100 protein-coding genes, 1 tRNA gene and 1 pseudogene (2 of these 102 only partly in view) are annotated in these 112,609 nt (G+C 64.4%); 51 read left to right on the plus strand and 51 right to left on the minus strand.

Features of this window, described 5'->3' with window-relative positions; genetic code table 11:
- The 5 genes from C7G42_RS02185 to rpsT all read right to left on the minus strand — a co-directional run.
- A protein-coding gene (locus C7G42_RS02185) for a hypothetical protein (RefSeq protein ID WP_106948813.1) crosses the window boundary here: on the minus strand, nucleotides 1-37 show its start. Its footprint begins 707 nt before the window's first position; the window shows 37 of its 744 coding nt (coding positions 1-37); it begins with the start codon at nucleotides 35-37; its stop codon lies beyond the left edge, outside the window.
- A gap of 109 nt (nucleotides 38-146) precedes the next feature.
- Entirely contained in the window at nucleotides 147-1,283 is a 1,137-nt protein-coding gene (gene recF, locus C7G42_RS02190; RefSeq protein ID WP_106947451.1) for a DNA replication/repair protein RecF, read from the minus strand.
- Nucleotides 1,284-1,407: 124 nt separating this feature from the next.
- On the minus strand, nucleotides 1,408-2,526 hold the full coding sequence (gene dnaN / locus C7G42_RS02195) for a DNA polymerase III subunit beta (protein WP_106947452.1): 1,119 nt from the start codon (nucleotides 2,524-2,526) through the stop codon (nucleotides 1,408-1,410).
- Between the two features lie 267 nt (nucleotides 2,527-2,793).
- Entirely contained in the window at nucleotides 2,794-4,203 is a 1,410-nt protein-coding gene (gene dnaA / locus C7G42_RS02200; protein ID WP_106947453.1) for a chromosomal replication initiator protein DnaA, read from the minus strand.
- A gap of 1,232 nt (nucleotides 4,204-5,435) precedes the next feature.
- On the minus strand, nucleotides 5,436-5,702 hold the full coding sequence (rpsT, locus tag C7G42_RS02210) for a 30S ribosomal protein S20 (RefSeq protein ID WP_018319466.1): 267 nt from the start codon (nucleotides 5,700-5,702) through the stop codon (nucleotides 5,436-5,438).
- Nucleotides 5,703-6,105: 403 nt separating this feature from the next.
- Here rpsT and C7G42_RS02215 point away from each other — a divergent pair, with 403 nt between their 5' ends.
- From C7G42_RS02215 to C7G42_RS02225, 3 genes are all read left to right on the plus strand, one after another.
- A complete protein-coding gene (locus C7G42_RS02215; protein ID WP_028133689.1) occupies nucleotides 6,106-6,423 on the plus strand; it encodes a hypothetical protein in 318 nt (105 codons plus the stop codon).
- Between the two features lie 156 nt (nucleotides 6,424-6,579).
- Entirely contained in the window at nucleotides 6,580-7,236 is a 657-nt protein-coding gene (msrA, locus tag C7G42_RS02220) for a peptide-methionine (S)-S-oxide reductase MsrA (RefSeq protein WP_106947454.1), read from the plus strand.
- A gap of 254 nt (nucleotides 7,237-7,490) precedes the next feature.
- Entirely contained in the window at nucleotides 7,491-8,237 is a 747-nt protein-coding gene (locus tag C7G42_RS02225) for a polysaccharide biosynthesis/export family protein (protein WP_106947455.1), read from the plus strand.
- A gap of 74 nt (nucleotides 8,238-8,311) precedes the next feature.
- On the opposite strand, the gene C7G42_RS02230 is transcribed toward C7G42_RS02225, so the two are convergent.
- The 3 genes from C7G42_RS02230 to C7G42_RS02240 form a co-directional block, all read right to left on the minus strand.
- Complete coding sequence (locus C7G42_RS02230) at nucleotides 8,312-8,983, minus strand: dienelactone hydrolase family protein (protein WP_106947456.1); 672 nt, start codon at nucleotides 8,981-8,983, stop codon at nucleotides 8,312-8,314.
- Between the two features lie 171 nt (nucleotides 8,984-9,154).
- Nucleotides 9,155-9,493, minus strand: coding sequence for a hypothetical protein (locus C7G42_RS02235; protein WP_106947457.1), 339 nt, complete (start codon nucleotides 9,491-9,493; stop codon nucleotides 9,155-9,157).
- 20 nt (nucleotides 9,494-9,513) lie between these two features.
- Nucleotides 9,514-10,278 carry an alpha/beta fold hydrolase gene (locus tag C7G42_RS02240; protein WP_106947458.1) on the minus strand — a complete coding sequence of 255 codons (765 nt, stop codon included), beginning with the start codon at nucleotides 10,276-10,278 and terminating at the stop codon, nucleotides 9,514-9,516.
- Nucleotides 10,279-10,641: 363 nt separating this feature from the next.
- On the opposite strand from C7G42_RS02240, the gene C7G42_RS02245 reads away from it, so the two are divergent.
- The 3 genes from C7G42_RS02245 (at nucleotide 10,642) to C7G42_RS02255 (ending at nucleotide 14,827) form a co-directional block, all read left to right on the plus strand.
- The gene (locus C7G42_RS02245) at nucleotides 10,642-11,133 is read left to right on the plus strand and encodes a (2Fe-2S)-binding protein (RefSeq protein ID WP_106947459.1); all 492 of its coding nucleotides are present in this window, start codon (nucleotides 10,642-10,644) and stop codon (nucleotides 11,131-11,133) included.
- Complete coding sequence (locus C7G42_RS02250) at nucleotides 11,130-13,412, plus strand: xanthine dehydrogenase family protein molybdopterin-binding subunit (protein ID WP_106947460.1); 2,283 nt, start codon at nucleotides 11,130-11,132, stop codon at nucleotides 13,410-13,412. Before C7G42_RS02245 ends, C7G42_RS02250 begins: the two co-directional genes overlap by 4 nt.
- Before the next feature lie 320 nt (nucleotides 13,413-13,732).
- Entirely contained in the window at nucleotides 13,733-14,827 is a 1,095-nt protein-coding gene (locus C7G42_RS02255; RefSeq protein WP_106947461.1) for an HD-GYP domain-containing protein, read from the plus strand.
- A gap of 119 nt (nucleotides 14,828-14,946) precedes the next feature.
- On the opposite strand, the gene C7G42_RS02260 is transcribed toward C7G42_RS02255, so the two are convergent.
- Nucleotides 14,947-16,527 carry an AMP-binding protein gene (locus C7G42_RS02260; protein WP_106948814.1) on the minus strand — a complete coding sequence of 527 codons (1,581 nt, stop codon included), beginning with the start codon at nucleotides 16,525-16,527 and terminating at the stop codon, nucleotides 14,947-14,949.
- A 229-nt stretch (nucleotides 16,528-16,756) separates the two neighbouring features.
- Nucleotides 16,757-17,176, minus strand: a complete 420-nt coding sequence (locus C7G42_RS02265; protein ID WP_106947462.1) for a VOC family protein — start codon at nucleotides 17,174-17,176, stop codon at nucleotides 16,757-16,759.
- Between the two features lie 124 nt (nucleotides 17,177-17,300).
- Between C7G42_RS02265 and C7G42_RS02270 the strand changes: the two genes are divergently transcribed.
- Together C7G42_RS02270 and C7G42_RS02275 are read left to right on the plus strand one after the other, a co-directional pair.
- The gene (locus C7G42_RS02270; protein WP_106947463.1) at nucleotides 17,301-18,275 is read left to right on the plus strand and encodes a Bug family tripartite tricarboxylate transporter substrate binding protein; all 975 of its coding nucleotides are present in this window, start codon (nucleotides 17,301-17,303) and stop codon (nucleotides 18,273-18,275) included.
- Nucleotides 18,276-18,423: 148 nt separating this feature from the next.
- On the plus strand, nucleotides 18,424-18,702 hold the full coding sequence (locus C7G42_RS02275) for a DUF3551 domain-containing protein (RefSeq protein ID WP_106947464.1): 279 nt from the start codon (nucleotides 18,424-18,426) through the stop codon (nucleotides 18,700-18,702).
- A gap of 66 nt (nucleotides 18,703-18,768) precedes the next feature.
- On the opposite strand, the gene C7G42_RS02280 is transcribed toward C7G42_RS02275, so the two are convergent.
- Nucleotides 18,769-20,010: a S1C family serine protease gene (locus C7G42_RS02280; protein WP_106947465.1), complete on the minus strand. Its 1,242-nt coding sequence runs from the start codon at nucleotides 20,008-20,010 to the stop codon at nucleotides 18,769-18,771.
- A 193-nt stretch (nucleotides 20,011-20,203) separates the two neighbouring features.
- Between C7G42_RS02280 and C7G42_RS02285 the strand changes: the two genes are divergently transcribed.
- The 5 genes from C7G42_RS02285 (at nucleotide 20,204) to C7G42_RS02305 (ending at nucleotide 23,172) form a co-directional block, all read left to right on the plus strand.
- Nucleotides 20,204-20,821, plus strand: a complete 618-nt coding sequence (locus C7G42_RS02285) for a hypothetical protein (RefSeq protein WP_106947466.1) — start codon at nucleotides 20,204-20,206, stop codon at nucleotides 20,819-20,821.
- Nucleotides 20,808-21,182, plus strand: a complete 375-nt coding sequence (locus C7G42_RS02290; RefSeq protein WP_162308818.1) for a winged helix-turn-helix domain-containing protein — start codon at nucleotides 20,808-20,810, stop codon at nucleotides 21,180-21,182. The genes C7G42_RS02285 and C7G42_RS02290 overlap by 14 nt, the downstream gene beginning before the upstream one ends.
- A 30-nt stretch (nucleotides 21,183-21,212) precedes the next feature.
- Entirely contained in the window at nucleotides 21,213-21,950 is a 738-nt protein-coding gene (locus C7G42_RS02295) for a di-trans,poly-cis-decaprenylcistransferase (protein ID WP_106947467.1), read from the plus strand.
- 124 nt (nucleotides 21,951-22,074) lie between these two features.
- Nucleotides 22,075-22,623, plus strand: coding sequence for a GNAT family N-acetyltransferase (locus C7G42_RS02300; RefSeq protein WP_106947468.1), 549 nt, complete (start codon nucleotides 22,075-22,077; stop codon nucleotides 22,621-22,623).
- Between the two features lie 63 nt (nucleotides 22,624-22,686).
- Nucleotides 22,687-23,172, plus strand: coding sequence for a Crp/Fnr family transcriptional regulator (locus tag C7G42_RS02305; RefSeq protein WP_106947469.1), 486 nt, complete (start codon nucleotides 22,687-22,689; stop codon nucleotides 23,170-23,172).
- Here the strand turns inward: C7G42_RS02305 and C7G42_RS02310 are convergent.
- Nucleotides 23,111-23,938 carry a metallophosphoesterase family protein gene (locus C7G42_RS02310; RefSeq protein ID WP_106947470.1) on the minus strand — a complete coding sequence of 276 codons (828 nt, stop codon included), beginning with the start codon at nucleotides 23,936-23,938 and terminating at the stop codon, nucleotides 23,111-23,113. The genes C7G42_RS02305 and C7G42_RS02310 overlap by 62 nt on opposite strands.
- A gap of 158 nt (nucleotides 23,939-24,096) precedes the next feature.
- Between C7G42_RS02310 and C7G42_RS02315 the strand changes: the two genes are divergently transcribed.
- The 3 genes from C7G42_RS02315 to C7G42_RS02325 all read left to right on the plus strand — a co-directional run bounded on the left by C7G42_RS02315 (nucleotide 24,097) and on the right by C7G42_RS02325 (nucleotide 25,602).
- Nucleotides 24,097-24,783 (plus strand): DNA-3-methyladenine glycosylase I, encoded by a 687-nt coding sequence (locus C7G42_RS02315; protein WP_199580601.1) that lies wholly within the window; start codon nucleotides 24,097-24,099, stop codon nucleotides 24,781-24,783.
- Nucleotides 24,784-24,808: 25 nt separating this feature from the next.
- Nucleotides 24,809-25,102, plus strand: a complete 294-nt coding sequence (locus C7G42_RS02320; RefSeq protein WP_106947472.1) for a DUF1330 domain-containing protein — start codon at nucleotides 24,809-24,811, stop codon at nucleotides 25,100-25,102.
- A gap of 206 nt (nucleotides 25,103-25,308) precedes the next feature.
- Nucleotides 25,309-25,602, plus strand: coding sequence for a hypothetical protein (locus C7G42_RS02325; RefSeq protein WP_094976171.1), 294 nt, complete (start codon nucleotides 25,309-25,311; stop codon nucleotides 25,600-25,602).
- Between the two features lie 45 nt (nucleotides 25,603-25,647).
- Here the strand turns inward: C7G42_RS02325 and dinB are convergent, their stop codons facing one another.
- The gene (gene dinB, locus C7G42_RS02330) at nucleotides 25,648-26,748 is read right to left on the minus strand and encodes a DNA polymerase IV (protein WP_106948815.1); all 1,101 of its coding nucleotides are present in this window, start codon (nucleotides 26,746-26,748) and stop codon (nucleotides 25,648-25,650) included.
- Nucleotides 26,749-26,791: 43 nt separating this feature from the next.
- On the opposite strand from dinB, the gene C7G42_RS02335 reads away from it, so the two are divergent.
- Together C7G42_RS02335 and C7G42_RS02340 are read left to right on the plus strand one after the other, a co-directional pair.
- Nucleotides 26,792-27,235 carry a TspO/MBR family protein gene (locus C7G42_RS02335; RefSeq protein WP_106947473.1) on the plus strand — a complete coding sequence of 148 codons (444 nt, stop codon included), beginning with the start codon at nucleotides 26,792-26,794 and terminating at the stop codon, nucleotides 27,233-27,235.
- Nucleotides 27,236-27,329: 94 nt separating this feature from the next.
- The gene (locus C7G42_RS02340; RefSeq protein ID WP_106947474.1) at nucleotides 27,330-27,539 is read left to right on the plus strand and encodes a hypothetical protein; all 210 of its coding nucleotides are present in this window, start codon (nucleotides 27,330-27,332) and stop codon (nucleotides 27,537-27,539) included.
- A gap of 25 nt (nucleotides 27,540-27,564) precedes the next feature.
- On the opposite strand, the gene C7G42_RS02345 is transcribed toward C7G42_RS02340, so the two are convergent.
- The 10 genes from C7G42_RS02345 to C7G42_RS02390 form a co-directional block, all read right to left on the minus strand.
- A tRNA-Arg gene (locus tag C7G42_RS02345) sits at nucleotides 27,565-27,641 on the minus strand.
- Between the two features lie 62 nt (nucleotides 27,642-27,703).
- Nucleotides 27,704-28,807, minus strand: a complete 1,104-nt coding sequence (locus C7G42_RS02350) for a sensor domain-containing diguanylate cyclase (RefSeq protein WP_245427494.1) — start codon at nucleotides 28,805-28,807, stop codon at nucleotides 27,704-27,706.
- A complete protein-coding gene (locus tag C7G42_RS02355; RefSeq protein WP_199580602.1) occupies nucleotides 28,807-31,929 on the minus strand; it encodes an EAL domain-containing protein in 3,123 nt (1,040 codons plus the stop codon). The genes C7G42_RS02350 and C7G42_RS02355 overlap by 1 nt, the downstream gene beginning before the upstream one ends.
- A 174-nt stretch (nucleotides 31,930-32,103) precedes the next feature.
- On the minus strand, nucleotides 32,104-33,189 hold the full coding sequence (locus tag C7G42_RS02360) for a branched-chain amino acid ABC transporter permease (RefSeq protein ID WP_199580603.1): 1,086 nt from the start codon (nucleotides 33,187-33,189) through the stop codon (nucleotides 32,104-32,106).
- On the minus strand, nucleotides 33,186-34,196 hold the full coding sequence (locus C7G42_RS02365; RefSeq protein WP_106947477.1) for a branched-chain amino acid ABC transporter permease: 1,011 nt from the start codon (nucleotides 34,194-34,196) through the stop codon (nucleotides 33,186-33,188). Before C7G42_RS02365 ends, C7G42_RS02360 begins: the two co-directional genes overlap by 4 nt.
- The gene (locus tag C7G42_RS02370) at nucleotides 34,193-34,915 is read right to left on the minus strand and encodes an ABC transporter ATP-binding protein (protein WP_106947478.1); all 723 of its coding nucleotides are present in this window, start codon (nucleotides 34,913-34,915) and stop codon (nucleotides 34,193-34,195) included. Before C7G42_RS02370 ends, C7G42_RS02365 begins: the two co-directional genes overlap by 4 nt.
- Entirely contained in the window at nucleotides 34,912-35,688 is a 777-nt protein-coding gene (locus C7G42_RS02375) for an ABC transporter ATP-binding protein (RefSeq protein ID WP_106947479.1), read from the minus strand. Before C7G42_RS02375 ends, C7G42_RS02370 begins: the two co-directional genes overlap by 4 nt.
- Nucleotides 35,689-35,841: 153 nt before the next feature.
- On the minus strand, nucleotides 35,842-37,026 hold the full coding sequence (locus C7G42_RS02380) for a substrate-binding domain-containing protein (protein ID WP_199580604.1): 1,185 nt from the start codon (nucleotides 37,024-37,026) through the stop codon (nucleotides 35,842-35,844).
- Between the two features lie 235 nt (nucleotides 37,027-37,261).
- Nucleotides 37,262-38,998, minus strand: coding sequence for a putative bifunctional diguanylate cyclase/phosphodiesterase (locus C7G42_RS02385; RefSeq protein WP_199580605.1), 1,737 nt, complete (start codon nucleotides 38,996-38,998; stop codon nucleotides 37,262-37,264).
- A gap of 219 nt (nucleotides 38,999-39,217) precedes the next feature.
- Nucleotides 39,218-40,183, minus strand: coding sequence for a sensor histidine kinase (locus C7G42_RS02390; RefSeq protein WP_106947482.1), 966 nt, complete (start codon nucleotides 40,181-40,183; stop codon nucleotides 39,218-39,220).
- 178 nt (nucleotides 40,184-40,361) lie between these two features.
- On the opposite strand from C7G42_RS02390, the gene C7G42_RS02395 reads away from it, so the two are divergent.
- Nucleotides 40,362-41,201 (plus strand): SDR family NAD(P)-dependent oxidoreductase, encoded by an 840-nt coding sequence (locus tag C7G42_RS02395; protein WP_106947483.1) that lies wholly within the window; start codon nucleotides 40,362-40,364, stop codon nucleotides 41,199-41,201.
- Between the two features lie 149 nt (nucleotides 41,202-41,350).
- On the opposite strand, the gene C7G42_RS02400 is transcribed toward C7G42_RS02395, so the two are convergent.
- Nucleotides 41,351-42,724, minus strand: coding sequence for a cytochrome P450 (locus tag C7G42_RS02400; protein ID WP_106947484.1), 1,374 nt, complete (start codon nucleotides 42,722-42,724; stop codon nucleotides 41,351-41,353).
- Between the two features lie 141 nt (nucleotides 42,725-42,865).
- Nucleotides 42,866-44,101: an LLM class flavin-dependent oxidoreductase gene (locus tag C7G42_RS02405; RefSeq protein WP_106947485.1), complete on the minus strand. Its 1,236-nt coding sequence runs from the start codon at nucleotides 44,099-44,101 to the stop codon at nucleotides 42,866-42,868.
- A 489-nt stretch (nucleotides 44,102-44,590) separates the two neighbouring features.
- Between C7G42_RS02405 and C7G42_RS02410 the strand changes: the two genes are divergently transcribed.
- A complete protein-coding gene (locus C7G42_RS02410; protein ID WP_106948817.1) occupies nucleotides 44,591-45,772 on the plus strand; it encodes an extracellular catalytic domain type 1 short-chain-length polyhydroxyalkanoate depolymerase in 1,182 nt (393 codons plus the stop codon).
- 13 nt (nucleotides 45,773-45,785) lie between these two features.
- Here C7G42_RS02410 and C7G42_RS02415 read toward each other — a convergent pair whose 3' ends face one another.
- Entirely contained in the window at nucleotides 45,786-46,466 is a 681-nt protein-coding gene (locus C7G42_RS02415; RefSeq protein ID WP_106947486.1) for an MBL fold metallo-hydrolase, read from the minus strand.
- A gap of 161 nt (nucleotides 46,467-46,627) precedes the next feature.
- Between C7G42_RS02415 and C7G42_RS02420 the strand changes: the two genes are divergently transcribed.
- The gene (locus C7G42_RS02420) at nucleotides 46,628-48,229 is read left to right on the plus strand and encodes an alpha-amylase family glycosyl hydrolase (RefSeq protein WP_106947487.1); all 1,602 of its coding nucleotides are present in this window, start codon (nucleotides 46,628-46,630) and stop codon (nucleotides 48,227-48,229) included.
- A gap of 178 nt (nucleotides 48,230-48,407) precedes the next feature.
- On the opposite strand, the gene C7G42_RS02425 is transcribed toward C7G42_RS02420, so the two are convergent.
- Nucleotides 48,408-50,108, minus strand: a complete 1,701-nt coding sequence (locus tag C7G42_RS02425; protein WP_106947488.1) for an alpha-amylase family protein — start codon at nucleotides 50,106-50,108, stop codon at nucleotides 48,408-48,410.
- Between the two features lie 143 nt (nucleotides 50,109-50,251).
- Here C7G42_RS02425 and C7G42_RS02430 point away from each other — a divergent pair, with 143 nt between their 5' ends.
- Nucleotides 50,252-50,743, plus strand: a complete 492-nt coding sequence (locus C7G42_RS02430) for an MmcB family DNA repair protein (protein ID WP_106947489.1) — start codon at nucleotides 50,252-50,254, stop codon at nucleotides 50,741-50,743.
- Between the two features lie 122 nt (nucleotides 50,744-50,865).
- On the opposite strand, the gene C7G42_RS02435 is transcribed toward C7G42_RS02430, so the two are convergent.
- A complete protein-coding gene (locus tag C7G42_RS02435; protein WP_106947490.1) occupies nucleotides 50,866-51,420 on the minus strand; it encodes an ActR/PrrA/RegA family redox response regulator transcription factor in 555 nt (184 codons plus the stop codon).
- 102 nt (nucleotides 51,421-51,522) lie between these two features.
- Nucleotides 51,523-52,845 (minus strand): ActS/PrrB/RegB family redox-sensitive histidine kinase, encoded by a 1,323-nt coding sequence (locus C7G42_RS02440; protein WP_106947491.1) that lies wholly within the window; start codon nucleotides 52,843-52,845, stop codon nucleotides 51,523-51,525.
- Nucleotides 52,846-52,951: 106 nt separating this feature from the next.
- On the opposite strand from C7G42_RS02440, the gene C7G42_RS02445 reads away from it, so the two are divergent.
- From C7G42_RS02445 to C7G42_RS02460, 4 genes are all read left to right on the plus strand, one after another.
- Nucleotides 52,952-53,755 carry an ABC transporter ATP-binding protein gene (locus C7G42_RS02445; protein ID WP_199580606.1) on the plus strand — a complete coding sequence of 268 codons (804 nt, stop codon included), beginning with the start codon at nucleotides 52,952-52,954 and terminating at the stop codon, nucleotides 53,753-53,755.
- A gap of 130 nt (nucleotides 53,756-53,885) precedes the next feature.
- The gene (locus C7G42_RS02450; protein WP_106947492.1) at nucleotides 53,886-54,704 is read left to right on the plus strand and encodes an ABC transporter permease; all 819 of its coding nucleotides are present in this window, start codon (nucleotides 53,886-53,888) and stop codon (nucleotides 54,702-54,704) included.
- A 120-nt stretch (nucleotides 54,705-54,824) separates the two neighbouring features.
- Complete coding sequence (locus tag C7G42_RS02455; RefSeq protein WP_106947493.1) at nucleotides 54,825-56,153, plus strand: polyhydroxyalkanoate depolymerase; 1,329 nt, start codon at nucleotides 54,825-54,827, stop codon at nucleotides 56,151-56,153.
- Between the two features lie 216 nt (nucleotides 56,154-56,369).
- Nucleotides 56,370-57,209: a M48 family metallopeptidase gene (locus C7G42_RS02460; protein ID WP_106947494.1), complete on the plus strand. Its 840-nt coding sequence runs from the start codon at nucleotides 56,370-56,372 to the stop codon at nucleotides 57,207-57,209.
- A gap of 251 nt (nucleotides 57,210-57,460) precedes the next feature.
- Here C7G42_RS02460 and C7G42_RS02465 read toward each other — a convergent pair whose 3' ends face one another.
- Nucleotides 57,461-59,680, minus strand: a complete 2,220-nt coding sequence (locus tag C7G42_RS02465) for a transglycosylase domain-containing protein (protein WP_106947495.1) — start codon at nucleotides 59,678-59,680, stop codon at nucleotides 57,461-57,463.
- A 180-nt stretch (nucleotides 59,681-59,860) separates the two neighbouring features.
- On the opposite strand from C7G42_RS02465, the pseudogene C7G42_RS02470 reads away from it, so the two are divergent.
- Nucleotides 59,861-60,285: pseudogene (locus C7G42_RS02470) on the plus strand (DUF1330 domain-containing protein).
- Between the two features lie 136 nt (nucleotides 60,286-60,421).
- On the opposite strand, the gene C7G42_RS02475 reads toward C7G42_RS02470, so the two are convergent.
- The 3 genes from C7G42_RS02475 to C7G42_RS02485 all read right to left on the minus strand — a co-directional run bounded on the left by C7G42_RS02475 (nucleotide 60,422) and on the right by C7G42_RS02485 (nucleotide 63,560).
- Nucleotides 60,422-61,648, minus strand: coding sequence for an ABC transporter substrate-binding protein (locus C7G42_RS02475; RefSeq protein ID WP_199580607.1), 1,227 nt, complete (start codon nucleotides 61,646-61,648; stop codon nucleotides 60,422-60,424).
- 191 nt (nucleotides 61,649-61,839) lie between these two features.
- On the minus strand, nucleotides 61,840-63,066 hold the full coding sequence (locus tag C7G42_RS02480) for an ABC transporter substrate-binding protein (RefSeq protein WP_106947497.1): 1,227 nt from the start codon (nucleotides 63,064-63,066) through the stop codon (nucleotides 61,840-61,842).
- Nucleotides 63,067-63,203: 137 nt separating this feature from the next.
- On the minus strand, nucleotides 63,204-63,560 hold the full coding sequence (locus C7G42_RS02485; protein ID WP_199580774.1) for a DUF1304 domain-containing protein: 357 nt from the start codon (nucleotides 63,558-63,560) through the stop codon (nucleotides 63,204-63,206).
- Between the two features lie 101 nt (nucleotides 63,561-63,661).
- On the opposite strand from C7G42_RS02485, the gene C7G42_RS02490 reads away from it, so the two are divergent.
- Entirely contained in the window at nucleotides 63,662-64,192 is a 531-nt protein-coding gene (locus C7G42_RS02490; protein ID WP_106947498.1) for a methylated-DNA--[protein]-cysteine S-methyltransferase, read from the plus strand.
- A gap of 142 nt (nucleotides 64,193-64,334) precedes the next feature.
- Here the strand turns inward: C7G42_RS02490 and C7G42_RS02495 are convergent, their stop codons facing one another.
- Nucleotides 64,335-67,127 (minus strand): [protein-PII] uridylyltransferase, encoded by a 2,793-nt coding sequence (locus C7G42_RS02495; protein WP_106947499.1) that lies wholly within the window; start codon nucleotides 67,125-67,127, stop codon nucleotides 64,335-64,337.
- A gap of 187 nt (nucleotides 67,128-67,314) precedes the next feature.
- Between C7G42_RS02495 and C7G42_RS02500 the strand changes: the two genes are divergently transcribed.
- The 6 genes from C7G42_RS02500 (at nucleotide 67,315) to C7G42_RS02525 (ending at nucleotide 73,570) form a co-directional block, all read left to right on the plus strand.
- Complete coding sequence (locus C7G42_RS02500) at nucleotides 67,315-68,286, plus strand: aliphatic sulfonate ABC transporter substrate-binding protein (RefSeq protein ID WP_106947500.1); 972 nt, start codon at nucleotides 67,315-67,317, stop codon at nucleotides 68,284-68,286.
- Between the two features lie 237 nt (nucleotides 68,287-68,523).
- A complete protein-coding gene (locus tag C7G42_RS02505) occupies nucleotides 68,524-69,369 on the plus strand; it encodes an ABC transporter permease (RefSeq protein WP_106948820.1) in 846 nt (281 codons plus the stop codon).
- Between the two features lie 4 nt (nucleotides 69,370-69,373).
- Nucleotides 69,374-70,159, plus strand: coding sequence for an ABC transporter ATP-binding protein (locus tag C7G42_RS02510; RefSeq protein WP_106947501.1), 786 nt, complete (start codon nucleotides 69,374-69,376; stop codon nucleotides 70,157-70,159).
- Nucleotides 70,160-70,213: 54 nt separating this feature from the next.
- The gene (locus C7G42_RS02515) at nucleotides 70,214-70,723 is read left to right on the plus strand and encodes an OsmC family protein (protein ID WP_106947502.1); all 510 of its coding nucleotides are present in this window, start codon (nucleotides 70,214-70,216) and stop codon (nucleotides 70,721-70,723) included.
- Between the two features lie 175 nt (nucleotides 70,724-70,898).
- Nucleotides 70,899-71,717: a hypothetical protein gene (locus tag C7G42_RS02520; RefSeq protein WP_106947503.1), complete on the plus strand. Its 819-nt coding sequence runs from the start codon at nucleotides 70,899-70,901 to the stop codon at nucleotides 71,715-71,717.
- A gap of 176 nt (nucleotides 71,718-71,893) precedes the next feature.
- Nucleotides 71,894-73,570 (plus strand): methyl-accepting chemotaxis protein, encoded by a 1,677-nt coding sequence (locus C7G42_RS02525; protein ID WP_106948821.1) that lies wholly within the window; start codon nucleotides 71,894-71,896, stop codon nucleotides 73,568-73,570.
- Between the two features lie 115 nt (nucleotides 73,571-73,685).
- Here C7G42_RS02525 and mutS read toward each other — a convergent pair whose 3' ends face one another.
- Nucleotides 73,686-76,424 carry a DNA mismatch repair protein MutS gene (gene mutS, locus C7G42_RS02530; RefSeq protein WP_106947504.1) on the minus strand — a complete coding sequence of 913 codons (2,739 nt, stop codon included), beginning with the start codon at nucleotides 76,422-76,424 and terminating at the stop codon, nucleotides 73,686-73,688.
- 264 nt (nucleotides 76,425-76,688) lie between these two features.
- On the opposite strand from mutS, the gene pcaF reads away from it, so the two are divergent.
- The 6 genes from pcaF to C7G42_RS02560 all read left to right on the plus strand — a co-directional run bounded on the left by pcaF (nucleotide 76,689) and on the right by C7G42_RS02560 (nucleotide 83,362).
- Nucleotides 76,689-77,897 (plus strand): 3-oxoadipyl-CoA thiolase, encoded by a 1,209-nt coding sequence (pcaF, locus tag C7G42_RS02535; protein WP_106947505.1) that lies wholly within the window; start codon nucleotides 76,689-76,691, stop codon nucleotides 77,895-77,897.
- 52 nt (nucleotides 77,898-77,949) lie between these two features.
- Nucleotides 77,950-78,843 carry a dioxygenase family protein gene (locus tag C7G42_RS02540; RefSeq protein ID WP_106947506.1) on the plus strand — a complete coding sequence of 298 codons (894 nt, stop codon included), beginning with the start codon at nucleotides 77,950-77,952 and terminating at the stop codon, nucleotides 78,841-78,843.
- A 126-nt stretch (nucleotides 78,844-78,969) separates the two neighbouring features.
- Nucleotides 78,970-79,671 carry a protocatechuate 3,4-dioxygenase subunit beta gene (gene pcaH / locus C7G42_RS02545; protein ID WP_106947507.1) on the plus strand — a complete coding sequence of 234 codons (702 nt, stop codon included), beginning with the start codon at nucleotides 78,970-78,972 and terminating at the stop codon, nucleotides 79,669-79,671.
- A complete protein-coding gene (gene pcaG, locus C7G42_RS02550; RefSeq protein WP_106947508.1) occupies nucleotides 79,672-80,274 on the plus strand; it encodes a protocatechuate 3,4-dioxygenase subunit alpha in 603 nt (200 codons plus the stop codon). It begins immediately after the preceding gene.
- A gap of 256 nt (nucleotides 80,275-80,530) precedes the next feature.
- A complete protein-coding gene (locus tag C7G42_RS02555; RefSeq protein WP_106947509.1) occupies nucleotides 80,531-82,219 on the plus strand; it encodes a methyl-accepting chemotaxis protein in 1,689 nt (562 codons plus the stop codon).
- Nucleotides 82,220-82,297: 78 nt separating this feature from the next.
- Nucleotides 82,298-83,362: a phosphotransferase gene (locus C7G42_RS02560; protein WP_106947510.1), complete on the plus strand. Its 1,065-nt coding sequence runs from the start codon at nucleotides 82,298-82,300 to the stop codon at nucleotides 83,360-83,362.
- A gap of 148 nt (nucleotides 83,363-83,510) precedes the next feature.
- Here the strand turns inward: C7G42_RS02560 and C7G42_RS02565 are convergent, their stop codons facing one another.
- The 3 genes from C7G42_RS02565 to C7G42_RS02575 are packed head-to-tail and all read right to left on the minus strand — an operon-like array spanning nucleotide 83,511 to nucleotide 86,722.
- A complete protein-coding gene (locus C7G42_RS02565) occupies nucleotides 83,511-85,067 on the minus strand; it encodes an MDR family MFS transporter (RefSeq protein ID WP_106947511.1) in 1,557 nt (518 codons plus the stop codon).
- A 4-nt stretch (nucleotides 85,068-85,071) separates the two neighbouring features.
- Nucleotides 85,072-86,247 (minus strand): HlyD family secretion protein, encoded by a 1,176-nt coding sequence (locus C7G42_RS02570; protein WP_106947512.1) that lies wholly within the window; start codon nucleotides 86,245-86,247, stop codon nucleotides 85,072-85,074.
- A complete protein-coding gene (locus C7G42_RS02575; protein ID WP_106947513.1) occupies nucleotides 86,240-86,722 on the minus strand; it encodes a MarR family winged helix-turn-helix transcriptional regulator in 483 nt (160 codons plus the stop codon). The genes C7G42_RS02570 and C7G42_RS02575 overlap by 8 nt, the downstream gene beginning before the upstream one ends.
- A gap of 154 nt (nucleotides 86,723-86,876) precedes the next feature.
- Here C7G42_RS02575 and C7G42_RS02580 point away from each other — a divergent pair, with 154 nt between their 5' ends.
- From C7G42_RS02580 to C7G42_RS02600, 5 genes are all read left to right on the plus strand, one after another.
- Nucleotides 86,877-87,371, plus strand: a complete 495-nt coding sequence (locus C7G42_RS02580; RefSeq protein ID WP_106947514.1) for a Fur family transcriptional regulator — start codon at nucleotides 86,877-86,879, stop codon at nucleotides 87,369-87,371.
- 36 nt (nucleotides 87,372-87,407) lie between these two features.
- Complete coding sequence (locus C7G42_RS02585) at nucleotides 87,408-88,361, plus strand: DMT family transporter (protein WP_094976219.1); 954 nt, start codon at nucleotides 87,408-87,410, stop codon at nucleotides 88,359-88,361.
- Between the two features lie 13 nt (nucleotides 88,362-88,374).
- Nucleotides 88,375-89,658 carry a flavodoxin-dependent (E)-4-hydroxy-3-methylbut-2-enyl-diphosphate synthase gene (gene ispG / locus C7G42_RS02590; RefSeq protein ID WP_106947515.1) on the plus strand — a complete coding sequence of 428 codons (1,284 nt, stop codon included), beginning with the start codon at nucleotides 88,375-88,377 and terminating at the stop codon, nucleotides 89,656-89,658.
- Nucleotides 89,659-89,806: 148 nt separating this feature from the next.
- The gene (locus C7G42_RS02595; RefSeq protein ID WP_106947516.1) at nucleotides 89,807-90,703 is read left to right on the plus strand and encodes a TauD/TfdA dioxygenase family protein; all 897 of its coding nucleotides are present in this window, start codon (nucleotides 89,807-89,809) and stop codon (nucleotides 90,701-90,703) included.
- Between the two features lie 53 nt (nucleotides 90,704-90,756).
- Complete coding sequence (locus tag C7G42_RS02600; protein WP_106947517.1) at nucleotides 90,757-91,503, plus strand: N-acetylmuramoyl-L-alanine amidase; 747 nt, start codon at nucleotides 90,757-90,759, stop codon at nucleotides 91,501-91,503.
- Between the two features lie 21 nt (nucleotides 91,504-91,524).
- On the opposite strand, the gene C7G42_RS02605 is transcribed toward C7G42_RS02600, so the two are convergent.
- From C7G42_RS02605 to C7G42_RS02615, 3 genes are all read right to left on the minus strand, one after another.
- Entirely contained in the window at nucleotides 91,525-93,132 is a 1,608-nt protein-coding gene (locus tag C7G42_RS02605) for a Na+/H+ antiporter (protein WP_199580608.1), read from the minus strand.
- 48 nt (nucleotides 93,133-93,180) lie between these two features.
- Nucleotides 93,181-94,038: a class A beta-lactamase gene (gene bla, locus C7G42_RS02610; protein WP_106947519.1), complete on the minus strand. Its 858-nt coding sequence runs from the start codon at nucleotides 94,036-94,038 to the stop codon at nucleotides 93,181-93,183.
- 198 nt (nucleotides 94,039-94,236) lie between these two features.
- Nucleotides 94,237-94,611 carry a nuclear transport factor 2 family protein gene (locus C7G42_RS02615; protein ID WP_106947520.1) on the minus strand — a complete coding sequence of 125 codons (375 nt, stop codon included), beginning with the start codon at nucleotides 94,609-94,611 and terminating at the stop codon, nucleotides 94,237-94,239.
- 93 nt (nucleotides 94,612-94,704) lie between these two features.
- Between C7G42_RS02615 and C7G42_RS02620 the strand changes: the two genes are divergently transcribed.
- Nucleotides 94,705-95,133, plus strand: a complete 429-nt coding sequence (locus C7G42_RS02620; protein WP_106947521.1) for a GFA family protein — start codon at nucleotides 94,705-94,707, stop codon at nucleotides 95,131-95,133.
- Nucleotides 95,134-95,310: 177 nt separating this feature from the next.
- The gene (locus C7G42_RS02625; protein WP_106947522.1) at nucleotides 95,311-97,125 is read left to right on the plus strand and encodes a caspase family protein; all 1,815 of its coding nucleotides are present in this window, start codon (nucleotides 95,311-95,313) and stop codon (nucleotides 97,123-97,125) included.
- A gap of 34 nt (nucleotides 97,126-97,159) precedes the next feature.
- Here C7G42_RS02625 and C7G42_RS02630 read toward each other — a convergent pair whose 3' ends face one another.
- Together C7G42_RS02630 and C7G42_RS02635 are read right to left on the minus strand one after the other, a co-directional pair.
- On the minus strand, nucleotides 97,160-97,852 hold the full coding sequence (locus C7G42_RS02630; RefSeq protein ID WP_106947523.1) for a DUF1345 domain-containing protein: 693 nt from the start codon (nucleotides 97,850-97,852) through the stop codon (nucleotides 97,160-97,162).
- 8 nt (nucleotides 97,853-97,860) lie between these two features.
- Nucleotides 97,861-98,784: a polyprenyl synthetase family protein gene (locus C7G42_RS02635; protein ID WP_106947524.1), complete on the minus strand. Its 924-nt coding sequence runs from the start codon at nucleotides 98,782-98,784 to the stop codon at nucleotides 97,861-97,863.
- Nucleotides 98,785-98,945: 161 nt separating this feature from the next.
- Here C7G42_RS02635 and mtgA point away from each other — a divergent pair, with 161 nt between their 5' ends.
- The 3 genes from mtgA (at nucleotide 98,946) to C7G42_RS02655 (ending at nucleotide 100,871) form a co-directional block, all read left to right on the plus strand.
- On the plus strand, nucleotides 98,946-99,620 hold the full coding sequence (gene mtgA / locus C7G42_RS02640) for a monofunctional biosynthetic peptidoglycan transglycosylase (protein ID WP_106947525.1): 675 nt from the start codon (nucleotides 98,946-98,948) through the stop codon (nucleotides 99,618-99,620).
- A gap of 270 nt (nucleotides 99,621-99,890) precedes the next feature.
- Nucleotides 99,891-100,073 carry a 50S ribosomal protein L32 gene (rpmF, locus tag C7G42_RS02650; protein WP_007598106.1) on the plus strand — a complete coding sequence of 61 codons (183 nt, stop codon included), beginning with the start codon at nucleotides 99,891-99,893 and terminating at the stop codon, nucleotides 100,071-100,073.
- A 144-nt stretch (nucleotides 100,074-100,217) separates the two neighbouring features.
- The gene (locus C7G42_RS02655; RefSeq protein WP_199580609.1) at nucleotides 100,218-100,871 is read left to right on the plus strand and encodes a hypothetical protein; all 654 of its coding nucleotides are present in this window, start codon (nucleotides 100,218-100,220) and stop codon (nucleotides 100,869-100,871) included.
- Nucleotides 100,872-100,877: 6 nt separating this feature from the next.
- Here C7G42_RS02655 and C7G42_RS02660 read toward each other — a convergent pair whose 3' ends face one another.
- Nucleotides 100,878-101,138: a hypothetical protein gene (locus C7G42_RS02660; RefSeq protein WP_199580776.1), complete on the minus strand. Its 261-nt coding sequence runs from the start codon at nucleotides 101,136-101,138 to the stop codon at nucleotides 100,878-100,880.
- Nucleotides 101,139-101,359: 221 nt separating this feature from the next.
- Between C7G42_RS02660 and C7G42_RS02665 the strand changes: the two genes are divergently transcribed.
- A complete protein-coding gene (locus tag C7G42_RS02665) occupies nucleotides 101,360-103,054 on the plus strand; it encodes a bifunctional diguanylate cyclase/phosphodiesterase (protein ID WP_199580610.1) in 1,695 nt (564 codons plus the stop codon).
- Between the two features lie 103 nt (nucleotides 103,055-103,157).
- Here C7G42_RS02665 and C7G42_RS02670 read toward each other — a convergent pair whose 3' ends face one another.
- From C7G42_RS02670 to C7G42_RS02700, 7 genes are all read right to left on the minus strand, one after another.
- Nucleotides 103,158-104,666, minus strand: a complete 1,509-nt coding sequence (locus C7G42_RS02670; protein WP_106947530.1) for a tripartite tricarboxylate transporter permease — start codon at nucleotides 104,664-104,666, stop codon at nucleotides 103,158-103,160.
- A gap of 4 nt (nucleotides 104,667-104,670) precedes the next feature.
- Complete coding sequence (locus C7G42_RS02675) at nucleotides 104,671-105,156, minus strand: tripartite tricarboxylate transporter TctB family protein (protein ID WP_106947531.1); 486 nt, start codon at nucleotides 105,154-105,156, stop codon at nucleotides 104,671-104,673.
- 151 nt (nucleotides 105,157-105,307) lie between these two features.
- The gene (locus tag C7G42_RS02680) at nucleotides 105,308-106,285 is read right to left on the minus strand and encodes a tripartite tricarboxylate transporter substrate binding protein (protein WP_106947532.1); all 978 of its coding nucleotides are present in this window, start codon (nucleotides 106,283-106,285) and stop codon (nucleotides 105,308-105,310) included.
- A 208-nt stretch (nucleotides 106,286-106,493) separates the two neighbouring features.
- Nucleotides 106,494-109,361 carry a PAS-domain containing protein gene (locus tag C7G42_RS02685; protein WP_106947533.1) on the minus strand — a complete coding sequence of 956 codons (2,868 nt, stop codon included), beginning with the start codon at nucleotides 109,359-109,361 and terminating at the stop codon, nucleotides 106,494-106,496.
- A gap of 243 nt (nucleotides 109,362-109,604) precedes the next feature.
- A complete protein-coding gene (locus C7G42_RS02690; RefSeq protein WP_106947534.1) occupies nucleotides 109,605-110,480 on the minus strand; it encodes a GNAT family N-acetyltransferase in 876 nt (291 codons plus the stop codon).
- Between the two features lie 116 nt (nucleotides 110,481-110,596).
- Nucleotides 110,597-111,577: an amino acid--[acyl-carrier-protein] ligase gene (locus C7G42_RS02695; protein ID WP_106947535.1), complete on the minus strand. Its 981-nt coding sequence runs from the start codon at nucleotides 111,575-111,577 to the stop codon at nucleotides 110,597-110,599.
- Between the two features lie 39 nt (nucleotides 111,578-111,616).
- Nucleotides 111,617-112,609, minus strand: the 3' portion of a protein-coding gene (locus tag C7G42_RS02700; RefSeq protein ID WP_094976240.1) for an acyl-CoA dehydrogenase family protein. The gene runs 225 nt beyond the window's last position; 993 of the gene's 1,218 nt are visible here — the last part of the coding sequence; its start codon lies off the right edge, out of view — the gene reads right to left on this strand; it ends in the stop codon at nucleotides 111,617-111,619.

The following is a 112,609-nucleotide window of genomic DNA, read 5'->3' on the forward strand; positions in this document are numbered from 1 at the left end:
GTGCCGGAGCTTGCGCTCCACGCCCCACCGTCGCCATGCTCATGCTCCAAGGATGTCGCGCATGGCTGAAATCCCGCGCGATGGCCGCATCTTGCAGCCTCAAGCAGCTAGTCGCGGCCGGAAACGGTCGGGTTCAATGTAGCGGCCTAGCGTCGGGACGAGACCTGTCCGCTCTCGACGTCGAAGACTTCGCCTCCAGCGCCGATCTCGGTGAAGGCGGCCGGATCCGCGCCGGTCAGCCACACTTGCGCGCCGAGCTTGCGCAGCTCGTCGAACAGCGCGGCGCGCCTGCTGGGATCGAGATGGGCGACGACCTCGTCGAGCAGCAACAGCGGCACGATGCCGGTCATCTCGGCGACCAGGCTCGCATGCGCCAGCACCAGCCCGATCAGCAGCGCCTTCTGCTCGCCCGTGGACGCATCGCGCGCGGGCATGCTTTTCGGCGCATAGATCACCTGGAGATCGGTGAGGTGCGGGCCGTCGGTGGTGCGGCCGGCGATGGCATCGCGCGGACGGTTGTCGCGCAGGATCTGGCGATAGCGGTCCTCGACCGACGTCGCCGTCTCGTTCAGCAGCGCGTTTTCCATCCAGCCGTCGAGCGCGATCTGCGCCGATGGAAAAGCGGAGGCCTGCGCGCGCGCATTCAGCATGCCGGTGAGGCGCGCCGCGGTCTGGCCGCGCGTTGCCGCGACCGCGACCGCAAGCTCCGCGGTCTCGCGCTCGATGGCGTCGCACCAATGGTCGTCGTAATTGCGGGTTTCGAGCAGGCGGTTGCGCGAGCGCAGCGAGCGCTCCAGCGCGTTGATGCGGCTGGAATGCTCGCTGTCGATCGCCAGCACCAGGCGGTCGAAGAAGCGCCGCCGCTCCGAGCCTGCGCCCATGAACAGCCCGTCCATCGCCGGCGTCAGCCACACCATGCGGATATGGTCGCCGAAGGCGGCCGCCGAACCCACCGGCTCGCGGTCGATGCGGCAGCGCCGGCTCACGGCGGCGTCAGCGCGCGGCGGCTCGATGCCGGTGCCGAGCGTCGCCAGTCCCAACGCGCCCTCGACCTGCGCCGACACCGCCCAGGAGCCGTCGCCCTGGTTGTCGGCGACGTCTTCCAGCGTCGCGCGCCGCAGGCCGCGTCCTGGTGACAGGAACGAGATCGCCTCGATGCAATTGGTTTTGCCCGCTCCGTTCGGCCCGACCAGCGCCACCATGTCGGCCGCCGTCTCGAGCCCCGCCGCGCGATAATTGCGAAAATGCGTCAGCGTCAGGCGATGAATGCGGGAGGGGGTCATGAAATCCGTTTTCCGTCATGCCCGGCCTTGTGCCGGGCATCCACGTTCTTGGCACCGAAGACGTGGATGGCCGGGACAAGCCCGGCCATGACGATGTAGTGACAGGTATGGATGCCGGTAGGTCTCACACCCGCATCGGCATCAACACGTAAAGCGCACTCTTGTCGTCGCGGTCTTGCACGAGGGTCGGGGAGCCGGGATCGGCGAGCCGGAGTGTTGCGACGTCGCCTTCGATCTGGGAGGCGATGTCGAGCAGATAGCGCGAGTTGAAACCGATATCGAGGGCATCGGAGGCGTATTCGACCTCCAGCTCTTCGGTGGCGCTGCCGGAATCCGGATTGGTCACCGACAGCACCAGCTTGCCCGGCGCCAGCGAGAGCTTCACCGCGCGGCCACGCTCGCTCGAAATCGTGGAGACGCGGTCGACCGCGTTCTCGAAGTCCTTCTTGTCGACGACGAGCTCCTTGTCGTTGCCCTGCGGGATGACGCGGCCGTAGTCGGGGAAGGTGCCGTCGATCAGTTTCGAGGTCAGCACGACGTTGCCGATGGTGAAGCGGATTTTTGCCTGCGACAACTCGATCGTCATCTCGGCGTCGGTGTCCTCGATCAGGCGCTGCACCTCGCCGACAGTCTTGCGCGGCACGATCACGCCGGGCATGCCCTCGGCGCCCTTGGGCTGCACCAGATCGAGCTGGGCGAGGCGGTGGCCGTCGGTGGCGACGCCGCGCAAGGTCGCGGCCTTGGGCGTGCCGGCGGCGTGCAGATAGATGCCGTTGAGGTAATAGCGGGTCTCCTCCGTGGAGATCGCAAACTGGGTGCGGTCGATCAGCCGCTTGACGTCCTTGGCGGCGAGCGAGAACGAATGCGACATGTCGCCGGCGGCCAGATCCGGGAAATCATTCTCCGGCAGGGTCTGCAGCGTGAAGCGCGAGCGGCCGGCGCGGATCGCCAGCACGGCGCGGTCGCCGTCGGCTTCGAGCACGATCTGCGATCCGTCCGGCAGCTTGCGTACGATGTCGTAGAACATGTGCGCCGGCACGGTCGTGGAGCCCGCGGTCGCGGTTTCCGCCGGCAGCGTCTCCGTCACCTCGAGGTCGAGGTCGGTCGCCTTCAGCGACAATTTGGCGTTCTCGGCCCGGACCAGCACGTTGCCGAGGATCGGAATCGTGTTGCGGCGCTCGACCACGCGATGGACATGGCCCAGCGACTTCAGGAGTTGCGCGCGTTCGACCGTAACCTTCATTGCACTACTCGCCCGATCCCAAAGAAAACACAGCGTTGGAAAAGCCGGGCGGCGGAACGCGCGCCACGGCACCGAAGACCCCGGAAAGCCCGATCATCCAGCCGATATGACCAAAGCCGCCAGGGTCGCGCAAGGTGGCTCGGAAAGCCATCCGTTTCAAGGGATTGGGGCCCCAGTTCCGCACGATTCCCACGATTTACCGCCCAAAAGAAAACCGCCGCCCCAGGCGTGGCCGGGACGGCGGGAGAATGGCGGGAGCTTAGGCTTCTATTCCTGAAGCTGGCGCTTCAGCGACTCCACTTCCTCGGACAGCGCGGTGTCCTTGGAGACCAGGGCCTCGATCTTGCGTACGGCGTGCAGCACCGTGGTGTGGTCGCGCCCGCCGAATCGGCGGCCGATCTCGGGGAGCGAGCGCAGGGTCAGCGTCTTGGCGAGATACATCGCCACCTGGCGCGGGCGCACCACGTTGGCGGTGCGGCGTGAGGAGAGCAGGTCGGAGCGGCTGACATTGTACTGCCGCGCCACCACGCGCTGGATGTCCTCGATCTTGATCCGCTTCGGCTCCTGCGGCCGGACCAGGTCCCGCACCTCGTGCTCCGCCATCTCCAGCGTCACCGGCCGGTTGTTGAGCTTGGAATGCGCCAGCAGGCGGTTGATCGCGCCTTCGAGGTCGCGGCCATTGTGGGTGATGGTGCGCGCCAGATAAAGCAGCACCTCCTCCGGCACCTCGAAGGTCGCATGATGGGCGCGGGCGGCTGCGACGCGCGATTTGAGGATGCCGTGGCGCAGCTCTTCGCCGAGCGAGCCCATCTCGACCACGAGGCCGCCGGCGAGCCGCGAGCGGACGCGGTCGTCGAGGCTTTCGAGATCGGACGGCGGACGGTCGGCCGCGATCACGACCTGGCGGCCGGCATCGATCAGCGCGTTCAGCGTGTGACAGAACTCGGCCTGGGTCGACTTGCCCTGCAGGAACTGGAGATCGTCGATGACAAGCACGTCGATGCCGCGCAGCGCTTCCTTGAAGGCCAGCGCCGTCTGCGTCTTCAGCGCGGCGACGAAGCCGTACATGAATTTTTCCGCGGTGAGATAAAGCACCTTGCGCTCGTTGCCGGAATTGCCGGCCCAGGTCACCGCCTGCAGCAGATGCGTCTTGCCGAGCCCGACCCCGGCATGGATGTAGAGCGGATTGAACATCACGGGATCGCCGCGGCGACCTTCCGCGACCTGACGCGCAGCCGCATGCGCCAGCGTATTGGAGCGGCCGACGACGAAGCTTGCGAAAGTCAGGCGCGGATCGAGCGGCGAGCCGCCGAGCGCGTCATGATTGGCCGACACCGGCGCGGTTGCGGTCGAGCGCAGCTCCGGCGTGGGCGCGCGTCGCGTCTCGACCGGCGCGGGGGCTTCCTTCGGCTGGACCACCGGGCGCACGGCCGAACGAACCGTGAGGTCGATGCGATGCACTTCGGGCATCTCGGCCTGCCAGCACGACAGCACGCGCTCGGCATAATGGGCCTGGATCCAGCTCTTCAGAAAGCGCGTGGGCACCGAGAGCCGCACGCTCTCGTCCTGCACGCCTTCGAGATCCATGCGTGCAAACCAGCTCGTGTAGACGTCTTCGCCAACGTTCGAGCGCAGCCGGCTCTTCACGCGTGACCAGCGATCCTGTTCCATTGTCATCGTCAGAAAACTTCTCTTGAGAGATAAGGTTGCGTGGTGAGCGCCATGCAGGGCTTCCTGTCATGGCGCGACCTCAAGCGAGTCCATCGTCGGGCATGGCTCGACCGTTCGGCGGAATGCGCCGCGGGTCAGATCAGCGATGTCGGAGATGGAGAGTTCGCGAGGTCAGCGCGTACTCGACGCGCTTTCGCAGGTGGGAGGCTGAACGCTGGACGGATCGGAGACGGCATCGTTGAACGATGGAACTTGTGTCAATACCGCGTTGAATCCGTAGGACATGATACCTCCCCGTCCTGCCGTGATAGCTCACGGCAAGGTCCTGCGTGTGAAAGACAGTCGCTCACGTCGCGAATGTCCCGCCCGTCGTACTCGTCGTCCGCGCGGCTTCGCCATCGCTCGTGCCGGGGTAACTTTGCGATGTCCGTGCGCCTCGTGAGATCGGGATCGCAAGATCCCGTTTGGAGACGTTCAGACAAAGAGCTACCATTCCCACATTGCTATGGGTTTTTGATCCGACATTCGCTTTTTGAAGCGTCGCCTACGTGCACACCGCCGCCGATTTGCACGCTCGCCCCGTTTCCTAAACCGCGCTGGTCTGAAGATCGTGGGCGCCGCTGACGACTAAGGAATACACTAAGCGGAAAGACTCGCAACGAATTGATTCTCACTTGAGCCACCAAAAAAACTTGACGTCGGTTAACGCCGCACGCGAGTTGTTCACAGGCTCGGAAGCAAGTTTCTGGATTCGTGCGCAGAATCGAGAATGCCGCATCTCATGTGACAATTCTCCGCCACCGCCAATTTTTTTTACAAATTTGTCACGCGCCCGACGCGCGGGGCGAATTTTCCAAATGCTTGCGGTCGCTATGTCGATAAGTGATTAGCGAGTCATCGTTTTTTGAGTCTCGTTTCACAGGGTAACTCCACGCTGATGTGCGTTCCTGTGAATCTACGGTGTGTAGAACTTTGGTCGCCCGCGGATTCAAGTTGAGCCCGCAGCACAGGGGTTTTTGCAACGCGGTGGAAGTTTCGCCTGTTGCAGGAGATCCGCAAGTAGAATTACGGAACGAAACATAGCGCAAGCGGAGCAAACCCTCCAATCGATGGTCGACTGCGGTGTGACGCGTGCGCGAAATGACAGGCAACAAAAAAGCCCGGCTCGGTGCCGGGCTATTTGACGCGTATGATGTTGGATTGATCGTCGATCAATCCGTCGCCGTTACTTGACGATCTTACTTCGCGAGCTTGGCGATCTGCGCGGTGAGCCGCGAGACCTTGCGGCTGGCGTTGTTCTTGTGAATGATGTTGCGCTGGGCGGCGCGCATCAAGGCGGGCTCGGCATTCGCCAGCGCCTTCACGGCAGCGGCGCGGTCGCCGGTCGCGATGGCTTCTTCGACGTTACGCACGGCACCGCGCATCTGGGTGCGGCGCGACTTGTTGACGGCGGTGCGGCGGGCGATCTTGCGCGTCGCTTTCTTGGCGGAGGTGGTATTGGCCATGGTCTCAATATCCTTTGCGGGTACCGGTCGCGTCTTGGTCGGGTAGCGCCGGCTTGCTTGACCGCGTAATCGACGCTCGGATTAAGGGTGTTCGGTTGCTGGGCTGTCCCCGGAACATGAGCGACAGCCTTGCGGCTGTCTCTGAGGCCCAAAGAGCCTCTAAGCTCAAGGCGCCTGCAACTGCTCAAAGAACAGCGGCGGCAGGATTGCGCCCGCCGCCAGTTGGCGCCCTTATAGAGAGGGTCTTCGGCACCGTCAACGCTTTCCAAGCTGGAAAAGCGGCCTCGAGGGCTCTCCAGGGGCGCCGTAACGCCCTGAAGAGGTTGAATTTATGCCGTCTCCCGGCTATTGGCTGGCGGCGTTTTATCGGCTTCTCCGATCGGACGACCATATAGGGTGAGGCATGATCCGCGGCTTTTTCCGACTGATTGGGCTGTTGCTGCTCGCCGGCGGGTTCATCTTCATGGTCTATGACGGCGCCCGCTGGGTGGCCGATCAGACCCTCAGATTCACCCGGTTCGGCCAGTTCTGGAACGACATCAATCAGGCCAGCCAGTCGGCATTCCGCACCTGGGTCGAGGCCAAGGCGCCCTGGCTCTGGACCTCGGTGATCCGCCTGCTGCTGGATCAGCCCGTCTTCGCCGTCCTCGGCATTCTCGGCATCCTGCTGATGATCCTGTTCCGGCCGCGGAAACCGCTGATCGGCTATTCCCGGGATTGATCCTCAATTCCCGCCGGGATTGAGCGCGCGCGAGACGCGCGGCGTAACAAGACTGCCCACGCCAGCGTAGATCCCTATATTCCCACCTGATCGCGAGCACGCCGCCCGGGCATCTGGCTCAGGCGACGGAGAGCTCGTTCCCTCGGAGATCAAATCATGCTGTTCATGCGCAAGACCACCGCGTTGCCGAGCGCAGCCGAGGCGCTGCCCGGCCGTGCGCAAGCGATTCCGACCGCGACCACCCATTTCGTTAACGGCCGCAAGCTGCAGCCGCCTTATCCCGCCGGTTTCGAGCAGGCGGTGTTCGGGCTCGGCTGCTTTTGGGGCGCCGAGCGCAAGTTCTGGCAGCTCGGCGACGGCATCTACACCACCGCCGTCGGCTATGCCGGCGGTCACACGCCGAACCCGACCTATGAAGAGACCTGCTCGGGCCGCACCGGCCACACCGAAGTGGTGCTTGTCGTGTTCGATCCGAAGAAGATTTCCTACGAGACATTGTTGAAGACGTTCTGGGAGAGCCACGACCCGACTCAAGGCATGCGCCAGGGCAACGATTTCGGCACGCAGTACCGAAGCGCGATCTATTCGTTTAGCGATGCGCAGAAGAAGGCGGCTGACGAGTCGAAGGCGCTCTATCAGAAGGCACTTGCTGCGAAGGGCCTCGGCGCCATCACCACCGAGATCGCGCCGGCAGGCGAATTTTTTTTCGCTGAGGATTACCATCAGCAATATCTGGCGAAGAATCCCGCCGGCTATTGCGGCCTCGGCGGCACCGGCGTGTCCTGCCCGATCGGCGCCGGTGTGAGCGCGTAAGCCAACCACGAACTCGGTGCACCTCTCCCGCTTGCGGGAGAGGTCGCATTGCATCGCAGATGCAATGCGGGTGAGGGTTCTTTCCTCTAGGGGGCTGTCCCGATGTGGAGACACCCTCTCCCCAGCCCTCTCCCGCGAGCGGGAGAGGGGGCGCGCCGCGCCAGTGGCGAGCATCATCGCAGCCCCCAACTCAACGCTTTATTAACCATAACCGGTGCATCACTTAACCCGTCTCGTTTCGAGGGATTGGTCTGGTGCCGGTTGCACGCGCGTTTCGATGGTCGATCTTGGCAGCGTCACTGGCAGCGTCCGCCGCGCTGACACTTGGCGGCTGCATGCAGACCGCCGGTCCCGTCGCGGTGATGCAGCCGCGCGCCGATCTCGACACCATGGCATATGGCCAGCCCTACGGTGCTCCGCAGCCGGTCGTCGTTGCCAACGGCGGCGGCGCCATCGGCGCGCTCACCAATTCCTTCGCTCCATCGCCTGCGCCCATGCCTGTCGGCTACGCTGTCCCGATGGCGGCACCAGGACGCTACGATGCCTCCTACCATCTCGACGCCGGCGACAAGCTTCGCGTCGTGGTCTACGGCCAGGAAGGTCTCACCAACAGCTACGCCATCGATGCCGGTGGTTCGATCACGATGCCGCTGATCGGCGGAGTGCCCGCACGCGGTCGAACTCCGGCAGGGCTCGCCGGTGAAATCGCCGCGCGCCTGCGCAACGGCTACATCCGCGAGCCATCGGTCGCTGTCGAGGTCGAGTCCTATCGCCCCTTCTTCATTCTCGGCGAAGTCACCGCGCCCGGCCAATATCCCTACGTGCCGAACATGACGGTCGAGAGCGCGGTCGCGATCGCCGGCGGCTTCTCGCCCCGCGCCAAGCGCGATGTCGTCACCATCACGCACACCGAGAACGGCGGCTCCATGCGCGCCGTGGTGCCGCTCGGCACCCCCTTGAACCCCGGCGACACCGTGTTCGTCGGCGAGCGCTGGTTCTAACGAATTTATCCTCTCGTCATTCCGGGCCTGCACCGCTGCGCGGCGCATCCCGGACTGACGGCGGTGAGAGATCGCTACTTCAAATGCTTCGCAAAGAACGCCATGCTGCGCGGCCAGGCGATGTCGGCGCTGGCCTTGTCGTAGCTCGCGCGCTCGTCGCAATGGAAGCCGTGCTGGGCGCCCGGATAGACGAACACCTCCACGTCCGGCCGCTTCGACTTGATGGTCTCGACGTCGGTCAGCGGGATGCCCGCATCCTTCTCGCCGAAATGCAGTTGCGTCGGAAACTTCGGCGTCTCGTCGGCAAAGCGCACCACCGCGCCGCCGTAATAGCCGATCGCAGCCTTCAGTCCCGACAGCCGCGTCGCCGCGACGAAGGCGATACTGCCGCCTAAGCAAAAGCCGATGATGCCGACCGGGCCCACGCTCTTCACCGCATCGATCGCGGCCTGGGTGTCGCGCAGCATCGCGGCCCAATCGGGATTGGCGACGAATTTGCGGGCTTCGGCGATCTCATCGGGCGTGTAGCCCGACTGGAAGCCCGGCGCGGTGCGGTCGAAGATCGACGGCGCGATCGCGACATAGCCTTCCCCGGCGAGGCGGTCGCAGACCGAGCGGATGTGGTGATTGACGCCGAAGATCTCCTGGATCACCACCACCGCGCCCTTCGGCGTGCCTGAGGGATCGGCGCGATAGGCGCCAAACTGGAAGTTGTCGGAAGCCGTCAGCCTGATGTCTTGTCCCACGCGGGTTGTCCTTCTTGGTTGTCCATCGGAAATTTCAGCTCTCTCCCCTCATCCTGAGGAGCGCGCTCTTGCGCGCGTCTCGAAGGATGAAAGCCGAGGTGTAGCAGCGGGGCCTTCATGTTTCGAGACGGCGCTTCGCGCCTCCTCACCATGAGGGGTGAGAGCTGCGCGTTACTCCCACATCCAGTTCTCGCCGTAATCCTCCTTCCATCCTGCCAGCCGTCCGTGGCGGAATTGCAGGAACAGGCGGTGGCGGGTGGGGATCAAGCCACTGCCGCCGATGTTACGCAGGGCAAGATAGATTTCGTTGCCGGGACGCCCGCGCACATATTGCAGGGGTTGCCTGAGGGCACGGGCGGTCTGCTCGGCATCCATGCCGAAGACGAGCGGAACATTGTTTGACAAGGTCGTGACGAAGGGCTGGCGCGCCGGCACCGCCCCGAAGGGTTCGGCCTGCGCTGCCGACAACAGCGCCGCCATTGCGCCCGCCGCGAAGATCGCTCGCATCATGGTCCCGCGTCCCTGATTGCCTATGCCGGCAAGTTCTTCAGGAAAGGCAGCACCGCGTCAACAAAAGCCTGGGGCTGATCGATGTTGACGGCGTGGCCGGCCGCGGGGATCACGACCTTTTGTGCGCCCGGGATTTTTGCCGCCATGTAGTCGGACGCGGCGAGGAACGGGGTGTCGTCGGCGCCGACCACGATCAGGCTGGGCACCTTGATGTCGGGCAGCAGTTCGATCACGCGCGCATCCCGCTGGGTCAGCATGCCGCGCGCGGCCAGCGCCAATCCCCTGGCGTCGCGATGACTGGCCGTGGCGCGCTCGCGCGTCGCCGATTTCAGCATGTCGAGACCTTCGCGATCGAGCTTGTCGGAGGTCGCAAGCGCCCGTGCATTCCAGGCCTCGCGCGCGTCGTCCTTCTTGAAGCCGGGGCCGGTGTCGATGATCAGCAGCGCGCGGGCGCGTTCCGGATAGGCGCGATAGAACGCCAGCGACATGTAGCCGCCGAGCGAGAGGCCACCGATGATGGCGCGCTCCGCGCCGACGGCATCGAGGATCGCCGCCATGTCGGCGACCGTCAGCGCTTCGCTGTAGGCGTCGGGATCATCGGGATAATCGGACTGGCCGTGGCCGCGCATGTCCCACAGGATCAGCTGATGGTCCTTTGCGAGCGCATCGATTTGCCCGTGCCACATCGCCGAGGTCGAGGAATAGCCATGGGTGAGCAGCAGCGGCGGCCCGTTGCCGTGAACCTCGTAGTAGATTCCGACGCCGTCCCGATCGATCCTTGGCATTGTTTTCCGCCCTTTCCTTTTTATTGGTCGCCACGACGTCGGTGGACCCTTTCCCGCAGGGGAGAAGAAAGTCGCGCCAGCGGCAGCAGCTTAGCTTGCCAAGTTACCTCGAAGAAACTGCCTGAACGCAATGGCACGCATGTCCGACAACGCTCTCTATTGCGTCCAGTCGCTGCTCTGGTCCTGCTCTCGCAACGCACAACGTAGCGACGCAGCGTTTGTTTCGACTGCTTCCAAATTGCATTTGCCTCCGCACCCGAACCCGATCATTCTCGCCGCCAAGGTGGGCCGCCAGCCCGGTGGGCGTCCGCCATTCAAGTTGCCGCCGTAAGCGGCTTCATGCACCGGCAGGGGAAGACGCCTATGCCAACACTCACCATCAACGGGCGGAGTATGTCCGTGGATGCGGCGAACGACACGCCGCTCCTCTGGGCGATCCGCGAGCAATTGCAGATGACCGGCACAAAATTCGGCTGCGGGGCCGGGCTGTGCGGAGCCTGCACGGTGCACGTCAACGGCGAAGCCGTGCGCTCGTGTCAGACCATGGTCGGCGATGTCGCCGGCAAGAAGATCACCACCATCGAAGGCCTCTCCGCCAAGGGCGATCATCCCTTGCAGAAGGCGTGGGTCGCCGAGCAGGTGCCCCAATGCGGCTACTGCCAGTCCGGACAGATCATGCAGGCGGCATCGCTGCTGTCGAAGAATCCCAATCCGACCAAGGAAGAGGTCGTGGCGCATATGGACGGCAATCTCTGCCGCTGCATGACCTATTCGCGTATCCAGAAGGCAATCATGCGCGCCGCCACCGAGATGCGCACTGCATCCGCTTCCGGCAACGAGCGGAGGCCCACATGAACAAGCACGTGAAAAACGTCACCCCCGTGGCGACCGACCTCAGCCGCCGCTCATTCCTCGTGGGCAGTGCCGCAACCGGCCTCGTGCTCGGTTATGCAGGCGTGCCCGGAATAGGTGAAGCGCTCGCGGCGCCGTCGAACTTCGAGCCAAGCATCTGGTACGCGATCGCGCCCGATGGCCTGGTCACCGTCACGTGCGGCAAGGCCGACATGGGCCAGCACATCGCCTCCACCATGGCGCAGATCGTGGCCGAGGAACTCGGTGCGAAGTGGAGCGACATGCGGGTCAACCTCGCCTCCAACGACCCGAAGTTCAACGACCCCGTGCTGGGCGCGCAGATCACCGGCGGAAGCTGGTCGACCATGATGAACTTCGACGCGATGAGCCGGGCGGGTGCGGCCGGACGCATGGCGTTGACCGAGGGCGCCGCCGCCGCGATGGGCGTGCCGGCCTCTGAACTCGCAGTGCGCGATTCCATGATCGTGCACGCGAAATCGAAGAAGCAGATGTCGTTCGCCGACGTCGTCAAGAGCGGCAAGGCGACGAAAACCTTCACGCCGGACGAGCTCAAGGCGATCAAGCTGAAGACACCGGATCAATACACCATGATCGGTGTGTCGGTGCCGCAGCTCGACATTCCCTCCAAGACCAACGGCACGGCCAAATACGGCATCGACGTCATGCTGCCGGGCATGGCCTATGGCGCGGTCGTGACACCGCCGGTGCGTTTCGGTGCCACCGTGAAGTCGGTCGACGACGCGGCTGCGAAGAAGGTGCCGGGCTTCATCAAGGCCGTCACCCTCGATGACAAGACCGGAACGACCTCGGGCTGGGTCGTCGCGGTCGCCAGCACCTATGCCAACGCCAAGAAGGCGGCGCAGGCGCTGAAGATCACCTATGACGGCGGTCCGAACGCGAAGGTGTCGAGCCAGTCGCTGCTCGACGAGGCCAAGCGGCTTCAGGCCTTGGAGGATTCCGGCCAGTTCTTCGTCAAGGACGGCGATCCCAATGCGGCCTTTGGCTCGGCGGCGAAAGTGGTCGAGGCCGAGTACACCACCAGCATCAACATCCACGCGCCGATGGAGCCGATGAACGCCACCGCGGAGTTCAAGGGCGACATCCTGCACATCTATTCCGGCAACCAGTTCGCGACACGCTCCGGCGCGATCGCGGCCGGCGCTGCCGGGATCGATCCGAAGTTCGTGGTGATGCATCAGATGTGGCTCGGCGGCGGCTTCGGCCGCAGGCTCGATGCCGACATGATGATTCCTGCCGTGCAGGCGGCGAAGGCGGTCGGCAAGCCGGTGAAGGTGATCTATACGCGCGAGAACGACATGACGATGGATTTCTCGCGTCCGCTCACCTACCAGAAAGTGAAAGCCGGCGTGGACGGCGACGGCAAGCTCACCGCGCTCAGCCACGACGTCGTGTCGGCCTGGCCGACCGCGCGCTGGGGGATCCCCGATTTCCTCACGCCCTCGGTCGACAAGAAGGGGCCGCTCGACAGCTTCACTGTCAACGGCGCCGACTTCTTCTACACGGTGCCCAACCATTATGTGCGCGCGATCAAGAACGAGCTCGCGCACAACGCCACGCCGTCCGGCCAGCTCCGCTCGGTGGCACCTGGTTGGACCTTCTGGGCCGTCGAAAGCATGATCGACGAGATCGCGGCTGCGACCGGCAAGGACCCGGCCCAGTTCCGCATCTCGCTGCTCGACGGCGCCGGCAAGAACGACGGCGGCGCGCAGCGGCTGCGCAACACGCTGCTCGCCGCGATGGGCCTTGCCGGCTACGGCAGCCGCAAGCTGCCGAAGGGCGAGGGCATGGGCGTCGCCTGCGTGTCGTCGCAGGAGCGCGCAAGCGCGAGCTGGACGGCCTGCGTCGCCCATGTCGCGGTGGCTCCTTCGGGCGAGGTGACCGTGAAGAAGCTCACGGTCGCAACCGACGTCGGCACCCAGGTGCATCCCGACAACATCCGCGCCCAGGTCGAGGGCGCGGCGCTGTGGGGCCTGTCGCTGGCGATGTACGAGAAGGCGACGCTGAGGGACGGTGGCATCGAGCAGACCAATTTCGACAGCTACACGCCCTTGCGCATGAGCCAGGTGCCGGAGGTCGCGGTCGCCGTGATCGCCAATGGCGAGAAGGCCACCGGCGTCGGCGAGCCTGCGGTGACGGTGGTCGCGCCCGCCATCGGCAACGCCATCTTCAACGCAAGCGGCGCCCGCGTGCGGGCACTGCCCATTACGGCGGAAGCCGTGAAGGCGAGCATGAAGGCGTAGCGCGCAACGCGATTGCCGAATGAGAAGATCCGCCGGGGGACAACCTCCGGCGGATCTGTTTTGGTGGCTGTCTCCCTCCACGAAAGGGGAGCCGACGGCAGCGGCGGGGGCAAAGGCGTTCAAAATTCCCCTTTGCCATCAATGCCGTTCTACTGTGCATGGGGTTGTTTTCGCAAATTTTGCATGTCGGCCTCCCGAAACCGAAATCCGTAAAATTGCGCATAATTCCAGAAGGTTCCATTGAGCACGCCTCTTAAGGGCCGGAGAACCTGATCAGGCTTAGGCTGACGCCAAATCCAGTCCCATGCTTTGGGGAAGTCATGAACGCGCCAGCCAAAACCGCCGCCAAACGCCGGCTTCTGCTCGCCTCCGACCGGAGCGATGCGAGCACCGAGCTCGCCAGCATCCTGAAGGCGGTCGGCGACGTCTCGACGGTGACGACGCAAGAGATTCCCGAGCAGCCCTCGCGCGATCTCTCCGGCCTCGTGGTCGACATCAACCTGCGCTCGCCCGAGAGCGTGCAGCGCGTGCGCAACAAGCTGCGTGGCGATGCTTATCGCGCGATGCCGCGGCTGTTCGTGCTCGCCGATGCCCTGCATCACGGCACCATGCAGGCCTGGGCGCTGGGCGCCACCGACACCATCTCGCGGCCGCTCCAGGCGGAAGCCATCCTCCAGCGCATCCGCGCCGCCTTCCCCGACACCGCCGCCTATGACGCGACCGACCGTGGCAAGACGCTCAACCGCGGCGTCGAGGCGGCGCACGCGGTGCTGGCGAAGATGTTCGAGAAGCTGCCACTCGGCGTGCCCTTGACCTTTGACGACGTCATCGCCGCCGAGAGCAAGATCCTGAAGGCGATCAAGCACTCCTCGTTGCGCGAATGGCTCACCACGGTGGGCTGCCACCATGTCGGCAGCTACCGGCACTGCCTGTTCGTCACCGGCTTCGCCGTATCCTTCGCGCAGCATCTCGGCATGCGCGAGGACGACCAGCGCCGCCTGACCCGCGCCGCGCTGCTGCACGATGTCGGCAAGGCTTTCGTTCCCTCGGCGCTGCTCGACAAGCCCGGCAAGCTTACCGACGAGGAAATGGCCGAGGTCCGCGAACATCCGCGCCGCGGCTATGACGCGCTCGCAGCCCAAGGCAGCTTCCCGCCGGAGATGCTCGACGTGATCCTGCATCACCACGAATTCCTCGACGGCTCGGGCTATCCGAACGGCCTTTCGTCGAACCAGATCAGCGACATCGTGCGTCTGACGACGATCGTCGATATTTACGCGGCACTGGTGGAGAAACGCGCCTATCGCATGCCCTTCACCCACTCGCGCGCCTTCACGATGATGGAAGGCATGGGCGGAAAGCTCGACCAGCAGCTGCTGCAGGCGTTCAGGCCCGTGGCGCTGGGTTCGTTTTGATCACGCTGCGGTAGATGCCGTAGGGTGGGCAAAGGCGCATAGCGCCGTGCCCGCGAGCTTTTTACGATCGCACTCAATTCGTGGGCACGCGTCGCTTTGCCCACCCTACGAATCCGAACTCACCCCACCATCTTCCTCAGCTCAGCCTTCGCCACCTTCTCCAGCGTCGAGCGCGGCATGTCGTCGACGAGCTTGATCTCGCGCGGCACCTTGAAGTCGGCAAGGCCGTTGCGGCAGGCGGCCATCACGCGCTCGTGCAGATCTGGCGCAGCGCCGGCGACGCCGCCATGCGGGATGATGAAGACGACAGGCACCTCGTCCAGCATCGGATGTTTCTTCGCCACCACGGCCGCCTCGCGCACGCCCGGAACCACCGCGATCACCTGCTCGATCTCGGAGGCCGCGACGTTCTCGCCGCCGACCTTCAGCATGTCCTTGGCACGGTCGCCGAACTTGATGAAGCCGTTCGCAAGCCGCTCGACGCGGTCGCCTGTGAGGAAGAAGCCGTCCGCGTCGAAACTCTCGCGCGTCGCTTTTTCGTTGTGCAGATATTCGGCGAACAGCGACAGGCCGGGGATGCCCTTGATCGCGAGATTGCCGGTGTCGCCGATTTCGGTCGGCCGTCCCTCGTCGTCGGTAATGCGGATTTGATATTCCGGCGCGGCTCGGCCGATCGACATGGGTATGTTGGGCTGGTCGACCTCGCCGACGATGCCGTGAGTGATGGTCTCGGTCATGCCCCACCAGCCGATCATCTTGATCCCGAAGGCCGCGAAGGCCGGCGGCTCGTTGATGGCGGTCCCCCACAGGCGGAAGCTGTGGTCTTTGGGAATCTCCTGCTCGAGCAGCGCCTTCATGCAGAACGGAATCGTCGAGGTCCAGGTCGCGCCGTGCTCCCGCGCGACGCCCCAGAACCGGCTGGCGGAGAAGCGTGGCTGGATCACGCACGAGCCGCCGACCCACAGCGTCGCCAGCATGGAGTAGGCGAGGGCGTTGGTGTGGAACAGCGGCAGATAGGTCTGGTGCACGTCGCTCGCATGCAGGTCCTCGTGCGCGGCGTTGATCTTGGCACCCCACAGCGCGTTGGCGTGGGTCCACAGCACGGCCTTCGGCCGCGACGTCGTGCCTGAGGTGTACTGCACGCTGCACGGCGCCAGTGGATCGGCCGCGCGCCTGGGGCGGTCGGCACTGTCGGCGAACAGGGATTCAAAACTGTCGCCGCGCGAGACGCGGTGCTCGGGCGCTGCGCCGGCATCATGCGAGGTCACCGCCATCCAGCGGATGTTGCGGCAGTTCTGCGCGACGATCTCCGCATAGGCCGGCTGCGTGATCGCGGCGACCGCGCCGCAATGATCGGCAAAATACGCGATCTCGGCGGGTGCCGAGCGGGTGTTGGTGGTGACCGCGATGGCACCACACTCGACGCAGGCAAACCAGGCCAGCAGCGCCTCGATGCAATTGTCGAGATGAATGAGCACATATTCGCCCGGCTTGATGCCGCGCCGTGCCAGCCCCGCCGCGAGCGCGCCGACCCGCTCGTGAAACTCGCCATAGCTCCAGCGCCGTGCCGGCGCATCGAACGGCGCCCAGATCAGGAACGGGTGATCGCGCCGCACTTCGGCGCGCATCCTCAAGAGCCAGGGTACGTCGAGTCCATCGAATGGGCTGACGATTCCGGCTGCGGTCTGTTGAACTGACATGGTTCCTCCCCGTGCAGCCTGCATCTTGATGACGGCTGCCTTTTGATGATTGCGTCTTCCTGCCATCGGACGGGGCGGGGGAGCAAATCGGGGAGGCGGAAGCACCCGCTCTCTCCTCGTCATTGCGAGGAGCCCTCGCGACGAAGCAATCCAGAATCCCTCCGAGGAGGCAGCCTGGATTGCTTCGCTGCGCTCGCAATGACGGTGTTCGGAGCAGGCAGCGGTGGTCCTATCGACCACCGTTCTCATACGACGAGATCTCGATCAAGCTCCCATCCGGGTCCCGGCAATAGACCGAGCGCAGCGTGCCGCGCGCGCCCTGCTTGGGAACCGGGCCTTCCTCGATTGCGACGCCGTGTGCCTGCAAATGCGCCACCACCTCGCTGGGTGAAGCCGAGGTGAGGAAGCAGAGGTCCTCACTGCCGGCGGTCTGGTGGTCCGCGGTGAACCACTCCACCTTGTCGGCATCGCGCGGCCGGACGTTGATCTTCTGGTTACCAAAGTGCAGCGAAGTCCGCGGCGCTTTGCCGCCGCCGGGGTCGAACACCTTGACTTCCATGCCGAGAATCCTGCCGTACCACTCCGTCGTGGCCGCGACGTCGGAGACATTGATCACGAGATGATCGAGAGCTTCGACCTTGACCACCATGCCTTATCCTTTCGTCGTGATGCGCCCCGCGCACTTTCCGCCTGCGGCAAGCTTTGTTACAACCGCGCCGACGCCACTTTCAAGACATTCGGCTTTCAAGAACAACACTGGGAGAACCCTTTAGATGATCACTCGCCGTACCGCGCTGGGCCTGCTCGCCGCCAGTCCGCTTGCAGCCACCCCGCTGTCGAAGGCGCTTGCCGCCGACTATCCGGCCCGCCCGGTGAAATGGGTGGTCGGCTATCCGCCGGGTGGGGCCACCGACATCCTGGCGCGACTGATCGGCCAGCGGCTCTCGGAAAAGCTCGGCCAGCAATTCGTGATCGAGAACAAGCCGGGTGCCGGCAACAACATCGGCACCGAATCGGTCGTCAATGCCGAGCCCGACGGCTACACGTTGCAGCTGGTCAATCCGGCCAACTACATCAACGCCTCGCTCTACAAGAATCTCAAGTTCAACTTCGTGAACGACATCGCGCCGGTCGCCTCGTTCCAGCGCGTGCCGAACGTGATGACCGTCAACAAGGACGTGCCGGCCAAGAACGTCGCCGAGTTCATCGAATACGTGAAGGCCAATCCCGGCAAGGTCAACATGGCCTCGTCCGGCAACGGCACTTCGGTGCATCTGTCCGGCGAGATGTTCATGGCCCTGACAGGCTGCAAGATGCAGCACGTGCCCTATCGCGGCGCGGCGCCGGCGATCACCGACATGCTCGGCGGCCAGGTGCAGGTGATCTTCGACAACATGCCCTCGATCATCCAGCACATCCGCTCCGGCTCGCTTCGCGCCATCGGCGTCACCACCACGGAACGTTCGCCGCAATTGCCCGACGTGCAGCCGATCGCCGACACCGTCAAGGGTTACGAGGCCAGCGCGCTGTTCGGCATGGGTGCGCCGAAGAACACGCCGAAGGAGATCATCGCCAAGCTCAATAGCGAGATCAACGCGCTGATGAAGGAGCCCGACATGACCAAGCGTCTGGTCGAGCTCGGCGGCGAGCCGCGGGTGCAGACACCCGAGGCGTTCGGCGAGGAGATCAAGGCCGAGACCGAGAAATGGAAGAAGGTCGTCGAGTTCGCCGGCCTGAAGGTCGAGTAGCGATCTTGTGATCGCGAGGATAGGAGCCCTGCCGTCCGGCAGGGCTTTTTTCTTGCGTGTTTGTTTCGTTGATCTGGAATAAAACGGCGCCGCGAAACCTGATGATGGATGGCACCGTATATCGGGCCGGCAGGAGAGGAGTTGGATCATGCGCAAGACGCAATTGGTGCTGCTGATGCTCGGCACGGCGGTTCTGGCCGGCTTCGCCACCGTCACGCCCGCAGCGGCGCGGGACTACCCATGGTGCGCCCAGGGCGGCGAGTATGATTATCCCGGCGAATGCACCTACAGCACCTATGAACAATGCCAGGCCAGCGTGTCCGGCCGGCTGCTGTATTGCGATCGCAATCCGCGCTTTGCCTACGGCCAAGGGCAACCGGCGCAACCGCGGCCGCAGCGGCGTGCGCGGCCCGTCGCTCCGTATTGAGAGCTCGCCGACGGAAGTCCGGTCTGCGCCTCGCTCACTCCCGGCTACGCGCGATGGTTTGCGTCGTTACCGCTTTGCGTCCGCCTGCTCTGTTGCGTTGCACGAGATCAGCATTGTGTAGGCGCGGGCATTGGTGGCGATGTCGGTGGTCTTCAGCTCGCCCTTGGGCTCCGCGGTCTGGTAGGGCACCACTGAATTGTCGAGGAAATCGCGCAGCGCGCCGGTCTTGATGGCGAAGTTGATATTCTCGGGGATATTGCCAGTTGCGACCGCAATCCGCAGATTGTCGAGCTTTCCGGTGACCACCCCGACGATCTGCCCGGTGGTGTCGAATAGCGGGCCTCCGCTGTTGCCGGGCTGCACCGGCGCACTGATCTGCAGGAAACGCGAATCGTTGCGCATGCCACTGAGCGAGCTCACGATACCGGTCGTCACGGTGAAGTCCGAACTCAGCAGGCCGCGGTAGGGAAAGCCGATCGCGACGACCGAATCGCCAGAACGTATCGAGCGGTCGCGGATGCGGGCCACCTCCTTGAACGTTGCAGTCGATGGCGCCTGCAGAAGAGCGAGGTCGTTCGTTGCATCGCTCGATACGACGCGCAACGCCATTGTGGCCTCGCCCGTGAGATTGCCCTTGATGTCGCTGCAGCCCTCGATCACATGGTTGTTGGTGACGATGTGTCCGTTAGCACTGACCACGAAGCCGGTGCCGCTCTTGGGTTTGACGGGCTTGCCCGCCGGTGGGGACGGCTGCTTCTCCGCCGTGGCGGCCGGCTTCGCTGTACCCTTGGTGAAGTCGCCGGCCTTGTCGAGCCCACCGGCTTTCACCTTGGTCACGCAATTGGACAATCCCGCGATCACCGCTCCGGCCGAGGCCAGGTCGAAATTCAGCACCGTGCGGCCGCTGGTTGCGACCATCAGGTTTGCTTTCTGGAACGTGCGCACCACGTTGGTAGGCATGACCGCCGTGAGCATGTTCGGCTGATTGGCCGTAGCGAACAGCCGAGCCTGCTCCTGTCCGTCGAAGATGACGTCGATTGCGGCGTTCTCTCCTTGCTTGAAGCGATAGCTCGGACTCGCAAACGCCAAAGACCAAGTGCCGACCGCGTTGTAACCGACGACCAGGATGACGCCGTTCAAGTAAGGTGCCGTCGCGGCGCAGTGGGAGAACGCGCCAGTCTCGTCATTGCTGAAGGCGCCGCCGATCCAGTTGCCGACGTTGACGCTGCCGAACGGCCCCGCGGCATTCGCGGCTCCGGCGATACCAAGCTGCAATAAACACGCGACGATGAAAGACCTAAGCCACATACCAGCCCCCGGAACGCTTTTGGCGCCGCATCTTATCTGCGGAACCGGGAGCCGCGCAACCGGCAGTTGTTTGGCGCGGCGGGTCGCTCGAAACGACTTCGGGCTTGTCTTTACTTTGCGAAGCCGTATACTTTGCAATACAAAGTAAGGGGGCGGTACTCCCCACTTGCACGGGCGGAACGAGGTTCTGGGGTTGCGCGATCTCGACAAGGCACTGGCCGACATCGTGGCGATCCGCAGCCAGATTGCGGCCGGTACCGCGTTCCGTGGTTACGGCCCCGCGACGATGGCCGCGACCGGCGCGGTCGCGCTGCTCACCGCGATCCTGCAATTCTGGCTGCTGGACGATCCCACCGGCGAGCCGCTCGGCTTCTTCTTCGGCTGGTTCATCGCCGCCGCGCTCTCCGTCCTGATGATCGGGGTCGAGATGCGCGCGCGTTCGCGCCGGCATCATTCGGGTCTGGCCGACGCCATGATCCACCAGGCGGCCGAGCAGTTCCTGCCGGCAGGCGTTGCCGGTGTGCTGCTCGCGGTGGTGTTGTGGAAGTTCGCGGGCGAGACGCTGTGGCTGCTGCCGGGCCTGTGGCAGATCCTGGTGTCGCTCGGCATTTTCGCCTCCGTCCGCTCGCTGCCGCGCACCGTCGCGCTCGCGGGCGCCTGGTATTTCGTGTCCGGCTTCGTGGTGGTGGTGCTCGCGAGCCAGACCCATACGCTCTCGCCATGGACCATGGGCCTGCCCTTCGTGATCGGGCAGTCGGTGATGGCGGGCATTCTCCATGTCGCATCCGGAGGCCATGATGTCGAAGATTGACAGCGCGCCCTTTTCCTATGAAGGGCTCGACCGTGTGATCCACGAGAAGGCGAGGCTCGGGCTTCTGACCTCGCTGATGGCGCATCCCAAGGGGCTGGCATTCGCCGACCTCAAGCAGCTCTGCGGCCTCACCGACGGCAATCTCAGCCGGCATCTCGGCGTGCTGCAGGAGGCCGGCCTGGTCGAAGTGACCAAGGGCTACGAGGGCAACCGCCCGCACACCACCTGCCGCCTCACCAAGACCGGCCGCCGCCGTTTCCTCGACTATCTCGCCGTGCTCGAACGCCTGGTGCGCGACGCCGCCAAGGCTGCCGGCCGCGAGGCGCCGCCGCTTGGCCGCCTCGGTATCGTCTCGACCTGACCCTCCCTTTTTTTGACCGGAGACTTTGCGATGCAAAGTGATGCGTCCCGCAACGAGAAGCTTCATGTCGGCATCATCATGGACGGCAACGGACGATGGGCGACGCGGCGCGGCCTGTCGCGCGTGCGCGGCCATGAGGCCGGCGTCGAGGCGATCCGCCGCATCGTCGAGGCCGCGCCAAAACAGGGCATCGGCACGCTGACGCTCTACGCCTTTTCCACCGACAATTGGCGGAGGCCGAAGGCCGAGGTCGCGGCGCTGATGACCTTGCTGCGCTTCTATCTCGCCAACGAGGTGCAGAGCCTGGTCAAGAACGGCGTGCGCCTCACTGTGATCGGCCGCCGCGACCGGTTGCCTGACGGCATTGCCAATGCCATCACGCGCGCCGAAGCCGCCACCGCTGGAGGCACCACGCTGCATTTGCGCATCGCCGTCGACTATTCCGCCCGTGATGCCATCCTCAATGCCGCGGCGAAAGCGGCCGCACTGACGAGCCTCACCCGCGAAGCCTTCTCGCAGCTCGTCACCGGCGAAGCCGGTCTGCGCGACGTCGATCTCATCGTCCGCACCTCGGGCGAGAAGCGGCTGTCGGACTTCCTGCTCTGGGAGGGCGCCTATGCCGAGCTGCACTTCACCGAGCGGATGTGGCCCGAATTCGATGCCGGCGATCTAGCCGCTGCCTTGGCGTCATTCCACGGTCGCGAACGCCGCTTCGGCGGGCTTCAGGCGATCGTGCCCGAGGATGTGCCTTCACTCTCCCGTGTGTGAGGCGCGGCACATGAAAACGAGCTGTTCGTTTTCAGCCGCATGATTGGCAGCTCCGTCCAAGCGGACGGTGCGCGGCCTCGGCTAGGTCTGCAAGTCCCAGCAACCTGCCGAAAGCATCACACGCATGTCCCAGCTGTTTCCGGGAGCCGTCGTCGAGCCGGTCGAATTGGCCGCAACGAAGGGCATGGTCTGCATCAGGACCGCGGGCCAATCCGATGCCGAGAGCCTCTCGGTCTATTTCACCGGCCTCTCCACGACATCGCGCAACAAGCGCTTCAGTGGCGCGCGAACCGATCTCTCCGTGGTCGCGGCCGAGTGCGTCGAGTCCGACCGGCTCGACCACTTCACCTTGCTCGCCGAGCTCAGGCAGGAGGGCCAGGGCCGGATCATCGGCGAGGCGCGATACGCCTATGACGAGGCCGTCCGGCACGGCGAATTTGCCATCTCGGTCGCCGATGCCTTCCAGCGAATGGGGCTTGGCCTTCAGATGATGACGGCGATGGAGACGCGCGCGATCGATCTCGGTCACGAGATGATCGCCGCCGAGACCGCCCGGACCAATGCCGAGATGCGCGGCCTCGCGAAGAAGGCAGGTTTCAGGGATACCGGACTGGGAGACTGGCAGTCGGTCCACCTCGCCAAGCGCTTGTCGCGTCAGCCGGGCTTGCCGTAAATTTGAGCAAGCCCGCGGCGCGGATCGTGCTCTACTGCCGCCCGTGGCGGGAGACTTCGCAGGATGCGCGCGGTTCTGAACTATTGCACGGGCGGGACCGAACGGCAGGTCAAGGCCGGGGCGGTCGTCGTCACCGAGGGCGGTACCACCGGCCATCTCTACGTGCTGATGCAGGGCAAACTCGAAGTGCTCAAGGGCGAGATGGTGGTCGCCACCGTCACCGAGCCGGGCGCGGTGCTGGGTGAGATGTCCGTGCTGCTGGGGCAGCCGCATACGGCGACGGTGCGGGCCTGCTCGGATTCCATCATCTACGAATTCGAGGATGCCGCCTCGTTCCTCAAGCAGGAGCCGGGCGTCGCGTTGCTCATCGCAAAAATATTGGCGCAGCGTCTCAACGTCGCCAACACCTATCTCGCGGATCTCAAGCGGCAATATGCCGGGCACGGCACGCACCTGGCCATGGTCGGCGAGGTGCTTCAGAGCATGATCAACCTGCCGCCGGTTGAGGTCTCGCCAGGCTCGGATCTGCAATCCGATCCAAGGATGTGAGCCAGTCCAGTGGCGCATCGATGGGTGTGGCGGGCCGCTTCAGCGGCGCGCTAAGGTCGATCCATTGCGCCTCGCCGGCGGCAAGCCAGAACGCCATGTTCGCGTCGAGGTCGAGCACGATGTAGGTCGGGGGTCGGCCGGGTTGCAGGCCGGCGTTAAAGACCCAGCTCTCGCCCAGCCGGTCGAACCACGAGCCATCCTTGATGAAGGGCGACTGGTGCACGTGGCCTGATATCACGATCGACGGCTGGTACTGCATGATCCATTGCACCAGCTCGACGTCGCCGAAGAAGCGCTTGCCGCCCCAGCTCGTCGGTGAATTCGCCGGTGGCGCGTGATGGGCCCAGATCCAGCGTCGCCGCCGGCCGGAAGCGGCGTCGCCGAGCTGGGCCATGAGGCGCTGCTTGACCAGCGGCCCGTCCCACCACGGGCACACTGTGAACAGGGTGTCGCCGATGGTGAGGCTGTCGCCATCGCAGGCGATGCCGATGTCGCGCACTTCCGAAATCCAGCGTGCGATCTTCTCGCCCTCTGCGTTGCGGTCGTCGAGGTCGTGATTGCCGGAGCAGAGGATCACGCGGGTTTTCGCGGCGATCAGGGCGAGGTATTTCTTCACCACCACGATCTGGGCGCGGAAATCCACCATCGAGCCGATGTCGAGCGCATCGCCGGCGAAGATCACGAGGTCGAATTGCGGAGCCGCGCTGACGAGCCAGTCGAGCTGAGGCAGCGAATAATGCAGGTCGGCAACGACCAGGCAACGCATCGAAAATCCGTTCGCGAAACTGAAAATGTCTGGGAATCTCAAAATGTCATAAGGCAAGAAGCAGACCAGCACGGCCGCTGCCTCTCGTCAATCGTGGGGGGCTGGACCGGTCGATCGAATTCTGGTGTCGTGGCGTGCCCTCAACCGCTCGTGTCCGCATGACCTCCTTCAAGACCATTCGCGCCCGCGCCGAGAAGCGCAAGGGCGGGCCCAAGGCGCTGGAGAAGTTGATGCCAGCAAAGCCGGACCTCAAGCGGCTGGCCAAGCTCGGCGACGACCGCGTCCTCGCCGAAATGACCAAGCGGGTGTTTTGCGCCGGCTTTGCCTGGAGCGTGATCGAGACGAAATGGGCCGGCTTTGAGGACGCCTTCCTGGATTTCCAGCCGGCCAAGCTCACCTTTCAGCCCGAGGATTACTGGGAAGGCCTGCTGCGCGATGCACGCATCGTGCGCAACGGTGCCAAGATCATGTCGGTGCGCGACAACGCCGCCTTCGTGCAGGAGATCGGGAAGGAGCATGGCAGCTTCGGCAAGTTCCTGGCGAAATGGCCCTCGTCCGACGAGATCGGCCTGCTCGATCTCATGACCAAGCGCGGCAGCCGGCTCGGCGGCAACACCGGGCAGATGCTGCTGCGCTTCCTCGGCTGGGATGGCTTTGTGACGTCCGGGGACGTGGTTGCCTGCCTGCGCGATGCCGGCCTCGACATTGCCGAACAGGTCAAGTCGAAGGGCGATCTCGCCAAGGTCCAGGCGCAGTTCAACGCCTGGGCCGGGGAGACCGGCTTGCCCTACACTTATCTGTCACGCATATGCGCGCTGTCGGTGGGCGAGAACCGCAGCGATTAAAACTCACAACAACTGGAGAAGAGCAATGGCAAAAGCCTATTGGGTTGCAACCTATCGTGCGATCAAGAACCCCGATGCGATGGCTGCCTACGCCGGCGTGTCGCGCCAGGCCATCGAAGCGGCGGGTGGCCGCGTGATCGCGCGAGGGATGCCGGCAGCCGTCTTCGAGCTCGGCCAGATGGAGCGCGTCGTTCTCATCGAGTTCGACAGTGTCGCGAGCGCCAAGGCGGCGTATGAGAGCCCGGCCTACAAGGCCGCGCACGACCTGCTCGGAGATGGTGCGGATCGCGATATCCGGATCGTCGAAGCTGTCGATTAGCGCGCATCCGCAGGACGGATCGTGCGCATCCTGTGGCGATCTCGTGCCGCGAGCGCGGCGGATGGAACGCGCGATCACGAAAAACATTTCACCGGAACATTCCAGCGCAGCGCCTGTTCGGACTCGACCAGACGGACAAAGGCGCGGGGAACGCGTGCTCCCGCCTGGGCCAATGAAACCCCGACGTGACAGAAACGGAGCAGCTCATGAAGCTCACATCCGAACAGGTGAAGCAGACCGTCAACCAGCTCGGCGCTCAGGTGCTGCCCGACGAACATCCGGCCATGCCGCAGCTCAACAGCATGTTCGGCGAGCATACCTTCTTTGTCGACGAGATGGGCCTCAAGGTCCTCGAGCCCACACCATCGCCCGGTGCCGATCGGCAGAGCGGCGAAGTCGTCAGCCTCGCCGATTGGGGCGATTCCGACCTGACGCGGCTGATGGCGCACGAGCCCGAGCCGACCGGCGTGATCGTCGTGTTCGAGCACGTGCGGCATTGATCCGCCCGGGACGGACGTGTTGGAGCCGATCACGTCTGGCCCCGTTCAAATGCCGAAGGTCAGTTGTGGCTCAACGTCGTCCCCGGCCTGGAGGGCCGACAGCGACACCCCCAGCAGCCTGACGCGCTTGGGCAGTGGCATCTCGACTTCGAGCAGGCCGCTGGCCAGCCGTTCCAGATCGTCCCGGCGCGCAACCGCCGCCGGGACGGATCTGCTGCGCGTGATGATCTCGAAGTCGGCGAATTTTATTTTCAAGGTGACGGTGCGACCGCAGTGACCCGTCGTCTCGCAATGGCGCCAGACCTTGTCGACGAGAGGCTTGAGCTCGGTTGCGAGCGCGTCGAATTCGGCGAGATCGGTCGAGAACGTGGTCTCCGCGCCGATCGACTTGCGAATCCGGTTGGCCCGGACCGGCCGTTCGTCGACACCGCGCGAGATCCAGTAGTAATAGGCGCCCGACTTGCCGAAATGCGCATTCATGAACGCCAGCGTCTGGTTGCGGATGTCGAGACCGGTGAACAGGCCGAGCGCGTTCATCTTCGCAGCCGTCGCCGGGCCTATCCCGTGGAACTTGCCGACCGGCAGCGTCTCGACGAAAGCCGGTCCCATCTCCGGTGAGATCACGAATTGACCGTTGGGCTTGCGATGGTCGGAGGCGAGTTTTGCGAGAAACTTGTTGTAGGAGATGCCCGCCGACGCGTTGAGGTCGGTCTCGGCCTTGATCTTCCCGCGGATCTTCAGCGCGATGTCGCGCGCCAGCGGGATGCCCTGCAGGTTCTCCGTCACGTCGAGATAGGCCTCGTCGAGCGACAAGGGTTCGATGATGGGCGTGTGCTCGGCAAAGATGTCGCGGATCTGCCTGGAGATCGCCTTGTAGACCTCGAAGCGCGGCCTGACGAAGATCAGATCGGGGCACTGCCGCTTCGCCGTGACCGATGGCATCGCGGAGCGAACGCCGAACTGGCGCGCCTCGTAGCTGGCGGCCGCGACGACGCCGCGCTCCGCGGAGCCTCCGACCGCGACCGGCTTGCCGCGAAGCTCCGGATTGTCGCGCTGCTCCACCGACGCATAGAAGGCATCCATGTCGATATGGATGATCTTGCGGACGGGCGGGGCCTCGCCGGTCGACGTGTCGGATTCGCTCATGGAAAGATGATACAATTGCACGACGATATTCGCGAGGTGATGGATGCTGCAGCTGTTGTTGTTCTTGGTGGGCGTGGTCGGCATCGGCTGGCTGATCGGCGCAACCAATCTCCCCGGAGACTGGTATGCCGCGCTCGCCAAGCCCGCTTTCGTGCCACCGAACTGGGCCTTCCCGGTGGCCTGGACCCTCCTTTACATCATGATCGCCATCGCGGGCTGGCGGACCTTTCGCCGCGAGCCGTCAGGCAAGGCCATGCTGGCCTGGGCTGCGCAACTCGCGCTGAACTTCGCCTGGTCGCCGGTCATGTTCACGATGCACCAGATCGGCGCTGCGCTGGTCATCCTCGTCGGTATGTTCGTGGCGATCACGAGCTACATTGTCATCGAGTCATCACGAGACAGGCTGGCAGCCGCGTTGTTCGTGCCCTACGCAGCCTGGGTGGCGTTTGCCGGCGTGCTCAATGCGGCCATCTGGCGTTTGAATTGAGACGTTCGGTCTCGACCAATTCAAAGAGCAATCTCAGGCTTGTGAGTGGCAAGCATGGTGACGCGACCTAATATGAGCGCACGGAGGACAGCCCATGCAATACAGCTCCGAGTTCATTCACACGATGCGTCAAGCGCTGGAGACGGTGATGGCGAGCGTACCGGCCCATCAATCGGTGTTCGGCCTGAAAGCAGCGGTCGCCGAATGCATCCTGAACGCCGCCGCGCACGGCCAGACGTCATATGACGGATTGGTGTCGTCCGCCTCAGACCAGATCCAGGCGATCGTCGCGATGTTGACGTGAGGGCGGGCTGAAACGGCGGCAAGACTGGCGCACCCGACACGATTCGAACGTGTGACCTTTGCCTTCGGAGGGCAACGCTCTATCCAGCTGAGCTACGGGTGCTAGTCGAGGTTCATTTAGCCGATTGGCGAGGGGCGGGCAACCGGTTCTCGCCACATTGCGCTTCAAGCCGATTTGCGTCGGAAAGGGGCCGGAACCGCTGCGGCCTCCCGGTCGAGGCTTGCGAACTCGGCCAGCACCCTTTCGGCGCAGATGACGCGGTTGCGGCCGAGGCGTTTGGCCACGTAGAGCGCCTCGTCGGCCGCGCCCAGCAGCCGCTCGGGCCCGCCATCGGCGCCGCCGGGAATGTGGCTGGCGACCCCGACGCTGAGGGTGACGTGGTCGCCGGCGCCCATGGCGCCGTGGGCGATCCGCAAGGCGATCACGGCGCTGCGGATCTCGTCGGCGATGACGCAGGCGGTGTTGCAATCCATGTCCGGCAGGATCAGCGCGAACTCCTCGCCGCCATAGCGGCTGGCGAGATCGAGCGGGCGCACGGCATGCCGGCTGACGACCGAAGCGATCGCGCGCAGGCATTCGTCGCCGGTCTGGTGGCCGTGGTGGTCGTTGAACAGCTTGAAATGATCGACGTCGACGAACAGCAGCGCCAGCGGCTTCTGCGTGCGGTGGGCTCGGGCCCATTCGGTCATCAGCATCTGGTCGAACGAGCGGCGGTTCGACAAGCCGGTCAACCCGTCCTTGGCGGCGAGCTCCTTCAGCGCCATCTCGGCGCGCTTCTGGTCGGTGAGATCGCGCAGCGTCTCCACCACGGCGATCAGATGTCCGGCCTCGTCGTGGATCGGGCCGGCGTCGATGGCGAGATAGAGCTGGCTGCCGAGCTTCGGCATCGTGCACCAGTTCTCCGCGGAAAAGCCGAGCCCGTTATGGCCGCGTGCGGCATATTCCGAATAGAATTCCGGAAGCCGCTCCGGCCGGTCGAGCGCGACGAGGTCGGCGAGGCACGGGCGCCTGGTCTCGTAGAAAGCCTGCCAGTGCTTGTTGGTGCCGATGACCTCGGATGCGGCAAGGCCGGTCAGCCGCTCGCAGGCCCTGTTCCAGATCACGACACGGCGCTTCGGGTCGATCACGAAGGTCGGGACCACCAGATGCTGCATCAGCCGCACGGCGTAGGAATCCGCGACGTCGACGGATTTGGCCGAAGACTTGATCGGCGTCTTGCCTGAAGTCCTTCCCGGCGACTTGCTTGATGACGCCCCTGGTTTCGTCATCAGGCCACCGCCGCCACCGGCAAGGCTCCGGGCATGCCGTCAGTCGAGCCGAACAGTTTCCGCACTTCGCTGGCCGGCTTCGGCGGGCTGAACAGATAGCCCTGCATCTGCGTGCAGCCGAGCGCACGCAGCATCTCGCGCTGCGCCTCGGTCTCGACGCCCTCGGCGACCGTGGTCATGTTGCTGGCGGCTGCGATGTTCACCACCGCCTGCACGATCACGGGCGCGCCGCTCGTCTCCGCGATGTCGGCGACGAAGCAGCGGTCGATCTTGATCTTGTCGAACGGGAAGCGCTTGAGATAGCTGAGCGACGAGTAGCCTGTGCCGAAATCGTCGAGCGCGATGCGAACGCCGATCGAGCGGAGCTGGTGCAGGATCGAGAGCGCAGCTTCGTCGTCGCGGATCAGCACGGCCTCGGTGATCTCGAGCTCGAGCCGGCGCGGGTCCAGCCCGGAAGCGGCGAGCGCGCCCGCGATCCGCAACGCCAGCGTGTCGCATTTGAGCTGCACGGGCGACACGTTGACCGCGACGCGGATATGCGTCGGCCAGGTCGCGGCCTCGTTGCAGGCCATGCGCAGCACCCAGTCACCGAGCTCGGTGATCAGGCCGGTGTCCTCGGCGATGGGAATGAATTCGGCCGGCGACACCATGCCGCGCTCGGGGTGACGCCAGCGCAGCAACGCTTCGCAACCCGAGATTTCGTTGGTGCGCAGGTCGACCAGCGGCTGATAGTGAATCTCGAAGCCGCCGTTCACCAGCGCCTGCCGCAAATCCTGCTCCATGCTCAGGCGCGCCCTGGCGCTCGCATCCATCTCCGGCTCGAAGAAGCGGTGGGTGCGGCGTCCTTCGGCCTTGGCGCCGTACATCGCGAGATCGGCGTTCTTGATGAGCTGGTCGAGATCGGTGCCGTCCTGCGGCGCCAGCGCGATGCCGATGCTCGCGTCGGTGGAGAGCTGATGGCCGAGGCAATGATAGGGCTGCCGGATCGCCTGGTAGATCCGCGTCACGAAGGCCAGCACGTCTGCGGAGGACTGGATGCCGGTTTGGATCACCGCGAACTCGTCGCCGCCCAGCCGCGCGATCAGGTCACCCTGCTTGAGGCAGCCGCGGAGACGGCCCGCGATCGCCTTCAACAGCTCGTCGCCGACGTGGTGGCCGAGCGAATCGTTGATGCCCTTGAATTCATCGACGTCGATATAGAGCAGCGCGAACTGGCAGCCGTCGGCGACCTTCGCCAGCTCGCGTTCGATCTGATCTCGGAACAGCGTGCGGTTCGGCAGGTCGGTCAGCGCATCGTAATGCGCCATATGCGCGATCTTCTCGTCGGCCCGGCGCCGGTCGGTGACGTCCTCGACGACATTGATGATGTAGCGGGGCTCGCCGGACTTGTCGCGGATGCCGATCCGGGTCGAGGTGATATAGCGCCGCCCGATGGCCGGGGTGTTCCAGATGTGCTCATCCAGGAATAGGCCGTTCGGCGATTGCAGCAGCTTGTCGTCATCCCGTGTGATGACCTCGGCGTCCTCCGCCGGATAGAGGTCGAACGCCGTCCTGCCGACGATCGACTCATGGGTTTTGTCGAGCTCCTCCTCGGCGACCTGGTTGGCCAGGAGGTAGCGCCGCGTCTGGGCGTCCTTCACGGTGATCCGGGAGGGGATATGATCGATGATCTCGCGCAGGAAGGTGTGGTTGCGGTCGCGTTCCTGCTCGAGATTGCGCCGCTCGGTGATGTCTTCGATCGTGGCGACCCAGCCGCCCTGTGCCAGCGGGGTGTTGATGACCTGGAAGGCGCGGCCGTTGGCCAGTTGATGCGTGCGCCTGGAGACCGTGCCTTCGGCGACGACCCTCATGACATCGGTGCAAAACGCCTCGACGTCGCCGTCGAATGCGCCGCGCTCCTTGCGGTGGTACATCGCCTCGCGGATGTGGCAGCCGGGCTTGATGACCTCGTGGGAGAGGCCGAACATGTCAACGTAGCGTCGGTTGCAGGTGACGATGGTGCCGCTCGAATCGTAGAGGATCAGCCCCTGCGTCATGTTGTTCAAGGCGGTGTCGAGCCGCAGCCGCTCCGCTTCCAGCCGTTCCTGCGCTTCGCGGTTCTGCTGGTTGATCAGGCGGATGATCAGATAGAGGATCAGCGCGATGATGGCTGATGAAAGCGCGGCGGTCGTGACCATGAAGCCGGTCTGATGGCGCCAGTCGGCCAGCGCCGCTGCCGTGGTGTTGGTGGCGAGGATGACCAGCGGGAAGTGCGTCAGCGACGCCGCCGAGCCGAGCCGCTCTTCGCCGTCGATCGGGCTGGCACCGCGGAGCGTGAGCTGACCGCCGTCGGTCAGCACCTTCCGCATCAATGGCGCGTCCTTGAAGTTCCGCCCGATCAGCTCTTCGCGGTGCGGATAGCGCGCCAGCATCTTGCCTTCGCGATCGAACAGCGAAATAGCCGTTCCCTCTGCCAGCGCGACAGACGCGAAATATTGCTGGTAGCTGTCGGGATTGATCCGGCGGACCATCGCGCCGAGGAAGGTGCCGTCCGCGCCGGTCAAGCGGCGTGCGACGATCGTGGTCCATTTGTTGATGATGAAGCTGCGGACGGATTCCAGCAGCACCGGCTCGGACTGTGGATTGGTCTTGAACGTCTGAAAATAGGCCCGGGCCGAAACGTTGATCTTGGGCAAGGGCTGGGGCCGCGACCAGTTGATCAGATCACCGTCGGCATCGTAGATCGCGATATCGCCGAGATACGAAACCGAGCTGATCTTGCTGCGCAGCATCTGGTTCGTCGCGGGTCCGGACATGCGCTCGCGGAACATCGCCGGCGAGGTGACCTCCATCAGGTTCATCTGCCCGATCAGGTCGGCGGCGACGACGTCGGAATCCTCGAATTGCTGGTCAAAGTGCCGCGCGATGAGCTGCACCGTGTTTTCCAGCTCGCGTTCGCGGTTGGTCAGGGTGCGCTCGCGAAATTCGCCGACGGCCATGGCCGTCACGCCGAAGATGCCCGCGACCAGCAACACGCCGCACAGGGTCAGCCACAGGACAGGACCACGTCGCGCCAAAGCCTCCCAGCCGTTCCTTGCGGCTCGAGACATTCCGGCTGCCACCGTGGAAAAGACCTGGCGCATTCCCCCTCCCTGGAGGAACACGAATACACCGCACAAATGGCCTAAACCTTAGGAAAGCCAGTTACCTAAGCATTAATCCAGTTGCGCCATCTGGTTTGTATGCAGCGCAGCGGGAATCGCGTGGCGGTTGTGCGGGGGGCGCGGCAAACGCCGCACTGCATCATTAATCGCGGCCTAATGCGAATTGCCGGCGCTCTTGTCGCCGGCGGGATTACGCAGCCGTCCGACCACACCGGTCGGAAAGAAATAGACGCTGGCGATGAACAACAGGCCGAGCCACAGCAGCCAGCGGTCGGGATGCAACAACCCCGGCAGCAGCGGCAGGCCGGCCTCCGACGCCGCCGTGGAGGCGACGCCCATCAGCGACTGCAAATAGTTCTGGGCGAGGATGAAGATGGTGGCGCCGATGATCGCGCCGTAGATCGTGCCCATGCCGCCGATCACGACCATCAGCAGGATGTCGAGCATGATCGAGAAGCTGAGCGAGGTATCGGGACCGGCATAGCGCAGCCACAGCGCGTTCAGGATGCCCGCACTGGCAGCGACCAGCGCGGCGATGCAATTGGCATAGGTCAGGTGGAACACCGTGCGGAAGCCAAGCGCCTCGGCGCGAAAGCGGTTCTCGCGGATCGCCTGCAGCACGCGCCCGAACGGCGAGTTCACCACCCGCAGAAGTGCGAGGATCATCAGGGCCGAGACGGCGAACACCAGATAGAAGGTCAGGATGCGGCCGTTGACCTCGAATCCGAACATGCTTTTGGAGATCAGTACCGTGCCGGGGCGCAGCAACTCCGGCAGCTGGAAGCTGCGTCCGTCCTCGCCGCCGGTCAGCCAGGACAACTGCGAAGCCAGCACCTGAAAGGCGGAGGCGACCGCGAGCGTGATCATGGCAAAGAAGATCGCGGCGACCCGCAGCGAGAACAGGCCGATCGCGAGCGCGAGCAGGGCTGCGAGCGGCAGGCCGACCACGATGCCGGTGGCGACCGCGGCCCAGTTCGGGCCCATGCCGTACAGCGCGATCGCGATCGCGTAGCTGCCGATGCCGTAGAACATGGTGTGGGCGAACGATACCGAGCCGGTATAGCCGAGCAGCAAATCGTAGGAGGCGACCAGGGCAGCGAAGACGCAGATCTTAGCTGCGACGTTCAGCGCCTTGGCACCCGGGAACAGGAACGGCGTCGCCGCCAGCGCCAGGATGATGACGACGAGAACGAGCGTGAGGATCCGGCTACGCGGCGGATCGCCTGACAGGATCATCATCGGCTGGTCACCGCATAGAGGCCGCGCGGCCGCCACATCAGGATGGCGACCATCAGCAGGATGTTGGAGACGAGGGCGAGTTTCGGCACCAGGAAGCCGCCGTAATTGGCGACCATGGCCACGAGGATCGCACCGATGAAGCAGCCGCCGATCGAGCCGAGCCCGCCGATGATGACGACCACGAATATCAAGACGGTGAGCTCGTCGCTCATGGAGGCGTGGACCTGCTCGCGATAGAGCGCCCACATCACGCCGCCGAGGCCGGCCAGCGCCGATCCCGTCATGAACACGCCGAGGAACAGCCGGCGGATGCGATAGCCGAGTGCCTCGACCATCTCGCGGTTCTCGACGCCGGCGCGGATCAGCAGCCCGAGCTTGGTGCGGTTGAGTACGAGCTGGATCGCGATGAAGACGGCCAGCCCGATCAGCGTCGCCAGCACGCGGTATTTGGCGATCGCGACGTCGCCGAGGATGAAGGATCCGCGCAGCGACGCCGGCAGCGGCATCGGGATGATCTGCGGCCCCCACAGCGCATAGAGCGTCTGCTCGGCGACGATCAGGCCACCGGTCGTCATCAGGATCTGCTTCAGATGCTGGCCGTAGACCGGCAGGATCAGCACGCGTTCGACCACCAGGCCGAGCGCGCCGGACACCGCCATCGAGAGCAGCGCCGCCGGCGCCAGCACGGCCAGGTTGATCCAGAGCGAGTCGGCCTGAATGGACGTTGCGAATGGCGCCAGCACCAGCGTTGCGACATAGGCGCCGACGGCGATGAAGGCGCCGTGGCCGAAGTTGAGCACGTCCATCAAGCCGAAAACGAGTGTGAGGCCCGAGGCCATGATGAAGATCATCATGCCCATGGCGAGGCTCGCGGCGGTCAGCGTCAGCCAGGTGCTGGGCGAGCCGATCAGCGGGATCGTCACCAGGGCGAGCGCGACCGGCAGCAGGATCGGCGCGAGATCGCGCTTCGGCTTCGGCAGCGGATCGGTTGCGGCAAGGTCAGTCACTGATGCGCCTCCAGGCTCAGGCCGAGCAGCCGCTCCTGCAGCGGCACGTCGGCGGCTAGCGCCGCCATCTCGCCGCGATGGACGATGGTGCCGTTGTCCATCACCAGCACGTTGTCGCCCAGCTCGCGGGCGGCGAAGAAATTCTGTTCGACCAGCAGGATGGTTGCGCCCTTGCGCTTGATCTCCTTCAGGCACTCGATCAGCGCCATCACGATCGCCGGCGCCAGCCCCTTGGTCGGCTCGTCGATCAGCAAGAGCTTGCGCGGTTCGATGATGGCACGCGCGATCGACAGCATCTGTTTCTGCCCGCCCGAGAGGCTCCCCGCCCGCGACAGCCAGAACCGGCGCAGCGCCGGAAAGAAGCCGAAGATCCATTCCAGCTGCTTGTCGTCCATCGGCGCGTCGCGCGCTGCCAGGACCAGGTTTTCCTTCACCGTGAGATCGGAAAACACCGCCATGCTCTCCGGCACGTAGCCGACGCCGAGCCGCGCGATATCAGGCGTGGCGCGGCTCTCGATACGGTCGCCGGCGAGGCTGATCTCGCCGCTGGATGCCTGCCACAGCCCCATGATGGTGCGCAGCGTCGTGGTCTTGCCGGCGCCGTTGCGCCCCAGCAGCATCGTGACCTGTCCCTGCGGGACGGTGAGGTCGATGCCCTGGAGGATGTGGTAGCGGCCGATATGGGTATGCACGCCGGAGAGTTTCAGGAGATCGGTCATGCCGCGCTCTCTCCAGCGGTCTTGGGGGCAACGCCGAGATAGGCCTCCTGCACGATCGGCGAGGCGATCACCTCGGCCGGCGGGCCGTCCGCGACGAGTTGCCCGTTATGCAGAACGATGATGCGGTCGGCGAGCGAGCGCACCACGTCCATCTTGTGCTCGACGAGCAGGATGATCTTGCTCGTGTCCTGCTTGAGCTGCGCGATCAGGTTGAGCACGACAGGCACCTCGTCGATGCTCATGCCGGCGGTCGGCTCGTCGAACATGAAGACCTTCGGGTCCAGCGCGATCATCAGGGCGACTTCGAGCTTGCGCTGGTCGCCGTGCGACAGCGCGGTCGCGGCGACGCCGCGGCGGCTGCCGAGCGCGACCTGGTCGAGGATGGCGTCGGCGCGTGTGATCAGGTCGCGGCGCACACTCCAGGGCCGCAGCATGTCGTAGTGGGTGCCGTTCGCCGCCTGCACCGCGAGGCGCACGTTCTCTTCTACGGTGAGGTTCGGAAACAGGTTGGTCAGCTGGAACGCGCGTCCGAGGCCCGCGCGGGTCCGCAGCGGCGCGGAGTGGTGCGTGATGTCGGTGCCGTCGAACAGGATGCTGCCGTTCGAGGCGCGCAGCTGGCCCGAGATCAGGTTGAAATAGGTGGTCTTGCCGGCGCCGTTCGGCCCGACGATCGCAGTGAGCTCGCCCGGACGGAACGTGCAGGAGACGTTGTTGACCGCGACATGGCCGCCGAAGCGGATGGTGAGCTCGCGGGTTTCGAGGGTGAGCGTCATAGGTTTGGCAAATGATGAGAGGGCGATGTTTCCGCGATCACACTGCGCCCCCTCCCCCGCTTGCGGGGGAGGGCTTGGGAGAGGGTGTCTCCGCAGGCGAGAACCCCAAGAGGGTGGAGCCCTCTCCCGCAAGCGGGAGAGGTGAAGAAGCACTCAGCGCTTGTTCTTCACGGGAACGTCCATGTCGTCGATCTTCAGCTCGCGGACCGGCTCGAGGATCGCCCAGGCGACGTTCGGGTCGACCTTGACCTTGAAGTGATACATGCTTTGCAGCGCCTGATGGTCTTCCTTCCGGAACACCATCTTGCCCTTCGGCGTGTCGAACTCCAGGCCTTCCATCGCGGTGATCAGCTTCTCGCTATCGGTCGACTTCGCTTTGGTGACGGCGGCGACGACGGACATCGCGGCGGCAAAACCACCCGCGGTGAAGAAGTCCGGCGGCGCGTTGAAGCGCTTCTGGTGTTCGGCGACCAGCCAGTCGTTCACCGGGTTTTTCGGGATCTCGTAGTAGTAATAGGTCGCGCCTTCCATGCCGGGCAGGCCCTTATAGGCGGCGAGCGCCGGCAGGATGTTGCCGCCGGTGGAGAGCTCGATGCCGTAGCGCTTCGGGTCCATGTCCTGGAGCTTGGCCAGCGGATTGCCGGCGCCGGCCCAGATCACCCAGATCACCTTGCGGCCCGGCTTGTCCTTCAGCGCGTCGAACAGGCGCTGGCCGACCGCGGTGAAGTCGGTGGTCGAGGTCGGGGCATATTCCTCTGCGGCCAGCGTCGCGCCGGTCTTGGCGAGTGCCTCCTTGAAGGCGGCGACGCCATCGCGGCCGAACGCATAGTCCTGTGCCAGCGTTGCGACGGTGACACCCTGCTTGCCGATCGCGACCGCGTTGGAGATCGCGTCCTGCGAGGAGTTGCGCGCGGTGCGGAAGATGTAGCGATTCCACTTCTCGCCGGTAATCTGGTCCGCGACGGCGGGCTCGACGATCAGGATCTTCTTGTTCTCCTCGGCGACCGGGAGAATGGCGAGCGCGGCTGCCGACGACGTCGTGCCGATCGCGATGTCGGCCTTGTCGTCCTGATAGGCTTCGGCGAGCGCGGCCTTGGCCAGGTCCGGCTTGCCCTGGTCGTCCTTGGTGATGATGACGATCTTGCGGCCATCGAGGGTCATGGTGCCCTTGGTGGCGTATTCGAAGCCCATCTTCAGGCCGGTCTCGGTCTGCTTGGCGTAGGCCTCGAGCGGACCGGTCTTGCCGTAGATCAGCGCGATCTTGAGATCGTCGGCTTGCGCGGAGGTGCCCGCAGCGAGTGCGAGGATGGTTGTCGTTATGATGAGTGATCGACGCACGATGGTCCTCCCTAAATGAACTGCGGTGTACCACAGCGATTTGCACAGCCTGAAGAACATTGCAATTCCACCTTCCGGCGGTCCGGCCGCTGGGAGGCATATGACAACCGCTTGACGGTCTGCACCGATAATGTTGCCGAACCAGGCGGCCTCGCGCCAACCGTCGACGGAGGCGGCGTCACTTTCTGATCGGTGTATCCACGTTTTTGCAAAGTCTGGGTGTGGCGGGCGGTCCCTACCTTCGATACCCGCTCGCGCGCGAATAGCCTTGGCGGTTCTGCTGGGTCGGCCGGCTCGCCACGCTGGCGCGCGACTCGCTCGAGGCCGGTGTCGCGAGCTTCAGCTCCTCCAGGAAGATCGGGCGGGAGAAATAATAGCCCTGCGCGTAGCGGATCTTGGTTGCGGCCTGGAGATAAGCGAGCTCCTCGTAGGTTTCGAGGCCTTCGGCGATCACGGTCATGCCGAGCGCCTCGCTCAGCGACTCGATCGCGCGCAGGATGCCCTGGCTGCGCGGACGCTTATGGATGTCGGTGATGAAGGAGCGGTCGATCTTGATCTCGTCGGCGGTGATGTCGGCCAGTGCCGAGAGCGAGGAATAGCCGGTGCCGAAATCGTCGATCGAGATGCCGACGCCGAGCTTGCGGAACATCGGCAGGATCTCGGCCTGGAAGTGATTCTTGGCGACGAAGGCGTCTTCCGTCACCTCGATCATGAAGCGCTGCGGAAAGCCGGTCTCCTCCAGCGCCCGCGCGAAGCTGCGCATGAACTCGGGATTGCCGGCCTGCTTGGCCGCGACGTTGATGCTGATGGTTGCTTCCGCGCCGAAAGTCTCGTTGATCAGATCGATCGATTTGACGATCTCGGCGAGCACGAGGTGGGTCAATTCGTCGATCAGGCCGAGCTCGCCGGCGAGATTGATGAACGAGCCGGGCGCCTGGATCACGCCTTCGTCGTCGCGCAGGCGCACCAGGGCCTCGATGCCCTTCACGGCCTGGGTGCGGATGTCGACCTTGGACTGAAAGGCGCAGCAGAAGCGCTTCTCCAGGATGGCTTGCCGCAGCGACTGCTCGATCTTCATCCGCGCCAGCGCCTCGCGCTCCATGCTGGAGTCGAAGAACGTCGCCGATCCCTTGCCGTCGTTCTTGATGCGGTACATTGCGATGTCGGCGTTCTGGCGCAGCGTCTCGAAGCTGCTTCCGTGTTCGGGATAGAGGCTGATGCCGACGGAGGTGGAGGCGAAGACTTCCGAATTGTCGATGAAGAACGGTGCCGTCAGCCGCTCCAGCGTCGACTGCATGAATTCCGCGACCTCCTCCTGGCTCTGGATCGGCGATAGCAGCAGCAGGAATTCGTCGCCGGAGATGCGCGACAGCATGTCGGAATCGCGCAAGTCGCGTCCGAGCCGCTTCGACAGCTCGACGAGCAGCGCATCGCCGACGGCGTGGCCGTAATAGTCGTTGATGTGCTTGAAATTGTCGACGTCGAGGAAGGCCAGCGCGAAGCGCTCGCCGCCACGATCGGCCGCAAGCAGGTTGCTGGTGTGATGTTCGATCACGCGCCGTGAGGGCAATCCGGTCAGCTCGTCGAAATAGGCCGAGCGGAACAGCTGGTCCTCGAAATTCTTCTGCTCGGTGATGTCGGAGGATGCCGAGATCAGCAGCTCGCGTCCGGCGAGGCGAACGGGACGATGGGTCGTGAGCAGCACCTGGCGCGCGGCGCCGCCGTGCAGCGCCTCCTCGGTGACGACAGCCTGGCCGGCGCTCAGCGCCTGGCGGCAGGCTTCGCGGCGCGGCGCCAGATCTGGCGAAGGACGGCTGCCGTCCATGCCGAGCTGCGCGGCGGCGGCATCGTTAACCAGCAGAAGCTCGCCATGCGCATCCTGCACGGTCAGGCCGGCCGGCAGCATTCTAACGATTTCCTTGAGAAAACCGAGTTCGGCTTCAGTCGCGCCGGAATATTGGTTGTCGTTCATAGAAGTCATGAATCTTGTTGTTTCAGCGCGCTTTGCAATAGGCGCGATCTTGCGCGGTTCCCTCTTAAGTTTGGTTAAGGGGTACGGAGAAATACGGGGCTGTTTTGGGAGAAACTTGCGGCGATGCGACGCGCGCCGACGATCGTCATTAACAGAGCGTCAACAGCGCCGGCGAAAGTGCGGGCGGCGCGCGGGTCGGCTTTCGCTTGACGCGCGATGCTACTCGCTTTGCGGGATGCGGCACTGCATGATGCAATGCAGCCCGGTCTTCATGTATGAGATCTCGGTCTTGCCGTCGAAGGCCGACAGCGCGGATTTCAGCAGCTTGGTGCCGAAGCCGGGCTCTGACACCTTGTCTACGCTCGGCCCCTCTGTCTCGTCCCAGGTGACAGTCAGGCGGTCGTCGCTCACGGTCCATGACACCTGCAGCAGACCGCGCGGCGAGGAAAATGCGCCGTATTTGCCCGCGTTGGTGGCCAGTTCGTGAAACATCAATGACAGCGTGACCGCGAGCTTCGGCGGCAGGAACAGCCGATCGCCATTCAGGGTGAAGCGGACATGGCCGTAGGGGCCGAGTTCCGAGATCAGGAGGTCGCGAATGTCACAGCCGGCCTTGTCGATCCGCGAGATCAGATCGTCGGTCGCGGCCAGCGAGCGCAGCCGCGGATCGACCCGGGCCCAGACCAGCGGCTCGTCATGCAGCACCTGATGCAGCACGGCGTGAGCCGTGGACAGCTTGTTCTTCAGCCGGTGCTGGAGCTCGTCGACCAGCAGCTTGCGATAATCCTCTTCCTCGATCAGGCGCTTGGATATCCGGCGCTGCTCCGCCAGCATGGTGCGATAGTGCTCGACGCCCCAGATCGTGAGCGCACAGACCGCCCAATAGAGTGCCAGCAGGGCAAACCGCGCGCGATCGGCAAAGGCATCGCCGAAATTTACGACGACGCCAAGCATGCCGCCGACCAGCGCGGTCACGACCCCGATCCGGAAGCCTCCGAACGCGGCGGCAAAGAACACCGCTGGAAAATAGGGGGTGAAGTAGACGTCGGGCCGCACATGCGCCAGCGCCCAGCGCGTCAGCGTCGCAACCAGCAGGCAAGCCGCGGCAAACGCGATGCTTAGACCGAGCGAAGGCGGCGCTGTACCCTGCCAGCCCCTGCGGAATTCCTCGATCAACTTCCCCATGCGCAGCCAGTTGCGATATGCGTTCGAAAATCGAGCGTCCTGTGAAGATGTTACGCATCCCGCCCGCACAAGCATAGCTTGCCTTGTCGGAGACAGGCGGGGATAGTGGCGCCCGCCGTGATGGCAGCGGCCGATGTTCGCCATTTGGCATCAAATCGTTCGAAAACAGGGACATTCCATGGGCAGGCTGGACGGCAAGGTTGCGGTGATCACGGGGGCCACGAGCGGGATCGGATTGCGCACTGCGGAAGTCTTCGTTGCCGAAGGTGCCAAAATTGTGATCGCAGGGCGGCGTCTACCGGAGGGCGAGGCCCTGGCGAAGCAGCTCGGCGCCAACTGCATCTTCCGCCAGACCGACGTGACGGTCGAAGCGCAGATGCAGGCGCTGATCGCGCTCGCCGTGGACAAGTTCGGCCGGATCGACTGCCTGTTCAACAATGCCGGCGGCCCGGCGCAGACCGGCGGCATCGAGGGTCTCGAGGTCGATCGCTTCGACGCGGCAATGGCGACGTTGGTGCGCAGCGTCATGCTCGGCATGAAGCACGCCGCGCCCGTCATGAAGAAGCAGGGGTCGGGCAGCATCATCAACAACGGCAGCATCGCCGGACGCCTCGCCGGCTATTCGTCGTCGCTGGTGTACGGGGCGGCCAAGGCTGCTGTAATCCATCTGACAAAATGCGTCGCGATGGAGCTCGGTGAATCCAACGTGCGCGTCAACTCGATCTCGCCCGGTGCGATCGCGACCGGCATTTTCGGCAAGGCGCTCGGGCTTTCGACCGATGCGGCCGAACAGACGCCCGCCATGTTGCGCGACGTCTACAAGACCGCCCAGCCGATCCCGCGCGCCGGCCTGCCCGACGATATCGCCTACGCTGCGGTGTTTCTGGCAAGCGACGAATCCAGCTTCGTCAACGGACATGATTTCGTCGTCGACGGCGCCGTCACTGGTGGCCGCAACTGGACCCAGCAGCAGCAGGGGCTGTCGGCGCTGCGGAAGGCGTTCGACGGAGGCGCGTAAGCAACCACGGCGAGGGTGCCGTAGGGTGGGCAAAGCGAAGCATGCCCACGAAATTTTTCCGTCGCGAGAGATCGTGGGCACGGCGCTCCGAGCCTTTGCCCACGGAAAGACTCTGGATTGCTTCGCTTCGCTCGCAATGACGGCTGCGGCTAAACCGCCTTCACCCGCACCTTCAGGCCGTCCCGCGGCTTCGGGATCGGCCACATCTGCCAGTCCGGCTTGTAGCCCTCGTCCAGCGACACCTCGATGTTCTGCAGGAAGTGCCGCGCAAAGCACTTCGCCTGCATGTAGGCGAAGTGCAGGCCAAGGCACATATGCGCGCCGCCACCGAACGGGACCCAGGCGAAGCGGTGGCGGTTGCGCTGCGCCTCCTCGGTGAAGCGCAAGGGATCGAACCTATCAGGCTCCGGCCAGATCTCCTTCATGTGATGCGTATAGAGCGGATTGACGCCGACCGCGGTGCCGGCGGGAATCGTATAGCCCTTGAAGCTGAAATCGCGCATGGCGCGGCGCGGCATCGAGGGCACCGGCGGCTTGATCCGTAGCGCCTCCTTGAACGCCATTTCGGACAGTGGCATCTTTTCGAGATCGTCGAAGCTGCTCGGCGCATCGGCCGCGAGCCCGAGCGCGAGAACTTCCGCGCGCAGCCTGTCCTGCCAGTCCGGATTGGCGGCGAGTTCGCCGACGAACGACGTCAGCGACGAGGTCAGCGTGTCGTGCGCCGCCATCATCAGGAAGCTCATGTGGTCGATGATGTCCTGCTCGGACAGCAGCGCGCCGTCCTCATGGGTGGCGCGGCAGAGCTGCGAGAACAGATCATCGGCGCCGTGATTGCCGCGTCGCAGCGGAATCTGCTCGCGGAAATAGGCGACGATGCGTTTGCGCCCCCTGACGCCGGCGGCCATCTGGGTGCCGGGCAGGGGACGGCGGATCGGCGCGACAGCGGCGGCGACCATGTCGACGAAGGCGCGGTTGATCTCGTCGACCTCCGGCCCGATATCGGCGCCGAGGAAGGACGCCGCCGCGAGATCCAGCGTGAGCTGCTTCATCGCCGGGTAGAGCTGCATCTCGCCGGGCTTGGCTTTCCACTGCGCGACCCGCGCGGAGATGCCGCGGTCGAGATCGGCCAGATAGGATTTCATCGGCCCCGACTTGAACGCGACCGACAGCGCCTTGCGGTGCAGCCGGTGCTCGTCGAAATCGAGCAGCATCAATCCGCGCGGAAACAACAGGCCGAGCACCTTGTTCCAGCCGTGCGTGGACGAGAACAGCTTCTGCTGGTCGAACATCACGAGTTCGTTGGCCTCGGGCCCGAGCAGCACGACATTGGTCTCGCCGAACACATGGGTGCGGTAGACCGGGCCGTATTTGGCGCCGTTCGCCTCGATGTGGCCCTTGGGATCGGCCAGCACCTGGAAGGTCTTGCCGACGATCGGCCATCCTTCGTCGCCGGGGATGTGCGTCAGCTCATTGCGCCTGGGGGCGGTGAACGGAAGCGCAGGGGCGACATTCTGCATCGACATGACGATTGCTCCGGTTGGCCGACCGACAGAAATCGCGCGACCGCGGCATTAATACGGCTGCGCCAGGCTGATGGGATCAGCATAGCACAGGCCGGTATCACGTACTCATGATAGTGGTTATAGGTGTAGCCTTGATGAGGCCTAGCGCTTCGCCGCTTCCTTCTGCAGATCCGGCGCGTTGACGGCGGGGATGGCGACGCGGCCGGGGCCGGTCACCTTCAGCGCTTCGGCGGCCTTCTCGTTCTCCATGATCTTGGCCATCACGGCCTGGCCCGCACGCTCGAAGATGGCACGGTTCTCGATCACGAATTTTTGCGACCGCCGCAGGCCGTCGATATAGCCGTTGATCTCCGGCACGACATAGCGCGCCACCATGTCCCAGCTCCGCCGCGTGGCTTCCGGATTGGCCCAGTCGTGCACGAAGCCGATGATGGCGCCGACGCCGCCGGAGACCTGCATCACGTTCTTGATGGTTTTGACGAGATCGTCGGGCGTGCCGATGGTGGACGCCGCGCCCTCGACGAAGGCGGTCTTGTCCACGGCCTCGTCGGGCGAGGAGAACGCGGTCAGGCCCGGCCGCTGCAGCGTGCCGACATTATATTCGTTGTGCCAGCGCATCAGCCCGGCGCCGGATTCCTTGCGCGCCTGCTCGCGGGTCTCGGCGATGTGGAAGGTCAGCAGCACGCGCCAGTTGGCGCGGTCGACCTTCGTGCCGTGCTTCTTCGCGGCGTCCTCGGCGAACTGCCATTGCTGCTGCAGCGACATCAGCCCCTGCGTCGTCATCGAGCCCAGCGAGATGATGCCGCAGCCGTATTTGCCGGCGAGCGTCATGCCGGAAGGCGATATCTGCGAGGCCACCACGAACGGCATTTCTTCCTGCAGCGGCAGGATCTGCAGCGCGGCGTCGTTCATGGTGAACCAGTCGCTCTTCGCCGTGACGCGCTCACCGTTGAACAGCCGGCGGATGACGCCGATCGCCTCGTCCTGGCGGTCGCGCTGCGTCATCGGATCGATTCCGAGCGTGTGCGCGTCGGAGGCGAGAGCGCCCGGGCCTGAGCCGAAGATGGCGCGGCCGCCGGTCATGTGGTCGAGCTGCACCATGCGCTGGGCGACGTTGTAGGGATGATGATAGGGCAGCGACACCACGCCGGTGCCGAGCTTGATTCGCTTGGTGCGCTCGCCGGCCGCGGCCAGGAACATCTCGGGCGAGGCGATCATCTCCCAGCCGGAGGAATGGTGCTCGCCGCACCAGAACTCGTCATAGCCGAGCGCATCGAGCTGCTCGACCAGGTCGAGGTCGCGCCGGAACTGGAGCATCGGATGCTCCCCGATCGGGTGATGCGGGGCAAGGAAGGCTCCGAACTTCAGGCGCGCCATGGCGTTCTCTCCGGCTTTGATTTTCTGTTTGTTGAGGCGGTGAGGCTACGTGCCGGAGCATGCGAACGCAATCGCCCGGTGTCCCGTGTTGCGGAATGCAGGCATGCGGATGTCTTCTCTCTCTCCTCGCAAGCGGAGCGAGGTGCAGATCGCCGCGACAGCGTCATCCCGTTTCCCACATCCAGCAGCCCGGCGAGTTCACGAAGCCGTCGCATCCGGTGTCCGTAGCGACCGAATCTCTGCAATCAGCGCGCGCAGGCCTTGTCGTTTCCCCCGTGCTGTCGAGGCGTTGATCACGATCTGGACCGCATTCCGGCGCGAATGTGCCGCGCATCTGCACGAAGTTGAGGCAGCCTGGTTAATGCATGCGAAATCCGCAGGATTTCCCGGGATTCCATGGTGACCGACAGCACACGGTCTTTTTATTTTGCACTGCAGCAACTATTTGATTGAGGTGGACGTTGTTGGGTCACCCACTTGGAGCTGCCGGTGTCATTAGCGAAGAATCTTGAACTGTTGCGGCAGCTCCCCAAGCTGGATGGGTTTCGCTTGCGCGAATTCGGCCTTAGCGCATCGAGCGCGCTGGAGGAGGTCACGGGCTTCGGCTCCAATCCTGGTCAGCTGCGCATGTACAGTTTTGTGCCGGCGCAGTTGCAGCAACCGCGCGCGCTGGTCGTCGTCTTGCACGGCTGCGGCCAGACTGCGGCCGCTTACGATCTCGGCGCGGGATGGTCGACGCTGGCAAATCATTACGGATTCGCCCTGGTAATGCCGGAGCAGCAGCGCGCCAACAATGCCAACACCTGTTTCAACTGGTTCAACACCGAAGACATCACGCGCGACAGCGGTGAGGCGCAATCGATCCGCGAGATGATCGCGCACATGGCCAAAACCCACGGCATCGACGCGCGGCGAGTCTTCATCACCGGTCTGTCCGCCGGTGGCGGCATGACCTCCGTGATGCTCGCGACCTATCCGGAAGTCTTTGCGGCCGGCGCTGTTGTCGCGGGCCTGCCTTACGGCATCGCGACCAATCTGCGCGAAGCACTGGACGGCATGTTTCATTCGCCAGATCGGCCGGCGCGGGAACTCGGAGACCTCGTACGACAGGCGTCGAACCACCGTGGGCCCTGGCCGAAAATCTCGGTCTGGCATGGCAGCGCCGACCGCACCGTCAATCCCGGCAATGCCAACGCGATCGTCAAGCAGTGGCTGGATCTGCATGGCCTGCCCGGCGCCCCGATGGCCGAGACGATCGTCGACGGATACCCGCGCCAGACCTGGTGGGACAAGGACGGCGAAACCGTCGTCGAATCCTTCGCCATCACCGGCATGTCGCACGGCACGCCGCTTGGCATTGCCGACAACGATCAGCGCTATGGCGTCGAAGGTGCCTTCCTGATTGAAGCTGGAATTTCGTCGTCCTACCACATCGCCAAGTTCTTCGGCCTGACCAACTGGATTCCAAACCTTGCCACGAAGAAAGTGGCCGCAAAGTCTGCTCCAGCGCCGAAGACGGTGACAGCACTGTCACCCGCGCCGCATCTCGCCAGGTCGATCCGATCGGCTGTCGCCGATCAACCGGCCAAGCCGAACCCCGAAAAAAGCCGCAGCCTCGATATCAGTGCGGTCATCACCCGCGCGCTCACCGCCGCAGGATTGATGAAGTAGCGCGCGTCGCGACTCACGTCTCGCCGGTGATGAACGGATTGGTCATCCGCTCCTGGCCGATGCTGGAGCCGGCGCCATGGCCGCAGATGAAGCCGACATCGTCGCCGAGCGGCAGCAGCTTGGTGAGAATCGAGTTGATCAGCGTGGCGTGACTGCCGCCGGGCAAATCGGTGCGCCCGACCGAGCCGGCGAACAGGACGTCGCCGACATGGGCGAAGCGCAGCTGCTTGTTGAAGAACACCACGCTGCCCGGCGAGTGGCCGGGGCAGTGGTAGATGTCGAACATGAGATTGCCGATCGACACGGTGTCGCCCTCTGCGAGCCAGCGGTCGGGCGCAAAGTTGCGCACGCCGGTTATGCCGAAGCGTGCGCCGCTCTCGACCACATTGTCGAGCAGGAACTTGTCCGCTTCATGCGGGCCCTCGATCGGCACTTTCAGTGCATCGCGCAAATCGGCAGCACCGCCGACATGGTCGATATGACCGTGGGTCAGCCAGATCTTCTCCACGGTGACGCCGGTCTGCTTGATCGCGTCAAGGATCTTCGGAACGTCACCACCGGGATCGATCACCACCGCCTTCTTGCTGGGCTCGTCCCAGATGATGGTGCAGTTCTGCTCGAACAGCGTCACGGGGACGATGATCGCGCCGGCTTTGGCTTGCGAAGAGTCTTGGGTGTCGTTTTGCTCGGTCATGGCGCCACAATGCCGATTTTTGTCAGGCCGCCAAGCAAAAGATTCGGGCCTGCTCCCTGGAACAACGGTCACACGGCGGTCCAATTAGCCTCCCAATTTGAACCGGGGCGGTGTTGTCGCGTTCTCCCGCGCAAGACGCAGATTCCGGGTGGTCTTTTCGCATGACTCAAAGCAACGAGAACTGGTGGCGCGACGGCATTTTCTATCAAATCTACCCGCGCTCGTTTCAGGACTCCGATGGTGACGGCGTCGGCGATCTCGCCGGCATCTTGCGGCGGCTGCCTTACGTCAAATCGCTCGGCGTCGATGCGATCTGGCTGTCGCCGATTTTTCCCTCGCCGATGGAAGATTTCGGCTACGACATCTCCGACTATACCGGCATCGAGCCGCTGTTCGGCACGATGGCGGATTTCGATGCGCTGATCGCGGCCGCCCACGACAACGGCCTGAAGCTGATCCTCGACCTCGTGCCGAACCACACCTCCGACCGGCATCCCTGGTTCGCCGAGAGCCGCGCCTCGCGCGACAATCCCAAACGCGACTGGTACGTCTGGCGCGATCCGGCACCCGATGGCGGGGTGCCGAACAATTGGCTGTCCGAGTTCGGCGGCAGCGCGTGGCAGTTCGACGAGGCCACGGGGCAATATTATTACCACGCCTTCCTCGCCCAGCAGCCGGACCTGAACTGGCGCAATCCGGACGTCCGTGCCGCGATCTACGACGTGATGCGGTTCTGGCTCGACAAGGGCGTCGACGGCTTTCGCGTCGACGTCATCTGGCACCTGATCAAGGATTCCGAATTCCGCGAAAATCCGCCCAATCCGCATTACGTCGAGGGACGGCCGCCGAACGAAAGGATCCTGACGCAATATTCCACCGATCAGCCGGAGGTGCATGATGTCATCGCCGAGATGCGGCGCGTAACCGATGAGTTCGGCGCCCGTGTGCTGATCGGCGAGGTCTATCTGCCGCTACATCGGTTGATGGCCTACTACGGCAACGATCTCACCGGCGCGCAGATGCCGTTCAACTTCGCGCTGCTTTCGACCTTCTGGAGCGCGCGATCGATCGAAAGGATCATCGAGGATTACGAGAAGGCCCTGCCGCGCGGCGCCTGGCCGAACTGGGTGCTCGGCAATCACGATCGCCCGCGGGTCGCGAGCCGCGTCGGGCCGGAGCAGGCGCGAATCGCCGCCATGCTGCTGCTGACGCTACGCGGCACGCCGACGCTCTATTACGGCGACGAGATCGGCATGCAGCAGGTGGCCATCGCGCCGGAGGATGTCCGCGACCCCTTCGAGAAGAACGTGCCGGGCATCGGTGTCGGCCGCGACGGCTGCCGCACGCCGATGCAGTGGGACGCGTCCGAATTCGCCGGCTTTTCGGCGGCGCGACCGTGGCTCCCGCTGCCGGAGCACTATGTGCGCGACAATGTCGTCAATCTCGAAGCCGATGCGCGCTCGATCCTCAACCTCTACAAGCGTCTGATCAGCTTGCGGAAGAGCAGTCGGCCGCTGGTCGCGGGCGATTATCGTCCGATCACGGCGCAAGGCAATCTCTTGATCTATCGCCGCGAGGCCGAGGGACACGCGGTGATCGTGGCGCTCAATCTTGGCCCCGATCCCATCGCGGTCACGACCAGCGCGATCCGTTTCGGCAGTGAGATCCTCCTGTCGACGTTCCTGGATCGTGAGGGCGAGCGAATCGAAGGCGTGCTGGATCTGCGCGGCAATGAAGGGGTGATCGTATCGCCGCCCGCCTAGCCGTTGTCCCGGACAAGCGCAGCATGACAACAAAAGGGGCCGCTGCTATCTCCTCGTCATTGCGAGGAGCTCTTGCGAGGAAGCCAATCCAGAATCCCTTAACGGAAAGATTCTGGATTGCTTCGCTGCGCTCGCAACGACGATCGCTGCAGCGGGGGAGCAAATGAAGGCCTTCACCTCAGCCCGGATGCTTATTTCCCTTCGCCGTATTCTCGTCGATGTCGCTCCGCTTCAGCAGATAATCCAGCCCGCCGACGCGATACCAGCGGTAGCCATACGGCTCCAGCATGATTCGATGCTGGCCGCGCTTGTCGGCGTGGCTGTGGTCCTCCGCGAGCAGATTGATCAGGTGTTCGCCGGCGTCGCCGGGCAACCCGACCGAGAACGCGGTCTCGCGCGGCTTGTCATCCAGATTGTGCACGAACAGCACCGAATTGTTGCGCCAGTCGTAACGCATGATGAACACGGCGGGATCGCGCGTCGCAATGATCGCGAAATCGCCCCAGCCGATTTCCGGCACCTCCTTGCGCATGCGGACGATGCGTTCGGTCCAGTTCAGCATCGAGTTGGAATCGCGCCGCTGCTTTGCGACGTTGACATGATCGAAGCCGTAGGGCCCCTTGTCGATCACGGAGAATGCCGGCTTGTCGCTCTTGGTGAAACCGCCATGCGGTTCGGTCGACCATTGCATCGGCGTGCGCGCGCAATTGCGTTCCGGCAATGAGAGGTCATCGCCCATCGCGATCTCGTCGCCATAGCGGATCACAGGCGTTCCGGGCAGCGTGCACATCAGGCTGTAGGCGAGCTCGAGCCGCCTGCGGTCACCGCCAACCATCGGGGCGAAGCGGCGCCGGATGCCGCGGTCGTAGAGCTGCATGTCCTTGTCGGGGCCGAAGCGTTTGAAGACGAGGTCGCGCTGCGCCTTGGTCAACCGTCCCAGATCGAGCTCGTCGTGATTGCGCAGGAACAGGCCCCATTGCGCCGCGGCCGGCCGCGGCTTTGTCGCTTTCAGCGCTTTCGCGAGCGGACGCGAGTCGGCGGAGGCCAGCGCATAGAACAGGTGCTGGTTGACGTGGAAGTTGAACATCATGTGCATGCGGTCGCCATCGCGGCCGAAATACTCCATGTCTGTTTCCGGCAGCACGTTGGCTTCGGCGAGGATGATGGCGTCGCCCTGCCGCCATTGCAGGAATTCGCGGAACGCGCGCAGCATGTCGTACTGCTCGACCGGCTTCTTCACCTTGGCGCCCTTGGTGGCGATCACGAAGGGCACGGCGTCCATCCGGAAGCCGGAGACGCCGAGCTGGATCCAGAAGCCCATGATCTTCAGGATCTCGGCCTGAACGTGCGGGTTCGAGGTGTTGAGATCAGGCTGGAAATCGTAGAAGCGGTGGAAATAATACGCGCCGGCCTCCTTGTCGCGTGTCCAGGTCGTCTTCTGTACGCCGGGAAACACCATGCCCGTGTTGGCGTTGGCGGGCTTCTTGTCGGACCACACGTACCAGTCGCGATAGGGCGAATTCTTGTCGCGCCGCGCTTCCTTGAACCAATGGTGCTGGTCCGAGGTGTGGTTGACGACGAGGTCGATGATGATGCGGATGCCGCGCTGCTTGCAGCCATGGGTGAATTCGACGAAGTCGCCGAGCGTGCCGTAGCGGGGGTCGACGCTGTAATAGTCGGCGATATCGTAGCCGTCGTCGCGGCCGGGCGAGGTCTGGAACGGCATCAGCCAGATCGTGGTAATGCCGAGCCCGTGCAGATAGTCGAGCCGGCGCAGCAGGCCCTTGAAGTCGCCGACACCATCGCCGTTGGCGTCCATATAGGTGCCGACGGAGAGGCAATAGATCACGCCGTTCTTGTACCAGAGATCGTCGATCATGCCGGGGCAGCCCTCTTCGGTCCGCCCACGACCGGCGGCGGCTGCGTGATAATTAAGAGCGGCCAGAGTGGTTCCCGCTCTCGCCGTGCACCCGCTGTCGCCACGGAATGACGGACGGAATGGAATCGGCTATCCTCCCACCCATGGACAACGCCGCCCGGAACATCACCCTCGTGCCGCCGCCCGATCGCCGTCAGTCCGAGACGGCGCTGGCCATTGCGCGCGGCACCGCGCGGCTGCTGCGTTCGCTCGGCTTTACCTGCATCAGCGAATTGCCGCTGCCTTCGGGCCGGCGCGCCGATCTGGTGGCGCTGAACGAGCGCGGCGAGATCTGGATCGTCGAGATCAAATCGTCGGTGGAGGATCTGCGCGCCGACCAGAAATGGCACGAATACCGCGCCCATTGCGATCGGCTGTTCTTCGCCTTCACGCAGGACCTGCCGTGCGAGATTTTTCCGGAAGGCACCGGCCTGATCATCGCCGACGCCTATGGCGCGCACCTGCAGTGCGAAGCGCCCGAGCACAAGCTCGCTGCCGCCACGCGCAAGCAGATGACGGTACGGTTCGGAATGGCAGCAGCGCTTCGGATCAACCGGCTGGTCGACCCGCAGGGACACGCTGATTTCTGGGAATAGCGTGGTCTCGTCCCGGACGCGCTGCAGTGCCGTAGGCAAAGCGAAGCGTGCCCACGAGCTCTATCCAATCCAGACATATGGTGGGCACGGCGCTGCGCGCCTTTGCCCACCCTACGAGACCATTACCGCGGCGCGCGCTTGGCGAGAATCCGCTGCAACGTCCGCCGATGCATGTTCAGCCGGCGTGCCGTCTCCGAGACGTTGCGGTTGCACATCTCGTAGATGCGCTGGATGTGCTCCCAGCGGACGCGGTCGGCGGACATCGGGTTGGTCGGCAGATCGGACTTGTCCGCGCTGGTCGACAGCAGCGCCGCGACGACGTCGTCGGCATCGGCGGGCTTGGAGAGATAATCGATCGCGCCCATCTTCACCGCGGTGACGGCCGTGGCGATGTTGCCGTAGCCAGTCAGCACGATCGCGCGCGCATCGGGGCGCTTCTTCTTCAGCGCCGAGACCACGTCGAGGCCGTTGCCGTCACCGAGCCGCAGATCCACCACGGCGAATGCGGGTGCGGCCTTGCCGATCTGCGCAAGTCCGTCGGAGACGGTATCGCATGAAGTCACGGCAAAGCCGCGCGTTTCCATGGCGCGCGATAACCGCTCCAGGAACGGCTTGTCATCTTCCACGATCAGCAGCGAGCGATCGGTCTGTTCGTTCAGTTCGGCGATGGCGTTCAAGGTTTTGTCCTCTCTCCAGCGCGTCTACATATGGCGTCGCAATCGCGCAGTGCCAAGGCGGCAAATAGTCGATCCGCCCCGTCGTGCGACGCAAGGTCGCGGCTATCCTATTGTTTCTTCGAGGCTCTCGATAGCCTCAAAACGCTGGCGCGGCCATGTAATCTGGACCACGGCGCCGTGGTCCGGGAATATCCGGTTGGTAAACGAGACCTTGGCGCCGGTGCGTTCCAGCAAGGTACGCGCGATGAACACGCCCAATCCGAGACCGCGTCGCTCGCCGCCGCCCTCATCCGTGGTTCGCCGACGCGACAAATAGGGCTCGCCGATCCGATTCAGGATGTCGGGCGGAATGCCGGGGCCGTCGTCGGAGATCAGAAGCTCGATCGTGTCCTTGTTCCACCACGCGTTCACCTCAACGGTGGTACGGGCGAAATCGACCGCGTTCTCGACGATGTTGCCGACGCCGTAGAGGATCGCCGGGTTGCGCGAGCCGACCGGCTCGGACACGGCGGCGACCGCGATCCGCACCTTGATCTCGACGCCGAAATCGCGGTGCGGGGCCACCACTTCCTCGATCAGCTCCGACAGCTTCATGCGGTCGAACGGCGCGCCGGTGGAGGAGAGCTGGGTGATCTTGCTCAAGATGTCGCGGCAGCGCTGGGTCTGCTCGCGCAGCGTCTTCAGGTCGGCGGCAAAGCTGGCGTCCTTGACCGTCTTTTCCAGCTCGCGCGAGATCAGGAAGATCGTGGCCAGCGGCGTGCCGAGTTCGTGCGCGGCCGCAGCGGCAAGGCCGTCGAGCTGGGTCAGATGCTGTTCGCGCGTCAGCACCAGCTCGGTCGCGGCCAGCGCATCTGCGAGCTTGCGCGCCTCTTCGGTCACCTGAAACGAGTAGAGGCTGGTGACGCCGATCGCGAGCACGATCGAGAGCCAGATGCCGACGAGATAGATCGGCGGCAGCACCAGGGGATCGTCGGAATCCCAGGGCAGCGGCAAATGGAAGAAGAACAGGACCGAGGCGCAGGCCACCGCGAGCACGCCGAGGCCGAATGTGGAGCGCGCCGGCAGCGCCGTGGCCGAGATCAGCACCGGCGCGAGGAACAGGAACGAGAACGGGTTCTGCAGTCCGCCGGTGAAGTACAGCAGACCGGCCAGTTCCACGATGTTCAGCGCGAGCAGTCCGGCCGCCTGCATCGGCTCCAGCCGCTGCATCGGATTGGCCGCGGTCTGGAGCGCCAGATTGAGTGCTGCCGACAAGGCGATGATGCTGACGCATGGGACGATCTCGACGTTGAATTCCAATCCCTGCGCCACGATGAAGATCGCGGCGAGCTGGCCCAGCACCGCCAGCCAGCGCAGCCGCAGGATGGTGTCGAGTCGGATATGCCGCTGTGCGTGGCGGAAGTCAGTATCGGCAGTCTCGGTCATCTCGGCCAATGTGGCGGTGCCTTCTCGATCACAAACGCGGGCTCGCGGAACCATCCGGATTACAAGCCTTGCGCTCTCCGCTGCAATAGCAGAAGAACGCCCCAGCATGACCGGGAACGACAAAGCTTCAAGTCCGCCGACTGTCGCGGGGCGCACCTCCTCCGCGGCGATCGAGGTCGATCACCTCGTCAAGATCTACAAGCAGACCCGCGCCGTCGACGACATCTCCTTTTCGTTGCCGCGCGGCAGCATCACCGGGCTCCTGGGCGGCAACGGCGCCGGCAAGACCACGACCATCGCGATGATCATGGGCCTGGTGCTGCCGACCTCCGGCCGCGTGCAGGTGCTCGGCCATGGGATGCCCGAGGAGAGCGCTTCCGTGCTGGGGCGGATGAACTTCGAGAGCCCTTATGTCGACATGCCGATGCGGCTCACGGTGCGGCAGAACCTCACCGTGTTCGGCAAGCTCTACGCGGTGAAGAACCTGTCGGAGCGCATCGCCGCGCTCGCGGACGATCTCGACCTCACCGATTTCATCGACCGTGCCAACGGCAAGCTGTCCGCCGGCCAGAAGACCCGCGTCGCGCTGGCCAAAGCGCTGATCAACCGGCCCGAGCTGCTGCTGCTGGACGAGCCGACCGCCTCGCTCGATCCGGATACCGCCGACTGGGTGCGGGCGCATCTGGAGCGTTATCGCAAGGAGAACAACGCCACCATCCTCCTGGCTTCGCACAACATGCTCGAGGTCGAGCGGCTCTGCGACCGCGTCATCATCATGAAGCGCGGCCGCATCGAGGACGACGATACGCCGGAGGCGATCATGGCGCGCTACAACCGCACCACGCTGGAAGAGGTATTTCTGGACGTCGCGCGCGGCCGGGCGAACGGCGCGAAGGAGGCGGTGAGGTGAAAGGATTTCCGGCTTATCCTCCGTCATTGCGAGCGAAGCGAAGCAATCCAGATTCTCTCCGCGGAGGGATTCTGGATTGCTTCGTCGCAAGGGCTCCTCGCAATGACGGCGGAGGTACCGCGTAGCTGCCATGACCAACATTTCCCTCCACCGCGGCATCTCCGTCCACCGCATCGGCGCGATGATCCTGCGCTACTGGTACCTCCTGATGTCGTCCTGGCCGCGGCTGCTCGAATTGCTGTACTGGCCGGCGCTGCAGGTCATCACCTGGGGCTTCATCCAGCATTACGTCGCCGAGAATTCCAATTTCTTCGCGCGCGCCGGCGGCACGCTGATCGGTGCCGTCATCCTCTGGGACATCCTGTTCCGCGGCCAGCTCGGCTTCTCCATCTCGTTCCTGGAGGAGATGTGGGCGCGCAACATCGGCAACCTCATGATGAGTCCCTTGAGGCCGATCGAGTTTCTGCTGTCGCTGATGGTCATGAGCCTGATCCGGCTTGCGATCGGGATCATTCCGATGACCGTGCTCGCGCTGGTCATGTTTCACTTCAATGTCTATGCCCTCGGCCTGCCGCTGATCGCATTCTTCTGCAATCTGATCTTTACGAGCTGGTCGGTCGGCATCTTCGTGTCGGGCCTCGTACTGAGAAACGGCCTCGGCGCCGAGAGCATCGTCTGGACCTTGATGTTCGCGATCCTGCCGCTCGCCTGCGTCTACTATCCCGTCAGCGTGTTGCCGTTCTGGCTGCAAACCATCGCCTGGGCGCTGCCGCCGACTTACGTGTTCGAAGGGATGCGCGCGCTGCTGATCGAACGAACCTTCCGGATCGATCTGATGCTGGATGCGTTGGCCATCAACGCGATGCTGCTGGGCGCTTCTTTTTGGGCATTCCTTGCCCTTTTGCGCAGCGCCAAGAAGAATGGTTCGCTGCTGTCGGGCGGCGAATAACGTCGTTTATCGTGGATTCAGGCCGGTTTAACCGTTTTCGCTACGTAGATGTACGGAACCATGGATTGACGCAATATTACGCATTCGGCAGTATGCTGCGATGCGAAGAAGGATATAGCGATGCCTATTGGTGAGTTTGGCGGCGCGCCGCCCCTGGCGGCCGAAGGCAGTCCGGTCCTGACGACGCCGATGTACTGGATGTACGAGATGGCGCACGCCTCTCTCAATCCGGCACGCGCGGTCACTGACGCGACGAAGCTGCTGTTTCAAAATCCTCTCAATCCCTGGGCACGCACCGAGGTCGGCAAGTCGGTTGCCGCGGCCTGCGAATTGTTCGAGCGCACCACGCGCCGTTACGGCAAGCCGGAATGGGGCCTCGACGACACCGAGGTCAACGGCATCCGCGTCCCCGTCGAGGTTCGCTCGGTCTGGGAAAAGCCGTTCTGCCGGCTGCTCTATTTCGATCGCAAATTCACCCGTCCGCTGCGCAGCCCGCAGCCGCGCGTGCTGATCGTGGCGCCGATGTCCGGCCATTATGCGACGCTGCTCCGCGGCACGGTCGAGGCGTTCCTGCCCGCGCATGAGGTCTACATCACCGACTGGGCCGACGCCCGCATGGTGCCGCTCAGCGATGGCCGCTTCGATCTCGACGATTATATCGACTACGTCATCGAGATGCTGCACGTCCTCGGCGGCAACACGCATGTGCTGGCGGTGTGCCAGCCCTCCGTGCCGGTCGTGGCTGCCGTCTCGGTCATGGAAGCGCGGCGCGATCCGTTCGTGCCGACCTCGATGACGCTGATGGGCGGCCCGATCGACACCCGCCGCAATCCGACGGCGGTGAACAATCTCGCCCAGGAGCGCGGCATCGACTGGTTCCGCAACCACGTCATCACCAAGGTGCCGTTCCCGCATCCGGGCATGATGCGCGACGTCTACCCGGGATTCCTGCAGCTCAACGGCTTCATCAGCATGAATCTCGACCGTCATATGGATGCCCATAAGCAGCTCTTCGCCAATCTGGTGAAGGGCGACGGCGACCTCGTCGACAAGCATCGCGAGTTCTATGACGAATATCTCGCGGTGATGGACCTCTCCGCCGAATATTACCTGCAGACGGTCGACACCGTGTTCGTGAAACACTCGCTGCCGAAGGGCGAGATGGCCCATCGCGGAACACTCGTCGATCCCTCCAAGGTCACGCGCGTGGCATTGATGACGGTCGAAGGCGAGAACGACGACATCTCCGGTCTCGGCCAGACCGAAGCGACGCACACATTGTGCAGCTCGATTCCCGATCATCGCCGCGTTCATTACGTGCAGAAGGGCGTCGGACATTACGGCGTGTTCAACGGCTCGCGCTTTAGGTCGGAAATCGTGCCGCGCATTCACGACTTCATGGTCTCGGCGGCGAACCCGAGCTCATTGCAGGCTCGCGCCGCTGAATAGCTTCTTTTTCGGCTTTCCCGTCGAAAATTCAGGCCCCGCCGGGGCCTCCGGCCGAGCCTGGTTCCCTCCAGATTCGCGGTATTTAGGTAGCTTCATAGGAGTGAGTCCAACCTCACCCCTTGGGGGTGCCGCATGCGTCCGGCGGGGGCGAAAAAAGCCGGTTCCGACCCCAGTCTGTAGGGTCTCCCGGACGCCAGACCCCTGTATATTGGGCAAATGATTTGTTTTTGCGCCGAGCGCTTTCCCTGGCGACGGTTATGGCAGAATCCGGGCGAACTCTTGCTCCCCGGACTGACAGACATGGCCACTCGCGCTCTCCTCTATCGGCGTCCCCACGAACCGAAGACCGTCCTGATCACGCACGGATCGCAATATTTTGCCATCCGATTGCGCCGGCATCGCCGCGCGCGCCGTTACACGCTCAGAATTCATCCGAGTGATCGCGAAGCCATCCTCACCATGCCGCCGCGCGGCACGCTAGCCGAGGCCAAGGACTTCGCGCAGCGCCACGGTGCGTGGATCGCCGCGCGTCTCGGTCGCTTGCCGAAGGCCGCGCCGTTCCAGCCGGGCACGGTGATACCGCTTCGTGGCACGCCGCATCGCATCGTTCATCGCGCCGGCACGCGCGGCACGGTGTGGACCGAGGTGCGCGACAGCGGTGAGCGCATTCTCTGCGTCGCCGGCGGGCTCGAACATGTCGATCGCCGCGTCAGTGACTTCCTCAAGCGCGAGGCACGCCACGATCTGCAGCGTTCGTCGGAGGCCTATGCCGCCGAGCTAGGTGTCAGGGTCAAGCGGCTCTCGATCCGCGATCAGTCCAGCCGCTGGGGTTCCTGCACCTCGGCCGGCTCGCTGTCGTTCTCGTGGCGGCTGATCCTCGCGCCGCCCTTCGTGCTCGACTACCTCGCCGCGCACGAAGTCGCCCATCTCGTCGAGATGAACCATTCGGCGAAGTTCTGGCGCGTTTGCGGCAAGGTCTGCCCGTCGATGGAGCGCGCCAAGAAGTGGCTCGACACCTACGGCAATGATTTGCACCGCTACGGGGTCGAGGATTAGGGCCTCGCTGCTAACGTCTTGAAAGGTGTCATCGCCCGGCTTGACCGGGCGATCCAGTACGCCGAGACGGCACCGATTGAATCGAGAAGCCACGGCGTACTGGATTCCCGCCTTCGCGGGGAATGACAGCTGTCTTCTGGCGGGCGCTCTCAGCGCCCGCGCAAGCCGTTGATATTGCTATCGCCGGCTACTGTGCATGGGGTTGTTTTCGCACTTTTTGGTTCGGGGGGCTCAATGCTTTCAACCCGAGCCTAGCGATTTCCGCCAAACAGCCGGTCCATCAACCAGCCATCGAGCCCTGCCGCAGCCTCCGGCCGCGCATTGGCGCGCGTCGGCGGCGGGCGATAGCCGCCATTGTTGACGGGCGCCGGCGCCGATGCTGGTCCTGCCGCTGTCGGCGGCGACACCTGCGAGGCCGCCTGCGCGAGGTTCGACAGGCCCCAGCCACCTGGTGTGCTCGGCAATGCCGCCACCGGCACGCCCTCGTGCGCCGTCTTCATGAAGCGCGACCAGACTTCCACCGGCAAGCCGCCGCCGGTCGCCTTCTTGGTCGGAGAATTGTCATCATTGCCGAGCCAGACACCGGTGACGAGGTTGGCGGTGTAACCGATGAACCAGGCGTCGCGATAATCCTGGCTGGTGCCGGTCTTGCCGGCCGCTGGCCAGCCGGGGATCTCGGCCTTCTTCGCTGTGCCCGATATCAGCGTCTCCCGCATCATCGCGTTCATCATGCCGACATAGCGGGGATCGACGACCTGGTTACGCTCCTCGGGCTGGCGCATGTAGAGCAGCTTGCCGCCCAGCGTCTTGATCCGTGTGACGACATGCGGCGTGACCGCGAGGCCGCCGTTGGCGAAGGGCACATAAGCGCCGACGAGTTCAACGACCGAAACTTCCGACGTGCCGAGCGCGATCGAGGCGTTGGGCTCGAGCTTCGAGGAGATACCGAGCCGGTGCGCGGTGCGCACCACGTTCTTCGGCCCGACCTCGAGGCCGAGACGGATCGCGACGGTGTTGAGCGACATCGCCAGCGCCTGCGTCAGCGTCACCGCACCGAAATATTCATGGGTGTAGTTCTCGGGACGCCAGCCCTTGACCTCGATCGGCGCATCCTGGCGCATCGTGTCAGGCGTCAGCCCCTGCTCGAGCGCGGTCAGATAGACGAACGGCTTGAACGAGGAACCCGGTTGGCGCTTCGCGGTCACCGCGCGGTTGTACTGGCTCTCGGAATAGTTCCGTCCGCCGACCATGGCGCGCACCGCGCCATCAGGCGTCATCGCCACCAGCGCGCCCTGGCTGACATTGAACTTCACGCTCTTGGCCGCGAGCTCGTCGATAATGGCGGCTTCCGCCACGCTCTGCAGCTTCGGATCGATCGTGGTCTCGACCTTGATGCTCTCGTCGATCTGGCCGACCAGATCGTCCAGTACCTCGCCGATCCAGTCGGCAACGTAATTGACCGTGCCGGCGCCGACCGGCTTCACATTGTAGGAGGGATGGCCGATCGAGGCCTGCGCCTGCGCATCGGTGATGAATTTCGCATCCGCCATCGCCGCAAGCACGATTTGCGCGCGGGCTTCGGCGCCTTCGGGGTTGCGGTTCGGCGCGAGGCGCGAGGGCGATTTGACGAGGCCGGCCAGCATCGCGGCCTCGGCGACCGTGACGTTCTTCGCCGACTTGCCGAAATACCTTTGCGCGGCGGCTTCGACGCCGTAGGCGCCGGAGCCGAAATAGACGCGGTTGAGATAGAGCTCCAGGATCTCGTCCTTGGAATGCTTGCGCTCGAGCCAGATCGCGAGCTCCACCTCCTGCAGCTTGCGCTGCATGGTGCGCTCCTGGGTCAGGAACAGGTTCTTGGCGAGCTGCTGCGTCAGCGTCGAGCCGCCCTGCGAGACGCCGCGATGCATGACGTTGGTGACGAGGGCGCGCAGGATGCCGACGGGATCGATGCCGAAATGCGAATAGAAGCGGCGGTCCTCGATGGCGATGAAGGCCTTGGGCAAATACGGCGGCAAATCCTTCAGCGCGACATTGGCACCGGCCATCTCGCCGCGTTGCGCCAAAATGCTGCCGTCGATGCCGACGATCTGGATCGTCGGCGGCCGCTTGGGGATTTCCAGCGACTGGATCGGCGGCAGATGGGCGCCGACATAGATCACGACGCCGACCACCGCGATCGCGCCCCACAGGCCGAGCACTGCGCCCCAATAGACCAGGCGGCCGAGGCTGGCGCCGATGCGTGACTTGGAGCGGCGCTTGGCACCGCTGCGGCCGGCTTGTGCCTTGCGCTCGCGCGGCGGCTCGTCGCCGGAATCCTCGCTCTTGCGCTTGGCGGATGATTTCGTTGATTTCTTCGGCTTGTCGTCGCCGCCGGGGATGCGGTCCGCCGCGGTCAGGCGCAGATCGGCGAGCGCCGCGGGTAAGCCGAACAGCGGCTCCTTCCGCCCACCCTTTTTCTTTCCCCACGCCATACGCAAATACGCCCGGTCAGCCTGCCCCGCTGCACGCTAGCGGTCGCTGTTTAAGGCCCGGTTACCCCGGCGTTAACGCGTGATTAGGAGGTGCGGCATTCGCACCCCGCAGTTCCGCTCCTTTGGCACCGGAGCTAGGATCGCCGGCACAAAAAGAGGAAGCACCCAGAGGAAACCCACATGGGCCATATCGATCCGACCAAGGAGATCTTCGCGCAGTTCCGGGAGAACGACCGTCCCGGCCCGATCCACATGCTCAACCTGGTGCGGCTGCGGAAAGAGGCGGCCTATCCGGACGGACGCAAGGCGAGCGGCGCGGAAGCCTACGCGGCCTATGGCCGCGAGAGCGGCCCGGTGTTCGAACGCCTCGGCGGCCGCATCGTCTGGCAGGGCAAATTCGAGCTGATGCTGATCGCCCGCAGGACGAGCGCTGGGATCATTGCTTCATCGCCGAATATCCAAGCGTCGAAGCCTTCGTCGAGATGATCCGCGATCCCGTCTACCGCGAGGCGGTCAAGCACCGCCAGGCGGGCGTGGAGGATTCGCGGCTGATCCGGCACGCGGTGCTGCCGGTGGGGAAGAATTTTGGGGAGATACCGACTTGAATGTCGTGAGGCGAATCTCTCGCCATCGTCATGGCCGGGCTTGACCCGGCCATCCACGCCTTCCTTTGCAGCCCAAGAAGGTGGATGCCCGGGACAAGCCCGGGCATGACGTCGTCGAGGCAGCTGTTTTCGACCACTAACCCGCCGGACCGGCATCCTCCAGGATCGGGCCGAACAGCTCCCAGCGCTCGCCGTTGAACTTCATCATCTGAAGCTGCTTGTTGACGCGGTAGTCGGTCGGCGAAGTGTTGACCTTGATGCCGGGGAGCGCCGTGTCGGTGGCGAAGTCCTTCACCGAGGCCGCCTGCTTCATGACGTTCTCGCGGGTCAGATCGTCACCGCACTGCTTCAGCACATGCACCAGCAGCTGCGCCGTGCTGTAGCCGTAGGTGTTGAAGTTCGAATCCTTGTCTCCGTCGGGATAGTACTTCGCCATGAAGTCGAAATACTTCTTCAGGCCGGCATCGTCCTTCCAGGTCGGATCGAGCGGTTCCTTGCCGTAGTTGACGCTGATCAGGCCCTTGGCGGCGTCGAGGCCAGCGGGCTTCAACACCGCGCCGACCGAGGTGGCGTTGATGTCGACGATCTGGACCGGATGCCAGCCCATTTCGGCAATCTTCTTGATGGCCTGCGCGGCCTGCTTCGGCGTGCTCGCACTGAAGAACAGGTCGGCGCCGGCATCCTTGATTTTGAGGACCTGCGAGTCGACGGTGGGGTCGGACACCTCGTAGGAGGCTTCAGTCACGATCATCTTGGCGGCCTTGTCACCGAGGCCGGCCTTGATGCCGTTCAGATAATCCTTGCCGAGATCGTCGTTCTGATAGAGCACGCCCACCTTGGCGTTCGGATGTTCCTTCAGAATGTACTGGCCGTAGATGCGGCCCTCGACGAAGTAGTTGGGATTGAAGCCCATGGTCCACGGGAAGTTCTTGGGGTCCGTGAACCTCGAGGCGCCGGTCGCCGCGAATAGCTGCGGCACCTTCTTGGCGTTGAGATATTTCTGCACGGCCGCGTTCACGGGCGTGCCGATGATCTGGAAGGTCAGCAACACCTCGTCGCTCTCGACCAGCTTGCGGATCTGCTCCACGGCTTTCGGCGGCGAATAGGCGTCGTCGTACTGAATCAGATTGATCTTGCGGCCGTTGACGCCGCCCTGGTCGTTGATCATCTTGAAATAGGCGGCCTGCGTCTTGCCGATCGACGAATAGGCCGACGCCGGCCCCGAGAACGGCATGGTCTGGCCGACCTTGATCTCGGTGTCGCTGGCGCCCGGATCATATTTTTTCTGGGCATTGGCCGCAGAGATCGACAGCGCCAGGCTGAGCGCCGTTGCCGCAGCCAGATGCAGAATTCCATTCCTCATTCGCAATTTCCTCATTTTGTTATGGCCGATGGTCTGCCGGGCGCACGGTGCGTCCGATGCCATCGCTGAGGGCGAGTGTGGATGAGGCGTTGCTGCAACGCAAGGTGGGCGGATGCCCGTCCTTGGTAGGGTGGGTTACGCTCGCGGATCGCGCTTTGCGCGACCGCGAGCTAACCATCTTGCGAGCGAGACTAACCCGCAGGCCCCGAATCCTCGATGATCGGTCCGAACAGCTCCCAGCGTTCGCCGTTGAACTTCATCATCTGCATCTGCTTGTTGACGCGGAAGTCGTTGGGCCCGGTGTTGATCTTGATGCCGGGCAGCGCGAAGCTCGGCGTGAAGTCCTTGATGTTGGCGACCTGCCTCATGATGTTCTCACGCGTCAGATCGTCACCGCATTGCTTGAGCACCTGCGTCAGCAGCTCGGCCACCGAATAGGCGTAGGTGTTGACGGTGTTGAGCTTGTCGCCTTCCGGGAAATACTTGTCCATGAACGCGAAGAAGGCCTTCACGCCGGGATCGTCCTTCCACTGGGGATCGCTGGGCTCCTTGCCATATTGGGTCGAGATGATGCCCTTGGAGATATCGAGGCCGGCCGGCTTCAGCGTCGCCGAGATCGGGCTCGCATTGATGTCGAGAATATGGACCGGGGTCCAGCCGAGGTCGGCGAGCTTCTTGATCGCCTGTGCCGCGAATTTCGGCGTCGAGGCATCGAAGAACACGTCGACGCCCATCGACTTCAGCTTGACCACCTGGGAATCGACGGTCGGGTCCGTGACCTCGTAGGAGACCTCGCCGACGACCATGCTGGCGGCCTTGTCGCCGAGGCCGCTCTTGAGCCCCGCGAGATAGTCGCGGCCCATGTCGTCGTTCTGGTAGAGCACGCCGATCTTGGCGTTCGGATGCTCCTTGAGAATGTACTTGGCGTAGATGCGGCCTTCGGACACGTAGTTGGGATTGTAGGCGATGGTCCAGGGATAGTTCTGGGGATCGTTGAAGCGCGCGGCGCCGGTCGAGGCCAGCAATTGCGGCACCTTCTTGCCATTGAGATATTTTTGCACGGCAGCGTTGGCCGCGGTGCCGATGATCTGGAAGGTGAAGAGGACCTCGTCGCCCTCGACGAGCTTGCGCACCTGCTCCACCGTCTTCGGTGGCGAATAGGCATCGTCATACTGGATCAGGTTGATCTTGCGGCCGTTGATGCCGCCCTGATCGTTGATCATCTTGAAGTAGGCGGCCTGGGTCTTGCCGATATTGGCGTAGACGGAGTAGGCGCCGGAGAACGGCACGGTCTGGCCGATCTTGATCTCGGTGTCGGTCGCCCCGGTGTCGTATTTCTTCTGGGCGAAGGCTTGATTGGCGGAGACCACGACGGCGAGCGCCACCGTGGCAGCTATAAATGCTCTGCGATTGCTCATGTTGGGTTGTTCCTCCTGACGGAATTTTTCCGGTCGACGGTCTTTTCCCGTTGATTGCCAACGGTCGCCATCGCTGCCGAAGATTGTGGAGGAAGGACTTGCGCCGCGCAAGGATCGCGGTGCTGCGCTCTAGCGCCTCAGGTCAGGAACAGGACAACCAGCGCGATCGCCGCCGGCAGGGCCTGCACCATCAGGATGCGGCTGCTGACGGTTGCGGCGCCGTAGGCGCCGGCCACGATCACGCAGAGCAGGAAGAACGCCTTGATCTGGAATGCGAAGGCCGGGTTGCCGTGGACCAGACCCCAGATCAGGCCGGCGGCGAGGAAGCCGTTATAGAGGCCCTGATTGGCGGCCAGCACCTTCGTGATCTCGGCCTTCTCGGGCGTATTGCGGAATGTCTTCAAGCCCAGCGGCTTGTCCCAGAGAAACATCTCCAGGATCAGGAAGTAGGCGTGCAGTGCGGCGACCAGCGCCACCATGATATTGGCAACCAGAATCAAGTTGAGCTCCCCCAAAGCGTCAGCTTTCGGGTGGACGTTAGCACGGCCGGCATGGCAAGTGCGATGGGTGTGTGTTTCGATGCAATGGTGCCGCGATGGCCAGCCGATCGACCAAACCCTCCGTAAGCTTCGGCCTCGATCGCCTGACGACGCCGATCGGCATCGCGCTGCTCGTCACCGATGCGGAGGGGGCGCTACGTGCGCTCGACTGGGAGGACTACGAGCACCGCATGCGTGGGCTCCTGCGTCTGCACTACGGTGCGGTCGATTTGAGCGACCAGCCTGCGCCGACGGACATGCGGACGGCGCTGTCGGGCTATTTCGACGGTGATTTCGGTCAACTCTCGGCCATCGCATGGCGGATCGCCGGGACGCCGTTCCAGCAGAAGGTCTGGAGCGCGCTGGCTCACATCCCCGCCGGCACCACGATGAGCTACGGCGCGCTCGCCGCAAGGATCGATCTGCCAAAAGCCATTCGTGCCGTCGGTCATGCCAACGGCTCCAACCCGATCAGCGTGGTGCTGCCCTGCCACCGCCTGATCGGCGCCGATGGTTCGCTGGTGAAGTACGGCGGCGGGCTGGAGCGGAAGCGCTGGCTGCTCCGGCATGAGGGCGTGGAGGTTTAGGTTCTCTCTTACGGTCATTCCGGGGCGTGCGTAGCGCGAGCCCGGAATCCATCGGGTGCACCGACGGTGCTGATGAATGGATTCCGGGCCCGCGCCAAGTGGCGCGCCCCGGAATGACAGGAGAGAGAGACGTGCTAGGCGACTACGCCGCCGGTGCCGCTACGGCCTTGTCGCTGGCCATCACATGGGTCAGCGCGCTCTTGATCGCGGACTGCCGTGTCGGCGCGTTGATCTGCGCGCCCAGGAGGTCGGTGACGTAGAACACGTCGCGGGCACGTTCGCCGAAGGTCGCGACGTGGGCCGAGGCGATGTTGAGGTTGAGCTTCGAGATCGCGGTGGTCAGCTCGTAGAGCAGGCCGGGCCGGTCGAGGCCGGACACCTCGATCACGGTGTAGCGGTCGGACCATTGATTGTTGATGGTGACTTCCGGCTCGATCACGAAGGGGCGCGCCTTGCTGCGCACGGTACGCCGCGCCACCACTTCGGGCAGGCGCAGCTTGCCTTCCAGCACGTCCTCGATCATCTCGCCGATGCGGGTCGCGCGCCGTCCCTCGTCCTCGTCGCGGTCGTATTCCCTCGATATCGAGATGGTGTCGAGCGCGCGGCCGTCGGTCGTGGTGTAGATCTGGGCGTCGACAATGTTGGCGCCGGCCGAAGCGCAGGCGCCGGCGATGATCGACAGCAGCCAGGGATGGTCGGCCGCAAAGATCGTCAGCTCGGTGACGCCGCGGACCTCGTCGAAACCGACATTGATCGCGAGCTTGTGGCCGGCCTGTTCGCTGGAGCGGACGAAGCGGGCGTGGCGGATCTTTCGCGGCAACTCGACCTTGAGCCAATAGGCCGGATAATGCCGACCAATATAGGCGTCGAGCTCTTCCGCCGGCCATTCGGCGAAGGCATTGCGGAATTCGGCGTAGGCGGCGGTGAGGCGCTTGCCGCGGTCGACTTCCGAGAAGCCGCCAGTCAGCACCGGCTCGGTCTCGTAATAGAGCGAGCGCAAGAGCGGCGCCTTCCAGCCGTTCCACACGCCTGGGCCGACGCCACGGATGTCGGCGGTGGTCAGGATCGTGAGCAGCTTCATCTGCTCGACCGACTGCACCACGGCGGCGAAATTCTCGATGGTCTTGCGGTCGGACAGGTCGCGCGACTGTGCGACCGTGGACATCGTCAGATGCTCTTCGATCAGCCAGGCGATCAGTTCGGTGTCGGCGGCGCTGAAGCCGAGCCGCGGGCAGAGTCGCCGCGCCACCTTGGCGCCGGCGATCGAATGATCCTCGGGCCGGCCCTTGGCGATGTCGTGCAGCAGCGTCGTGATGTAGATCACCGCGCGATGCTCGGGGCGAATTTTGCGCATCAGGTCGCTGGCGAGCGCGAATTCGTCGTGGCCGCCGCGCTCGATGTCCTGCAGGAAGCCGACGCAGCGGATCAGATGCTCGTCGACGGTATAGTGATGATACATGTTGAACTGCATCATCGAGACGATCTTGCCGAAGGCGCGAATGAAGTGGCCGAGCACGCCGGTCTCGTTCATCCGCCGCAGCACGATCTCGGCGTTGTCGGAGGTCAGGATCTCCATGAACAGCCGGTTGGCCTCGGGATTCTCGCGCATCTGCGCGTTGATCAGGCCGAGCGACCGCGTCACGTCGCGCATCGCGTCCGGATGGAAGGCGAGGTTGTTCTTCTGCGCGAGGCGGAAGATCCGGATCAGATTGACCGGGTCGTGCTTGAACACGTCGGGTGCGGCGACGTTGATGCGGTTGTTGTCGACGATGAAATCGTCGCTGTCGGGGACGCGCCGTTTCACCTGGGTCGGACGCAGCCGCGCCATCATCCGGCTCAGCACCGGCGCGGGCTTGGCCTGCTGGTCCTCGAGCTTGGCGCAGAGGATGGCGGTGAGGTTGCCGACTTCCTTGGCGACCAGGAAGTAGTGCTTCATGAAACGCTCGACGTCCTGCATGCCGGGATGCGAGGTGTAGCCGAGCCGGACCGCGATCTCGCGCTGGAGATCGAAGGAGAGGCGCTCCTCTGGCCTCCCGGAGTAAAAATGCAGGTTGCAGCGCACCGACCAGAGGAAATCGGCGCAGCGGCGGAAGGTGCGATATTCCTGCGCGTCGAACACGCCGCGCTCGACCAACTCGTCGGTGTCGCGCACGCGGTAGACGTATTTGGCGATCCAGAACAGCGTGTGCAGGTCGCGAAGGGCGCCCTTGCCGTCCTTGACATTGGGCTCGACCAGGTAGCGCGACTGGCCGCCGCGGCGGTGGCGCTCCTCGCGCTCGGCGAGCTTGGCGGTGACGAATTCCGATGCGGTGCCTTGCACCACCTCCTTGTCGAAGCGGTCGACCAGCTCGTCATAGAGCGGCTGGTCGCCGGTGAGGAAGCGCGTCTCCAGGATCGCGGTGCGGATGGTCATGTCGCCGCGTGCCTGGCGGATCGACTCGTCGACCGAGCGCGTGGCGTGGCCAACCTTCAGCCCCATGTCCCACAGGCAATAGAGGATGGCTTCGGCAACCTGCTCGCCCCAGGCGGTCTGCTTGTAGGGCAGGATGAAGAGGAGATCGATGTCGGATTCGGGCGCCATCAGGCCGCGGCCATAGCCGCCGGTCGCGACCACCGCCATGCGCTCGGCACCGCTCGGGATCGGCGAGCGATAGAGATGACGCGTCGCCGCCGAATACAGGATGCGGATGATCTCGTCCTGCACGTGGCACAGCCGCTCGGCGCAGTGCCTACCGTGACGATCTTTCAGCAGGATCGCTTGTGCGACGTCCCGCGCCGCGATCAGTTCGGCCTTGAGCAATTGCGCCATGGCCGTGCGGAACGCGTCTTCGCGTCCCTGGTGCTTTTCGGCGAGCGCATCGACCGCAGCGGTGATCCGCGCAGTGTCGAAACGATCATCCCCCTCGGCCTTGTGCTCAGTCGCCATGCTGTCCATGCCTCACCGGATATAAGAGGTGACTGGCGCTGTCACCCGCCATTCTCTGGCAATAGTCATTCCATGCTGGAAAGTTGCGGCTTTGGGCAAATCTGTTCTCGGCCGGTGCGCCTTCGAGGGACGGATTTTCTCGTTGACCTCTAGGCATAACTCCTTGAAAAAAATGAAGTTTTGAAGGAGGCTGGGCATGACCGGAATTACACGACGCATTCTGTTGGCGGGAGCGGTTGCGCTCGCCGTGACCCCCACGGCCCAGGCGGCCGATCCGCTCAAGGAAATCCGCATCGACTGGGCGACCTACAATCCGGTGTCGATGGTCCTGAAGCAGAAGGGGCTGCTGGAGAAGGAGTTTGCCAAGGACGGTATCACCGTCACCTGGGTGCAGTCGGCTGGCTCCAACAAGGCGCTCGAATTCCTCAATGCCGGCTCGATCGATTTCGGCTCGACCGCGGGTTCTGCGGCGCTGGTGGCCCGCATCAACGGCAATCCGATCAAATCGATCTACGTCTACTCGCGCCCTGAGTGGACCGCGCTGGTGACATCAAAGGATTCCAGGATCGCCGGCGTGGCCAACCTCAAGGGCAAGCGCGTCGCGGTGACCCGCGGCACCGACCCGCACATCTTCCTCGTGCGTGCGTTGCTCGGCGCCGGCCTCACCGAAAAGGACATCACCCCGGTGCTGCTCCAGCACGCCGACGGCAAGACCGCGCTGATCCGCGGGGACGTCGATGCCTGGGCCGGCCTCGATCCGATGATGGCGCAGGCCGAGGTCGAGGAGGGCGCAAAGCTGTTCTACCGCAAGGCCGACGCCAACACCTGGGGCATCCTCAATGTGCGCGAGCAGTTCCTGAAGGACCATCCGGACGCAGCCCGCCGCGTGCTTGCGGTGTACGAAGAGGCGCGCAAATATTCGCTGGCGAATTACGACGAGCTGAAGAAGACATTCATCGCGGTCACAAAACTTCCCGAGGCCGTCGTCGACAAGCAGCTCAAGGAGCGCACCGAGCTCACCCACAGCCGCATCGGCGCACCCCAGCGCGAGTCGATTCTGGCCGCGGGCCTCGCGCTCCAGCAAGCCGGTGTCGTCGATGCCAAGGTCGATGTGAAGGCGACGTTGGATGCCCTGATCGACGACCAGGTTCCGCTGCCGACGAATTAGTTTGGCGCGGAGGAGGCACGCGCGTGCATCAAACTCCGCCGTCGTCCCGGGGCGCGAAGCGAGCCCGGGACCCATAGCCCCAGGAAGTGATTTGGCGCGAAAGAGGTCACCTCGAGTCCCCGTAACCAGATCCTCCTGTGGTTATGGGCCCCGGATCTGCGCTTCGCTTGTCCGCGGCGACAACCCAGATTGCCGCGCACCCTTGCATTCCCCGAAGAGACGCGCTTGCTAATGGCCATGATCTCCGACGCGCCAGTGCTGCAACAGACCTCGGAACCGGCTGAAGGCGCCGCTATGCGATCGCGGTTGTCGCGCTATGCGCGGCCAGTGCTTGGCGTATTGCTGCCGCTGACGCTCGCGCTCGGCTGGGAGCTTGTGGTCTGGTCCGGCTGGTCCAACGGCCGGCTGGTGCCGCCGCCGTCGCGCGTCCTGGCCACCATCACCGAGCTCGCCCGCTCCGGCGAGTTGGTCCGCCACATCACAGCGACGTTGTGGCGTGTCGGGCTCGGCTTCGCGTTCGGCGTGATCGCGGGCACGTTGCTGGGGGCCGTCTCCGGCTACTGGTCGCTGGCGCGCCGCCTGCTCGATCCGACCGTGCAGGCGCTGCGCGCGATCCCTTCGCTCGCCTGGGTGCCGCTGTTCATCCTCTGGCTCGGCATCTTCGAGACCTCGAAGATCGCGCTGATCGCGGTCGGCGTGTTCTTCCCGGTCTATCTCGGCGTGATGGGTGCGATCCTCATCGTCGATCGCAAGATCGTCGAGGTCGGCCGCACCTTCCGACTGTCCGGCCCGGCGATGATCCGCCGTATCCTGTTGCCCGCCGTGCTGCCGGCCTATGTTGTCTCGCTGCGCGTCGGGCTCGGTCTCGGCTGGATGTTCGTGGTCGCAGCCGAATTGATCGGCGCCTCCGAAGGCCTCGGCTATCTCCTGCTCGATGGCCAACAACTCGGCAAGCCCGCGCAGATCCTGGCCGCCATCGTGATCTTCGCCATCCTCGGCAAGCTCACCGACTGGCTGATCGAGGTTGCCGCCGCGCCGTTCCTGCGCTGGCAGGATGCCTTCGGGCGAGCGAAGGGAGCTTGATTTCATGCTGGCGCTCGATCGGGTCAGCAAGACCTATCCCAACGGCGTCGAGGCGCTGGCGCGCTTCTCGGCCGAGATCAGGCAGGGCGAGATCATCGCCATCATCGGCGGCTCCGGCTGCGGCAAGTCCACATTGTTACGCGCCATCGCCGGCCTCGATCGCGCCAGCTCGGGCAGCGTAACGCTCGACGATGAGACGATCAGTTCGCCGCACGCCAAGATCGGCATCATCTTCCAGGAGCCGCGGCTGCTGCCCTGGCTCAGCGTCGCCGACAATATCGGTTTTGGACTCGCCGATCTGCCCGCGACCGAGCGGCGCGAGAAGGTGGCGCGCGCGCTCGAACGCGTCGGCCTTGCCGACAAGGCGCAGGCCTGGCCGCGCGAGCTCTCCGGCGGGCAGGCGCAGCGCGTCGCGATCGCACGCGCGCTGGTGCCGCGGCCGGAGGTGCTTTTGCTTGACGAGCCGTTCTCCGCGCTCGACGCCTTTACCCGCCGGGATATCCAGGATCATCTGCTCGACCTCTGGGCCGACACCCGGCCGACGCTGATCCTCGTCACCCATGACGTCGACGAGGCCGTGGTACTGGCCGACCGCGTGCTGGTGATGCGGCCGCGACCGGGGCGGCTGTTCGATCAGATCGAGATCAACCTCGGCCGCCCACGCGACCGCAACTCGCCGCTGTTCGAGAATTTCAAGCGAAGTGTGCTGACGTCGCTCGACCGTTCGCTCGATCGCAGCGTGCCCGACCGTGACGCAACCCAGGGTCCCGGTCAGGCCATGTGGTGGTGACAATTTCGCTCTGACCCGGTACATCGAGGAGCAATTATCCGGGAGAGAACGAAAATGGACGCTGTAGAGCTGCGCCAGATGCAGGCTCCGATCAAGGAGCGCTACAAGACCGATCCCAAGACCGCGCTGATTACGCTGAAGGCCAAGGGCTCCACCGATGGCGAAGGAATCGCCTGCAAGGTCGAGACGGGCCGCGCCATCGCGCTTGCCGGCCTGCATCCGGCGACCGGCGGCTCCGGCCTCGAACTCTGCTCCGGCGACATGCTGCTGGAAGCCCTGGTCGCCTGTGCCGGCGTCACGCTGAAATCGGTCGCGACCGCGATCGAGGTGCCGCTCAAGACCGGCAACGTTTATGCCGAGGGCGATCTCGATTTCCGCGGTACGCTCGGCGTCGACAAGGAGACCCCGGTCGGCTTCGCCGAGATCCGTCTGCGCTTCGAGGTCGATACCGACGCGCCGCAGGACAAGCTCGATCTGCTGCTCAAGCTCACCGAGCGCTATTGCGTGGTCTATCAGACCATCAAGAACGGCCCGAAGGTGTCGGTGTCGATGCAGCGGATGTGATTTCTTACCCTCCCCTGGAGGGGGAGGGTCGATCGCGCGCAGCGCGAGCGGGGGTGGGGCGTTCTCGCCACTCGGGCACCGTATTGGTCGAGAGACTGTCACCCAACCCCTCTCATATTTCGCTGCGCTCCATATGAGCCGACCTTCCCCCTCCAGGGGCGGGTAAGAAGCCAAGATGTCCCTCGATCTTCACTTTCTCCTCGTCCTCCTCCTGCGCATGGCGATCTCGGCGGCGTTCGTCGTATCGGCCTCGATCATCACCGAGCGCGCGGGTCCGGTGATCGGCGCGCTGGTCGCGACCTTGCCGATCTCGGCCGGTCCCTCCTACGTCTTCCTCGCGCTCGACCACGATGCCGCCTTCATCGCGCAGGGCTCACTGGCGAGCTTGCCGATCAATGCGGCGACGATCTTCATGTGCCTCATCTATGTCGTGCTGGCGCAGCGGCATAGTCTCGCGGTGAGTTGCGGAAGCGCGGTCGCCGTCTGGATCGTGCTTGCCTCGATCATTCGCCAGTTCGATTGGTCGCTCACGGCCGGGCTCGCCGCCAATCTGATCGCCTTCGGCATCTGCATTCCGCTTCTGGCGGGCTATCGCCATGTGAAGATGCCTCTGGTGACGCGCCGCTGGTACGATGTGCCGATGCGCGCTTCGCTGGTCGCGACCCTCGTTGCCATCGTGGTCTCGACCTCGGGCTGGGTTGGCCCTCGCATCAGCGGCATCATCGCGCTGTATCCCGTGGTCTTCTCCAGCATCATGTTGATCCTGCACCCGCGCATCGGTGGCCCGCCCACCGCCGCCGTGCTCGCCAACTCTGCCTGGGGTCTGCTCGGATTCGGCACGGCAATCGCCGTCCTGCACGTGGCGGTGGTGTCGTTCGGATCGGCCGTTGGTTTGTGTCTCGCGCTCGGCACCTGCATAGCTTGGAACCTGACGCTGTGGGGGATCGGCGCTGCGTCGCGTCGCCGCAGAGCTTCGCGCATGGCCGGGCCGTAGGCCGATTGCGACGGCTTACGTCGGTCTCTGCTGATTATCGATAAGCATATTAGAAATTTATTTGAACTTGTTCGTTACGATGGGGCGATTAGTTCCCGTTAAGCGTTCAGCAATTCGCCGCGACCCGTAAAGCTACGGAGCGCTCAATGAACAAGCGGATTGATACGGAGAAATTCATGTTCAAGCGCAAGTCGAATTCGGATGCATTGACGTTGATGGCCGCCAAGGTCGTGAGTGCCAATCTGATGGTTGCGGATAACGACCTCAACATCGTCTACATGAACAGCGCCGTCACGGATCTGCTTCGCACTGCCGAGGCCGATCTCAAGAGAGAGCTTCCGCACTTCAACGTGAATACCCTTATCGGGACCAACATCGACGTGTTCCACAAGAACCCTCAGCATCAGCGCCAGATGCTGGCGAGCCTCAGCGCGGTGCATCGTGCGATGATTCAGATCGGCGAACGGAAGTTCGATCTGGTTGCGACGCCCGTGAAGAACGAAGACGGCAGCCGGGCGGGAGTCGTGGTGGAATGGTCCGATGCCTCGGTCCGCCTGCAGAACCTCGACTTCGGAGCGCAAGTCGCCGCAGCGAACCGCTCGCAGGCGGTCATCGAGTTCAAGCTGGACGGTACGATCCTCAGCGCCAACGAGAACTTCCTGCATACGCTCGATTACACGTTGAACGAGATCAAAGGCAAACATCACAGCATGTTCGTTGCGCCTGCCGAGCGAGACAGCGCTGCCTATCGCGAGTTCTGGGCCGCGCTCAACCGCGGTGAATACCAGGCGGCCGAATACAAGCGCATCGGCAAAGGCGGCAAGGAAGTCTGGATCCAGGCCTCCTACAACCCGATCTTCGACGAGAAGGGCAAGCCCTTCAAGGTCGTCAAGTTCGCGACCGACGTCACCGCGCAGAAGCTGAAGAACGCGGATCTAGCCGGTCAGATCGCGGCGATCGACAAGGCCCAGGCCGTGATCGAGTTCAACATGGACGGCACGATCATCATCGCAAATGCCAACTTCCTCGGTGCGCTCGGCTATTCGCTGGCGGAGATCAAGGGCAAGCACCACAGCATGTTCGTCGAGCCGAGCGAGCGCGACGGCGCCGCCTATCGCGAGTTCTGGGCCGCGCTCAACCGCGGCGAATACCAGGCGGCCGAATACAAGCGCATCGGCAAGGGCGGCAAGGAGGTTTACATCCAGGCTTCCTACAATCCGATCCTCGATCTCAACGGCAAGCCCTTCAAGGTCGTCAAATATGCCACGGACGTCACTAAACAGGTGCTGGTCCGCATGGGCAACGAGCGCGTGCGCGGCATGATGGAATCGGTCGCTGCCGGCTCGGAAGAGCTGAATGCTTCGGTGCGGGAGATCTCCGAGGCGATGACCAAGTCGCGCGAGACCGCGATGAGCGCGGTGGATCAGGTCGCTTCCGCCGACGCCCAGGCCCAGCGCCTCACCGAAGCCGCTCAGGCAATGAGCGGCATCGTCGAGCTCATCAACAACATCACCGGCCAGATCAACCTGCTGGCGCTGAACGCCACGATCGAATCCGCCCGTGCCGGCGAAGCCGGCCGCGGCTTTGCCGTGGTCGCCTCCGAAGTGAAGAGCCTCGCCAACCAGGCCAAGCAGGCCACCGACAAGATCGGCCAGGAGATCGGCAGCCTCAACGGCATCTCCGGCGACGTCGTCAGCGCGCTCGGCTCCATCAAGCAGGCGATCAACAATGTCAGCGAGTACGTGACATCGACCGCCGCCGCAATCGAGGAGCAGAGCACGGTGACGAACGAGATGTCGACCAGCATGCAGCGCGCCGCCGCGGAAGCCGCCGCGATTGCGGCAAGGGCGTAACGACGGGCTCGTAGAGTGGGCAAAGGCGCGCTCTTCGCGCACCGTGCCCACCATCTCTTCGCGATCCAGCCGATATGCGTGGGCACGCTGCGCTTTGCCCGCCCTACGGCACCCATCATTGTTTCGGCAGCCTGGCCTTCAGCGCGTACAGCGCATCGAGCGCCTCGCGTGGCGACATCTCGTCGGGGTGCAGCGCCTTCACGGCTTCCATCAGCAGCTCCGCCTCGCTCGGCGGCGCCGCTTCGGCCGCCGCGCGGGAGGGCACCGCGAACAATGGCAGATCGTCCACCAGGGCTCGTGCGGTCTGGCCGCGATCCTGCGCCTCCAGCTTGGAGAGCACCGATTTCGCGCGCGTGATCACCGCCGGCGGCAGGCCGGCGAGCTTCGCCACCTGGATGCCGTAGGAGCGGTCGGCCGAGCCCGGCAGCACCTCGTGCAGGAACACGACGTTGCCCTGCCACTCCTTCACCCGCACGGTGGCGTTGAACATCCGCGGCAGCTTGGCCGAGAGCGCGGTCAGCTCGTGATAATGCGTGGCGAACAGCGTGCGGCAGCGATTGCTCTCGTGCAGATGTTCGATCGCGGCCCAGGCGATGGAGAGGCCGTCGAAGGTCGCGGTGCCGCGGCCGATCTCGTCGAGGATGACGAGCGCGCGCTCGCCGGCCTGGTTCAGGATCGCAGCCGTCTCGACCATCTCCACCATGAAAGTGGAGCGGCCGCGGGCGAGATCGTCGGCGGCGCCGACGCGCGAGAACAGGCGGTCGATGATGCCGATCCGTGCGCGCGTCGCCGGCACGAAACTGCCGATCTGCGCCAGCAGCGCAATCAGCGCGTTCTGGCGCAGGAAGGTCGACTTGCCGGCCATGTTGGGACCGGTGAGCAGCCAGAGCTGGCCGGACTTTTGCGCAGGTCCAGGCGACAGATCGCATGCATTGGCGATGAACGGCTCGCCATTGCGCTTCAGGGCTTGCTCCACCACGGGATGGCGGCCGGCCTCGATCGCGAAGCCGAGGGATTCGTCGACCTCCGGCCGCACGTAATTGTCGTCGACCGCGAGCTTGGCCAGTGAGGTCGCGACGTCGAGCAAGGCGAAGGCGTGGGCGGCGGCGCGCAGATCGTCACTGATGGCCATGGCCTTGGCTGACAGCCGCTCGAAAATCTCGAGCTCGAGCCCGAGCGCACGATCGCCCGCGTTGGCGATCTTGGCCTCGATCTCCCCCAACTCGGAGGTGGTGAAGCGCACCTGGCCCGCCAGCGTCTGCCGATGGATGAAGGTGGCGTTCAGCGGCGCCGACATCAGCTTGTCGCCGTGCTGCGCGGTGACCTCGACGAAATAGCCGAGCACGTTGTTGTGCCGGATCTTGAGGCCCTTGACGCCCGTGTTGTCGGCGTAGCGTGCCTGCATCGAGGCCACCACAAGACGGGAGGCGTCGCGCAGATTGCGCGTCTCGTCCAGCGCAGGCTCGTAGCCCTGACGGACGAAGCCGCCATCGCGCTTGATCAGCGGCAGCTGCTCGTCGAGCGCGCTGGCGAATTCCGCCGCGAGCTCGCGCGAGGGCCTTTGCAGCGCCGCCATCACCGCGGCGATTTCCTGCGGCGGCTGATCGAGCTCGCCAAGCCGCGCCAGCACCTGGTCGGCGGCGATGATGCCGTCGCGCAAGCCGGCGAGGTCGCGCGGGCCGCCGCGGCCGACCGACAGCCGCGCCAGCGCACGCGACATGTCGGGCGCGCCACGCAAGATGCTGCGGATGTCTTCGCGCGCAGCTGAATCGGCGACGAAAACGCTGACCGCATCGAGCCGGCGTGCGATCGCCGGCGCATCCGTCAGCGGCGCGGCCAGGCGTTGGGCGAGCAGGCGCGAGCCCGCCGAGGTCACCGTGCAGTCGATCGCATCGAGCAGCGAGCCGCGGCGTTCGCCCGCGAGCGTCCTGGTCAGCTCGAGATTGGCGCGCGTCGCCGGATCAATCGCCATGGTCGCGCCGGACGCTTCGCGCGCGGGCGGCGACAGCGGCGGATGCTTGCCGACCTGGGTGCGATCGACATAGGTGACGGCGGCCGCTGCGGCGGTGGCTTCGAGACGCGTGAGCTGCGTCAGACCGTCCATGGTCGCGACGGCGAAATAATCGCACAGCCGTTTTTCGGCGGTGGCGCCGTCGAAGACGTCGCGGGTCAGCGGCGTCACCGCCGGCAGTTCGCGCAGGGTCTGCCCGAGCTCGCTGTCGTTGTAGAGTGCGTCGGTGACGATCGCCTCGTTCGGGTTGATGCGCGCCAGCGTCGCGGCGAGCTCGCCGCCCGAGCACTCCATCACCGTGAATTCGGCAGTCGAGATGTCGATCCAGGCGAGCCCGAAGCGGTCACCGCCGCCGGAGGCGCGGGCGCGTGCTATGGCCAGCAGATAATTGTTGGCGCGGGCGTCGAGCAGTGTGTCCTCGGTCAGCGTGCCCGGCGTCACCAGCCGCACCACGCCGCGCCGCACCACGCTCTTGTTGCCGCGTGCCTTGGCCGCAGCGGGATCCTCGGTCTGCTCGCACACCGCGACGCGGTGGCCGGCCGTGATCAGACGGTGCAGATAATCCTCGGAGCGCTCGACCGGCACGCCGCACATCGGGATGTCGTTGCCCTGGTGCTTGCCGCGCTTGGTCAGCACGATGCCGAGTGTCTTCGAGGCGATCTCGGCGTCCTCGAAGAACAGCTCGTAGAAATCGCCCATCCGGTAGAACAGCAGCAGGCCCTGATGCGCCGCCTTGATCTCGAGATACTGTTCCATCATCGGCGTGACGCGCGCGATGGCTTCCGCTGGCGAGGCAGGCACTTCGTCGGGGGGCGGTACGGGTATCGGCTGTTGCATGGTCATGGGCGGCGCAACCTACAAAATTTCGCCTCCTGCTCCTATCGCTTTGGCCGGGAAGGGGAGGTTTTCCACGTTGTCCGTGTATTGCACGCGGTTGCCACATTCTCTGTCGTCATTCCGGGCTCGCGCTCCGCGGGCCCCGGAATGACGAAGAGCTAGGAATATGCCACCCGCGAAACCGTCAATTGACCTGCCGCGGGCGCCCTCCTAAAACTCCGCCGACATTGAAGAATTTTGGCCGGACCGCGGCATTCAGGGAGAACAGCGATGCGTGACGTCTTTATCTGCGATGCCGTGCGGACCCCGATCGGCCGTTTCGGCGGCTCACTCGCCAAGGTGCGTGCCGACGATCTGGCTGCCGCGCCCATCAAGGCGCTGATGGCCAAGCACCCCAATCTCGACTGGGCGCAGGTGGACGAAGTCTTCTTCGGCTGTGCCAATCAGGCCGGCGAGGACAACCGCAACGTTGCGCGCATGGCGCTGTTGCTGGCGGGCTTGCCGGATTCGGTTCCCGGCCAGACCCTGAACCGGCTCTGCGCCTCCGGTCTCGATGCGGTCGGTGCGGCCGGCCGTGCCATCCGTTCCGGCGAGATCGAGCTTGCGATCGCCGGCGGCGTCGAATCCATGACCCGCGCCCCCTTCGTGATGGGCAAGGCGCAGGAAGCCTTCTCCCGCTCGGCCGAGATCTTCGACACCACCATCGGCTGGCGCTTCATCAACCCGTTGCTCAAGGCGCAGTACGGCGTCGATGCGATGCCCGAGACCGGCGAGAACGTCGCCGAGGAATTCCAGGTCTCGCGCGCCGACCAGGACGCCTTCGCGATCCGCTCGCAGCAGCGTGCGGGTAAGGCGATCGCGGCCGGCTATTTTGCGGAAGAAATCATCCCGATCACGATTCCCGGCGGCAAGGCTGGCCCTGTAACCATCGACAAGGATGAGCATCCGCGTCCCGAGACCACGCTCGAAGGCTTGGCAAAACTGAAGCCGATCGTGCGCAACCCTGGCACGGTCACCGCCGGCAACGCCTCCGGCGTCAATGACGGCGCGGCCGCGATGATCCTGGCGTCCGAAGCTGCCGTGAAGAAGCATGGTCTCACGCCCCGCGCGCGCATCCTCGGCCTTGCCTCGGCCGGCGTGCCGCCGCGCATCATGGGCATCGGCCCGGTGCCCGCGACCCGCAAGCTGATGGAGCGGCTCGGCAAGAAGATCAGCGATTTCGACCTGATCGAGCTCAACGAAGCCTTCGCCTCGCAAGGCATCGCCTGCATGCGTCAGCTCGGCGTCGCCGATGATGCCGATTTCGTCAATCCGCATGGCGGCGCCATCGCGCTCGGCCACCCCCTCGGCATGAGCGGCGCGCGGCTCGCGCTCACCGCCGTGCACGGCATGGAGAAGCGCGGCGGCAAGCTGGCACTCGCCACCATGTGCGTCGGCGTCGGCCAGGGTGTTGCGGTCGCGATCGAGAAGTTGAATTAGGCTCTCTCCTCCCTCTCCCCGCTTGCAGGGAGAGGGTTTCCGGGATCGTGCCATGATCATCGCGCGTGAGCAGGACGTCACGGCCGCCGCCTTGGCGGTGATGGAGCGAACATCCGATCCGCGGATGCGTCAGATCATGATCTCGTTGGTCAAGCACCTGCATGGCTTCGTCCGCGATGTGCGCCTGACCGAGAAGGAATTCCGCGACGCCGCGGCGATCGTGGCCGAGCTAGGCAAGCTGACCACCGACACACATAATGAAGTCGTGTTGATGGCGGGCTCGCTCGGGGTCTCCCCGCTCGTCTGCCTGCTGAACAACGGCGATCAGGGCAATACGGAGACGGATCAGTCGCTGCTCGGACCCTTATGGCGGTTGAACTCGCCGCGGGTCGAGAACGGCGGATCGATCGTGCGCTCCGAGACGCCGGGTGCGCCGCTGTTCGTCAGTGGCCGCGTCGTCGACAAGGACGGTCGTCCCGTCGCCGGGGCCGAGGTCGACGTCTGGCACGCCTCACCGGTCGGGCTCTATGAGAACCAGGATCCCGAGCAGGCCGACATGAACCTGCGCGGCAAGTTCACGACCGATGAGGATGGGCGCTTCGCCTTCCGTTCGGTGATGATGATCGGTTATCCCATCCCGACCGATGGCGTGGTCGGCCGCCTTCTCAAGGCGCAGAGCCGGCACCCCTATCGTCCCGCACACCTGCACGCTTTGGTCTTCAAGCCCGGATTCAAGGTGCTGATCTCACAGGTCTACGACCCCGCCGATCCGCATATCGACAGCGACGTGCAGTTCGGTGTGACACAAGCGCTGATCGGCCATTTCCTGCGCCATGATTCGCCGCATCCGACCGAGCGCGATGTCGCGACGCCCTGGTATTCGCTCGACCACACCTACCGGCTCGAGGCCGGCGAAGCCGTGCTGCCGCGTCCGCCGATCAAATAGCGCGCTTGTGCCCGCCACCGGGCGCAGGAGGACTGCCAAACCCGCTTCCCCAAATTAGTTATATCCTATAATGATTGGCCGAAGCGTTGACCGGCCGATCTGAAATGGCCGGGGAGGAGTTCGCCAATGACCTTCATCTATCCCACTGACAGCAACAAGGCGCATCCGCTGCCGCTGTCGCCCGAGTACAAGAGTTCGATCAAGCGCGCGCCGAACAAGCCCTTGATTCCGATGCGCCACACGCTGTCGGAATTGACCGGCCCGGTCTACGGCCACGAGACCGTGCGCGAGGGCGACAGCGATCTCACCACCCAGCATACGGGCGAGCCGATTGGCGAGCGCATCATCGTGCACGGCCATGTGCGCGACGAGGACGGCCGCGGCGTGCCGAACTCGCTGGTCGAGATCTGGCAGGCCAATTCCTGCGGCCGCTACGTCCATGTCCGCGACCAGCATCCGGCCCCGCTCGATCCGAATTTCACAGGTGCCGGCCGTACCGTGAGCGATGCGAGCGGCTACTACCGCTTCGTCAGCATCAAGCCGGGCGCCTATCCCTGGGGCAATCACCACAATGCGTGGCGTCCCGCGCACATCCATCTGTCGGTGTTCGGCCATTCCTTCGTCACGCGCCTCGTGACGCAGATGTATTTTCCGAACGATCCGCTGTTCCCGTTCGATCCGATTTTCAACTCGGTGCCGGACGAGAAAGCGCGAGCGCGGATGGTCTCCGCGTTCGACCTCGAGAACACCCAGCCCGAATGGGCCCTGTGCTACCGCTTTGACATCGTGCTGCGCGGCAAGAACGCCACGCCTATGGAGAACCATTAAGTGCAGGATTCTGTGAAGCCCAACGGGATCACCCCATCGCAGACCGTCGGTCCGTTCTTCAAATACGGCCTGACGCCGAACGGCGAATATGCCTGGAATGACGCGTTCACCAACTCGACGCTGACGCCCGACGTCACCGGCGAGCGCATCCGCATCGAGGGTCGCGTGTTCGACGGTGACGGCGTTGCCGTGCCGGATTGCATGCTGGAGATCTGGCAGGCGGACGCGCAAGGCCGCTTCGCCGACCCGCAGGACAAGCGTGCGCTGCCAAATGCGAGCTTCCGCGGCTTTGCCCGTTGCGGCACCGACAAGGACGGCAATTACGCGTTCGAGACCATCAAGCCCGGTGCGGTGCCTGATCCCGACGGCAAGCCGCAGGCGCCGCATGTCCTCGTTGCGGTGTTCGGCCGCGGCATGCTGCGGCATCTCTACACCCGCATCTATTTCAGCGATGAGGCCGGCAACGCCGCCGATCCCGTGCTGGCGCTGGTGCCCCCTGAGCGCCGCGCCACGCTGACCGCGGTGCGCGAGGCGGGCAAGCCGGTCTATCGGCTCGACCTGCGGCTCCAAGGCGACGACGAGACGGTGTTTTTCGACGTGTGAGACACCGCGTGTCGGTGACACCGCGGTGCCCCGCACGCGTTTCTCATCCTGCGCAACCGCGGCGTTGAATCAGGCTTTGAGAGGTCCTGCTTCCGTGCTTGTGCGTCAGTGTCATTGACCCAAAATCGATCACTCGACGTCGTATTTCCGTAGTTTTGCGGGGCGTTTCTTCCGGGGCTTTCCCGGGGATGCAATCCCGTATTTACCATATTGATCTAGGCTCCACGCGGTTTAGGCGCGGGCCCTGGAATATTTCATGAAGATCCGTTTGTCGTTGTCCTCCGCGATTTTCGCATTCGGGATCGTGCTCGCCATCGGCTTTACGGCAGTGGTCTCAACCAGCCTCTATACCCTGCGGGAGCTCAAGGTCGGCGGACCGCTCTACTCCGACATCAAGCTCGGCAACGACCTCATCGCGGACATCCTGCCGCCGCCGGAATACGTCATCGAGGCCTATCTCGAGGCGACCCTGGCCATGCGCGAGCCGGACCAGCTGGCGGCGCACGGCGAACGCCTGATCCAGCTCCGCAAGGATTACGACGAGCGCAAGGCGTTCTGGGTTACCTCCAGCCTCTCGGCCGATCTCAAGACCGCGCTGGTCTCGAAATCCGATGCCGAGGTGCAGAAATTCTGGAAGGCGTCCGACCAGCTCCTGCCGGCCCTCAAGGCTATGGATGCAGCGGCGTCCGAGCGCATCTATGCGCAGCTCAAGGATGCCTACACCGCGCATCGCGCGGTGATCGACAGCATCGTCGAGAGCGCCAACAAGCAGAATGCCGACATGGAGAAGCTGGCCGCGGACCGCGACAGCTCGATGCTCTTTATTCTCCTCGGTGTCTCCGCCGCGGTCCTGGCCTTCATTGCCGCGGGCCTGCTCGGCGTTGCCGTCGGTGTGGTGCGCCCGATCGTGCGCATGACGGGTACGATGCAGAAGCTCGCGACCGGCGATCTGGCCGCCGACATTCCGTTCGCGCACCGTCGGGACGAGGTCGGCTCGATGGCGGGCGCGCTCGTAGTTTTCAAGCAGGCGGCGGTCGAGAATTCCCGCCTGCGCGAGGAGCAGTTGCGGCAGGAGCAGGCGGCTGCGCTTGCCAAGCGCTCCGCCCTGCACCAGATGGCCGAGACCGTCGAACGCGAGACCGGCCGTTCGGTCGACACTGCGGGGGCGGCGACGCAAGGCGTCGAGCGGGCCGCCTCCAGCCTGTCCGAGATCGCAAGGTCGCTCTCCACGCAGTCGCAGGCGGTCGCGGCGGCCTCCACCCAGGCCCTCGGCAGCTCGCAAACCGTCTCGGCCGCGGCCGAAGAGCTGAGCGCCTCGATCCGCGAGATCGCAAGCCAGGTCACACGGACCAGCACCGTCACAAAATCGGCGGTCGCCGGCCGAGAGCAGGCGCGTTCGACCATCCAGGCACTGGCCGGATCGGTGAAGAAGATCGCTGAAGTCTCAGACCTGATCGGCGGCATCGCCGGCCAGACCAACCTTCTGGCACTCAATGCCACGATCGAGGCGGCGCGCGCCGGCGAGGCCGGCCGCGGCTTCGCCGTGGTCGCCGCCGAAGTAAAGTCCTTGTCTGACCAGACCGCCAAATCCACCGAGGAGATCGGGCGGCTGATTGCCGAAATCCAGACCTCGACGCAGGCTGCGGTCGACGCCGTCGAGACAATGGGCGGTCACATCGTCGAGATCGACGGCGTAGCGACCTCGGTTGCCGCCGCGATGGAAGAGCAGGACGCCGCGACTCGGGAGATTTCGCGGTCGATTTCCGAATCGGCTTCCGCAGCGAAGGAGGTCTCGGCCAAGATCGGCAATGTCAGCCGCGACGCCGCTGCCGTGAACGAGCGCGCCGCCGAGGTCCGGCAGGCAATCGCCGGCATGGCGGACAATCTCGAGCAGCTCCGGTCCGTCGTGGTGCGGACCGTGCGTGAATCGACTGCGGCGGCTTGAGCTGCGTCGGTTCGGCCGCTGGTGCGTGGGGTTGCGATCGTGAAGTTATGACGCGGGACAAGGGGCATCGTGAATTTCATGGCACCTCCACAACTGCCTGATGTCGTTGAGCCGGCCCAACTGACGGCTGCGCTACGGCGAGGCGGCGTGCTGGACGCCGGCGCGGTCCGCGAGGTGAAGGTGCTGCATCAGCGCGACACAGTCGTGTCGCATATCACCCGGCTCGGCCTGCGCTATGTCGGGGAATTCGGCGGCGCGCCGCAATCGCCGATCCTGAAGACGGCGAACGCAGCGTTCGCCGAGAAGCTCGCCAATGGCGGCCGGCAGGAGGTGACCTATTACACGGAGCTGACGCCGGGCATGCCGCCGGGTCTCGTGCCCCGCTGCTTCGACGGACATTTCGACGAGGACAGCCTCGCCTGGCATCTCTTGCTCGAGGACCTCACGGACAGTCACGCCGTCGCGGCGGCCTGGCCGCTGCCGCCGTCGCGCGATCAGGCGATTGCGATCGTGACCACCCTCGCGCGCTGGCACGCGGCGTGGTGGGACCATCCGAGCCTCGGCGACGCCGTCGGCAGCTGGGCGAGTCCTGACGACAGCGCGGAGCGCATGGAGACCTTCGCGGGTCATTACGACCGCTTTGCCGATTCTCTCGGGGACCGTCTCAGCGAGGAACGGCGTACCCTCTATCGCCGGCTCATCGATCAGTCGGAGCGACTGTCCCAGCGTTACCACTCACGCCGTCATCTCAGCATTGCCCATGGCGATGCCCATGTCTGGAATTTTCTGCTGCCGCGCGCCGGCGTCGCCGATACCGTGCGCATCTTCGATTTCGATCTGTGGAGCATCAACGTTCCAACCCACGACCTCGCCTACATGATGGCGATGCACTGGTATCCGGAGCGCCGGCAGGCGCTGGAACGCTCGCTGCTCAATCTCTACCATGACACGCTGATCGAGAGCGGCATCACCGGCTACACGCGCGGCGCGCTCGATCGCGACTACCGCTGGGCGGTGCTCTGGCAGATCACGCGGCCGGTCTGGCAGTGGAGCATCAACATCCCGCCGGTGATCTGGTGGAATAATCTGGAGCGGATATTTGCGGCCGTGGACGATCTGGGCTGCGAGGAGTTGCTGGGCTGATCTCTCGTGCCCCGGACGCTGCGCAGCACGCAGTGATGCGCTGCTGAGCCGGAGCCCACATCCGACTGCAGAATGGGTCCCGGTTCTGCGGCGCATCGCTACGCGCTGCACCGCGCCCGGGACACGCGATCGCGCGAAACTGCTGCGCCTACTCTATCACCGCATGTTCCGGCCCTGCCGCCTGCTTGCGCAGCGTGGCCTTGGTCGAGCCGATCAGCAAGGCGAGCGGGATGGTGCAGAGGACGAAGAGCATCACCAGCTGGTAGTCGTGCGCGAAGGCGATGATCTGCGCCTGCACGCTCACCATCCTGTCGGCCATGGCGCGGCCGGCGTCGGTGGACAGGTTGATCAGGCCCCTGACGTCGGGCATCTGCAGTGCATGGTTGAACGGATTGATGTGCTCGGACAGGATCGCGTAAGTCCGCCGCGTTCCCTGCGTCAGTTGCGCGATCACCACGGAGATGCCGACCGAACTCGCGACGTTGCGCATCAGGGTCAGCATTGCCGTGCCGTCGGTGCGCAACTCGTTCGAGAGCGTCAGGAACGCCACGGTCGAAAGCGGCACGAAGACGAGACCGAAGCCAAAGCCCTGGATGACGCTGACGGTGACGATCTCCGGCACCTGGGTCAAATCGGTCCAGCCGGTCATCTGGAACAACGAGCCCGCGGTCAGCGTCAAACCGGAGATGATCAGCGTACGCGCTTCGACATAGCGCATCATGCGGCCGACCAGCATCATGGCGAAGAAGGTGCCGAAGCCGCGGCTCGCCAATAGCAGGCCGGCGGTGATGATGGGATAGCCGATCACGTTCTGCATGTAGGGCGAGGCCAGCGCCATGGTCGAGAACAGCACGAGCCCCATCACGACCATGAACATGCAGCCGGTGACGAAGTTGCGATCACGAAACAGCGCGAAGCGGATGAACGGCGTCGAGGTCGTGAAGGAGTGCGCGAGGAAGTAGTAGAAGGCGACGGCCGAGACGATGAACTCCGCCAGGATCTCGTTCGATTCCAGCCAGCCCAGCTGCTCGCCGCGGTCGAGCGCAAGCTGCAGCGAGCCGATCGCCACCGCCAGCGCGGCGAAGCCGAACCAGTCGAATTTGAGGCTGATGTTCCGATCCGTCTCGTCCATGAAGACGATCAGCCCCAGCACGGTGATGAAGCCGAACGGCAGGTTGACGAAGAACACCCAGTGCCAGGAATAAGTCTCGGTCAGCCAGGCGCCAAGCGAGGGACCCATGATCGGGCCCATCATCACACCCATGCCCCAGATCGACATCGCCTTGGCGCGTTCCTGCAGCGTGTAATAGTCCAGCATCACGGATTGCGACAGCGGCACCAGGGCTGCGCCGAACACGCCTTGGAGAAGCCGGAACAGCACCATCTGGTTGATGTCCTGCGCGAGTCCGCACAGCACGGATGCCATGGTGAAGCCGGCTGCGCAGATGATGAAGATGCGCTTGCGGCCGAAGCGGTTGGCAATCCAGCCCACCGGGGCCGTCATGATCGCGGCGGCGACGATGTAGGAGGTCAACACCCAGTTGATCTGGTCCTGCGAGGCCGACAGCGTGCCCTGCATGTAGGGCAGGGCGACGTTGGCGATGGTGGTGTCCAGCGCCTGCATGATGGTCGCGGTCATGGCGCAGATCGTCACCATGTTCCGGCGCAGGCCGGGAACCATCAATGCGGGATTAGACTCCGCCATGAGATCAGTCCTTGTCCTGATCTATGTCCTGGCTCGCTGTCGCCGACAGGCCGAGCAGGCCGGCGAGGGAGCGTTTGTGGCCGGTGTCGATGGTGGCGTAGACGCTCATGCCGGCCTTCAGCTTCCGCACATATTTGTCGGTCTCGTCGAAATAGATTCTGACCGGCACGCGCTGCACGACCTTGACGAAATTGCCGGTGGCGTTCTGCGGCGGCAGGATCGCGAATTGCGCACCGGTGCCGGGCGAAAGCGATCCGATCTTGCCCTTGAAGACGTGGTTCGGGAAGGCGTCGACCTCGAGCGTCACGGGCTGCCCTTCGGTGACGTGGGTGAGGTCGCTCTCCTTCGGGTTGGCGTCGACCCAGGGATGGGCGACGTCGATGATGGAGAAGACGGGCGTGCCGGCGGTGACGAACCGGCCGAGCTGGATCTGCTCGACCTGTGTGGCCACGCCGTCCATCGGGGCGCGCAGCACGGTGTGGTCGAGGTTGCGCTGTGCATCGTCCAGCTTGGCTTTCGCCTGTGCGTAGGGCGGGAATTGCTCCAGCGGCAACGCTGAATCGCCGAGCAGCTGCGTCTTGGCGTTGGAGAGTTGCTGCTTGATGTACTGCGCCTGCGCGCCGGCGGTGACCAGCGCATTCGAAGCGTTGTCGAGATCGAGCTGCGAGCCGAAATTGTTCTTCACCAGCGCCTGCTTGCGCTCGACGTCGCGCTGCTTCAGATCGATGCCTTGCTGGGCAAGGTTGAGCATGTCGCCATAGATCTTGATGTTGGCGACGAGATTGTCATAGGTCGTGCGGGTTTGGGCGAGTTGCGCCTTGGCCTCGTCGACCGCGTGGCGGAACGGAACGGGGTCGATCTCGAACAACTCGTCGCCGCGCTTGACCGACTGGCCTTCCTTCACGACCACCTTCAGGATCTTGCCGGAGATATCGGGCGTCACCAGCACCTTCTGCGCGCCGACATAAGCGTCGTCGGTGCCGACATAGCGGCCGCCATGCAGATAAAAGGTGAGGCCGCCGACGACCACGACGAGAGGCAGCACGACCAGAAGCAGGAAACGGCGATAGCGCCGCAGGCCCGCGACCAGACGGCGTCGTGGATCGGTGCCGGCTTTCTTGGTCGGCTTGCCGCCGTCGGTCTTCTGCTCGGGCTGGAACTTGAGGACTTGATCAGCCATAGCGCTGCTCCTTGCGCGCCTGTTCCGCACCGCTGGTCTGGATCGCGGTGCGCACGTTTTCCTTGATGGTTTCGAGCTGGGTCAGCAGGCGATGGGCGTCGGCCGGCGTAATGCCGTCGAGCGCGTTGGCGGTCAGCTCGGACTTCAGACCGCTCATCCGGCCCAACAATTGCCGGCCGGACTTCTTGAGATAAAGCCGCTTGACGCGGCGGTCCGAGGCATCGTGACGGCGCTCGATCCAGTCGCTGTCGCAGAGCTTGTCGATCAGGCGGGTCAGCGTGATCGGCTGCATCTCGAGCAGCTCGGCGAGTTCCGACTGCTTCATGCCCTCGCTGCGCTCGACCTTGGCCAGCACCGCCCATTGCGCGCGGGTGATGCCGAAGCGCGAAGCCTCCTTGTCGGCATAGACGCGCAAGAGGCGGTAGAGTTCGCCCAGCGTGAACAGGAAATTCTGGTCGACGGACCCGCGGGTCATAAGCTTTGTCTCCAATAAGCTTGAATATAATAAGCAAGCTTATGATTATTTCATGCCGGGTTAGCGGGACGCTGTCCCGCAGCAAAAGCATGGCTGACAGCCACTCGGCAGTCGTGCTTTGGGTTCCCCGGCCGAAATGCTAGAAGCGGGCCGCATGACCCTCGCAAAGCCGGCATTTCCCACGCCCGACCATGATCACGGCCGCTGCACCGCGGATGCGCTGGCGCATGCCGAGGCCGTTTGCGAGCAGCGCGCGCAGAAATTCACGCCGATCCGTCGTCACGTGCTGGCGGCCTTGCTCTCCAGCCATCGTCCGCTCGGCGCCTACGAGGTGATCGACGAATTGGCAAAGTCGATGGCGCGGCCGGCGCCGATCACGGTCTACCGTGCGCTCGATTTCCTGATGGCCAACGGCCTCGTGCACCGCATCGAAAGCCGTAACGCCTATCTCGCCTGCGCCGCCCACGACCACGACGCGACCTCGGCGGTGGCGTTCCTGATCTGCGAGCGCTGCGGCCTCGTCGGCGAGATCCCGTCGGCGTCCTTTGCCAAGGACCTCAACGCTGCCGCGCGCAGCTCAGGCTTCGCACCCAAGCTGTCCGTGGTCGAGATCACGGGCGTCTGCACCCATTGTCAGAAAGCTGCATAAAGCAAACAACGGCGCAAAGCCGGTTTTCGGGAAGAGATGTCCTCACCACAAGCCAACCCCTCCGCCGCACGCCCCCTCAGTGCCGGCGCCATCGCCCTGATGCTCATGCTGTGCCTGACCTGGGGGTTCAACCAGATCGCGGTGAAACTGGTGCTGCCGGACATTCCGCCAATGCTGCAGGCCACGATCCGGTCGGCGGGCGCGCTGCCGGTGCTGTTCCTCATCGGCACGTTTCGCGGCGTCAAGTTCTTCGAGAATGACGGCACGTGGAAGCCGGGCCTGATCGCCGGTCTGATGTTCGGTATCGAGTTCGTGCTGATATTCCAGGGGCTACGACTCACCTCGGCGTCGCGCGCGGTGGTGTTCCTCTATACCGCGCCATTCTTCGTTGCGCTCGGCTCCTACCAAGTGCTCGGCGAGCGGCTCGGCGCCTCGCAATGGCTGGGTCTCGCCATCAGCTTTGCCGGCGTCGCCCTCGCGATTGGCGTGCCGCAGCCCAACGTCGATTCGCATGTTCTGCTCGGCGACCTCATGATCGTCGGTGGTGCCGCGCTGTGGGCGGCGACCACGCTGGTTGCCAAGGGGACGCGCTTGCGGTTCGCCGCGCCCGAGAAGGCGCTGGGCTATCAGGTCGCGATCTCGATCCCGATCCTGGGGCTGGCGGCCTGGCTGTTCGGCGAGACCATCACGCACACCCCCGCGCCGCTGTCGCTCGGCCTGATGGCGTTCCAGGCGATCTGGGTGGTTGGAACCACGTTCACGCTTTGGTTCGCTCTCGTGAAGACCTATTCGGCCAGCAAATTGTCGGCTTTTACCTTCATCACCCCTTTGTTTGGCGTGGTCGGTAGCTATTTCATCATGCATGACACCCTAAGCCTGGCGTTCGGGGCGGCAGCCGTCCTTGTAATTGCTGGGCTTTTTCTGGTTAACCGCCCGAGCCAAGTCGCTGCGGCACCGCGCGACGCATTGCTGAACGTCACCAAAACCTGATATTTGGACCCCCATGAACAAGCCCGAAACATCAATCGATTCCGACATCGCGGGGCCCGCGCCGCGCCATCACACCACCCAGGTCAAGGTCGGCGACGTCGCCGTCGGCGGCGGTGCGCCGATCGTCGTGCAGTCGATGACCAACACCGATACCGCCGACATCGACGGTACGATTGCCCAGGTCGCAGCGCTCGCGCGCGCCGGCTCCGAAATGGTCCGCATCACCGTGGATCGCGAGGAAGCCGCGGCCGCCGTTCCGCACATTCGCGACGGCCTCGCCAAGCGCGGTATCACCACGCCGCTGATCGGCGACTTCCACTATATCGGCCACAAGCTGCTCGCGGCCTATCCGGCCTGCGCCGAGGCGCTCGCCAAGTACCGCATCAATCCCGGCAATGTCGGCTTCAAGGACAAGCGTGACACCCAGTTCGCCGACATCATCGAGATCGCGAACAAGAACGACAAGCCGGTGCGCATCGGCGCCAATTGGGGCTCGCTCGACCAGGAGCTCTTGACCAAGCTGATGGACGAGAACGCCGCCTCCGCCAATCCGCGCGACGTGCGCGCGGTGACGCGCGAGGCCATGGTGCAGTCCGCGCTGTTGTCGGCGGCCCGCGCCGAAGAGCTCGGCATGCCCAAGAACCGCATCATCCTCTCCGCCAAGGTCTCGGCGGTGCAGGATCTGATTGCGGTGTATCAGGATCTCGCGTCGCGTTCCGACTACGCCATCCATCTCGGTCTCACCGAGGCCGGCATGGGCACCAAGGGCATCGTTGCCTCCTCCGCCGCGCTCGGCATCCTGCTGCAGCAGGGCATCGGCGATACCATCCGCATCTCGCTGACGCCGGAGCCCGGCGGCGATCGCACCCGCGAGGTGCAGGTCGGCCAGGAGCTGCTGCAGACCATGGGCTTCCGCACCTTCGTGCCGCTGGTCGCGGCGTGCCCCGGCTGCGGCCGCACCACCTCGACCACGTTCCAGGAGCTGGCAAGTTCGATCCAGGAGTTCATCCGCGACGAGATGCCGACCTGGAAGACGAAATACCCCGGCGTGGAAGAGCTCAATGTCGCGGTGATGGGCTGCATCGTCAACGGCCCCGGCGAATCCAAGCACGCCAATATCGGCATCTCGCTGCCCGGCACCGGCGAAGCGCCGGCCGCGCCGGTCTTCGTCGACGGCAAGAAGTTCCGCACGCTGCGCGGTCCCACGATCTCGGCCGACTTCAAGGCGCTGGTGATCGACTATATCGAGCAGCGTTACGGCCAGGGTGCCAAGGTGCCGGTGACCGCGGCGGAGTAAGCTGCGGCCGTCACATCGCTGAATTCGTAGGGCGGATTAGCGCAAGCGTAATCCGCCTTTTTTGCGACGCGAAGTGGCGGGTTACGCTTCGCTAACCCGCCCTACATTGCTACGATGCTCCCAATCAACATTGATCGGGAGACACGCCATGAGCTCACTCGCCGGCAAGCAGGGCCCGCGCTATCGACACATGGCCGAGGACGGCGCGCCCTACGAAACCATCGCGGTCGAAAAGCTCACCCCCATCATCGGTGCGGAAATCTCGGGCGTCGACATCGGCAAGGTCGTCGACGGCGATACCCGCTCCAACCAGCAGATGGACGAGATCCACCGAGCGCTCGCCGAAAACCTCGTCATCTTCTTCCGCGACCAGCACATCACGCCGCAGCAGCATCTCGCCTTCGGCCGCAAGTTCGGCGAGCTGCATTTTCATCCTGCCGCGCCGCACGAGGACGAAGATCCCGCCTTGATGAAGATCTACGCCGACAAGAACTCGCCGCGAGCGAACGGCGAGGGCTGGCATTCCGACGTGTCCTGCGATCTCGAACCGCCGATGGGCTCGATCCTCTACATCAAGCAGTGCCCGCCGCGCGGCGGCGACACGCTGTTCGCCAACATGTATGCAGCCTATGATGCGCTGTCGGATCGCATGAAGGCCTATCTCGATGGGCTCACCGCGCTGCATGACGGTGAGCCGATCTATCGTGGGCTCTACGCGAATTACGGCGTCGCCGACCGACCGTCCTATCCGAGCGCCGAGCATCCTGTGGTGCGGACGCATCCGGTCACGGGCAGGAAGGCTCTCTACGTCAACCGCGGCTTCACCCGCCACATCAACGGCATCCCGCGCGACGAGAGCGATGCGATGCTGGCCTATCTCTACCAGCACGCCGAGAACCCCCTGTTCCAGTGCCGCTTCCGCTGGACCGAGAATGCCATCGCGTTCTGGGACAACCGCTGCACCCAGCACCGCGCAATGTGGGACTACTGGCCGCATACGCGCTCGGGGACGCGGGTGACGGTGAAGGGGGAGCAGCCGGTGTGAGAACGTCGTGGCGTGCTATCGCGGTCTCGCTGATCCCGCTTTTGCTTTCGCCAATGGACGTTGCGCGGGCAGCCAGCGCACCCAAGTTTGCGAAGGCGCGGTCGAGAGCGACCGCGCCGGAGGCATGCGAGCCGCGCAAATTCCGTATCATTGTGGATGTCGGCCACACCCCGGATTCCTATGGCGCGTTGAGCGCGCGCAACGATCCCGAGTTCGGCTTCAACTTCAGGCTCGCGAGACTGGTCACGACCAAACTCAGGCACGAAGGCTTTGCGGCGGCACGGCTTCTCGTCACGGACGGCAAGGCGCGGCCGAGCCTGTTCAAGCGGGTCACTGCCGCGAATGACGGCCGGGCCGATCTCTTCCTGTCGATCCATCACGATTCGGTGCCGGATAAATTGCTCGAGACCTGGGAATTCGACGGCGCGAAGAGCTATTTCAGCGACCGCTTTTCGGGCCACTCGCTGTTCGTGTCGCAGCAGAATTCACGCTTCGCCACCAGCCTGATGCTGGCCCGGATGATCGGCAGGCAGTTGAAGGAGCAGGGCCTGCAATATGCCAGTCAATACACCTTGCCGCTGATGGGCCGTTACCGCCGCCAGTTGCTCGACAAGGATGTCGGCGTCTATCGCTACGACAATCTCGTCGTGCTGTCGCGAACGAGCAGTGCCGCAGTGCTGCTCGAGGCCGGCTCCATCATCAACCGCGACGAGGAAATGGCGATGAACTCGCCGGAGCGTCATGAGACGATTGCCGCGGCCGTGGCGTCTGCCATAGGGGAGTTTTGCGCGAGGCGGTAGGTTGTCGCCATGACGGGCGGTCTACAGCGGCGTCCGCCGATACTCGCGGTTCGCCAGGCTCGCCTCCTCCAGATCCAGATCGCGCTCGATCCGGCGGCGGGTCTCGTCGGTGATCTGGCCGTCGCGCAGGAGATCGTGGATGAATTTTCGTTCGGCGGCGATCAGGTCGCGGGTCAGCGCGGTGCCGGCGGCGGAGACGTCGTGGTGGGTGGGGTCGAGCGAATCGGGGAGCTGACTGATACGGATTTCATGGCGGGCGCGCAGCAGCCGCATCACTTCGTCGGAGACGTCCTTCTCTTCAGTCAGGGCGTCGAGCGATTTCAACGCGGCATCGAGGGCCTGGCGTCTCGCCGCGATCTCGGCCTCGTGCTCGGCGGCATGCTCGTTGCGGCCGGCCTCGGCGACGCCCAGCCAGCGCACCACCGGCGGCAGCGTCAGGCCGACGCCGATCAGCGTGACGAAGATGACGCCGAAGGCCACGAACAGAATCAGGTCGCGATATGGAAATGCATCGCCGCCCGGCAGCGTGAACGGCAGCGCCAGCGCGGCCGCGAGCGACACTGCGCCGCGCACGCCGGTGAAGGCGAGCACGAACGGCCATTGCCAGGGCGGCGACGGGTCACGCTTACGCAGCGACTTACTGAGCATCCGTGGCAGATAGGTTGCGGGATAGAGCCAGGCAAAGCGCGCGGTTACGATGATGACCAGGACCAATGCGGTCGCGATCAGGATGTCGTCGAGCGGGAACGCCTTCGATTTCTCGTAGAGCGCGCGCAGCTGGAAGCCGGTGAGCAGGAACAGCACGCCCTCGATCAGGTAGATCACGAGGTCCCAGAAGAAGATGCCTTGCAGGCGCGTCGCCGACGAGATCAGCAACGGGCCGTTCCAGCTCACATAGAGGCCGCAGGCCACCGTCGCGATCACCCCGGAGCCCCCGATATGCTCGGGCAGCCAATAGGAAACGTAGGGGGTGATCAGCGACAAGGTCAGCTCGACCTGCGGATCCCCGGACCATTTGCGGAAGCGAAGGGAGAGCCAGCCGACGCCGATGCCGAAGGCGATCTCGCTGGCGACGATGAGCAGGAACTCGCCGGCCGCTAGCGGCAGCGAAAAATGCCCGACCATGATGGCGGCCAGCGCGAAGCGGTAGAGGATCAGCGCGGTGGCATCATTGGCAAGCCCTTCACCCTCGAGGATGACCAGGAGACGTCGCGGCATGTTGAGCCGGCGCGCGATCGCAAGCGGCGCCACCACGTCGGGCGGCGCGACGATGGCACCGAGCAGGAAGCCGATGGTCCAGGGCAGGCCGATCATGTAGTGCGTGGCGGCCGCCACCAACGCCGCAGTGAAGATCACGGCGCCGACCGCGAGCAGCACGATGGGGCGCAGATTTTTCCGGAACTCGCGCCAGCTCATGGCGACGCTGGCCGAGTAGATCAGCGGCGGCAGCACCATCAGCAGCACCAGTTCCGGCGGCAATTCCACCGCCGGCATGCCCGGCACGAAAGCGAGGCCGACGCCAGCCAGCATCAGCAGGATGGCAGGGGCGACGTTGAAGCGGCGTGCGGCCAGCGCCACGCCTGCCAGCACGGCGAGCAGGATGAGAAAGGTCTGAAACTTCGCTTCCATGATGGTCTGTCTTGACCCGGAAGCGACTGTTGCGTCAATGCGTGCGGCTCACGCCAGCCGCTCGGCCACCATCCGTCCGATGCGTGCAAAGGCGGCTTCGATCTGCGCCGCGTTCGGCGTGCCGCCCTGGACATAGGCCGCGATCAGGATCGGCGTTTCGGGCTTCGGCCAGGCGACCGCGATATCGCCCGAGGCATCCTTGCCGTTGTTGCCGGTCTTGTCGCCGATGGTCCAGCCTGCGGGCAGGCCGCCGCGCAGCCGGTTCGCGCCGGTCTTGCAGTTCACCATCCACTCCGTGAGCAGGGCACGCGAGGCCGGCGTCAGGGCCTCGCCCACCACAAGGCGCCGCAAATTTCCCGCCATCGCTGCCGGCGTCGTGGTGTCATGCGGATCGCCGGGCGGCGAGCGGTTGAGTTCGGGCTCGTTGTGATCCAACCGCGAGGTGGTGTCGCCGAGCGACCGCCAGAACGCGGTGAGCGCGGCGGGGCCGCCGATCCGCGCCAGCAGCAGATTGGCGCAGGTATTGTCGCTGAGTTCGACGATCGCCTTGCACATGTCGCCGACCGACATCGCGCCGGCCGCAAGGTTCTGCTTGGCGACCGGCGCATACTCCAGCAGATCGGTCTTGCCGTAAGCGATCGTGGCCGCAAGCTTCTCTTCGCCGTGATCGACCCGAGCCAGTACGCAGGCCGCGAGCGAGGCCTTGAAGGTCGAGCACATCACGAAGCGCTCGTCGGCGCGCCAGGTGAGCTTCTTGCCGGTCGCAAGATTCTCCGCATAGACCCCGATCCGCCCGCCGCTCTCACGCTCATAGGTTTCGAGTTCGGGCGGGGGCTCGGCGGCAAGCGCGGGGGAAGCCGCGATCCAGCATAGCGAGGCGAGCAGGGAACGGCGATCGAGCGGCATGGGAGGCCTTCAGGCGAGTGGAGACCAAAAATGTCGTGGATGCTGTATCCGCACCGTCATTGCGAGGAGCGAAGCGACGAAGCAATCCAGTCTGCCTCCTCGGAGGGATTCTGGATTGCTTCGTCGCAAGGGCTCCTCGCAATGACCCAGAATGGGCACCGGGCGCGGCGGATATTGGGCAGCAGAAGTGCTGCGCCTTCACTCCCTCACATCATAACGATACGACTTCGACACGATCTGCCAGCCGTCGGCGAGCTTCATCGCGACCAGGTAATCGGTGAAGAAACGCGGCGGCAGCTGACATCGCACCTTGATGAAGGCGGTCTTGTCGTCCGAACGGTCGATGGTGACGATGAAATCCTCGCGCGGCTTGCCTTCGGCCTTGGCGGAGGCGCGTTTGCGGACGCGGTCGAGCCAGTCGGGCACGGTCAGGACCTGGAGTTCGCCCTTCTCGACCCAGCGCAAGTCAGCGGAGGGATGGAAGATGGCGCCGAGCTTCTCGGCATCGCCCTCGTAAAGCCCGTCGAAATAGGATTGCACGACGGCTTCGACGCTCGAACGGTTCTGGCTCATGGGTCATCCTTTTGAATGATGGCTTGGGCGGAACTTAGTCGTACGCATCGAAATGCGCTATGGGTGTCTCGCTAATCGCGCGAGGGTGTTGGCATGACAGGATCAGAAAATTCGAACGCTCGTATCCTGATCGGCGAATGCTACTGCCGCACCGTGCGGTTCGAAGTGGTCGACGCGTTCTCCTATGCGATGAACTGCCACTGTTCGAACTGCCGTCGCACCACCGGCTCCGCGTTCAAGCCGTTCGCCGGCATCGCGCAGGACAATCTCCGCATTGTCCGGGGTGGCGACCAGAAGATGATTTTCGGCGACGACACGACCCATGATGCCCATTGCGGGCGGTGCGGCTCGCTGCTTTATTCCCGGGTGCGAGAAGGACAATGGGTTCATGTCGCCATGGGAACCCTGGTCGACGCCCCCTCGATCCGGCCGAGCGCCCACATTTTCGTGGCCTCAAAGGTGCCCTGGCACGACATTACGGACGATCTGCCGCAATATCGGGGGCACATCGGGGTTGTCTGAGGGAACCCGGTTCGCCCGCATCGACCGGCGAACCGCGACCGCGCTGGTGCGACAAACTAAGGGGGCTCTCTGGTAGCGCCGGCGCAGCTTTCGTGACCTCCATCACAAGAGCCGGCACCAGATCCTGCTAAAGCGATCCCAAAGGGGCCAGATGGCCTGAATTTCGGAAGTCGTGCCATGCGCAATCTGCTCAGACTTTGCCCGCTTCTCCTCGCTGCCGCGTTGCTGTTCGGCGCCGGACCCGCCTTCGCCGGAAAGCGGGTCGCTCTGGTGCTCGCCAACTCGGCGTATCAGCACGCGCCGTCGCTCGCCAACCCCGTCAATGACGGTGCGGTGATGGCGAAGACACTGAAGGAAGCCGGTTTCGATGTCGTCGATTCCCGGCACGATCTGTCGGCGCAGGAAACGCGGCGCGTGCTGCGCGAGTTCGCCGACGCGACCCGAAGCGCCGACATCGCAGTGGTCTACTATGCCGGCCACGGCATCGAGGTCGAGGGCTCGAACTATCTGATCCCTGTCGATGCCAAGCTCGAGCGCGACACCGACGTCTATGACGAAGCGCTGTCCCTCGACCGAGTTCTGGTCGCCGTCGAGCCTGCCAAGCAGCTCCGCCTGGTGATCCTGGATGCCTGCCGCGACAATCCGTTCGGCAAGACCATGAAGCGCACGGTGGCCTCGCGCGGCATCGGCCGGGGCCTCGCCCAGGTCGAGCCGACCAGCCCCAACACCCTGATCGCCTATTCGGCCAAGGCCGGCTTCACGGCCCAGGACGGTGACGGCGCCAACAGCCCATTTACGGTCGCGCTGTCGAAGCATCTGGCGACGCCGGGTCTCGATGTCCGCCGCGCCTTCGGCTTCGTGCGCGACGACGTGCTCAAGTCGACCGGTAACAAGCAGGAGCCGTTCGTCTACGGTTCGCTCGGTGGTGAGGACGTGCCGCTGGTTCCGGTCAAGGTGACGGCCGCAGCGGCGGTTGCGCCCGCGCCGAACCCGCAGGCCGACATCCGTCGCGATTACGAGCTCGCGCTCCAGGTCGGCAACAAGGCGGCGTGGGCTGCCTTCCTCGCCCAGCATCCCGATGGCTTCTATGCCAGCCTTGCCAAGCTTCAGGTCGAGAAGATAGGTGCCGAGCAGGCTCATGCGGCTGCCACCGAGAAGGCGAAACAGGCCGAGGCAGAACGCGATCGTCTCGCCGCGCTTGGCGCGCAGAAGGATGCACAGGTCAGGGCGGCGGCCGATGCGAAGGCCGCCGAGCAGGCCCAGCTCGCCGCCCAGAAGGCCAAGGAGCAGGCGCAGCAGCAGGCAGCCGCCGCCGAGCAGCAGCGCGTCAACCTCGCCGCCGCTGCGCCGACCAGCACGGCGAGCCCTTCCGGTACCAACGTCGCCTCGCTGACGCCCGCGACCGCGCCGGCCGATCTCAGCCGCTCGGTGCAGACCGAACTCGGCCGCGTTGGCTGCTACTCCGGGCAGGCCGACGGCAACTGGACTACGTCCTCGCAGCGCTCGCTGTCGCAGTTCAACCGCTATGCCGGCACCAAGCTCGACGTGAAGACGGCGAGCACGGACGCGCTGGATGCGGTCAAGGCCAAGCCGTCGCGGGTCTGTCCGCTGGTCTGCGAGCACGGTTTCAAGGCCGATGGCGACAAGTGCACCAAGATCGTTTGCCGTGAGGGCTATGCGGTCAACGACGATAATGAGTGCGAGAAGCAGCGCGCCGCCAAGCCGGCCAAGCCCGCAACGGCGAAGCGCGACGACGGTGATGAGCGTCCCGCCCGTCAGCGTCGTCAGACCGGTGATGCCGCTGCCGGAGCTGCGGGTGGTTATGGTGGTGCGGCTGGCATTGCCGCCGCAGCTGGCGCCAGCCGTCGTTCGGGCGGTGGCCAGATGTTCTGCAACAATACCGGCTGCCGCCCGGTCAACCGTGGTTGCCATCTCGAATATCGCGGCGGTGGCGGTCCCGCCAATGACGCCAATGCCGAGGTCTGCAACTGACAATGCGAGTCGTCCCGGCAGTGCCGGGACGATGTCAGTTCGAGATGGCGCTCGCGGCAATGTTGACCGTCAGCGCCAGCAAGGCCGTGTTGTAGATGAACGACACGATCCCGTGCGCCGTGGCCGTGCGGCGGATCGTCCTGTCGGTGATGCCGACGTCGGAAACCTGCGCGGTCATGCCGATCACGAACGAGAAATAGACGAAGTCCCAGTAGTCGGCGTTGTCTACCTTGTCCCTGCTCGGGAACTGAAGGCCGCCCGGCTTGGCGCTCCGATAATAATCGTGCGCGTAGTGCAGCGCGAAGGTGGTGTGTACGCCGGCCCACGACAGCGCGATGGTGCTGATCGCGATTGTCAGCTCCAGCACGCCCCGATGCGGTGTGCCGAGCTCGGCGACGATCGCGGCGATGCTGGCGAAGGCGCCGGTCGCCGTTACCAGCAGGATCACGAAACGGCCGTCGTCCTGCATCGCGGCTGCGCGCTTGATGTGCTGGTGGTCGTTGCAAAGCATCATTGCGTAGACGAGCACGAGATAGACCGCGATCAGCGCATCCCACCCGAACAGGAGCCGTGTCACCAGCCGGTGCGAGCCAGGCAGCAGCAGGCAGACCAGGACCCCAGCCGCGAGCGCGATGAAGGTCCGCGGCCGTGCATAGATCAGCCGTACCGGCCGCGACATCTTGCGGAAGCGGGCGAGAACGGGATCTTCTTTGCCCTCGGCCGCCATCGGTATCGTCAGTTCTTCCGCTCGGCCACGAACCGCGCGGCGGCTTGCAGCACGGCGGCGCGCTCACCGAAGATCGCGACGGCGCTGTCGGCCCGCGCGAGCAGGTCGCGCACGCGCTGCTTGGCGCCTTCGATGCCGAGCTGGGTGACGAAAGTGGTCTTGCCGAGTGCCGCATCGGCGCCGGCGGGCTTGCCGAGCGCGGCTGCGTCGCCTTCGACGTCGAGCAAATCGTCGGCGATCTGGAAGGCTTCGCCGAGCGCGCGGCCGTAATCGTCGAGCGCCTGATATTCTTTCTGCGAGGCCTGGCCGAGGATCGCGCCTGCGATGCAGCCGTAACGCAAGAGCGCGCCGGTCTTCATCTGCTGAATGCGAGCGACATCGATCGGCTCGTTGCCGCCAAAGCGGCCTTCGCCGGCGAGATCGAGGATCTGGCCGCCGACCATGCCGCCGATGCCGGCGCAGCGCGCCAGCGCGCGCGTCAGCAGCAGCCGCACGTTGGCGTCGCGATGGATCTCGTCGCGGGTGACGATGTCGAAGGCGAGCGTCAACAGTCCGTCGCCGGCGAGGATCGCGGTCGCGTCATCGGTTTTCTTGTGCAGGGTCGGGCGGCCGCGGCGCAGGTCCGAATTGTCCATGGCAGGCAGATCGTCGTGGATCAGCGAATAGCAGTGGATGCATTCCAGCGCGGCGCCGACCAGCAGCGCGGCATCGCGCGGCACGCCGAACACGGCCGCGCTTTCGACCACCAGGAACGGCCGCAGACGCTTGCCGCCGTTCAGGCTGGAATAGCGCATTGCGTCCATCAGCCGCTTGGGCCGGGCGATCTCATCGTGCAGGATGTCGTCCGACAGCAGGTGGCCGAGCAGGGCCTCGGTATCATCAGCGGTCTTGTCCAGACGTTTGGCGAAATCGGACGGGGACGTGCCGGTCATCAAGAAGGGCTCCAGAACTAAAATTCGGCGGGACAATCCTTTATGCGCCCGCCCCAGTCAATCGTTTGGAAGGCCTAAAAAGTGCTGGAAAAGGCCCGAATTATCACAGACTTAATGGCAGGATCCGTGGCCGCTTCTGGTTCGGGGCCGGAAAGGTCGATTTGCGCATCGTCAAAATCCTGCTGGTAGCGCTCGCGGTCGTCTTTCTCGCGCCCTATGTGATCGCGCCGTTCTACCGCTTCGGCCATCCGGTTTCGACGCTGATGGCGTGGCGCTCGCTTCGCGGCGCGCCGATGCAGCGGGAATGGATCGACCTGGCGGCGATGTCGCCCGCACTTCCGCGATCGGTGATCGCAGCCGAGGACGCCCATTTCTGCAAGCATCACGGCATCGATTGGGGCGCGCTGCGCGAGGCGATCGACGATGCCCAGGAGGACGGTACGCCGTTCCGGGGCGCCTCCACGATCACCCAGCAAGTCGCGAAAAACCTATTCCTCTGGCAGGGCCGGGACTTCGTCCGCAAGGCGCTCGAATTCCCGCTGGCGCTCTGGATCGACCTCGTCCTGCCCAAGCCGCGGATCCTGGAGATCTACCTCAACATCGCCGAGTTCGGTCCGCGGGGCCAATTCGGCGTCGAGGCGGGCAGCGCCTATGCCTTTGGCAAATCGGCCGCCGGCCTTTCCCCGCGCGAGGCGGCCCTTCTGGCCTCGATCCTGCCGAATCCGGTCAAACGCAGTGCCAAAACCCCCGGCCCGGGCGTCCGGCGGCTGGCCGGGACCTATGTGGCGAGGGCGCAGGCCAGCTCGCTCGCGACGTGTTGGCAGGAAAATCGCTGATTTTGGGTCCTTTTCGGGCGCATTTTCCGGCCCAAGAGCCTGGAGCCTTTTCCGTTCCAATCGCATCGGAACGGGGCTCTAGATTCTTGTTTTGACGCGTTTTCTTGACGCGTACCGGTATCCACTTCGCTCGAAAACGCTCTAGCTTTGCGGCCAGCCTTCCTCTATAAGCGCGGCCTTGATCGGCATTCAGCTCGCCTCGGATTGCGGGTGCTGAGCCGTCCCTCGCGGACGATGCCCTGATAACACCAATCCCTAGAGGATGTAGAAATGGCTGTTCCGAGAAGAAAAACCTCGCCGTCGCGCCGTGGCATGCGCCGCTCGGCAGACGCCATCAAGAAGCCGACCTATGTGGAAGACAAGGACTCCGGCGAGCTCCGTCGTCCGCATCATCTCGACCTCAAGACCGGCATGTACAAGGGCCGGCAGGTCCTGAAGAAGAAAGAGTCCTGAGTTAAGGACCTTTTTCTCAGGCAGGATCATTTCGCCTGCCTGATTTCGGCCAACCCATGAGATATGACAGTGGCGGCGGCGGAGCTAATGCTTCGCCGCCGCATTGTCCTGTCTGGATATCTTGATCGAGAAGGCCTTTCGCCGATGGTCGGTTTCCCGCTGCTTCTGATTCCGCTCGCGGTCTACAACATCATCGCCTTCCTGATGCCGACCGTGTCCTTCACGGATGTGCTGTTCAAGGTGCCGATGGTGTCAGGCGAGGCCTGGCCGGTCACGCTCGCCGACGTGATGCTGGCGCTTGGTATCGTGCTGCTGCTGCTCGAAGTGGTTAAGGGCGCGCGGCCTGGTTCGAAATTCCTGATGGATCACCTGCTGTCGCTGATCCTGTTCGGCGCGGCCGCCGCCGAATTCGTGATGTGGCCCAAATTCGGCAACTCGACCTATTTCCTGCTGGTGCTGCTCGCGATGGCCGATTTCTTCGGCGGCATTGCCCAGCGCACGCGCCGCCGCGTCACCTATGTCGCCGAGACAACGGTGCCGACGCCGCGCAAGGCCAAACGCCAGGTGGAAGCTCCGGCGGTCGATGCCGTCGCCGAGCCCAAATTCGAGCCGGTGTCCGCGCCGATCTCAGCACCGGTGACGCCGCCCGGGTCCTCGGCACAGTCCGTCGCCGAATCCGTTTTGATGGATCCTCCCGCGCCGAAGCCGGTGCAGAGCGCGTCCTCGCCGGACGTCCCCTCGCCGCATTTGCAGCCGGGCGACGGCACGTCTCCGTCCCCCGACACACCGCCGCGCTGATCGATCTCAAACCACCTGCCGCGTGCGCGCGCTGACGCTTTGCAGCGGGCGCTTGCCGCCATAAGCCGTCTGCGCATCTTCGGAAGAGGCGCGGCGCAGCCGGTTCGCCTGGGGCAGATGTTCGGCATTGGCGATCAACTGGGCGACGAAGCTCGGATCGGGACGCGGCAACGGCGTCTTGTAAACACGTTGCAAAATCGGCAGGAGCGGCACCATGGCCGTGCCTGTGCCGTTCTCCGTCGCGTCCGTTCGATCCGTACTCAACATCGCGATCACCGTTGATCCGGCCGAGCCTGTCGCGTTTCGGGACGCTGGTGCCGGGTGCGTGTCAGTACTCGCAAGGCCTATGCCGGACGGCCCGGTTTGGTTCCCCGGCCCGCAGAAACGTGGTTTCCAAATTGTTTATCAACTTTGCCTAGGGTTGGCGACGAATCTGGCTTTATCCTGTGCCAACTCAGGACTTCCCGCTGTCCCGAAACGAGGCGATCTTGATCCCCGCATTACCGCAAGCCTCTGACATCCTGGCCGCCCTCGGCCAGGCCGTGTTCGCCTGGGACATCGGCAGCGATGCGATCGTCTGGGGCGACCAGGTCGCCAGCGTCTTTCCCGGCATTCCCGCCGAGCGGCTGGCGACGGGCGCCGAATTCGCCAAGCTGATCGAGCCCGCGCCATCGCTGCGCACTGCGGCGCTGACGCAAACCTATGCCGTGCATGGTGCCGACGGCACCCCCTACCGGGTCGAGTACGGCGTCCGCATGAGTGCCGCCGATCCCGTGATCTGGATCGAGGAGACCGGGCGCTGGTTCGCCGGCCCCGACGGCCGCCCGGTGCGTGCGATCGGCTCGGTCCGTATCAACAATGAGCGCCACGCCCGCGACGAGGAGCTGACCAAGCTGGCACGGCTCGATCCGCTGACCGGCGAGCTCAACCGTTCTCACCTGATTGCCGCGCTGGCCGAGGCGATCGAGGAGACCACCCGCTACCGCTCGACCGCGGCCTTCATGCTGGTCGGCATCGACCATCTCGCCCGCGTCAACGACGCCTTCGGCTTCGACGTTGCCGATGCCGTGATCCTCGACATCGCCAAGCGCATCCGCTCGCGCCTGCGTGGCGGCGACGTGCTCGGCCGCTTTTCCGGCAACAAGTTCGGCCTGATCCTGAAGAACTGCACCGTCGACGACATGAACGTCGCCGCTGAGCGTTTCCTTGCCGGCATCCGCGATGAGGTGGTGCCGACCAAATCCGGCCCGGTCTCGGTCACCGCCTCGATCGGCGCGGTCAGCGTGCCGCGCTATGCCCGCAACACCGACGAAGCCGTCAACCGCGCCCATGAGACGCTGGATGCCGCCAAGAGTCGCCGCGTCGGCTCTTTCGCGGCCTGGCGTCCGGATGCCACGCGCGACGCCCAGCGCCGCGTCAACATCCGCGTCACCGACGAGATCGTCACCGCGCTGAACGAACGCCGCATCAAGCTTGCCTATGAGCCGGTGGTGTCGGCCGTCTCGCGCGAGCGTGCGTTTCACGAATGCCTGGTGCGGATGGATCAGGGCGACGGTCAGGTGCTGCTCGCGCCCGACATCGTGCCAGTCGCCGAGCGGCTCGGCCTGATCCGCCTGGTCGATCACCGCGTGCTCGAGCTCGTGGTCGCCGAACTCGCCGCCGCGCCCGACATCAGCCTCAGTCTCAATATCTCGCCTGATACGACCATGGATCCGGACTGGTGGGCGGGGATCGAGTCGCTGATGCTGGCCCATCCCGGCGTCGCCGAGCGGCTGATCGTCGAAATCACCGAGACGGTCGCGATCCAGGACATCGACGATGTCCGCGGCTTCGTCACGCGGCTGAAGAATTTCGGCAGCCGCATCGCCATCGACGATTTCGGCGCGGGCTACACTTCGTTCCGAAACCTGCGCAAGCTCGGCGTCGATATCGTGAAGATCGACGGCGCGTTCGTGCAGAACATCACACATTCCGCCGACGACCGCGCCTTCGTGCAAACCCTGATCGATCTCGCCCGCCGCCTCGACATCAAGACGGTGGCGGAATGGGTGCAGGACGAAGAGGCCGCAGGCATGCTCCGGGACTGGGGTTGCGACTACATCCAGGGCCGCCTGATCGGGCTCGCATCTGGCGAGCGGCCTTGGAGCGCGCCGTCGGATAGCGCGCTGCCGGCGGCAAGCTGAAGTCTTGTAGGGTGGGCAAAGGCGCGTTTGCGCCGTGCCCACCATCTCTCTGAATGACGCGGCGCGAAAGGTGGGCACGCTACGCTTTGCCCACCCTACGAAGCTATGCCCCCTCATCCAGCGCCACCAGCTCGCGTTTCTTGCGCAGTGACGGCAGCAGCGGCGCGATCAGCAGCACCAGTGCGAAGATGAGGCACACCGCCGAGATCGGCCGCTGCACGAAGGTCCAGAGATCGCCCTGCGACAGGATCAGCGATTTGCGCAGATTGTTCTCCATCATCGGCCCCAGCACGAAGGCCAGCACCAGCGGCGCCGGCTCGTAGCCGAGCTTGCGCATGAAATAGCCGGCGATGCCGAACGCGATCATCACATAGACGTCGAACACGTTGTTGCTGGAGCAGTAGACGCCCAGGATCGTGAACAGGATGATCAGGGGGAACAGGATGTTGTAGGGCAGCTTGAGCAGCTGTACCCACATGCCGATCAGCGGCAGGTTCAGGACCAGCAGCATGACGTTGCCGATATACATGCTGGCGACGATGCCCCAGAACAGGCCCGGGTTCTGCGTGATCAGCAGCGGTCCCGGCTGCAGGCCGTGAATGACGAAGGCGCCGAGCAGTAGCGCCATCACCACATTCGGCGGGATGCCTAGCGTCATCAGCGGAATGAAGGCGCCGCCCGCCGCGGCGTTGTTCGCTGATTCCGGCCCGGCGACGCCTTCGATCGCACCATGGCCGAAGCGCTCCGGCGTCTTCGACAGCCGCTTTTCCAGCGCATAGGAGGCAAACGACGCCACCACCGCGCCGCCGCCCGGCAGGATGCCGAGGAAGAAGCCGAGGATGGTGCCGCGGCCGACAGGACCTGCGCTCGCCTTCCAGTCCTCCTTGGTGGGCAGCAGATGGGTGATCCTGGTGTTGATGATGTCGCGCTTGATCGCCTGCTCGGTGTTGAGCAGCACCTCGGCAACGCCGAACAGGCCCATCACCACGGGCACGAGCCCGATGCCGTCGATCAGCTCCATGCGGCCGAAGGTCAGGCGCGGCTGCGCCGTGATGCTGTCGAGCCCGATCAGCCCGAGCACGACACCGATGCACGCCATCAGCAGCGCCTTCGGCATCGAGCCCTGCGTCAGGAAAGTGAGGACCACGAGGCCGAGCACCATCAGGCTGAAATACTCGGCCGGGCCGAACGCGATGGCGACGCTGGCAAGCTTCGGCGCCACCAGCATCAAGGCGATCAGCGCGAACGTGCCGGCAATGAAGGAGCCGAAGGCGGAAATGCCGAGCGCGGGACCCGCGCGTCCCTGCTTCGCCATCTGGTGGCCGTCGATGCAGGTGACGACGGAAGCGGCCTCGCCGGGAATGTTGACCAGGATCGAGGTGGTCGAGCCGCCATACATCGAGCCGTAATAGATGCCGGCCATCATGATGATACCGGATTCCGGCGTCCCCGACAGCGTGACCGGCAGCAGCAGCGACATCGCCGAGATCGGCCCGATGCCCGGCAGCACGCCGACCAGCGTGCCGATAAAGACGCCGATGAAGCAATAGAGCAGGTTGACCGGCAGCAGCGCGACGCCGAACCCATGGGCGACATTGATAAGCGTATCCATAGGGTCAGCCGATCCCGAACAGGCCCGAGGGCAGCTGGATCAACAGCAGCCGCTTGAGCACCCACCACATGCCTGATGGCGCCAGCACTGCGATCGGAATCGCCAGCGTCCAGCGCACGGGATCGATCAGCCGCAACAGCAGCAACATCAACGGGATCGAGGACAGCAGGAAACCGAGCGGCTCCAGAGCAATGGAGAATGCCACGAGACAGCCAATCAGCAGGAGCGGCTTGCTCCAGCGCACATTCTCCCAGCGCGAGGCCAGCGTCGGCGCGCCGTCGGTGAGTGCCGAGACGATGATGGTGCCTGCGAACACGCACATCAGGATGCCCGTGTAGAACAGCACGTAGCCGGAGCCGGGATCGTTGATGGTGCCGAGCTTCAGCTTCACGCCGGACCAGATCACGAAGCCGCCGAGCGCGAGCCCGATCAGCCCGCCCCAGAGTTCGGAGTTGCTGAGGCGGAGTTTGACGTTGGTTTGATTGGTCATCGCGATCTCTCTCGTGCCCCCGACGCAGCAGCACGAATCGATGCGCTGCAGAGCCGGGGCCCATGAGTGTGGACGAAAAGATGGGTCCCGGCTCTGCGGTGCAACGCTGAAGAAGCGCTGCATCGCGTCCGGGACACGCAGGCGGCCTGATCTACTTCTTCGCCAGCCCGAGCGTTTCGATCACCTTGCGCTCTGACTCCGTGACCTCGACGACGAACTTCTTGTAGTCCTCTGTGTTCTTGTAGTTCGGCACCATGTCGTATTTGGCGAGCGTTGCCACGACGGCGGGGTCCTCGACCGCCTTCTTGAAAGCATCGTGCAACTTGGCGACGATCTTTGGATCCATGCCCTTCGGGCCGGCGATGCCGAACGGCGAGTCATAGACCATGGGATAGCCGAGCTCCTTCAGCGTCGGCACATCAGGGTAGTTCGGCGAGCGCGCGCCGGTCCAGACCATCAACAGGCGGAGCTTGCCGGCGTCGACCAGCGGCCGCCAGCCCGTGGAATCGGCCTGCAGCATGGTGTGCTGTCCCAGCACCGCAGCGTTGGTCTCCGCGCCACCCTTGAAGGGGACTTGCGTCAGCTTGATGCCGGCCATCCCGGCGATCTGCTCCATCCCGACGTGGAGCGAAGTGCCGGCACCTGGCGTGGCGTAGGTCACCTTGCCCGGGTTCGCCTTCGCGAATTCCACCACGTCCTTCCAGCTCTTGAACTGGGATTCCGCGCTGGTGGTCACACCGAAGGTGTAGCCGGTGAGATGGACGATGTAGGTGAAATCCTTCGCCGGATCCCACGACACCTCCTGCATCAAAGGCAGGCGGAACACGGTGATCGGAATCTGCGAGATGGTATAGCCGTCCGGCTTCGCGGCCGCCGCCATGGTGGCAGGTCCCACGGTGCCGCCGCCGCCGGCCTTGTTGTCGATCACGATCGGCTGCCCCAGCACCTTCGAGGCGCTGTCGGCGATGGCGCGCATCGAGATATCGGTCGATCCGCCGGCCGGCCACGGCACGATCAGCGTGATCGGCTTGCTGGGATAGTCCTGCGCGCTGGCGACCGTCGAGAGCGATGCGCCCATGACGGCATGCATCGTGGCAAATGCGATTGTCTTCAGCCCGTATCGCGGCATCGAAACTCCTCCCTCGCGGCGGCCTCTTTGCGGGCTGCCTTTTCTCGTTCTTGCGAGGCGATTGTTCCTGAAATCGAGCGAGAAGAAAAGCGCATTACGCGGATCACGGGCGCCGGGCGGTGCGGCAATCCCGGCAGAGGCGGCACATGCGACAATTCGTCGTTTGGTCGTGTGCCGAGAGGCGGAATTTGAGGGGAGCAGAAAGCCGCTACGCCACGCGCCGGACCGTACTCAGCGTCTCGATGGTGCGGCCAACTTCCGATGCGGGGCATGGCCTGCCGAAATAATAGCCCTGCACGGCGGTGCAGCCGCATTCGCGGACGAAGTCGAGTTGTTCCTTGGTCTCCACGCCCTCCGCGGTCGTCTCGACGCCGAGCACGGAGCCGAGGCTTGCGATGGTGCGGACGATGGCAACGCTCTCCGGGCTTTCGCCGAGCGTGCCGACGAAGGAGCGATCGATCTTGATGCGATCGAACGGAAACTTGCGCAGGTAACTCAGCGAGGAATAGCCGACGCCGAAATCGTCGAGGCTGACGCGTACTCCGAGTGCGCGCAGCTGGTGCAGGATCTCGACCGTCGCCTCGCTGTCGTCGAGCAGTGCCGTTTCGGTGACCTCGAGCTCGAGCCGCTCCGGCGGCAGGCCGGCTTCGGCAAGCGCGCTCGTGACCATTGCCACCAGCCCGCGCGACCGGAACTGCACCGGCGACAGGTTCACCGCGACGGTGAGGTCGGGCCATGACACGGCAGTCGCGCAGGCGGTGCGCAGCACCCATTCGCCGATCGGAACGATAAGGCCATCCTCTTCCGCGATTGGAATGAACTCGGCCGGCGAGACGAAGCCGCGCGAGGGATGTTTCCAGCGCAGCAACGCCTCGAACCCGGTGAGCTCGGACGAATCGAGCCGCACCTGCGGCTGGAACACCAGATGGAATTCGCCTGCTTCCAGCGCTCCGCGCAGATCGTGTTCCAGCGCGTGCCGGCGGCGCGCCTCTTCCTCCATTTCGGGCTCGAACAGCTGATAGGCGCCGCGCCCCTTGGCCTTGGCCTGGTACAGCGCGAGGTCAGCGCATTTCATCAACTCGTCGGCATCGAGCCCGTGGTCGGGTGCGATTGCGATGCCGACGGAGACGCCGACATGGATCGACTGATTTTCCAGCGGCGGCGGATGACCGATGACCTCGACCACCCTTCTGGCCAGCTGCTCCGCCGCTTGCGGCTGCGGTCCGCGCTGGAGCACGGCGAATTCGTCGCCGCCGAGGCGCGCGACGGTGTCGTGCTCACCGACATTCTCCTTCAGCCGCGCCGCGACCCAGCGCAGCAGCCGGTCGCCGGCGGCGTGGCCGAGGCGGTCGTTGACGGTCTTGAAATTGTCGAGGTCGAAGCACAGCACGGCCATCGCGCCGCCGGCGATCGCGACCTGGTTCAGTCCCTCGCTCATCTTCTCGCGGAACAGCGTGCGGTTGGGCAGGTCGGTCAACGAATCGTGCTGCGCCATGTGCGCGACGCGCGCCTGGGCCTTGTGACGCTCGGTGACGTCCTCGTAGGTGACGACCCAGCCGCCATGCTCCATCCGCTTGTGATTGAGCTTGATGATGCGGCCATCGCTCAAATGCCGGTGCAGCGTATGCTCGCCCTCGCGCAGCCGTTCGACATAGTCGGCATAGAGCCGCGCGGCTGTGGTGTTCTGATGGATGCCGAGCTCGCAGCTGTGCTCCATGATCTCGCGCATCGAGACGCCGGGCTTCACGATGTCAGGCGAAAGGCCGTACATCTCGATATAGCGGCGATTGCAGACGATCACGCGCAGGCTCGCATCGAGCATGCACAGGCCCTGGCTCATGTTGTTCAGCGCCGCGTCGAAGCGGAGATACTGTTCGCTCAGCTCCCCGATCGCATGTTCGCGCTCGGTGATATCCTCGTAGGTGGCGACGAAGCCGCCCTCGGCCAGTGCACAATAGCGCACCGAGATCACGGTGTCCTCCGCCATGTTCCTGCGCATCGGCGAGCAATCGCGGCTCGCGATCCGCGCGCGGGCGGCTTCGAGGATTTGCTGCGGGCTGTACTCCGAAGCAAACGCGCCGTTGGCCATCGAGCGCTCGATCAGCTCGGCGAGGTGGGTGCCGGGCCTGGTCTCCGCTGGTGACAGTCGGTAGATCCTGCGGTAGGTGGTGTTGCAGATGCGAAGGCGCATGTCGCTGTCGTAGAAGGCGAGCCCGTGCGCCATGTTCTCCAACGCGGCGTCGAGAATGAAATTCTGCTGCCTCAGCGTTTCCTCGTATTGCAGCCGCTCCGTGACGTCCTCGTGCACGGTGACCCAGCCGCCGTCGGGGAGGAAGCGGGAGACCGTCTGCACCATGCGTCCGTCGTAACGCATCACCAGCAGGGCTTTCGTCCTTCTGGTGCGCACGTCCTCCAATCTGGAGACGTGGAATTCGTCGGCAGGCATGCCCGGCAAATTGCCGCGCTCCACCCAATGGTCGAGCACCGCACGATGCGGGACGCCTGGTTTCACGACATCGGGATCGAGATTGTAGAGGCTCAGGAAACGATCGTTGCAGACGACGACGCGGCTGTCGGCGTCGTACATGATGAGGCCGTGCGACATGTTGGCGAGCGCGTGCTGGCTGCGCTCGGTCTGCACGCGCAATTCGGCTTCGAGCCGGGCAAGGCGGGTGACATCGTCGCAGATCGTCATCCAGCCGCCGCCGGGCAGCGGCTTCAGCTCGAGCGACATGACAAGGCCGCTTGCAAGCCGCTGCTCGGTGCGGAACGGCTTTCCGCCTGCGATCTGCGCGATCCGCGACGAATACAGCGTGTCGAGCTGATCCCGGGGAAAATTGCCGCGCACCGCACTATGCGCGAGCACCTCGCGGTAGCTCGTCCCCACCCGCACGATGTCGGCCGACATGTCGAACAGCGATAGATAGCGTTGGTTGACCAGCACGATCCGGTTGTCGGCATCGTAGACGCAGACACCCTGTTCCATGTGGTCGAGCGCAAGCTGGCTCAGCGCGACCAGGGCCTCCGGGCCTTGCTCGCGGCGTGCACCAAGCTCGTTGTCGCGGGTCGAAATCATGGGGTCGGCGGGTCTCGGCGGGCAATAGACTTAACGCAACCTAATTCAACCACCGAGTGTAGCGAAGAGGCCGGAAAATTCCCTTAAGCGCAGTAGTTTACGGAGGGTGACCGGCGATGGAGAGAGACCGCGCAAATGGCGAGCTGACAAAGCGGTAGGATGTAGCTCGGATGAGCGCAGCGATATCCGGAGCGGACATTCCCGCATGTCGCTGCGCTCATGCGGGCTACAGAGCCGGGTTGGCTAGGGGCCGTACAACACCAGTTCCGTATCGGTGAGATCGCCGAGTTGCGGCCGGTGCGGACCTTTGAAATATTTGCGCCCGCGCTGCTCGGTATAAATACCGACCAGGCCGGGAATCGGCCCGTTCGAATCGATCGTCACCGCGATCTTGCCGAGCCGCAGCAGCAGCCGGCCGATACGGCCTGCACAGAGGGCGTATTCAGCAGCACTGCGGCAATAGATCAGCTTCATCGCAGGGGGCGCGAGGAAGCCGCGGCGGATGCGCACCGGTTGCAGGATGAAGGGGAATGTTCCCTTCGGCGTTCGGCACACGAGGCTGAGGCAATTATAGCGCGCGTGCCGCGTCAGCAACTCGGTTTCGGCTTCGGACAGCCCCTCGATCGTCTTGGCGTGAGGCGAGATGACCTCGACCTCGCTCCAGCGCGGTGGACGCGCCAGGGCAGGCACCGAGAAGAATATGCCGCGGCAATAGGCACGAAAGCCCTGCGCTTCGATGATCGGCCAGGTCCACGTTGCCGGGCTGATGTTGAAATAAGTCACTTCCTTGTGCCGCTGCGCGATCTTGGTCAGCAGCGGGGCATAGTTGCGGTAGGCCGGATCGACATACCAGCTCGACAGATTGCACTGGATGTTGGTCTCTTCGCCGTTCTTCCGCGCCGTGTAAATCAGCAGCAGCACGCCGACTGGCGTGCCGTCACTTTCGAGCATGTAGCCGAAGCGGGGATAGCCCTCCGGGACGGACCGGAAGGCCTGCCGGCGCAGACCCTGAATCCAATAGTTCCGTGAGCGGCCGACGAAGCCGCGCGTCAGCAGGTCCGCGACCGCTTCGGCGTCGGCCTCGGTGATCTCGCGGCATCGCACCTTGGTGTGAATCACGCTCGTCTTACCCGTGGAAATGGCAGGCCTCGTTCGGTCTATTGTTTCAGCATGGTCTTTTCGGAAGGCCGCTTCGCACTTTTGCCGACGCCGGCCTTCGGATCCGGATCATGCCGCTAGCGCCAGCCTTCGACGTGGGCGTCGGCCGTGACCTGCGGCTGCAGGCCCACGATGTCCCGCACCTTGGCGGGCCAGGCGGAAAGGTCGGTGCCGTGAGTGTGGAACATGGCGACCGCCAGCCGGTCCATGCCGAAGGCGACGCAGCCGGTGTGGGCCGGCTCGCCATCGGCATCCTGGATTCCCCAGGTCGTGCCGAAATGCTCGCGGTGATAATTGAAGCTCATGCAGGCGGTCGGCTGCTCTTCCGAGCGCAGCGGAATGAGAAGTTCGAACTTGAGCTGCTGCTGTTTCTGGCTCACCGCCTTCATCTGGCCGACCCGGCCGAAGAAGGGATCGCTGGCATAGTCGACACGGAAGGCGAGGCCGAGATCGGTCGCGATTTTCTGCGCGCGCACCATCCAGCGGTCGCGGAAATCAGCAACGTCGTCGCCGGTGCCGATGCAGACATATTCGCGCATCCGGAACGATTGCAGACGGTCAAGATGCTTGGAAGGCTCGCGGCGGAAGCAGTCAGCGGCGACATCGAAGCGCAGGCCGCCTTTCGGCAGGGGTCCGCGGCTCGCCGCGATCGGATAGACCGGATAGCAAGCGGCGGGCGACAGCACGAGGTCGGCGGGGGACAGCGAGGTGGTCCAGTCGCCGCCGGCATCGAAGCGGCTCACCGCGGCGTTGATCTCGCGTTCGGTGCCGTGCAGGCCGCAGACACAGCCGAGCAGGTTCGGGAAGCTCTTGAGATAGCCGGATTTTTCCAGCTGGGCCCGGCTCATCACCGGCGGGAAGCGCATCACCTCGGTGCCGCTCTCGCGATGGCTGGTGATCAGCGCGGCGAGCTTCTCGACGACGCCTTCATAGAGTGCGGTGCGGGCGTAGACGCCGTCGGCGCCCATGCGGTGGAACAGCTTGTCGGCGAGATGATCGAGCGGATCGATCATTTGCGGCGCGGTCGCGGGCGAGTCGGAGAGAATGGCAATATTCATGGCGCGAGATCCTGCTATTTCGAATTTGTTGTTATTGATTCAGTCGCGAAGGCTTGTCGGCACGCCGCTCATCAGAGTCGATGTCGCGGCATTGGCCAGAATGCGGTCGTTGTTGATCATGATCGGAGATGACAGCACGTCGCGGAGGTGCCGGCCCATGGTGAACTCGCCGTCGTTGCGGTAGCCGGAGAGGCCGGCTGTGCGCATCGCATGCATCACGGTCTCGACCGCGAGCTCGGAAGCCTGCACCTTCAGGAGCGTGATCGAGGATTGGAAGTCGAGCGAGCTCAGCGCCCGCTCGTCATGCTCGGCACGGGCGAAGGCATCGATATTGGCCGACAGCAGCGCGCGAAGCTTCGCCAGCGACATCTTGGCAGCGGTGAAATGCGCCGCGGCCGGCGGCATCTGGCCCCCGGAGCTGCGGGCCGCCTTGCGGATGAAGGCCTGCGCGCGGGTCACGGCTGCGGCGGCGATGCCGGTCCAGGCCGACGACCAGCACAGATGCGCGAACGGCGTCATGGTCTGGGCGTGGATCTTGTCATAGGATTCAGGGAAGACGCGATCGGCGGGGCAATCCACCTTCAGCTCGAAGCCGGTCGAGCAGGTGCCGCGCATGCCGAGCGTTTCCCAGCCCAGCGTCCGCTTCAACGAGTAATCGTCCTTGGCGAGCGCCAGCAACACCTGGTCGGAGGCGGCGGCCTCGGTGGCGCGGCGGGCGATGGTGACGAGGCCGTCGGCTTCGGCGCCATAGGAGATGACGGTGGCGTCACGCACCAGCGAAACGGTGTCGCCGGCGTGGTCGACGGCAGCGGCGCTGGCGCGGATGTTGCCGCCGTTCTGGCCCTCCGTGGTGGAGGAGGCGAGCAGCCACTGGTCGCGGGCGACCCGGCGCATCATGGTTTCCATCCAGGGGATGCCGTGACCGTGCCGGATGACGCACGCAACCTTGGTCTGGTGCATGGCGTAGATCATCGCCGTCGAGGCGCAGGCGCGTCCGAGCGTGTAGCAGATGTCGGTAACGTCGTAGATGGA

The organism is Bradyrhizobium sp. MOS003 (assembly GCF_003020125.1).
Lineage (GTDB): Bacteria > Pseudomonadota > Alphaproteobacteria > Rhizobiales > Xanthobacteraceae > Bradyrhizobium.

Excerpts from the sequence above, each read along its gene's own strand:
- rpsT (WP_018319466.1), bottom strand. The coding sequence starts at position 5,702 with ATGGCCAATACCACCTCCGCCAAGAAAGCGACGCGCAAGATCGCCCGC.
- C7G42_RS02395 (WP_106947483.1), top strand. The coding sequence starts at position 40,362 with ATGGGCAGGCTGGACGGCAAGGTTGCGGTGATCACGGGGGCCACGAGC.
- C7G42_RS02505 (WP_106948820.1), top strand. The coding sequence starts at position 68,524 with ATGATCTCCGACGCGCCAGTGCTGCAACAGACCTCGGAACCGGCTGAA.
- C7G42_RS02630 (WP_106947523.1), bottom strand. The coding sequence starts at position 97,852 with ATGGCGGCCGAGGGCAAAGAAGATCCCGTTCTCGCCCGCTTCCGCAAG.
- C7G42_RS02400 (WP_106947484.1), bottom strand. The coding sequence starts at position 42,724 with ATGTCGATGCAGAATGTCGCCCCTGCGCTTCCGTTCACCGCCCCCAGG.
- C7G42_RS02415 (WP_106947486.1), bottom strand. The coding sequence starts at position 46,466 with ATGACCGAGCAAAACGACACCCAAGACTCTTCGCAAGCCAAAGCCGGC.
- C7G42_RS02385 (WP_199580605.1), bottom strand. The coding sequence starts at position 38,998 with ATGAACGACAACCAATATTCCGGCGCGACTGAAGCCGAACTCGGTTTT.
- C7G42_RS02270 (WP_106947463.1), top strand. The coding sequence starts at position 17,301 with ATGATCACTCGCCGTACCGCGCTGGGCCTGCTCGCCGCCAGTCCGCTT.
- pcaH (WP_106947507.1), top strand. The coding sequence starts at position 78,970 with ATGACCTTCATCTATCCCACTGACAGCAACAAGGCGCATCCGCTGCCG.
- C7G42_RS02305 (WP_106947469.1), top strand. The coding sequence starts at position 22,687 with ATGCGCGCGGTTCTGAACTATTGCACGGGCGGGACCGAACGGCAGGTC.
- pcaF (WP_106947505.1), top strand. The coding sequence starts at position 76,689 with ATGCGTGACGTCTTTATCTGCGATGCCGTGCGGACCCCGATCGGCCGT.
- C7G42_RS02520 (WP_106947503.1), top strand. The coding sequence starts at position 70,899 with ATGTCCCTCGATCTTCACTTTCTCCTCGTCCTCCTCCTGCGCATGGCG.
- C7G42_RS02260 (WP_106948814.1), bottom strand. The coding sequence starts at position 16,527 with ATGTCAGTTCAACAGACCGCAGCCGGAATCGTCAGCCCATTCGATGGA.
- C7G42_RS02675 (WP_106947531.1), bottom strand. The coding sequence starts at position 105,156 with ATGACCAATCAAACCAACGTCAAACTCCGCCTCAGCAACTCCGAACTC.
- C7G42_RS02515 (WP_106947502.1), top strand. The coding sequence starts at position 70,214 with ATGGACGCTGTAGAGCTGCGCCAGATGCAGGCTCCGATCAAGGAGCGC.
- C7G42_RS02300 (WP_106947468.1), top strand. The coding sequence starts at position 22,075 with ATGTCCCAGCTGTTTCCGGGAGCCGTCGTCGAGCCGGTCGAATTGGCC.
- C7G42_RS02360 (WP_199580603.1), bottom strand. The coding sequence starts at position 33,189 with ATGATGATCCTGTCAGGCGATCCGCCGCGTAGCCGGATCCTCACGCTC.
- C7G42_RS02430 (WP_106947489.1), top strand. The coding sequence starts at position 50,252 with ATGGACAACGCCGCCCGGAACATCACCCTCGTGCCGCCGCCCGATCGC.
- C7G42_RS02600 (WP_106947517.1), top strand. The coding sequence starts at position 90,757 with ATGGACGTTGCGCGGGCAGCCAGCGCACCCAAGTTTGCGAAGGCGCGG.
- C7G42_RS02235 (WP_106947457.1), bottom strand. The coding sequence starts at position 9,493 with ATGATGCGAGCGATCTTCGCGGCGGGCGCAATGGCGGCGCTGTTGTCG.
- C7G42_RS02625 (WP_106947522.1), top strand. The coding sequence starts at position 95,311 with ATGCGCAATCTGCTCAGACTTTGCCCGCTTCTCCTCGCTGCCGCGTTG.
- C7G42_RS02565 (WP_106947511.1), bottom strand. The coding sequence starts at position 85,067 with ATGGCGGAGTCTAATCCCGCATTGATGGTTCCCGGCCTGCGCCGGAAC.
- msrA (WP_106947454.1), top strand. The coding sequence starts at position 6,580 with ATGCTGTTCATGCGCAAGACCACCGCGTTGCCGAGCGCAGCCGAGGCG.
- C7G42_RS02575 (WP_106947513.1), bottom strand. The coding sequence starts at position 86,722 with ATGACCCGCGGGTCCGTCGACCAGAATTTCCTGTTCACGCTGGGCGAA.
- C7G42_RS02250 (WP_106947460.1), top strand. The coding sequence starts at position 11,130 with ATGAACAAGCACGTGAAAAACGTCACCCCCGTGGCGACCGACCTCAGC.
- C7G42_RS02315 (WP_199580601.1), top strand. The coding sequence starts at position 24,097 with ATGACCTCCTTCAAGACCATTCGCGCCCGCGCCGAGAAGCGCAAGGGC.
- C7G42_RS02465 (WP_106947495.1), bottom strand. The coding sequence starts at position 59,680 with ATGGCGTGGGGAAAGAAAAAGGGTGGGCGGAAGGAGCCGCTGTTCGGC.
- C7G42_RS02370 (WP_106947478.1), bottom strand. The coding sequence starts at position 34,915 with ATGACCGATCTCCTGAAACTCTCCGGCGTGCATACCCATATCGGCCGC.
- C7G42_RS02615 (WP_106947520.1), bottom strand. The coding sequence starts at position 94,611 with ATGAGCCAGAACCGTTCGAGCGTCGAAGCCGTCGTGCAATCCTATTTC.
- C7G42_RS02525 (WP_106948821.1), top strand. The coding sequence starts at position 71,894 with ATGTTCAAGCGCAAGTCGAATTCGGATGCATTGACGTTGATGGCCGCC.
- C7G42_RS02560 (WP_106947510.1), top strand. The coding sequence starts at position 82,298 with ATGGCACCTCCACAACTGCCTGATGTCGTTGAGCCGGCCCAACTGACG.
- C7G42_RS02375 (WP_106947479.1), bottom strand. The coding sequence starts at position 35,688 with ATGACGCTCACCCTCGAAACCCGCGAGCTCACCATCCGCTTCGGCGGC.
- C7G42_RS02695 (WP_106947535.1), bottom strand. The coding sequence starts at position 111,577 with ATGAATATTGCCATTCTCTCCGACTCGCCCGCGACCGCGCCGCAAATG.
- C7G42_RS02660 (WP_199580776.1), bottom strand. The coding sequence starts at position 101,138 with ATGTTGAGTACGGATCGAACGGACGCGACGGAGAACGGCACAGGCACG.
- bla (WP_106947519.1), bottom strand. The coding sequence starts at position 94,038 with ATGCCGCTCGATCGCCGTTCCCTGCTCGCCTCGCTATGCTGGATCGCG.
- C7G42_RS02320 (WP_106947472.1), top strand. The coding sequence starts at position 24,809 with ATGGCAAAAGCCTATTGGGTTGCAACCTATCGTGCGATCAAGAACCCC.
- C7G42_RS02340 (WP_106947474.1), top strand. The coding sequence starts at position 27,330 with ATGCAATACAGCTCCGAGTTCATTCACACGATGCGTCAAGCGCTGGAG.
- C7G42_RS02245 (WP_106947459.1), top strand. The coding sequence starts at position 10,642 with ATGCCAACACTCACCATCAACGGGCGGAGTATGTCCGTGGATGCGGCG.
- C7G42_RS02555 (WP_106947509.1), top strand. The coding sequence starts at position 80,531 with ATGAAGATCCGTTTGTCGTTGTCCTCCGCGATTTTCGCATTCGGGATC.
- C7G42_RS02390 (WP_106947482.1), bottom strand. The coding sequence starts at position 40,183 with ATGGGGAAGTTGATCGAGGAATTCCGCAGGGGCTGGCAGGGTACAGCG.
- C7G42_RS02425 (WP_106947488.1), bottom strand. The coding sequence starts at position 50,108 with ATGATCGACGATCTCTGGTACAAGAACGGCGTGATCTATTGCCTCTCC.
- C7G42_RS02570 (WP_106947512.1), bottom strand. The coding sequence starts at position 86,247 with ATGGCTGATCAAGTCCTCAAGTTCCAGCCCGAGCAGAAGACCGACGGC.
- C7G42_RS02280 (WP_106947465.1), bottom strand. The coding sequence starts at position 20,010 with ATGTGGCTTAGGTCTTTCATCGTCGCGTGTTTATTGCAGCTTGGTATC.
- C7G42_RS02355 (WP_199580602.1), bottom strand. The coding sequence starts at position 31,929 with ATGCGCCAGGTCTTTTCCACGGTGGCAGCCGGAATGTCTCGAGCCGCA.
- ispG (WP_106947515.1), top strand. The coding sequence starts at position 88,375 with ATGAACAAGCCCGAAACATCAATCGATTCCGACATCGCGGGGCCCGCG.
- C7G42_RS02420 (WP_106947487.1), top strand. The coding sequence starts at position 46,628 with ATGACTCAAAGCAACGAGAACTGGTGGCGCGACGGCATTTTCTATCAA.
- C7G42_RS02350 (WP_245427494.1), bottom strand. The coding sequence starts at position 28,807 with ATGACGAAACCAGGGGCGTCATCAAGCAAGTCGCCGGGAAGGACTTCA.
- C7G42_RS02295 (WP_106947467.1), top strand. The coding sequence starts at position 21,213 with ATGCAAAGTGATGCGTCCCGCAACGAGAAGCTTCATGTCGGCATCATC.
- C7G42_RS02585 (WP_094976219.1), top strand. The coding sequence starts at position 87,408 with ATGTCCTCACCACAAGCCAACCCCTCCGCCGCACGCCCCCTCAGTGCC.
- C7G42_RS02275 (WP_106947464.1), top strand. The coding sequence starts at position 18,424 with ATGCGCAAGACGCAATTGGTGCTGCTGATGCTCGGCACGGCGGTTCTG.
- C7G42_RS02290 (WP_162308818.1), top strand. The coding sequence starts at position 20,808 with ATGTCGAAGATTGACAGCGCGCCCTTTTCCTATGAAGGGCTCGACCGT.
- C7G42_RS02265 (WP_106947462.1), bottom strand. The coding sequence starts at position 17,176 with ATGGTGGTCAAGGTCGAAGCTCTCGATCATCTCGTGATCAATGTCTCC.
- C7G42_RS02325 (WP_094976171.1), top strand. The coding sequence starts at position 25,309 with ATGAAGCTCACATCCGAACAGGTGAAGCAGACCGTCAACCAGCTCGGC.
- rpmF (WP_007598106.1), top strand. The coding sequence starts at position 99,891 with ATGGCTGTTCCGAGAAGAAAAACCTCGCCGTCGCGCCGTGGCATGCGC.
- C7G42_RS02215 (WP_028133689.1), top strand. The coding sequence starts at position 6,106 with ATGATCCGCGGCTTTTTCCGACTGATTGGGCTGTTGCTGCTCGCCGGC.
- C7G42_RS02450 (WP_106947492.1), top strand. The coding sequence starts at position 53,886 with ATGACCAACATTTCCCTCCACCGCGGCATCTCCGTCCACCGCATCGGC.
- C7G42_RS02460 (WP_106947494.1), top strand. The coding sequence starts at position 56,370 with ATGATTTGTTTTTGCGCCGAGCGCTTTCCCTGGCGACGGTTATGGCAG.
- C7G42_RS02335 (WP_106947473.1), top strand. The coding sequence starts at position 26,792 with ATGCTGCAGCTGTTGTTGTTCTTGGTGGGCGTGGTCGGCATCGGCTGG.
- C7G42_RS02595 (WP_106947516.1), top strand. The coding sequence starts at position 89,807 with ATGAGCTCACTCGCCGGCAAGCAGGGCCCGCGCTATCGACACATGGCC.
- C7G42_RS02455 (WP_106947493.1), top strand. The coding sequence starts at position 54,825 with ATGCCTATTGGTGAGTTTGGCGGCGCGCCGCCCCTGGCGGCCGAAGGC.
- C7G42_RS02540 (WP_106947506.1), top strand. The coding sequence starts at position 77,950 with ATGATCATCGCGCGTGAGCAGGACGTCACGGCCGCCGCCTTGGCGGTG.
- C7G42_RS02685 (WP_106947533.1), bottom strand. The coding sequence starts at position 109,361 with ATGATTTCGACCCGCGACAACGAGCTTGGTGCACGCCGCGAGCAAGGC.
- C7G42_RS02680 (WP_106947532.1), bottom strand. The coding sequence starts at position 106,285 with ATGCCGCGATACGGGCTGAAGACAATCGCATTTGCCACGATGCATGCC.
- C7G42_RS02475 (WP_199580607.1), bottom strand. The coding sequence starts at position 61,648 with ATGAGGAATGGAATTCTGCATCTGGCTGCGGCAACGGCGCTCAGCCTG.
- C7G42_RS02445 (WP_199580606.1), top strand. The coding sequence starts at position 52,952 with ATGACCGGGAACGACAAAGCTTCAAGTCCGCCGACTGTCGCGGGGCGC.
- C7G42_RS02620 (WP_106947521.1), top strand. The coding sequence starts at position 94,705 with ATGACAGGATCAGAAAATTCGAACGCTCGTATCCTGATCGGCGAATGC.
- C7G42_RS02510 (WP_106947501.1), top strand. The coding sequence starts at position 69,374 with ATGCTGGCGCTCGATCGGGTCAGCAAGACCTATCCCAACGGCGTCGAG.
- dnaA (WP_106947453.1), bottom strand. The coding sequence starts at position 4,203 with ATGACAATGGAACAGGATCGCTGGTCACGCGTGAAGAGCCGGCTGCGC.
- dnaN (WP_106947452.1), bottom strand. The coding sequence starts at position 2,526 with ATGAAGGTTACGGTCGAACGCGCGCAACTCCTGAAGTCGCTGGGCCAT.
- recF (WP_106947451.1), bottom strand. The coding sequence starts at position 1,283 with ATGACCCCCTCCCGCATTCATCGCCTGACGCTGACGCATTTTCGCAAT.
- C7G42_RS02490 (WP_106947498.1), top strand. The coding sequence starts at position 63,662 with ATGGCCAGCCGATCGACCAAACCCTCCGTAAGCTTCGGCCTCGATCGC.
- C7G42_RS02635 (WP_106947524.1), bottom strand. The coding sequence starts at position 98,784 with ATGACCGGCACGTCCCCGTCCGATTTCGCCAAACGTCTGGACAAGACC.
- C7G42_RS02240 (WP_106947458.1), bottom strand. The coding sequence starts at position 10,278 with ATGCCAAGGATCGATCGGGACGGCGTCGGAATCTACTACGAGGTTCAC.
- C7G42_RS02580 (WP_106947514.1), top strand. The coding sequence starts at position 86,877 with ATGACCCTCGCAAAGCCGGCATTTCCCACGCCCGACCATGATCACGGC.
- mutS (WP_106947504.1), bottom strand. The coding sequence starts at position 76,424 with ATGACCATGCAACAGCCGATACCCGTACCGCCCCCCGACGAAGTGCCT.
- C7G42_RS02500 (WP_106947500.1), top strand. The coding sequence starts at position 67,315 with ATGACCGGAATTACACGACGCATTCTGTTGGCGGGAGCGGTTGCGCTC.
- C7G42_RS02495 (WP_106947499.1), bottom strand. The coding sequence starts at position 67,127 with ATGGACAGCATGGCGACTGAGCACAAGGCCGAGGGGGATGATCGTTTC.
- C7G42_RS02405 (WP_106947485.1), bottom strand. The coding sequence starts at position 44,101 with ATGGCGCGCCTGAAGTTCGGAGCCTTCCTTGCCCCGCATCACCCGATC.
- dinB (WP_106948815.1), bottom strand. The coding sequence starts at position 26,748 with ATGAGCGAATCCGACACGTCGACCGGCGAGGCCCCGCCCGTCCGCAAG.
- C7G42_RS02670 (WP_106947530.1), bottom strand. The coding sequence starts at position 104,666 with ATGGATACGCTTATCAATGTCGCCCATGGGTTCGGCGTCGCGCTGCTG.
- C7G42_RS02440 (WP_106947491.1), bottom strand. The coding sequence starts at position 52,845 with ATGACCGAGACTGCCGATACTGACTTCCGCCACGCACAGCGGCATATC.
- C7G42_RS02255 (WP_106947461.1), top strand. The coding sequence starts at position 13,733 with ATGAACGCGCCAGCCAAAACCGCCGCCAAACGCCGGCTTCTGCTCGCC.
- C7G42_RS02605 (WP_199580608.1), bottom strand. The coding sequence starts at position 93,132 with ATGGAAGCGAAGTTTCAGACCTTTCTCATCCTGCTCGCCGTGCTGGCA.
- C7G42_RS02480 (WP_106947497.1), bottom strand. The coding sequence starts at position 63,066 with ATGAGCAATCGCAGAGCATTTATAGCTGCCACGGTGGCGCTCGCCGTC.
- C7G42_RS02310 (WP_106947470.1), bottom strand. The coding sequence starts at position 23,938 with ATGCGTTGCCTGGTCGTTGCCGACCTGCATTATTCGCTGCCTCAGCTC.
- C7G42_RS02655 (WP_199580609.1), top strand. The coding sequence starts at position 100,218 with ATGGTCGGTTTCCCGCTGCTTCTGATTCCGCTCGCGGTCTACAACATC.